The following is a 115,343-nucleotide window of genomic DNA, read 5'->3' as shown; positions in this document are numbered from 1 at the left end:
CTTGCACGCAGTGATGATTCAGATTGCTGGCGGCATCAACAAATTCTCCTTGTTGGCTATTCCATTCTTCGTGCTGGCTGGCGCCATCATGGCCGAAGGCGGCATGTCTCGGCGCCTGGTGGCCTTCGCCAGCGTGCTGGTTGGCTTTGTCCGAGGCGGGTTGTCGCTGGTCAATATCATGGCCTCGACCTTCTTCGGCGCTATCTCCGGCTCTTCCCTGGCCGATACGGCCTCGGTCGGCTCTGTCCTCATTCCGGAAATGGAACGCAAGGGCTATCCCCGTGAGTTTTCCACCGCCGTAACCGTGAGCGGTTCGGTTCAGGCGCTGTTGACGCCACCAAGTCACAACTCGGTGCTCTACTCGCTGGCCGCTGGCGGCACCGTTTCCATCGCCTCACTGTTCATCGCCGGTATCGGCCCAGGCCTGCTGCTCAGCGCGGTGATGATGGGGCTTTGCCTGATATTCGCCAAAAAGCGTAACTACCCCAAGGGCGAAGTCATTCCACTACGCCAGGCACTGAAAATCTGCGTCGATGCGCTCTGGGGACTGTTCACCATGGTGATCATCCTGGGCGGCATTCTCAGCGGTGTTTTCACCGCGACCGAGTCCGCGGCGATCGCAGTGCTCTGGGCATTCTTCGTGACCATGTTCATCTACCGCGATTACAAATGGCGCGAACTGCCCAAGCTGTTGCATCGCACAGTGCGGACCTTGTCGATAGTGATGATCCTGATCGCCTTTGCAGGTGCCTTCGGCTACATCATGACGTTGATGCAGATCCCCTCGAAAATCACATCGATGTTCCTGACCCTGTCGGACAACCGCTACGTGATCCTCATGTGCATCAACTTCATGCTGCTGGCACTCGGTACGCTGATGGATATGGCTCCGCTTATTCTCATCCTCACACCGATCCTGATGCCCGTGATCACCGATATCGGGGTCGATCCGGTGCATTTCGGCATGATCATGCTGGTCAACCTCGGTATCGGCCTGATCACTCCGCCGGTGGGAGCGGTGCTGTTCGTCGGTGCCGCCATTGGCAAGGTCACCATCGAAAACACCATCAAGGCGCTGTTACCCTTCTATGCCGCGCTGTTCCTGGTGCTGATGGCTGTCACCTACATTCCGGCAATCTCCCTGTGGCTGCCGAGTGTAGTGCTGTAACGCGACGCCGCCCGCCCTGTTCGCAGGGCGGGCGGTCTCACCGCTCAATGTTCACCTACGCCAGCCTATAGGGCTGGCGTTTGATTATTAGGATCGGAACTCGACATGACTGCTATAGCTACTCCCGACGTACCCGTAACTTTTCCGCGCCATATCGCAGTGTTGATACTCGTCTGCCTCGGCTGCGGGTTCGCCGGTAACCATGTCGCGGCGCGGGTTGCCTTCGATGACGGCGCGGGCGTGTTGTTGGCAATCCTGTTGCGTTCGGGCGGTACGCTCATTGTTCTGGCCGGGCTGGTTTTCTGGCAGCGACAGAGCATCCGCCTGGCGCCCGGTGCCTGGCGCTGGCAGTTGCTGTTGGGCTTGTTGATCGCCACTCAAAGCATCTGTTGAATCGCCCCGGGTTTTGTGGAGGCCGTTTCGTTTAAGTCAGGCCGCCATGGCCTGACCTGCTTGTTGCTGGTGGAAGTTTGCCTCAGCCTCCGCAGGCGGGATATATCCGATTGAGCTCAGCAGGCGTTGGTGGTTGTACCAGTGCACCCATTTCAAAGTCGCCATTTCGACGGCTTCGCGGCTCTTCCATGACTGACGGTAAATCAGCTCGGCCTTGTACAACCCGTTGATGGTTTCGGCCAAGGCGTTGTCGTAGCTGTCTCCCTTGCTGCCAACCGAAGGCTCAATGCCGGCCTCTGCCAGCCGTTCGGTATAGCGGATCGAGACGTACTGGCTTCCACGGTCGCTGTGATGGATCAGACCACCCGAGCAATGCGGCTGACGGGCATACAAGGCTTGCTCTAGGGCATCCAGTACGAAGTCTGTCTTCATGCTGGTACTGACTCGCCAGCCGACGATCCGCCGTGCAAAGACGTCGATCACGAACGCCACGTACAGCCAGCCCTGCCAGGTCGATACATAGGTGAAGTCCGACACCCACAACTGGTTCGGGCGGTCGGCATGGAACTGGCGTTGGACACGATCCAGCGGGCAAAGGGCCTTGTCGCCGGCCACCGTTGTCTGCACGATCTGGCCACGTCTAATGCCCTGCAATCCGGCCCGACGCATTAACCGCTCCACCGTGCATCTGGCGACCTCGATGCCTTCTCGCCGCAGCTGCTTCCAGACCTTCACCGCGCCATAGCACTGCATATTGGCATCCCACACTCGCTGGATTTCCAGGGTCAATGCGTCATCGCGCTGAGCACGACAACAGCGCAGTGCCGGGTTGCGCTGTTGAGCCACGTGCCTGCGGTAACCGGACGGGGCGATCTGCAACACGCGGCAGATCGACTCGACCCCGAGACGGTCACGATGCTGATCGACAAACGCCCTCAGGACTTGGTGCGGCGGTCGAGCTCCGCCTGGGCAAAATACGCACTGGCCAGGCGCAATATCTCGTTTGCCTTACGCAGTTCGCGGTTTTCGCGCTCTAGGGCTCTGATGCGCTCGCGCTCTTCACTGGTCTGACCGGGGCGCTGCCCCGCATCGGTCTGCTGGCGACGAATCCAGCCATGCAGGGTTTGCGCGGCACAGCCAATCTTCGGAGCGATGGCCTCAATGGCTGCCCACTCGGACGGATAGTCGTTCAGGTGTTCCAGAACCATGCGCACAGCACGCTCACGGACTTCAGGGGAGTAGGTAGTAGTCTTTCTCATGGCCTCATCTTCTCAAGAGTTGAGGCCTCCACGAAACCCGGGGTGATTCACTGTCTGTATTCAGCCGTGGCGCGGGTTCCTGTGGCATTGGCGCTACTGGTGGCCAATGTGTTCCCGATCCTGCTGGCCTTGCTGACATGGGCCTTGGGAGGGGCGCGCCCCACAGCGCGCACTGCGTTGCTGATGGGCTTGATACTGGTCGGCCTGATATTCGTCCTGGAAGTGCCGGCACGCCTCTCTTCCAGCGAAGACGCAGGACCAGAATGGATTCTCGGGGTCGCGCTCGCATTCTGTGCCGCCAGCGTTTTCGCTCTAGCGCTCTGGATCACCGACCACAAGCTGTCGCAGGTACGCGGATCGGTGCGCAGCCTGTTGACCATGCTGATCGTATTCAGCAGCGCCAACCTTGCCGGGGTCAGCGGCCTGCTGCCTGGCGGGCTGTCGTTGCCGCAGAGTGGCACCGGCTGGACAGCGCTGGCAGTGCTGGTCGGGCTCTATGGCGCGGCATTCATTACGCTGTTCGTTTCCGTGCCAAGACTCAACATGTCGCGCAACGCACCGGTGATGAACATCGAACCCTTGGCGACCTTGATCATGGGCTGGCTGGTGCTCGATCAGATGCTCGCGGCGGGTCAGATTCTCGGTGGCGCCATCGTCATCTTCGGCATCGTCATGCTGACTTACCGCAAGGATTGATCCAGCAGTAATCCTTTTCTTTATATAAAGAAGGCCGCATTCGCGGCCTTCTCTTCTTACAGCAACGTTCAGCTGCCTGTCGCTACCATCCCGCCTGGTTCCCGGCTCGCTCCTGATGTTTGCTTGCTCCTGGCGATGCGTTCCGCACGCTGCCGCATGACGATATCCAGCGCACGGCTCGGCAGAATGTCGACATCATCGAACGTGATCAACTGGCCCGGCTCGATCGCACGCTTGAGCACTGTCTTGCGCAATAGTCCAATCGGCACGTGATGGGGATTCTCGTCGAGCTTCACCGCCTCGCCACGGAACTGGAAACCGCCAATGCCGCGCTCGATCAGCTCACCCGGGCGCATCGTGCGCTTGGCAATTGCAGCCACACCGAGCGTCGGTGTAGTTGAATTGTTCAGCAGCGCGCCACCGCCATTGAGCACACGGCGTACGGTTTTGCCAACCTCGAGTGAGCACAGGTGGAACGGGCGCACCAAGGTGTAATAAGGACCCGGCCCGAGCTTGAAGTATTCGAGGGCAGCCTGTTGGTTATCGTCATGTCGGCAGACCAGAAACACACCCCCGGCCGAGTATCCGGAAGGGATCACGTAGTCAACGAAGGGTTGGCCGAGACGATCAGCCATCATGCCCAGCACGTTGCCGGTTTCGGTCAGGTTGGTCGAAGCCATTCCGCCCAGGCCCTGTTTGGTAATGCTTGCGCCCAAGCCGTTCCCTACGATCACCTGCTCGATCTGTACCTTGGTGCCATCGGTAAAGGACGTCGTCTGGTCGATGCTGATGCCTTGGCGCTTCGACCAGAACATCATGTCTTCCAGTGTCGGATCGTGATTCAGATAGCCCTTCATGTTGCCGTATACCAGCGGCTTGAAACCCATCATCAAGGCTTCTTCATGCAACGCCGCCAGCGAGCCCGGCTGGTCGCCTTCTGCCTCTGTGAGCAAGCCCTTCCCAGCCAGATAAGAACCTGTCGTCACCTGTAGCTCGGCGTTTACCGTAACGACTGGCAACCCTGCTTCGAACGCACGCTCGATGACTTCCGTACCGTGGAAAACATCACCGCTGCATTCGATGATCAGGTCAGCCTCGTCGATGAGATGATCGATGGAATTGGTGAGCCGCTCAGCGAGTGGAAAGTCGGTGAACGAACTCAACGGCCGCCGCGTCAGCACGCGAGAAACATGCATGTCCTGATAGTGCCGGTCGATTAGGCGGATGAGGCAGTGGGCGATCATTCCTGTGCCCGAAATACCGATCTTTTTAGGAGGAGAAAGTGGCATGAGGGAATCCATTCAGTTTGGCAATGAAAGCTAAGACCACAACAGCATAGAAAGATTTTGCGGGAAGCAAACAAAATCTGGCCTATCGCCATCGCGATAACAATGTCGGGCACATCAGCATGAGGAAAATAAGGGGAGGAGCGGCTAGCAGCCAATTGACATTGGCGCGGAGTGATAAGGGATGAGTGGGGTTTATTGTCGCCAGTAATCAGTTACTAGAGAGACGGCGTTGCACCGCCTCTCTAATGACCTCTTATTTGAGTGCGGCGATAGCTGCGTCGTAATTCGGCTCGCTGCCGATCTCCGGCACTAATTCGCTGTAGAGCACCTGGTCCTGCTCGTCCAGGATCACGACCGCGCGTGCGGATACCCCGGCGAGCGGGCCGCTGGCGATCAACACGCCGTAGTCTTCGAGGAACTCGCGGCCACGCATGGTCGACAGATTCACTACATTTTCCAAACCTTCAGCACCGCAGAAACGCTTCTGCGCGAATGGCAAATCCGCGGAGATGCATAGCACCACGGTGTTGGCCAGTTCGTTGGCCTGAGCATTGAACTTGCGTACCGATGTAGCGCAAGTCGGCGTATCGATACTCGGGAAAATGTTCAAAACCTTGCGCTTACCGGCAAAGCTCTCCAGCGTGATATCTGACAGATCACCGCCTACCAGGCTAAATGGCCTCGCTTTCTGGCCGCCCTGTGGGAATGTGCCAGCGACCTGGATCGGGGCGCCTTTCAGGGTTACTTCAGTCATGTGAACTCCTCTTAGTCATGGGCCGCAAGACTGCCCTGCGGCCCAGTTTGCTTAGATTGCCTGCTTGCGGGCGAAGTATTCCTTGGTCAACTTGACCACGACAGGGCTAAGCAGAATCAGCGAGATCAGGTTGGGAATCGCCATCAAACCGTTAAGGGTATCTGCCAGCAGCCAGGCGAAGTCGAGCTGTGCGATCGCGCCGAAGGGCACTGCCAATACCCAGACGACGCGGAATGGCCAGATCGCTTTGGTGCCCATCATGAATTCCCAGCATTTTTCGCCGAAGTAGCTCCAGCCCAGAATGGTGGTAAAGGCGAAGACCACCAGAGCGATGGTCAATACGGCGCCACCGAATCCAGGCATGGCCGATTCAAAGGCTGCGGCAGACAATGCCGCGCCGCTTTCGCCACTGGTCCAGACGCCGGAACAAACGATCGCGAGACCGGTAATGGAACAGATGATGATGGTATCGATGAAGGTACCCATCATGCCGATCATTCCGGAGCGCACAGAGCTTTTAGTAGTGCCGGCCGCTTGGGCAATACCTGCTGTTCCCAGACCTGCCTCATTGGAAAAGATACCGCGCGCTACACCGAAGCGAATAGCGGCCATGACCGCCGCACCGGCGAACCCGCCAGTGGCTGCGATGGGTGTAAAGGCGTGGGTGAAGATCAGATCGAAGGCCGCCGGGATCTCGGAGGCATGGACCACCAACACGACGATACCGGCAATGATGTAGGCAACGCACATGAAAGGCACCAGTGCAGCGGCCACTGCGCCAATGCGCTTGATACCGCCGAGAATCACCAGACCAACAACCACCATAGTGACCAGACCGGTGAGCCACAGCGGCACCGAGAAGGTGGTTTCGAGCGCAAGCGCCATGCTGTTCACCTGCACCATGTTGCCGATGCCGAAGCCAGCCAGCCCACCAAAGATCGCGAATGCCCCGCCGAGCCACAGCCACTTCTTGCCCAGACCATTCTTGATGGCATACATCGGGCCACCGACATGCTCGCCGCGGTCATCCTTCTCGCGGTAATGCACGGCCAGCACCACTTCGCAGTACTTGGTCGCCATACCCACCAGCGCCGTACACCACATCCAGAACAGCGCACCCGGCCCACCGAGGAAGATGGCGGTGGCGACACCAGCAATATTACCGGTACCGACGGTGGCCGCCAGACAGGTCATGAGTGCCTGAAATGGACTGATCTCGCCCGTGTCTTCATCGCCCTTGACGCGTCCGCGCCAGATCAGGGCGAAACCGGTGCCGATACGCACCAGAGGCATGAACTTGAGCATGACCATGAGGAAGAAACCAGTGCCTAGAATCAGCACCAGCATGGGCGGTCCCCAGACGAGACCGTTGACGCTATTGACTAGGTTTTGCAGAAATTCCATTCAAAGCACCCTTATTGATTATGTTAGACATCCTTGCCCGAGCGGCCCGCATTGGAGCGCAGTAGAAGCACAACGCCAGAAGGCATCACTGCCGTCTTCTACCACTAACCGAAACGACCCGGTAATGACCCTGAACTTCATGTGCTGGGTGACTACCGACAACTTGCAGGGCCCATGCCAAGGCCTCTGTAATAGCTGCGACACAAGGAGCGACCGAGCGATCCTACCACCACCACAAGCGCTTGGCGCGACGTCGATTGCACGCGATTCGCGCAGCATCGAAAAGACGCTGGAGGGCTTGTAGATCGACCGTTGAGTCACGCCGACTTGCCGGTTACATAAGCCCACCAGAGTAGCCTAAGGCGGCACCGCCGCCAGTCCACTCAATATATTTTTCAAGAAGCGGATGCCGCACCGTGACTTTAGAAATTACGTCGGTAGAAAACGTCAAGGGAGCTGGCCAACCCGCTTGCGGCTTCGAGAAAAATGCGTTTGGTCAGCTGATAGCGCAGGGCAACGGTGTTGGCCGACTCGAATACGCCCACGCCGTAGCGAAGCGTCAGGCGATCGGTCAGGCGCCCGCTGGCGACCACGCTGGTCTCCGTGCCGCTTCCTTCGGTGTCGAGCTGGAAATCCTGAATACCCAGACGCTGCGCAACATTGCCAGTAATCGATGCACTGCCAGCCAGGCCAAGTCCAAGAGCAGCCTGCGCCAGCATGTTGTTCTCACCGGAATCAGTTCCCAGCGGCCGTCCCAGCACCAAATAGGACAACGCCTGTTCCTGACTCATCGCCGGTTCGGCGAACACATCGACCCGTGGCTGCTCGGCGCTGCCGGTGATGCGTAGACCGGCGATGACGTTGTCCGAGTCGATCCGCCGTATCGCCTCGATATTCAGGAATGGCTGGGACAGCACGCCGGTGAACAGCAGCTGCGCGCGGCGGATGGTCAGGCGCTGGCCATAGGCTCGATAACGCCCGTTGTTGAGATTGAGCTCGCCACGCGCGTCGAGGTTGTCGCCAATGTGCAGGTAACCCGCCAGATCCGCGGTGAGGCCAAAGCCAGAGAAACGCAGTCGGTCCTGGCCCACCTCGACATCGATATCCATGCGAATAGCCAACGGCGTCTGCGCGTCCTCGGCTTCGGTGCCGACGATTACCGCGTCCTCGGACACCCTGACTGTCGAAGGAGGCAGGTCACGAACCTGGATATCGCCACGTGGCACCCGGACCTTTCCACTTACCGCCAACTGGTCATCGGCTAGCTCCAGCCGTAGATCCGGCTCGACTTCCAGCTCGGCATAGGGTTCGACGATAACCGGGAGCCGGCTGCCGCTGATGCGCATGTCCAGATCCAGCGCATCGGTCCAATTCAAGGTTCCGGCGATTTCCCCTCGTCCTTGCTCGCCGCTGCGCCAGTCACCGTCGACTCGCACGCGCTCGCCCTCGATGAGCGCGCGAACCTGCAGCTGCTCGAAACTGACTGGCAACTCACTGCCGGCAATCTCGGCGTCGCTCAATCGCAGCTCGCCGTTAACCTGCGGCGCCTGCAAGCTGCCGGATAACTCGCCACGCCCGTTCAGTTGCCCATTCAACCGCTCGAGCTGGGCGACGAAGGGCCTGGCCACGGACAGATCGAAATCGCTCAGAAAGAAGGACCCAGAGATGGCCTTCGCCTCGGTACTCGGGTCGACTTGCAGGCGCACATCGAGCTCGCCGAGTTCGCCGCCCTCGAAGCGCAAGTGGCTATCGACACGTTTGGGCGTCAGTTCGCTGTTCAAAGCCAAGGTTGCGTAAGGGAAATCCAGCCATCGGTCGCCGTCACGCATGCGCAACGTGCCTGGGCCGGCATCGATGCGAATGGTGCCGCTAGGACCGGCCGCGGGCAGGTCGAGCGACAGGTCGGCGTTGACCTCGCCCTGCCAGTTCAGGTTGTCCGGCATGTGCTCGGCAAGCGATTCGAGCGGAAAGTCGCGTAGCCGGTAGCGCAGTTGCGGATCAGGCAGAAGCCGCTGATTTTCAGCACACAGCGTGGCGGGGCCTGAACCGAAGCAATGAGCACCAAATGTGATCCGACCGTTGGCCAGTCGCTCCAGCGATGCTGGCCGCTGAAGGGCCCATTGCTGGCCTTGAGCATCCAGTTCGGCCCGCAGCAAGCGCCCTCGCCAATCCTCGCCGCGTAGACCGCCATCCAATGCCAGAGACAGATCCAGCAGCGGCCCTTGCAGACTCAGATCGGCCTGATGAGCCTGTTGGGAGCCGTCGCCCGTCACCTGTAGCCGGCCGAGCTCGGTATCACCTGCCCGCAGCCCATCGGCAACCAGCCGCAGCTCTCCACGCTCGCCCTGTTCGAGGCTGGCGGCCAGCTCCAGATGCTCGATGCGGTTTTGCTGGAATGCGACCTGACTGCCTTCGAGGGTCAGCGTGCCTCCGGGCGCTTGCGGTGTACCGGCCAGCTTGAGGTCGCCGGTCAACTGGCCCTGCAGATCAGGCCAGAGCTGCGCCAGTCGCGTCAGGTCGAGCTCAAGATTCGCCTGCAGCGTTTCGGCCCAGCGTCCGCTGCCCTGGATTCGGTTGTCCCCGAGATGCAGGTCGACGAGCGGAACATTCCAGGCGGCGCCCTGCCCACTCGCCTCCAGCTGTAGTTTCAATGGTTGCTGACGCAACGTTCCAGCGAGATCCAGGCGCGCTTCGGCCTGCAGTTGCTCATCGCGCATAGTGCCACGGCTGCTCAACGTGCCGGCCAGCTGGCCCGGCAACTCGGCGACCCAGAAGGACGGATCGAGTTCGCTCATGTCCAGGCGAGTGTTCCAGTCGATGCCATCCGCGAAGCCCACGCTGAGATTGCCGGCAGCTCTGCCCAGCCCGGCCTGCAATTCCAGCTGCGGTAGATGCACGGTTTCGAGGTCGCCGCTGACAGGGCTTCGCAGCGTGAATTCGCCGGATGGCCCAGTCAGCGCGGCATCAAAATTACCCAGGTAATTGCCGTCGTCGTACTGGATTTGCGCATCGAGCGTGCGCAACGCCACCGGCGGCTCATCCACGTCGGGGTAAAGCCTGCGCCAAGGAAAATCGCGCCACGCCAGCTCGGCCTCACCCGTCAGACCCTCCTGCCAATCGGCCTGCCCGTTCAAGCTGATCCGTTGCCCTTCGCCGGCATCCAGCTGCAGCGCTTCGACCTCCGCATGTTTGGCGTCGACCAGCGCGTTCAATGTAATGCCGACCGCCCCGCCCTCGCCTTGCAAACGGCCGTCACCAACCAGTCGGTAGCCCTGATCCAGATCTCCCTCGGCGCTGAGCTCAAGGGTGTCCAACCGCAGTGCATCGGGCAGTTCCGGAGTCGCCTTGAAGCGCTCCACCACCATCCGAAGCTGCGCCGGCAGCTCCGATGTCAGCGGGCTTAGCTGGCCGCTGAGCCTGGCATCGAGGTAACCCTGGCTTTCGACATTCAAATGCAACTGGTCGCGCAGCTCGCCGTTCACCGCAAGCATCAGCGCCCAGGGTTGCGCGTCGGGTGAACGGATTGCAGCCGTGCCGCTCAATTCCAGTGGCCACTCACCGTTCGGCTGCAAGCGGCCGGTCAGATCCAGCGAAAGATCATCACGGCGTACCTGAAGGGCGTTGATGTCCAGCCCTTCCTTTCGCCAATCGGCGCGCAGCTGCAGGCTTCGCAGCTGTTCGACATCATTCAGCCGAAGCTCGCCGATTTCGATGCGCTCGATTCGCAGCTCTAGCGGCAGTTTGACGTCCGGCAGGCTGAACGGCTCACTCGGTGCATCATCCTCGGCTGTCGGCGGAAACTGTAGATCGATGTCGCCGACCACCAGCTCCTCGATGCACAGCGTCATGCGCAACAGGCACATCGGTGACCAGGCCATTCGCGGCGCATCCACCACCGCACGATTGGCGCCCTGTTGCCATGTCAGCCGCTCCGCCTGCCATTCGCCACCCAGACGTCCGTGGAATTGCTCCACTTCCACCCCAGGCACCTTGTTCAGGACCCAACGACTCCCCATGTGCGTGCCCAGTACCGCACCTGCGGCCAGCAGAATCAGTAGCAGTAACGTCACCAGGCCGAGCATTACCCAGCCGACAATTTTCGCGGTACGCCTCAAAGCTCCGGCCCCATGGAGAAATGCAGCCGCACGCCGCCGTCACTGTCCAACGGATGGGCCAGATCGACACGAATCGGCCCGACCGGCGAAACCCAACGAACGCCCAGACCCACGCTGCTTTTCAGCGACGGAAGCTCCAGCGAGTTGAACGCATTTCCCTGATCGATGAAGGTCGCCACGCGCCACTTGTCGGTGAGCGAATATTGATACTCAGCGCTGACTGCCAGCTGGTAACGGCCGCCGATGCGGTCGCCGTCCGAGTTGGTCGGCGACAGGCTCTGATAGTCGTAACCGCGCACGCTTTGATCGCCACCAGCGAAATAGCGCAGTGATGGCGGCACGTTGGTGTATTCGTTGGTCCAGTTGCCGCCGACCTGCACCCGACCAAGGAAGCGATGACGGTCCGCGAGCGTGATCAAGCCTTTCACAGTGGTGTTTGCATGGATCAGATCCGCGTCGGACAGCAGACCGTCCTTCGCTGCGGCCAGCTCGAACTCCAGGCGGTAGCCACGGCTTGGGTCGATACGGTTGTCGCTGCGCAGATAGCTATAGGAGACGCCGGGCATCAACAGCGTGCTGACGCCCGTATCATCGCCCAGCTCATATTGTTCATGGCGCCATTTGAGCGACCAGACCCGCTGCCAGCCACTGGGCAGCTTCCGATGCCACTCGGGGCCGACTGTCAGCAGTTCGCTGAGGCTATCGTTGTCACCCAGCTCCTCGTATTGGTAACCGGCCGCATAGCGCAGCTTGTCGGTCAGCGGCGGGTCTAGCGGCACGTCGTACCAGAGCCCGACGTTCTGACGCGGGGCCGAGAGCTCGGTCTCGACGCCGTAACTGTGGCCCTGGGGGTTGACCCAGTGACGGAGGAAATCCAGACGCATGCGCGGCCCCACGTCGGTGGAAAATCCCAACCCCAGCCCTAGGGTTCTTGGATCGCGCGTGGTCAGCTGCACCGCGACAGGAATGCGCTGCTGTTGGGCATTGGCCGGGTTGGCGTCGACCCGTACCCCTTCGAAATAGCCACTGGACTGCATCGCCTGGTTGAGCTCGGCCACCAGTTCCGAGTCATAGGGCGTGCCCGCCTCGAACGGCACCATCCGCGCCAGCAGATCCGGGTCGAAGGGTGAATCGCCTCCGAAGCTGACATTCCCCAGCACATAACGCGGGCCGCTTTCGAACACCAGCTCGATGTCCGCGGCGTTGATCGAAGGGTCGATGGTCAAGCGCTGACTCGTGAAGCGACCTTCGAAGAATCCATAGCGCGAGGCCTGATTGAGGATCTGCTGCTTTACCTCTTCATAAAGGCCGTGATTGAGCACCTCGCCGGACCTGAGCGTATTACGGGGCACACGGAAGGTACGCAATTCGCTGGCTGGCCCATCCACGCGCAGGGTGATATCGCGCAGTCGAACCGGCTCGCCGGGCTCGATACGCAGAATGAGCTGCGGATTCTCGCCACCGCTGACTTCGGATTCGATCTCGCCGTTGTAATGACCCAAGGCCTGCAGCGCCTTTTCCGCCTGTTCCTGGGCGATGCGGCTGTAGCGCAGTAGCTCACGCTCGTCACGGTCGCCGAGGTCACCGATGTAGTTCTCAACGTTTTCGCGCAAGGCACGGTTGGAGGGCTCGATTCTGATATCGAGCTCCGCTGAATGGACGCCAGTGGACATAAACGAGGCTAGGCCGACGGCAACGAGCCGGCCAGTGGAGGACATACGCATGGCGAGCGATGCTAGCACGATAGACACCGAAGCTCGGATCGGCGTGGTTGCGTGTAGCACGGGACGTACAGCGTTAGGTAGAACATCGAAAAGCTTCGTCGGAAAACCACCGGTTTGGACTATGCGCAACGCGCAAAAATTCGCCGCTATCCTCGACTGGCTTCGACCTGGCGCGGCGCGGGATGGAAGAATACGTGTTCGACCACAGGCCCGATCGCGACTTGACCAATTTCCTCATAGCCCTGCCGCTCATAGAAGTTCAGGTAGCGTGGATTGCCCGTGTCGAGCACCAATCCCTGCGAGGTCGTGTCCACAGCACACCAGTTATGCAGCGCCTCGAGCAACTGTTCACCGTAGTGCTGCCCTTGAAACTGCGGATGGACGGCCATTAATGGCAGCACATGAAAAGCGCCCGGTGGCAGGCAGCCGAGCACTGCCGCGTGGTAATCGAGATATCGCCGGGTGCAGCGAAAGCCCGTGGTCATCAGCATGCGCATGCGCCATACCCAACTCTCGGTGACATCCAGACGACGCTGCGGCGGCGCGATCAACGCCACGGCGATCAGCCGATCATCCACCAGCAACCCCAGCGCGGGCTGATCCTGTAGAAAATGCTGATTGACCAGCTCACGCACGGTGGCGCGTACACGCTGGTCGTACCCGGGCCGATCGGATTCGAACAGGTAGGCATAGGTGGGTTCGTGACGGTAAGCGTTGTACAGAAGCGAGCGCGCCTCCCTGGCGTAACCACTGTCCAGCATTCGTACTTCAGCAGGCATCGGCATGGCAGTTCTCTTTCTTATGTTGTAGAGCGCTGAATTCACGTTAGCACCCGCACCGTGCTCGTGCCGCTTATTGGCGACCGGCTGATACGACTCGCACCGCAAAGCCCGAAACGATTAGAATCGCGGTTTTTCCGGAGCCCTCATCCATGAAGCTCGTCTCCTTCAATATCAACGGTTTACGCGCACGACCTCATCAACTTGCTGCGCTTATCGAAAAACACCAGCCGGACGTCATCGGTCTGCAGGAAACCAAAGTAGCGGACGAACAGTTCCCCCAGGCCGAGATCGAAGCGCTCGGCTATCACGTACATTTCCATGGTCAGAAAGGCCATTACGGTGTCGCCCTGCTATCGCGGCAGGCGCCGCTGGAAATCCACAAAGGCTTTCCCGACGATGGCGAGGAATCGCAGAAGCGCTTCATCTGGGGTCGCTTCGCCGATGCCAACGGCCAGCCGGTGACCGTCATGAATGGCTATTTTCCACAGGGCGAAAGCCGTATCCATCCGACCAAGTTTCCCGCCAAAACCAAGTTCTACGCGGATCTGCAAGCCCTGCTGGAAGAGCGCTTCACGCCCGATCAATCGGTGGCGATCATGGGCGACTTCAACATCTCGCCTGAGGATTGCGACATTGGCATCGGCGACGTGAACGCCAAGCGCTGGCTGCGTACGGGCAAGTGCAGCTTTCTGCCGGAAGAACGCGAATGGCTGGCGCGGCTGAAGAGCTGGGGTTTGCAGGACAGCTTCCGTACGCTCAACCCGGAAGTCGTCGATCGCTTCAGCTGGTTCGACTACCGCAGCCGTGGTTTCGAAGATGACCCACGTCGAGGGCTGCGCATCGACCTGATCCTGACAACCGCCGGCCTGCATCAGCGCGTCATCGACTGTGGTGTCGACTACGACATCCGCAGCATGGAGAAGCCTTCCGACCACTGCCCGGTCTGGATCGAGCTGAACTGAGCCGCCGGTTCGACTCCACCCGCCGAGTTGCGCAGCGGGGTACTGATGCACAGATCGACATCCATCCAGGTCGGCGGTCACATAACGGTAAACAAAGCGTCTTAATCTCCCCGCTTCTTTGAAAGGGAGATTCGCTGCATGGCACTTTTTACGTCCGCACGCGCCATTGGGAAACGGGTGCTATGCCTGGCGTTTCTCGCCCTGTTCTGTGCATCTCCCCTCTCGGTAAACGGAGCCGTGCCTGCGTTACCTGCAAAGGATCAGCCGGTACTGAGCATCCATGGGTCGAACACCGTCGGCGCCAAATTAGCGCCCATGTTGATCGCCGGTCTGTTCGAAGCACAGGGACTGCAATCGATAAAGATCGCTTCCACCAAGGAAAACGAGCAGAGGATAAGCGCAATCGACAGCAAAACCGGCCGCACGCTGCACGCCTTGGTTGCCGCTCACGGCACAGGCACAGGCTTTGCTGGACTTGGAAACGGTTCCGCCGATCTTGCCGCCGCATCGCGCCCCATCAAGGACAGCGAATACGACAGCCTGGCCAGCCTCGGTAACCTGCGCAGCGCACAGTCCGAGCAGATAATCGCCATCGACGGTTTGGCGATCATCGTCCATCCGAACAACCGAATCGCCTCGCTCAGCGTCGCGCAAGTCGCCGGCCTGTTCGCTGGCGAGATTCGCAACTGGCGCGAGCTGGGCGGCGATGATCTGACCGTTGAACTGCATGCGCGCGACGATCAGTCCGGCACCTATGACACCTTCAAGGAACTGGTACTCGGCACTCAGAACAAGACGCTCGCCGGCAGTGCCTTGCGTTATGAATCCAATGACCAGCTTTCCCAAACGGTCATCAGCCGCCCTGGTGCTATCGGCTTCGTGGGCCTCGCTTCGGTGGGGAGCGCCAAGGCGCTGGCGATTGCCGACGGCGACTCGGAGCCCATGCTTCCGTCCACCGCGTTGGTCGCGACCGAAGACTATCCGCTGTCGCGCCGTCTGTTCCTCTATGCCAAGCCTACTGCCCAGTCGGACTGGACACGGGCCTATCTCGACTTTGCCCATAGCGCCGCCGGGCAGGCCATCGTCGAAAAGGCCGGCTACGTCGCGCAGGCAATCACTGCGATAAAGCTGCCGGCCCAACCCGACATGCCACAGCTTTACCAAGACCTGGCCAACGATGCCCGGCGGCTGACCGTCAACTTTCGTTTCGACGAGGGCAGCGCACGGCTGGATAACAAGGCTCAACGTGATATCGGACGCTTGATCGATTATCTCCAGCGTGCTGACAAACAGATGAACGCCGCGGTGCTGGTGGGCTTCGGCGATGCGCGAGGGGACTCGGCGCGTACCGAGCTGCTGTCCAAACTCCGCGCGATGGCGGTGCGTCGCGAGTTAGCGCGTGGTGGAATTCTGGTTAAAGATATCAATGGGTTGGGTGATCAACTTCCAGTGGCTTCTAATACCCCGTCAGGCCGGGTCAAGAACAGGCGCGTAGAGGTCTGGCTTTACTGAAATGCCTAGATCGCGGCTTGTTTTCTACCACTACTCCACAGCCGATTTGGATGTATCGCCAGCAAGCAGATGGCTGAGCACCGAGCGCATCTTGCCGGCCTTGACCGGCTTGTTCAGCACCGGCACGCCGAGGCCCTGCAACTGCTTGCGGCACTGGTCGCTGCGATCAGCGGTGATCATCACCACCGGAATCGCCTCGCCGAAGCGCTCACGCAATGCCTGCGCCACCTCCCAGCCAGTGACACCTTGGTCGAGATGGAAGTCGGCCAGGATCAGCTCCGGCGCCTGCCCGCCCAGCACGGCAATCGCTTGCGCCTGATCGGTCGCCGTGAGGACTTCGCAGCCCCACTGGCCGAGCAGCGCGAACATGCTATGCAGAATGCTCAGCTCGTTATCCAGCACCAGCAGCCGCCGTCCCGGCAAGGGATCACCCAGTTGCGGCACGCTGACCAGCGTCTCGATATTGCGCCTGGGCATGGATTCACTCAGTGGCACCTCGATGCAAAAAACCGAGCCGCGCCCCGGTTGCGACCTGACCTGGATGCGGTAGTCGAGCATCTTGGCGATGCGCTCGACGATGGCGAGCCCTAGGCCGACGCCCCGCCGCTCGGCCGCGCGCTCGACCCCGAGCTGATTGAATTCAAGGAAGATCGATTGCAGCTGGTCCTCGGCGATGCCGCGCCCGCTATCCCAGACCTCGATGCGCAGCGAACCGCCGCGCTTGCGCGCGCCGAGCAATACCCGACCGCGTTCGGTGTAACGGCAGGCATTGCTGAGAAAGTTGCGCAGGATGCGGCTCAGCAGGCGGAAATCGGTCTGGATCGCATAGCGCGGAATGAAGTGGACGAGCTGCAGCCCCGCCGCCTCGGCGACCGGCTGGAACTCCGAAACCAGCGGCAACAGCACTTCGTCGAGGCCATAGCTGTCGATGTCCGGCTTGATCGCGCTCTGGTCCAGCTTGGAGATATCCAGCAGGTCGGTGAGCAGGTCCTCCGCGCCTTCCAACGCCTGGTGCGCCCGCAGCACCAGGTTGCGCTCGGCACTCGGCAAGTCCCGTTCGCACAGGGTGGAGATCAGCAGCCGCGCCGCATTCAACGGTTGCAGCAAATCGTGGCTAGCGGCAGCCAGGTACTTGTCCTTGCTGAGGTTGGCCGCTTCAGCGGCATCGCGGGCTTCGCGCAATTCGCAGGTGCGTTCGGCAACGCGCTGTTCCAGCTGCTCGTTGAGCTGCAGCAACCGCTGTTGCGCTTGCTTGCGCTCGGTGATGTCGGCGACGAAGCCTTCCACCAGGCCGTCTTCGTCCGGTTTGAGCAGCAGGTTCATCATGACGTCGATGAAACTGCCGTCCTTGCGCCGCAACCGGGTTTCGTAGCCGAACAGGCCCAGCTGACTGCTCAGGGTATGACGAATCTGCAGCAGCTCTTCTTCACCACCGATGAACAGGTGATGCGACAGATCGGTCAGCGCCCACAGCGCAGCCTCGGGACTTTCATAGCCGAGCATGCGCGCCAAGGCCGGGTTGGCGGCACGAATGCCCTCCTGCAGGCTGGCCTGGAAGATGCCATGCACCGCATGCTCGAACAGCCATTTGTAGCGATTGCGCTCGGCTTCCAGCTCCTCCAGGCGGCTCAGCAGTTCGGGGTAATGGCTCTTGCGCGCCGAATGGCTACCGAAGCCGAGCAGCTGGGTCAGGGCCTGCTGTTGATCGTCAGAGGGCTTCGGCATAGACGACCTCGACATCGCGCTGGGTCGAAGAACGTGGATTGGTAAGGATGCAGGGGTCCTGCATCGCATGCTGCGAAAGGAAGGGGATATCCGACAGGTCGACGCCATGCAGGCCGAGGCTTTCCTTGAAGCCGATCGACTGCTTGAGGCTGATCAGATGTTGCACCAGGCGCTCGCGAATCTGCCGGTGGTTCAGGCCGCGCGTATCAATACCCAGCGTCTGGGCGACGATTTTGAAGCGATCCGGCGCGGCGTCGTAGTTGAATGCCACCACGTGCTCGACCAGCACCGCGTTACACAGTCCGTGAGGCAAGTCGAGATAGCCGCCGAGGCTGTGGGACATGGCATGCACGGCGCCCAGAATCGCGTTGGAGAACGCCAGCCCGGCCTGCATGCTGCCGAGCATGATCTGCTCGCGCAGGGCGATATCCGCCGGATTGGCGATCATCTGCACCAGATTGCCGTTGATCAGCCGCATGGCCTCCAGCGCGTGGGGATCGGTCAGCGGGCCGTTACCGGTGGAGACGAACGCCTCGATGGCGTGCACCAGCGCGTCGATGCCGGTACAGGCGGACAGGAAGGGATCCATGCTCGCGGTGGTTTCCGGGTCGATCAACGAAACGTCCGGCACAGCCGCCTTGCTGACGATGGAGAACTTCATCCGCTCGTCCTGGTTGGAGATGATCACGAACTGCGACACGTCGGCCGAGGTACCGGCCGTGGTGGGGATCAGGATCAGCGGCGGGCTGGGGACGCGCAGGGTATCTACCCCTTCGAACTCGATGATATGGCGACCGTGGGCGACCACGATGCCGATGCCCTTGGCGCAATCCATCGGGCTGCCGCCGCCCACCGCGACGATCACGTTGCAACCTTCGTTGCGATAGACCTCGGCGCCGAGCATCACCTCTTCGCAACGCGGGTTGGGCGATACATCGGTGAACAGGTGGTGTTCGACGTTCTGCCGCTCGAGGCTGGCCTGCACGTCGGCTACCCAGCCAGCAGCCACCACACCGGGGTCGGAAACCACCAGCACCTTGCGCGCGCCGAAGTTGCTGGCACAGGTGCCGACGCTGTGACGGCAACCGGCACCGAAGATGATTTCAGGGGAAACGAATTTACGCTGGAGGCTGATATTCGGGCTCATCACCGTGGCCTTTATTATTTTTGTAACAACCGCGCAAGCCTACTGGATTGGTCGGGTAAAGCAATGCACTCAAGGAATAGCGTGCGTAGGTCCGTCCCGTTTCGTTGCATAACCCGACGCGGCTTCGGCGAAACGGGATCAGAGCTAGGGTTGGCTTCCCAGACGAGCGTCGTTCAAAGCAGCGCTTGGTAGAAGCGTCATTCACGCTGAAGCGCATCAGCCAGATTGGCGGCGTTGCGAAAGCCGTGGCGTTCCACCGGATGCAGCTGATAGGCGGCGGTGGGTCAACAACAGACCGCCACCGGCCAGGGGCTGATAGCTGGCAGTACCTAACTGCCATGGGGCCGGGGTACGGTCAAAATCACCGGTGCGCGGAGCGCACCCTACGGCTGACTCAGGCATGTTTCCGTAGGGTACGCTCGGCGCACCGCCAAACTCACGCACCACAAGCCGCCCTCCGCTCTCGCGCCAAACCATCATGATCGCTCAGGCAATAAAGAATCCCGTCCTCGGCAAAACGCGGCTGTTGCAACCCGCCAGTACCTGAGCGTGCAATGCGCATCCGCCGGGTCGTACTCGATCCAGAACAGCCCGCGATGACCGGCCCGCAGCTCGGCGAAGTCCTGGCTGGTGGCGGCAGCCCGCTCGGCACTCCACTCGCTGGGCCAGGAGCCATAGGGAACAGCGGTTTTGCTCATGGTTGCTCCATCGTCCGGCGACCGGAGCTACCAGGTCAGACCTTGAGGATGAGTTTCGACGCTTTCTCGTTGCGGTAGCGTAGTTGATCGAGGCCCGGCGCGTTCTGCTCGGCCTGTTCGCGCGCAGCGAGAATCTTGCCGTGCTGCGCCGACTTGCTGCACACCGGGTCGGCATTCGCGGCGTCGCCGGTGAGCATGAACGCCTGGCAACGGCAGCCACCGAAGTCCTGTTCCTTCTCGTCGCAACTACGGCAGGGTTCGGGCATCCAGTCGTAGCCGCGAAACTTATTGAAGCCGAAGGAATGCCGCCAGATGTATTCGATGCTGTGCTCGCGCACGTTGGGAAACTCCACCGGCAGCTGGCGCGCGCTGTGGCACGGCAATGCGGTGCCGTCGGGAGTGACGTCGAGAAACAGGTTCCCCCAGCCGCTCATGCAGGCCTTGGGGCGCTCTTCGTAATAGTCGGGCGTCACGAAGATCAGCTTGCAGGGATGATTCTCGGCGGCGAGCCGCTCGCGCCACTGGTTGGTGATGCGTTCGGCCCGCTCCAGTTGCGCCTTGCTCGGCAACAGGCCGGCGCGGTTCAGCTCGGCCCAGCCGTAGAACTGGCAGGTGGCCAGCTCGACGAAATCCGCTTCCAGCTCCAGGCACAGCTCGATGATGCGCTCGATGTTGTCGATGTTATGCCGATGGGTGACGAAGTTGAGCACCATCGGGTAGCCATGCCGCTTCACCGCGCGGGCCATTTCCAGCTTCTGCGCAAAGGCCTTCTTCGAGCCGGCCAGCAGGTTGTTCACCTCTTCGTCGGCGGCCTGGAAGCTGATCTGGATATGGTCCAGCCCGGCTTCGGCGAAGCGGGCGATCTTCTCTTCGGTCAGGCCGATGCCCGAAGTGATCAGGTTGGTGTAGTAACCCAGCCCGCGGGCCGCCTCGATCAGCTCGGCCAGGTCCTGGCGCACCAGCGGCTCGCCACCTGAAAAACCCAGCTGCGCCGCGCCCATCTCCCGCGCCTGGCGGAACACCTCGATCCACTCGGCGGTACTCAGCTCCTCATGGCTGCGGGCGAAATCCAGCGGGTTAGAGCAGTACGGGCATTGCAGCGGGCAGCGGTAGGTCAGCTCGGCGAGCAGCCACAGCGGCGGACCGGGTTCGTAGCCGGGTTTAACGAAGCTCGATCCAGAACCGTTCAACGGCCACCTCCAGGAATGCCAGGATGTCTTCTTCGATGGCCTCCGCGCCGGGGAAACTCCCCTGCAGATCGGCAACGATTCCTCCTACCGTACGGGCGCCGTCGACCCGTTTGAGTATCTCGGCGGCGCTGTCGTTGAGCTTGATCATGCCCTCCGGGTAGAGCAAAACGTGACAGCCTTGCGCCGGCTCGAACTGGAAGCGATAACCGCGGCGGAAGACCGGGACTTTCAGCAGAATGTTCTCGTTCATGTCAGTTCACTTGCCAAATACGGGTGGCCATACACGCTGCGCGGGGTTTCGCACTCACAACGTAATGCCGTTATGCCAAACCCGCTCACGGGTCACGGTGTGGTACGGCGGACGGCCCAATTCGTACGCCATGCTCATGGCATCGAGCATGCTCCACAACACGTCCAGCTTGAACTGAAGAATGTTCAGCATGCGCTCCTGCGCGTCACGCGTGCGGTAGTGGCCGAGCGTGATGCGCAGCCCGTGCTCGACGTCACGACGCGCTTCCTTCAAGCGCTTGCGGAAATAGTCATAACCGGAGGCATCGATCCAGGGGTAATGCTGCGGCCAGGCATCCAGGCGCGACTGGTGGATGGTCGGTGCGAAGAGCTCGGTCAACGAGCTGCTGGCCGCCTCCTGCCAGGAGGCGCGGCGCGCGAAGTTGACATAAGCATCCACTGAGAAACGCACGCCGGGCAGCACCAGCTCCTGCGACAGCACCTGCTCGCGGTCGAGCCCCACGGCCTCGGCCAGCCGCAGCCAGGCCTCGATGCCGCCCTCCTCGCCGGGCGCGCCATCATGGTCGAGGATGCGCTGGACCCACTCGCGGCGCGCGTCGCGATCCGGACAGTTGGCCATGATCGCCGCATCCTTCAGCGGAATGCAGACTTGGTAGTAGAAACGGTTGGCCACCCAGCCCTGGATCTGCTCACGGGTGGCCTGCCCGGCGTACATCGCTCGATGAAAGGGGTGATGAATATGGTAGTAATCGCCCTTGGCACGCAGCGCCTGTTCGAATTCGACGGGGGTCATGGCTGGCAGGGTCATCGCGGCTTCCTTTGCTATTCCCAGTTGGTAATACACGCGTGGGGAGGATTGCTCTCGTAGGGTGCGATCTGCGCACCATCAATTCCGAAGTAGTCCGGTGCGCGAAGCGCACCCTACATTCGGCGCAGCTACAACTCGATGCTCATGCCATCGAAGGCCACTTCGATGCCGTGCTCGTCGAGAATGGCGCGCTCGGGCGAGTCCTGGTCGAGAATCGGGTTGGTGTTGTTGATATGAATGAGGATCTTGCGCGCCGCCGACAGGCCGTCGAGCACCTCGATCATGCCGCCCGGGCCGCTCTGAGGCAGATGGCCCATTTCGCTGCCCAGTTTGTCGCCGACCTCACGCACACGCATTTCGTCGTCGCGCCAGAGCGTACCGTCCACCAGCAGACAATCGGCGCCGCGCATGGTGCCCAGCAGCGCCTCGCTCACCTGGCCCAGGCCCGGCGCATAGAACAGCTTGCCGCCGGTGCGGCGATCTTCGATGAACAGGCCGATGTTGTCGCCCGGATGCGGATCGTTGCGGTGCGGCGAATACGGCGGCGCCGAACTGCGCAGCGGAATCGGCGTGATGACGAGGCTCGGACAGGCCGGAATGACGAAGCTGCCGTCCAGGGCGATGGGGTTCCAATTCAAGCCACCATTCCAGTGCTCGAGCATGTTGAACAATGGAAAGCCGGTGGTCAGGTCCTGGTAGACCATCTCGCTGCACCAGACCTCATGTGGGCAGCCTTCGCGCAGCGTCAGCAAGCCGGTGGTGTGATCGATCTGACTGTCGAGCAGGATGATCGCGCCGATCGCCGTATCGCGCGGCTTGCGCGCCGGCTGCAAGGCGGGAAAGGCCTCCAGTTGCGCACGGATATCCGGCGAGGCGTTGCAGAGAATCCAGTCCACGCCGTTATCGCTGATGGCGATGGACGACTGGGTACGTGCCAGTCCGCGCAACGTACCGGCGCGCAGGCCGGCACAGTTGGAGCAATTGCAATTCCACTGAGGGAAACCACCGCCTGCAGCAGAACCGAGAATCTGGATGAACATGCACTTCCCCCGATTGATAGAACCCCGGCCGAAGCCGGGGCGGAACAGTCAACGATTGGCGAAGTACATGGTCACTTCGAAACCAATACGCAGATCGCTGTACTCGGGTTTAGTCCACATGGGTCGTTCCTCTTCTTATGAAGCCGGAGAATTCCGGCAGATTTGAGTTAACCATCAGGCCCGACACCCCCGAATGCTACTTTCGAACGAGTTTCGGTCCTGATTTGGTAGCGTGTCAGCGACACCTGTACGCCTGTCCGCTCCACATGTCGCATTCTTGCGACGGCTGTGCCGACATCCGCACTCTGCGGCCTACCTCTGACCGCTCAAGCTCGGGACTTGCGGTGACGCCGAGTGCTCCCGGCATATCACTTGCTGTATCCGTGCCATCTCCGACGGATGGATGACAGAAAGAGCCGCTGAAGAAGTCTATGGTTGAAGCGTTCGGTCAGCCGCTGGTTCGACAAAAAACAACAAGACGTCGGGACGTGCCCCCAGGCCCGTCATCGGCCACTGAGGATCACAATGAATTTGCATGCTTCGGATAATGCCAGCGAACTCGCAGCCTTCGTGGCTGATCACTTTCCCGAACGTGGCATTCAACCGGACGGCTTGATTGCTCAGTCCTGGTACCGAAGCGTTACCCAGCACCGCCTCAACCCGCGCGGACGCTGCGAGAAGAACATTCTCACCGCTGCCGAGATCCGCCAGCACCAGGCTCAGCATCAGGAGTATCTGGCTGTCGCCAGCCAGGGCGTCACCGGCCTGGCCAAGCGCGTCGTGCAAGCCGGCTTCTCCGTGCTGCTCAGCGACGAGGGCGGCGTCACGCTGGATGCGCGCCTGCCCGCACAGCGCGACCTCTACACTCAGTCTGGGCTAATCATCGGTGCGCGCTGGGACGAATCGGTCGCCGGTACCAACGGCATCGGTACTGCCCTTGCCGCGACCCAGGCGCTGACCATCCACCGTGAGGAGCACTTCCTCGCCACGAACTTCCGCCTGAGCTGCTCGGTATCGCCAATCTTCGACGCCCAGGGCCAGCTGCGCGGCTGCCTCAACGCCACATGCCTGAACAGCGATGGCCCCAAGGAAGCGCAGTACCTGACCCTGCAATTGGTGATCATGTACGCGCGGCTGATCGAGAACGCCCACTTCCATCAGAGCTACCGCGATCGCCTGACATTGGCCATCAAGCCACGGGACGACATCACCGATCTTGCCAATGAACAGTTGTTGGCCCTGGACGAACAAGGACGGGTGATCGGTGCCAACCGCGCCGCCTTCGTCGCCTACGAGCAAGGCCATGGAAGCGCCCTGCTCGGCCGGCCCATCGATAGCCTACTGCCGGCCAACGTCAATGAACTGCTCAGCATGACCAACGGCGGAGCCCGTGGCGTGCGACTGCGTTCCCTGCAGGGCGAGGCGCTGATGGATGTTGGCTTGCGCATTCCCGCGAACCATCTGCGCTCCGCGCGTCCGACGTCAGATGCGTGCGCTCGCACCCCGGCAAGCGAGCATCCCGACCTTGAACATCTCGGCGGAAGCGACCCGCAGTTGCAACTGGGCGTGCGGCGAATCCGCAAGGTGATCGATAAAGGTATCCCTATCCTCATCACTGGCGAGACAGGCACCGGCAAGGAAGCCTTCGCGCGGGCCGTCCATCAGGCCAGCGCCCGGCGAGGCGGTCCTTTCATCGCCCTCAATTGTGCCGCCATCCCGGAAACTCTGATCGAGAGCGAACTCTTCGGCTACCGTAGCGGCAGCTTCACAGGTGCCAGCAAGAAAGGCATGAAGGGCAAGCTGGAGCTGGCCAACGGCGGCACGCTGTTTCTCGATGAGATCGGCGATATGCCGGCGCATTTGCAAACCCGTCTACTGCGGGTGCTGGCAGAGCGAGAGATCTTTCCCTTGGGTGCCGAGACGCCGGTGCCGCTGGATGTGCAGGTGGTGTCCGCCACGCATCAGGATCTGCACGGGATGATCCAGGCCAGGCTGTTCCGCGAGGATCTGTTCTATCGACTCAGCGGCATGACCCTGGCGCTGCCGGCCTTGCGCGAGCGCAGCGACCGCGCCGAGCTGATTCACAACCTGCTCAGCGCTCAGGCCGACGCTGATGGATTACGTCTGGACGAAGCGGCACGCCAGCGCCTTCTCAACCATCCCTGGCCTGGCAATATCCGCCAGTTGCTCAATGCGCTACGTTACGCCGTGGCCCTGGCCGAAGACGGTGTGATCGATTGCGATTGCCTACCTGCCGAGCTGCATCAACCGTCCCTTCCCGCTCCGGCCGCGCCGCCGGCGCCAGCAGCCACCCTGGCCGACCAGTTGGGCGACGACGAAGCGCGCCATCTGCTGGCAGTCCTGCGGCAATACCGTTGGAACATCAGCGCGGCAGCCGAAGCCAGCTCCGTTTCCCGCTCGACGCTGTACCGCAAGATGAAAAAGCACGGCATCGTCCAGCCCAATGAGATGTTCTAGCTCTGAGTTGCAGGAGAGACTCAGCACGCCATGGAGCGAGCTGACCGCAGATGGCGAATGGCGATACCTAGGAAGGCTTTCCGTGCCTCGCCATCCTGGCGCCGTGCCTCACTGAAATAGTGCTCGGCAGTTCGAGGTCCGAGCTTTCCGCGGCTCTCCAGGGGCGAGTCCTGATTCGCTGGTCTTACCCTGAAGAAGGAAGATGGGTATGAGGCCGCCCAAGGCGGCCCTTACCTTTACTGCTGGATATAAACCACATGCGTACGGGTGTACTCATAGAGCCCGTGCTTGCCGTCCGCCCCGCCGATCCCCGACTTTCGAGTGCCAGCATGAAAGCCCTGCATCGCTTCGAAGTTCTCGCGGTTGATGTAGGTTTCGCCGAAATCCAGCCCAGCGGCCGCTTTCATCGCGGTGGACAGGTCGCGGGTGTAGATCGACGAAGTCAGGCCGTACTCGCAGTCGTTGGCCAGTGCAATGGCTTCCTCCAGGTCGTCGATGATCTGGATTGGCAGCACCGGGCCGAAGATCTCCTGACGCATGATTTCCATGTCCTGCGAGCAGTTGGCAAGGATCGTCGGCTGGTAGTGGAAGCCCTGGCCTAAGTCAGCGACCTGGCCGCCAGTGATCAGCTGGGCGCCCTGATTCTGGGCGGTTCTGACCATTTGCTCGACCTTGCGTAGTCCGGCCTCGTTGATAAGTGGGCCCATCTCTACATCCGCCTGCGCGATCGGGTCGCCGTAACGGGTTTCAGCCATTGCGCCGGAGATGCGTTCGATGAACTGGTCGGCCACGCCTCGCTGCACGTAGACGCGCTCGGCGCAGTTGCACACCTGGCCGGTGTTGATGATTCGCGAGGCGCGAATAGCGTTGATCGCCAGCTCCAGATCGGCATCGTTCATAACGATCGCAGGTGCCTTGCCGCCAAGCTCGAGGTTGAGTTTGGTGACGTTAGGCGCCGCAGCGGCCATGATCCGCGAGCCGGTGCCAACGCTGCCGGTGAAGCTGATCATGTCGATCCCGCTGCTCGTGGTCAGCGCGCCACCGACACCGGCGCCGCTGCCACAGACCACGTTGAAGACGCCCCTCGGCAAGTCGGTCTCGGCCACCAGTTTGGCGAATTCGAAACAGTTGTTCGGGGTTTCTTCGCTGGGCTTGATCACGATGGTATTGCCGGTGACCAGCGCCGGCGCCATCTTCCGCGCGATCAGGAAGAATGGGAAATTCCACGGCAGGATGCCGGCTACCACGCCCAGCGGTTTACGGAATAGGAAAATGTTCTCACCTGGGCGGTCGCTGGTGATGATTTCACCTTCGATACGCCGCGCCCACTCGGCCATGTAATCCATGTAGTCGGCCGTGAAGTTGACCTCCACCAGTGCCAAGCTCTGGATCTTGCCCTGTTCTTCGGTAATCACGCGAGCCAGACGCTCGGCGTTCTGGCGAATCTTGCTGGCGATGGCACGCAGATAGCTGGCGCGCTCGATGGCCGGTTTGTTGGACCACTCCTTTTGCGCGGTGCGCGCAGCCGCGATGGCGCGCTCTGTGGTGGCTGCGTCCGATTCTGGCACGCGGGAAAGCACGGCGCCGTTGGCCGGGTTGCGCACTTCGACGAGGTTGTCGCAGGCGACGAATTCGCCGTCGATGTAGTTCTGATAGGTGATTGCGTCGGTCATATCGCTCTCCGTGGCTTCAGTTGCTTGCGGTTTTCTGAGTCGGCTGCGGCAGGTCGTCCGGGCCGTGCTCGACGCGGTCGTGGGCGCGCTTGATCAGGTATTGATGGATCTGCTTCATCTGTTCCATGTCGAAGGCTTCGGCGAACGACGGCATGCCGTCGGGTATCCGAGCGCCGTGGAGGATGCCGAGGAACTGCTCGTGCTTTTCCGCGGTAAGCATGCGCAGATCCGGCAGCACACCGCCGCTGACCGCGTGGATACCGTGGCACTGTGAGCAATAACCGTCGTAGAGCTTGGCGCCGGCTTCGACCGTGGCGGCGTCGGCGGTCAGCGGTGGCGGCTCGGGTGCGTCTGCCCGTGGTGCTGGTTCCTGCAATTCGCCCGTACCGCCGAGCTTGTAAGTCAGCACTTGCGCATAAGGCTGCACGCCGGCCCGCAGCGACAAGGCCCCGGCGAAGGTGGAGAAAGCGCCGCCCCAGCCAGCCATGAAGGTCACGTACTGCTCGCCGTCGACGCTGTAGGTCACAGGTGCTGCCATCACGCCACTGGCGGCGGGCTGTTCCCATAGCTTCTTGCCGGTGTCGGCGGCGTAGGCGATGACGCGACCATCGGCGCTGCCCTCGAACACCAGGTTGCCGGCGGTTGTCAGGGTGCCACCGTTGAAGATGGTGACGTAGGGCACTTCCCAGGCCTGCTCCTGCTTCACCGGGTCCCAGGCGATCAGCTTGCCGGACCAGGTGTCGGCGTACTTGCCGAGGCCTTCGGGGTCCTCAGGCATCATCCCGGTCTTCAGGCCCAGCTGATACATGCTCTTGAATTTGTTGCGCGCCGGCGCGTCCGGCACGTGTTCGTACCAGGCGGACATGATGTGTGCAGGGATGTAGACGAGGCCCGTGTCCGGGTTGTAAGACATTGGGTGCCAGTCATGCGCGCCCCAGAAGCCGGGCTGGACCAGCTTGGCCTTCTTCTCGCCCTTCCAGTAGGCCGCGGCTTCGTCGTCGACGATGGGACGGCCAGTCTTCAGATCGACACCCTTGGCCCAGTTGATCGGCACGATGTTCTCGGCCGACAGCAGTTCGCCAGTGGCGCGGTCGATGACGTAGAAGAAGCCGTTCTTCGGCGCTTGCATCAGCACTTTGCGCTCTTTCCCCTCGATTTCGAGGTCAGCGAGAATCATGTGCTGGGTAGCGGTGTAGTCCCAGGCATCGCCAGGCGTGGTCTGGTAATGCCAGACGTATTCGCCGGTATCGGCGTTGACCGCGACGATGGAGGACAGGAACAGGTTGTCGCCCTTGCCTTCGCTGCGCCAGATCGGGTCCCACAGCGAGCCGTTGCCGACGCCTATGTAAAGCAGGTTCAGCTCGGGGTCGTAGGCGAAGGAGTCCCACGCGGTGCCACCACCGCCCTGTTCGACGAAGGCGCGGCCGTGCCAGGTCTTCTTCGCGATTTCCATGCCTTTGCCTTCGGCGGGCTTGTCCGGGTCGCCGGGCACGGTGAAGAAGCGCCAGGCCTGCTCGCCGGTCTCGGCATCGTAGGCGGTCACGTAGCCGCGTACACCGAACTCGGCGCCACCATTGCCGATCACGACCTTGCCATTGACCACTCGCGGCGCGCCGGTGATGGAGTAGCTGCGCGCTTTGTCGTTGCGGGTATCGACGGACCAGACGCGTTCGCCGGTCTTGGCGTCGATGGCTTCCAGGCGACCATCGAGCACGCCGACGTAGACCTTGCCTTTCCACACGGCAACGCCGCGGTTGATCGCATCACAACAGGCTTCGCCAGCGCGGGAGCGGTCGGACTGCGGATCGTACTTCCAGATCAGCTCCCCGCTGCGGGCGTCCAGTGCGTAGACGATGGAGAACGGGCCAGTGGTGTACATCACGCCATCGACCACGATAGGCGTGGCTTCCACGCCACGGTCGATGTCGAGCTTGTAACTCCAGGCCAGCCCCAGCTCGTCGACGTTCTCGGCTGTGATGTTCGTCAGCGGGCTGTAACGCTGCTCACCATAGTCACGACCGTGGCTCATCCAGTTGCCGGGTTCAGCGTCGGCATTGGCGATGCGTTTGCCGTCGACATCGGCCGCTAGCGCTACCGAAGAACAGGCCGCGCTCAACGCCAGCACGGTGAACAGGCTTTTCACGAACGAGGCGGCTGGCGGCGGCTCTGCGCCTCCACACCTTTGCAGGCCAGTAGGATTCATCAATGCGTCTCCAGTTCTTATTAGGGGCCGCAGCGTCGCGCCACGGTCCCTGAGATATCGCAATGGCTGTGCCAGCGTTACGCTTTATCGCTGGAGGGCGCGTGGATACTGGGCCTGATGATTGGATGAAAGCAGAAATGACTGCGCTGGCAGGCGGGCAGCTGTACCAGGGAAGGAACAGGCGAAGCGAGGAGTGGAACAGTTGTGTCAGGAATGAAAACAGTGCTCTGCCGAAAGCACTCTAGTGCAGAACCAGAGCCCGCACGTTCTTACAGCGTTCTTCTAAAAAAACGCGGCCAAAAGGCCGCGCTGCGAAACGAGCCGTCCGGCCGTCACGGGGATGATGGCTCGGAAAGGCTCGGCACACTCGGTGCCTGCCAAGTAACCGGCGCATTCGGGAGCGCACGCCGGAGCCCATCCATCAGAAGAAGCCGAGCGGATTGACGTCGTAGCTGACCAGCAGGTTCTTGGTCTGCTGATAGTGGTCGAGCATCATCTTGTGGGTCTCGCGGCCCACACCGGATTTCTTGTAGCCGCCGAACGCCGCATGCGCCGGGTACAGGTGGTAGCAGTTGGTCCAGACACGCCCAGCCTTGATGCCGCGGCCCATGCGGTAGGCGCGGTTGATGTCGCGGGTCCAGACGCCTGCACCCAGGCCGAACTCGGAATCGTTGGCGATGGCCAGGGCTTCGGCCTCGTCCTTGAAAGTGGTCACGGCCACCACCGGCCCGAAGATCTCCTCCTGGAACACGCGCATCTTGTTGTGGCCCTTGATCAGGGTCGGCTGCACGTAATAGCCGGTCGCCAGGCTGCCTTCGAGCTTCTCGGCGGCGCCGCCGGTGAGGATCTGGCCGCCTTCCTGGCGGGCGATCTCCATGTACGAGAGGATCTTGTCGAACTGTTGCTCGGACGCCTGGGCGCCGACCATGGTCTCAGTGTCCAGCGGGTTGCCGCGTTTGATCTGCTGGATCTTTTTCATCACCACCTCCATGAAGGGTTCGAAGACCGACTCCTGGATCACCGCACGCGACGGGCAGGTGCAGACCTCGCCCTGGTTGAAGAACGCCAGCACCAGGCCTTCGGCGGCTTTCTCGATGAAGGCCGGCTCGGCCTGCATGATGTCTTCGAAGAAGATGTTCGGGCTCTTTCCGCCCAGCTCCACGGTGCTCGGAATGATGTTCTCGGCAGCGCAACGCATGATGTGCGAACCCACCGGCGTCGAGCCGGTGAAGGCGATCTTGGCGATACGGGTGCTGGTGGCCAGTGCCTGGCCGGCTTCACGACCAAAGCCCTGGACGATGTTCAGCACGCCCGGCGGCAACAGGCCGTCGATGATTTCGGCGAAGACCATGATCGACAGCGGGGTTTGCTCGGCGGGCTTCAACACCACGCAGTTGCCGGCGGCCAGCGCTGGCGCCAGCTTCCAGGCCGCCATCAGCAGCGGAAAGTTCCACGGAATGATCTGCCCGACCACACCCAGTGGCTCATGGAAATGATAAGCGGCGGTGTGCTCGTTGATCTCGGCGGCGCTGCCTTCCTGGGCGCGGATGCAGCCGGCGAAGTAACGGAAGTGGTCGGCAGCCAGCGGCACGTCGGCGTTCAGCGTTTCTCGCACGGCCTTGCCGTTGTCCCAGGTCTCGGCAATAGCGAGCTTTTCCAGGTTGGCCTCGATGCGGTCGGCGATCTTAAGCAGCATCAGCGCACGGTCCTGTACCGAGGTCTTGCCCCAGGCATCGGCGGCGGCGTGGGCGGCATCCAGAGCCCTCTCCACGTCTTCGGCGCCGGAGCGCGGGAACTCGGCGATCACTTCACCATTCACCGGCGAGGTGTTGACGAAATACTCACCCTTGACCGGCGGCACGAATTCACCACCGATGTAGTTGCCGTATCGCGGCTTGAAGGAAACGACGGCGCCTGCGGTACCAGGTTGGGCGTAAATCATGATGGGCCTCTCTTTCTTCTGCGTGTCAGAGCCTGCGCCAGAACGGACGCAGGGCATGGACCGATCTTAGGCAGCGCCCCACCACCCCCGGTATGCGCCCATGGCAGCGAGACGCTCCTCATTTGGTAGTAGATGCCAAGGGCTCTGCGGAGCTGCGATGCAATGTCCGGCGCGCGGAGCGCACCCTACTTTGCATGAGCTCCGGCCTAGCCTGTAGGGTGCGCTCCGCGCACCAGGGGGCTTCGTCGCGGGGTCGGTGCGCGGAGCGCACCTACAACTGAGCGGCTGTCTTTTAATCATCCACCCGCTGCAGCTGCCGAGCTTCGTATTTCGGATAGAGATGGCTGACGCTACGGATCAGTTCGTAGCGTGTCAGGCTGATGCCGGCGAAGCGCGTGGGCATCGGGCTCTGGATGACTTCGTTCATGTCGGCACCGGTGGCCGCAGTGTCGCGCAACAGACCGTCGAGCCAGCCCAGGTAATCGCGCATCTGCTCGAACGGCGCGCTGTCACGGCTCAACGGGCCGTGGCCGGGCACCAGCAGTTTCCAGGGCGTGGCTTCGAGACGATCGAGATCCGCCAGCCATACATCCAGCCCGGGGCTATTGGGTGTGGTCAGGGCACGTTGGTAGAAGAGGATGTCACCGGCGAAGAGCACGCCACTGATTTCATCAAGAACCGCCAGGTCAGCACCGGTGTGGCCGTGCAATTGCAGCAGGCGCAGCCTGTGTTCACCGACTTCCAGCAGCCCAGGCTCCAGCTTTTCGTTCGGCAGCACCACCTCGGTGCCGCGCATCCAGTCGCCGACCATCCGGTACATGTTCTCGGCCATGGCATCGCCCTGCTCGCGCAGCAGATCGGCCGTCCCGGCAAGCGCGGCGATGGGCACGTCAGCGAACGCTTGGTTGCCCAGCACATGGTCGGGATGGTGATGGGTGAGCAGCACCTTGATGACGGGACGATCGGTAACCTCGGCGATAGCGGCGCGCATGGCTTCGCCGTAGCGTCTGGAAGGACCACTGTCTATAACCACGACACCGGCTGAGGTCACGATGAAGCCGGTGTTGACGATATTGCCGCCGTTGCGTGGGTCGAAGTTGTCCGTCGAGCCTTCCAGCAGCCAGACGTTTTCGGCGATCTGGCGCGGCTGCAGCCGATATTGCAACTCGGCCTGTACAGGCAGCGCCAGGCAGAACGCGAGGGTCAGGATAAGCAAGCGCATGTCGTTTCCTTGCCGGGAAAGCCGGTGCGCGGAGCGCACCCTACAAAAGCAGCGGGTCTTACAATGCCGCCTCGAACTCGTTGCCGTTGTTGTCGCGCAACCACAGGCGGGTGCCTTGCTGGCCTTTCACTTCCAGGCTCAGCGTCGGGTTCTCGCTGACGGCCGGATACAGCTCCAGCGTCGCCAGTACGTTGCCCTCGGTATCGCGCAGCTCGGCCTGGTTTAGGAAGAATTCGGGAATGCCGCTAATCAAGCCGTTGTCCATCGGGTGCGATACCTGCAATCGCAGGCGGCTGCCAGTACTACGCTCGAAGCGACCGCCCACTACCCTTCCCAGCCGCTTTTCCCATCCGGGCTGGGTGCGCACTACGCTTGGCGCCGAACAGCCCCCGCCAGCGGCATCCACCCGGGCCGAGCCCACGTGCCAGACGCCATCTCGGGTCAGAACCGCCGCGCGAATGGGCGTGGCCTGCTCCACGCGGAAGCGAATCGCCACCAACGGCAGTACCTGTTCGCCGGGGCTGAAGCTGAACACGCGTGGAATGGGGTTGAGTTCGGCCCAGGCCTCGATACGCACCACTTCATCGCCCAGGGCGCGGGCATCGATGTGCATCGGCACCTGGCGCGCATCCTCGGCGAAGGGCGGCACAAGCACCTGTACGCGGTCGTCGAACACGTAAGGCTCGCCGTTCAGCACGCGCTCGTGGTGGTGCTCCCACATGACCGATTGCAGCGGGTCGGTGTCGGCCGCGAACAGGCCGTCGGTTCTAACGGTCAGCACGAGTGCCAGCAGGATTCGCATGTTCATGTCGTATCTCCGGCGGCGGATCGGCATGGCAGCCCCGTGATCTTTTCGGATGAGCTGTCCGCCTGCACGAAGCAGCACGGTTTTTTCGTAGGGTGCGCTTGGCGCACCGCCAGACCTCGGTGCGTGCGGTGCGCGGAGCGCACCCTACATTTTTCACCCGCATCACTGCTTGGTCGCTTCGCTCTCTATATAGGTACGGATGGCCCACAGCGCTTCCTGGCTGAGCGTATCGGCCATGCGTGGCATGTACACCGCGCCGTCTCGCACCGCGCCGTTGATCACGCGCTCCTTGTACCACTCGTCACCGCTTATATCGGCTTCCAGCTCACGCAGATCCGGCGCGATGCCGCCTGAGATCGCTTCCAGACCATGGCAGCGGGCGCAGTTCTGGTTGTAGGCAGAAGAGCCAATTTCTACAGCAAGGTCGTGGTGCTCGCCCGGTTCACGATAGGGGTTTTCATCCACCCACTCTTCACCAAGAGCGGGCAGGCCCTTGGTCTCTACGGCATGGGGAACGACATCACCATGAGCCAGGGCCAGACCGGTTACAGCGATAAAGCCTGCAGCCACAAGTGCGCGCATAGGGTTCTTATTGTTCATGACTAACCACCTCGTTTCGTGAATCCGTGCAAGGCAGCCCCCTTCCGGGAGCGCATGGCGACCATGTTGGCGGTGGTGTCGGGTTGACTGAATCCTGCTTTGGAAGCCGGCGACTCCTCCCTTGGTAGCAAGCTTTCCCACCACCTTTGGCAGTGGGTCGAACAGCACTTGTGGAGCAAGGCCAAAACACCGGACGTTTGGGAAATATTCCCGGCGTTCGCGGGAATTTTTCCGTATCGGCGCCTGCGCCGCGCTTCCAATAATCGATTCGCCAAGCCGCTATCGGCAGTGTCAGACCCGCGTCTACACAGACCGAGCAGCGGCCTTGTCCGAACCGACCAAGGGAATCGCAACCATGACAACAAGATCGCACCCCGGCAGCAAACGTCCCCTCGCCTTAGCCGTGCAATGCCTGGCACTGGCTGGCAGCCTTGCAATGATCGGTGCCGCCCAGGCCACGCCGGTCAGCTGGGAAGACATCGCCAACGACCACATTTCGACCAACAACGTCCTGCAATATGGCTTGGGCACCCACGCCCAGCGCTTCAGCCCGCTGGCTCAGGTCAACGACAAGAACGTCTTCAAGCTGACACCCGCCTGGTCGTTCTCCTTCGGCGACGAGAAGCAGCGCGGACAGGAATCCCAGGCCGTGGTGCACGACGGCATCATTTACGTCACCGGCTCCTACTCGCGGGTATTCGCGCTGGATGCCAAGACCGGTAAGCGCCTCTGGAGCTACGCCCATCGCCTGCCCGACGACATCCGTCCCTGCTGCGATGTGGTCAACCGCGGCGTCGCCATTTATGGCGACAAGGTCTACTTTGGCACTCTCGATGCTCGCGTCGTGGCGCTGAACAAAGACACCGGCAAGGTCGTCTGGAACAAGAAATTCGGCGATCACGGCGCGGGCTACACCATGACCGGCGCACCGACCCTCGTGAAAGACGGCGAGACCGGCAAGGTGCTGCTGATTCACGGCAGTTCGGGGGACGAATTTGGCGTGGTCGGCAAGCTGTTCGCCCGCGATCCGGATACCGGTGAAGAAATCTGGATGCGTCCCTTCGTCGAAGGTCATGTGGGTCGCCTGAACGGCAAGGACAGCACCCCCACCGGCGACATCAAGGCGCCCTCCTGGCCGGACGATCCGAACTCCCCCACCGGCAAGGTCGAGGCCTGGAGCCAGGGTGGCGGCGCACCGTGGCAGAGCGCGAGCTTCGATGCCGAGACCAACACCATCATTGTCGGAGCCGGCAACCCGGCCCCGTGGAACGGCTGGGCACGCACCTCCAAGGATGGCAAGCCCCAGGACTACGACAGCCTCTACACGTCCGGCCAGGTTGGCGTCGACCCGAGCACCGGTGAAGTGAAATGGTTCTACCAGCACACGCCGAACGATGCCTGGGACTTCTCCGGCAACAACGAGCTAGTGCTCTTCGACTACAAGGACAAAGACGGCAAGACGATCAAGGCCACCGCCCACGCTGACCGCAACGGCTTTTTCTACGTGGTCGACCGTAACGACGGCAAGCTGCAGAACGCCTTCCCCTTCGTCGACAACATCACCTGGGCCAAAGGTATCGACCTCGAGACCGGACGCCCGATTGAAAACGAAGGCCAGCGTCCACCCAAGCCCGAGCCGGGCGAGAAGCACGGCAAAGCAGTCGAGGTCTCCCCGCCCTTCCTCGGCGGCAAGAACTGGAACCCCATGGCCTACAGCCAGGACACCGGCCTGTTCTACGTGCCTGCCAACCACTGGAAAGAGGACTACTGGACCGAGGAAGTCAGCTACAAGAAGGGTTCGGCCTACCTTGGCCAGGGCTTCCGCATCAAGCGCATGTATGACGACCACGTTGGCATCCTGCGCGCCATGAACCCCACCACCGGCAAGGTGGAGTGGGAACACAAGGAGAAGCTGCCGCTGTGGGCCGGTGTGCTGGCCACCAAGGGCAACTTGGTGTTCACCGGCACCAGCGATGGCTACTTCAAGGCCTTTGACGCCAAGACCGGCGACGAGCTTTGGAAATTCCAGACCGGCAGCGGAATCATCTCCCCGCCCGTGACCTGGGAGCAGGACGGCGAGCAGTACATCGGCGTGACCGTCGGTTACGGCGGCGCAGTGCCGCTGTGGGGCGGCGACATGGCCGAGCTGACCAAGCCGGTCGCACAGGGCGGCTCGTTCTGGGTGTTCAAATTACCTGAGTGGGAAAACAAGACCGCCCAGCGCTGATGTCCCGGCCGTGCCCGCCTCATCGCGGACACGGCCTTTTCGCTAGATGCGAGCGCTCTCGTCGCCCGTAGGGTGCGCTTCGCGCACCAGCTTTTATTCTGAATCCGGTGCGCAGAGCGCACCCTACACATGCATGGGCCTCATATGAAACCGTCCAGCCTGATCCTTCCCTTGTTATTCGTTGCTGCCCCGTCTTTCGCCGACGACCAACCCCTGATCATTAACGGCTGCACACTCGAACCGGAAAGCCAGTGCACCAACGCCGACCTGCGCGGTGCCGATCTCAGCAATCAGGACCTGCGCAAGATCAACCTGGCCGGCGCCAATCTGTCCGGCGCCAACCTGCGCCACACTATTCTGGACCTGGCCAACCTTGAGAAGGCCAACCTGAGCGGCGCAACGCTCAACCGCGCCAGCCTGCAACAGTCCAACCTGCGCCTGGCCGATTTCACCAATGCCCAACTGGTAGCCATCCAGGGCTGGGGACTGTTCGCCCAGGCCGCGCAGTTCAAGGGGGCCAACCTCACCGGCGCCTACCTCGAATTTGCACGCATGAGCGGCGCCAAGCTGCACGACAGCAACCTGAGCGCCGCCGACCTAGAGATGACCTGGCTCAGCAAGGCCGACCTCAAAGGCGCCAACCTGACCGACGCCAACTTGCAAGAAGCAAAGTTCAACGACGCCAACCTCGAAAATGCCATCCTCACGGGCGCGCGCCGGCATTACGCAACCTTTCAGGGCACCAACATGGAAGGCTGCACGGATTGCCCGATGGACTGGGAAAAATAATTGCGAAAAGGGTGCGCTCCGCGCACCACATTCACCGAGGCCGCTGGTGCGCGGAGCGCATCCTACGAAAAGCCGATGCATTCAGATGCCTACCAAGTAATCAGCGACCCTACACAGGCACATACCCACAAACACTCCACCCGGTGGGTCGCCTCAGGAAACTTGTAATACCATTTTCCGCTCGCCGACGCGCAGCACGCCGGTATCGATGGCCAGGTGTACCAGTTCAGCATGGGAGCCGACCTGCAGTTTGCTCTTGAGCATGGTCAGGTAGTTGGAAACGGTCTTGCCGCTGATGCACAACTGCTCGGCGATCTGCCGGGCGGGTGTGCCCTTGGCGAGCATCACGAAAACTTCGAACTCACGCTGAGTCATGCCTTGCAGACGCGGGTCCGGTGAGCCGTAGTGGCCAGGATTGCGCGCCAGTTCGGTAGCCAGCGGCTGTTCGATATAGGCATGGCCGGAGAGAACGCGCCGCACGGCCTCGATCAGCACCTGTGGCGACGCCTTTTTGGTGATATATCCCGCCGCTCCGGTATCCAGCGCCTGGCGAACCAGTGAAAGCTCATCGTGCATGCTGAAAAACAGCACGCGTAGCTGCGGCAGCCGCTGGCGCAGCCGTCGCGTGGTCTCGATACCGCTGATACCTGGCAGGCCGATATCCATAATCACTAGGCTTGGGATGTCCCGCTGGCACTCGCCCAACGCCTGCTCGCCGTCGCAGGCTTCGCTCAGCTGTACCTCGGGCAGCACTGCACGCAGCAACGCGGCGCAACCCTGACGCACCATCGCATGGTCATCTACCAGAAGAATTTTCACAGGCTAGCCGCCTTCTCATAAGGGACGTTCAGGCCACTGTCGGCCATCAGGTCCGTGGTGCGCGGAGCGCACCCTATAAGGGTCTTGTACATCCGTAGGGTGCGCTCTGCGCACCGGCTAGTACCTCACGGGCTTCCGGCGCCAGTTCGTGCTACGGATAACCACATGCTAGAGCTTGGAAACACTCACCTGCCTACTACCTTGGTAGCGCCGGAGCCGTACTTTCTATGCAGTCCCGCTTGCGCCGCCGACGTCTTCCTTCCTGGTTGCGCGTTGGACGCGTGGCGATCTACTACTTTGGTACCGGTTTTCGCCTCCATCGTAGGATTTCAAAGCCAGCACCATTGTTCTGTAATCCTTTCATCGGAGCACACAGGAGCCCAGACGATGCCGCGTCTACCGTTACTGATCGTCATATTGACCTGCCTGGGCATCAACCAGACAGCATCGGCGCAAGCGGATGACGAGCTGTTCTCCGCCGAGGGTTACCGCCAGGCGCACTACCGCAGCCCGACGCCCGCCACCGCCGAAGGTGCGCAAACGCTGGACACCGCCTCGCTACGCACATTGCTGGATGACGAGCCGCAGCTGGTGCTGGTGGATGTCTATCGTCGCCAGTGGCTGGCCGGTCGCTTCATCGAAACCGAGGCGCACTCCAACCTGCCCGGCAGCGTCTGGCTGCCCAATACCGGGGATGGAGCCCTCACACCGGAATGGGCGGACTATTTCGCTAGGAACCTTGCCCGTATCAGCCGGGGGCGTTTCGACCAGCCGCTGGTATTCTACTGCCGCTCCGATTGCTGGCTGGGCTGGAACGCCACCCGACGGGCTCACGCACTGGGCTACACGAACCTTTACTGGTATCGCGATGGCGTGGACGGCTGGGAACAGGCCGGCCTGCCCCTGAGCCCCGCAACGCCGGAGGCTCTGAACGGTCCGGAATGATCCACCAAGCGTGCCGACCATAACCACAAAAAGAGGTGACCAGCCTTGTACAAGATATTGATTGCCGACGACCATCCGCTGTTTCGCGAAGCCATCCACAACGTCATCCGCGACGGCTTTCCTGACAGCGAAATTCTGGAAACCGCCGACCTCGACAGTGCCTTGGCCTTGACGCTCGAACACGACGACCTCGACCTGGTCCTGCTCGACCTCAACATGCCCGGCATGCATGGCCTGAACGGGCTGATCAACCTGCGCAACGAGGCGCCGACGATTCCGGTGGTGATCGTTTCCGCCGAGCAGGACAAGCAAATCGTGTTGCAGGCGATCACCTACGGCGCGGTCGGTTTCATCACCAAGTCTTCGCCTCGCGCACAGATGACCGAGGCCATCGAGCAAATTCTCAACGGCAACGTCTACCTGCCCTCGGACATTATCCGCAGCCAGAAAAGCGGCCGGCGCCAGACCAGCTACAACGAACCTTCGATCCCGCCCGAGCTGCTGCAGGCGCTGACCCGCAAGCAACTACTGGTGCTGGAGCGCATGACCAAGGGCGAATCCAACAAGCAGATCGCCTATAACCTCGACATCGCCGAAACCACGGTCAAGGCCCACGTCTCGGCGATCCTGCGCAAGCTCAACGTGCACAACCGCGTGCAGGCGATTCTCTCGGCCGGCGATATCGACTTCACCGCCTACCTGCGTCGCTGAGTCGGGGCGGGCTCTTCGGTGCGCGGAGCGCACCCTACAAGAGTCCTGCCCCTAGTAGGGTGCGCTCCGCGCACCAACAAGAGCCACACCGTCCTTCCTCCGTATCAGCGAAGCATGCCTACTCAGCCCGCCAGCCCATGCTCCAGCATGTGGCACATGGCGGTCTTGAGCTTCATCGGCCGTACCGGCTTGTGCATCAGCATGTGGCCCAGCTCGCGTACCTGCTGCTTGAGGTCGTTGCTGTAGTTGGCGGTGATCATCAGCGCAGGCAGCGGGCTGGCGCGGCGGGCGTTGACCTTGGCGACCACGTCGATGCCGGTGTGACCGTTGTCCAGGTGGTAGTCGGCGATCAGCAGATCGGCCTCGGCATGGAAGTCGTCCACCTGGCGCGCCAGATCTTCTTCCGACAATGCGGTGATCACCAAGCAACCCCAGCCTTCGAGCAGGGTGCGCATGCCGGCGCAGATCGCCGTGTCGTTATCCAGCACCCAGACCCGCGCGCCCTGCAAACGCTGCAGCACCAGCTCAGTGGTGGTCGGCTCGGCACGTGTCATGGGGGCGCGCTTGGCCAGCGGCACCTCGATGGCGAACCGGGACCCTCGCCCCGGCTGCGAGCTGACCTGAATGCGATGGCCGAGCATGCGCGCGATCTTCTCGACGATGGCCAGGCCGAGGCCCAGCCCGCGGTCCTGGTTCGGCCGCACGCCCTCCCCGCGTTTGAACTCCTGGAAGATTTCCTCAAGCTTGTCCTCGGCGATGCCGACGCCGGTGTCCCACACCTCGATCGACAGCCGCTGCCGACGCCGCCGGCAGCCCAGCAGCACGCGCCCCTGCGGCGTATAGCGGATGGCATTGGTCAGCAGATTGCGCAGGATGCGCGCCAGCAGTTGGATATCGCTGCGCACCAGTGCCGAACTGGGGATGGAATCCAGCTGCAGGCGCTCGGCCCCGGCGATCTGGCGGAACTCCATGGCCAGGTTCTCCAGCAGTTCACTGACGGCGAACGGAGCGATATCGGGCTTGATCACGCCGGCGTCGAGCTTGGAAATGTCCACCAGGGTGCCGAGCAGATTCTCCACGTCCTCCAGTGAGTTGCTGATGTTGCGCACCAGCCCGCCGCTGGGCTCTGCCGGCTGCTCCAGCAAAGCGCTAGTGAACAGCCGCGCGGCATTCAGCGGCTGCAACAAGTCATGGCTGACGGCTGCGAGAAACTTGGTCTTGGACAGGTTGGCCAGCTCCGACTCGCGCTTGGCCTCGCGCAACCGTGCTTCAACCAGGCTGCGCTCTTCGATCTCGCGCAACAGCTGGTCGTTGAGGCTGGTCAGTTCGGCGGTGCGCTCGCGCACTCGCTGCTCCAGGTTCTGATAGGCCTGGTGCAGCGCCTCGGCGGTACGCCGGCGGTCGGTGATGTCCTGGATCAGCACGAAGATGCCGGCGACCTCGCCGCTGGAAAGCCGGTTCGGTACGTAGGAACGCAGCATGTAGCGCTGCTGACCGGCATGGTTGCACTCGGACATCTCGAAGCTGACGTTTTCGCCGGACAAGGCGCGGTCGATATAAGGCGCCAGCTGCCGCCAATGCTCGCCGCTGTGCACTTCGGGCAGGCTCTGCCCGAGCATGCCTTCGCTGGGCCAGCGGTACCATTGCTCGTAGACCTTGTTGGTGAACTCGTAGGTCAGATCGGAAGACACGTAGGCAATCAGCGCCGGTACGTGGTCGGTGATCAGGCGGATCCAACGTTCGCTCTCACGCAGCGCCTCGGCGTGGCGGTAGCGATCGGTGATGTCGGTGAAGGTGTTGACGAAGCCGCCGGTGGGCAGCGCATGGGTGCGGATCTCCAGCATGCGTCCGTCGAACAGGCGCTGCTCCAGCTCACGGATAGGTCGCCCGTTACCATCTCGACTGTTGGGCGTCAGGAGCTTCAGCTCGCTCTCTGCCATCACCTCATCGAACGGCCGATGCGCCTCGATCGGAGCAAGCCCGCAGAGTTCGAGAAAACGCCGGTTCCACAGTTCCAGCGTGCCCTCGGCGCCCACCATGGCCACGCCTTGGGACAGGTTGTCCACCGCGCGTTGCAGCAGACGCGACTTCTGCGCCAGCGCCTGTTCGCGGCGCATGGTTTCGCTGACTTTCACCTCGGTGATGTCGGTGTAGAGCATCACCAACCCACCCTCGCGAGTCGGTCGTTCACTGACCTGTACCCAGCGGCCGTTGTTCAGTCGATAGACTGTGGGCTCATCGCCCTTGCCTTGATGTTCCTCGACGATGAGCCCTGTGCTCTTGGCCAGCTGCCGCACATCGGCCAATCGCGTGCCAGCGTTGATGCGCACCGGGGTTCGGTTCCACAGCGATTTGAAGCGCCGATTGAACAGAACGATGCGCTGCTCGCAGTCGAACAGCACAAAGGCATCGGAGATGCTCTCGATGGCGTCGACCAAGTGCTGGTGTGCGGTTTCCGCCCGCAGGCGCGCATCGCTGAGCAGCTGGTTGCTGCCCTGGAGTTCAGCCATCGTCTGGTTCAGCGCGTCGGTACGCTCGCGTACCTGCTCGGCCAGCTCTACCGAATGCTGGAACGCCGCATAGGGTGCATCACGCCCCGCGCCGCTGGACTCGACGCGCTCGATCAGCGCGGCATTGATCCGCACCAGCTTGCGGTTCTCACGCTCCAGCTCGGTCTGGCGCGCCAGCAGTTCAATGACCGCCCCGCCCTCCTGGTCGGCCAATGGCAACACCGGTGAAGGTCTGGTTGATATGCATGCCATTGAACTGCTCTCCGTAGGTGTTGAAGCCGATCACCTGCTGGCGCTTGAGAAAAGCCGACACCTGCTCGCTGGCACCGTTGGCTTCGATTTCCAGGCGGCGCAGGAAACAGTCGCAGCCGATGGTGAGCAGCGGCGGGCCCAGGCGGTTTTCGAGGCGCCGGAATAGCGCTTCGAGATTGGGCATCAACGGGCCGGGCTGCATGGCCGTCAGCACGATGCCGTTCTCCACCGCGCAGTAGAACGTCAGGCTCAGGTCCTCGTTGACCTTCTGTATCGAGCGCACGTAGTACTGCTCGTTGATGCGCACCGCCAGCGGATGCGCGGCGAACAGCCGATGATCGAGATCGGCAACATGCACGCCGATCAACCGGGCGTATTCCTCGGCGGCCGGCTCGGCATTCAGCTCGAAGACCCGGCGGCCGTTGCTGTCGGCCTGGGTGACCACCAGCTTCTCGCCATTGGGCAGGATGTGGTGGGTGGTGAACACCTCGAAATCCAGCCAGGTATTGATCAGCACCACGATGGCTGCGCCGTTGTGGAACTTGCCGTCGTAATAGACGTGGGTGTCAGCCAGGTGGTTGTCGTCGCCCGCTGAGCCGCCGAAATGTGGAATGCTGCCGAAGGCTGCGCTGAGCGCCGCGAGCACTTGTTCCTCACGACTGGATAGGCCGTCGAGCAGGGTCAGGGCGAAGCTGTGGTCCTTGATCGGCGCGAGGGAGTTGCTGCGACAGGCGCTGCCCAGCCGCTCCACCATTTGCTGGGCATCGACCAGGCTGAAGCGCTCCATCTCGTCGATCAGCTCGCAGGCAATGGAAAAGTTGCGGTGGTCGAAGCCTATGGCACTGACGCAGCTGCGGCTGTAGCCCTGGGCGGTAATCTCGCCCGCCGAGGTACAGCCCACCAGACGCACGCCACCGAAGTACTGCTGCAACGCATCGGCCAATGCCGGCAGGTCGTACTCGGCGGAGCAGAAGAACAGCACGAAACCCAGGTGCGGATGGATCAACTGGCGCGCCAGATCCTGGGCCACCGTTTCAGCCAGCCGCGCTTCGGACATTGCCGTGCGTATCGTTTCCGTCTGTTGCTCGCTCACGCACTGCCTCCCGCACCGCTATCGGATTGCCCACATTCTTGGTCAGGGCATTGGGCACGAAAATGCTACTTGAGTACCGGAATACACGTGCCTAGGTAGCGGGGCCTCGCCTCCCAATCGGTGCGCGGAGCGCACCCTACGCATGCGTCAAACATTCGTAGGGTGCGCTCCGCGCATCGCCTGCGTTGGAATAACAAAAAAGGCTGGCCCTCCTCACGGGGGCCAGCCCTCTGTCCTGCACCCTTGGCTCAGAAGCTCAGCGCAGCGCCCATAGCAAAAGTCCGGGTGTCTTCGTCGACGGCACCGGTATCGCGTCCAGCGATCTCGAACTCGTTGAGTTCGGCGACCAACTTGAGGTTGTCATTGATATCGTGGAACAGCGCGATGCCGCGGGTTTCATAATCGGCGGCGGTGCCCAGACCGTTGCCGTCATCCTTGGTCTTACCGTACGACAGCGCAATGCGGTTCTTGCCGAAACGATAGGAGCCCTGTAGCAGGTAGCCATCGCTGTCCACCTCGCGCAGCAAGGCTTCGCCGGCGTTATTGGTGAAGAACGGGTTGATGCCTTCGGCCTGGAAGCCCGACGCGGTCAGCGAGAAGCTGCCCATCTTCGCCTGCACGCCGTAGCCGAGGCCCTTGGAGGTCACGTCCTCGATGCTGTCGTCGGTGTTGTCCGAGCTCTGCTGCATGGCGTTGATCCAGGTATAGAGGTGGGTGCCGCCCAGCTCGAACTGGTAGGTCACCTCGGCTTCCAGACGCGGCTCTTCCTGGTAGGCCTTGTCGAGGGTGGAGCTGGTGTCCTCAGTGGTGTCCACCGGGTCCATGATGCCGACCGCCACGCGCACACCGCTTATGACCGGGGAGCGGTAAGTAACCTGCGATGTCGGGAACGGGTACGGATAGCCGGTGCCGATGTTGCCGAAGGACACGCCGCCACCGTCCACCAGCCCCAGGGTGTCGCTGACCTGGCCATAGCCGGTGAGCATTTCGTCGAGCAGGATGTTGGAACGGGCGAACAGGCCGAAATCCTTGCCGAACAGCACCTCGCCCCAGGCATCGTTAGACACCGTGGCGTAGAACTGGCGAACGTCGATACCGGTTTCGGTGCCATTGGTGTCGCTGTCGTTGATGGTCACCCAGAAAGAGGAGCGACCGCCGAGCTTGAGGTCATTGACCTGCTTGCTGAAGTTGAAGCCGATGTAATTGGGCAGGAAACCCATCTTGACCCGCGACTGCTTGCGGTCAAATTGCTCGCCGGCACGATCGACATCGCTATGGACGTAGAAGGTATTGAAGTAACCGTCGGTGGAAAAACGGGTGTCGTCCTGGTCGTAAAGCACGATCTCAGCCGATGCCAATTGGCTCACCGACATGGCAACGGCACTGACCAGGGCCAGAGGCAGCAGGGTTGAAACGGCTTTCTTGTTGTTGTGCATGGCGCTCTCCGCTGTATTTGACGACAGGCAGTCGTGACGGGAGCGATTATCGAAAGGCCACCGGGGCGCACATACGCTGCTATGGCGGCGAATGGCTAGTGCTTTGGCCCTGTCATCCGTATTGCCTCCCGAGCACAGGCGGCACCGATCGGCAGCACTGGCGCTTTGGTATTACGCCGTAGCGCTTGTGGCCAAGTGGCTGCTGCATGGCTTAGGGAGTGGGTCCATCAGACGAACCCAACATCAAGGACAACAACGTATCAGTCTGGCGGACGCTTCGTACTGTCCGAAGAATCGAGCGGGTACTAAGCTCGGCTCAAACAACAACAGCAGCGATTGTCATGTACCTGATCTGTGGCGAAGCCTTGTTCGATGTATTCACTGCGACCGGGGACGGCCCGAGCAACCGACTGACATTGGAGGCGGTTGCGGGCGGCTCACCCTTCAACGTCGCCGTTGGCCTTTCGAGGCTGGGCGTGCCGGTAGCCTTGTTCGGCGGGATTTCCAGCGACAGTTTCGGTGAACGCCTGCGCCAGATCCTGAGCGAGGAAGGCGTGGTCGATACCTACTTAGTGCCGTTCGAAGCAGCCACCACCCTGGCGATGGTCGCGCTCGGCGCCGACGGCTCGCCACGCTACAGCTTTCGTGGCGAAGGCTGCGCCGACCGTCTGCTCGAGGAAGCGCACCTCAAGCCGCTGAGTGACGATATCTGTGCCATTCATGTCGGCTCTTACAGTCTGGTCGTGCCGCCGATCGCCGATACCCTGCAGACGCTGGTCGCGCGTGAGAGCCACAGGCGCCTGATCTCCATGGATCCCAACGTACGCCTCAACGTCGAGCCCAGCCTGCCGCGCTGGCGCGAACGTGTCGACGCGTTCGCCAAACACGCGCACCTGATCAAGGTCAGCGACGAGGATCTCGCGTTGCTCTATCCCGGCGAGGCACCCGAGCGCATTGCCCAAGGCTGGTTGAAGGATCGCTGTGAACTGGTATTGCTGACACGTGGCCGCGAAGGCGCGCAGCTGTTCAGCCGTAAGCATGGTCAGCTCTACGCAGCCGCAAAGCCTACGGTAGTTCGCGACACCGTTGGAGCGGGCGATACCTTCCAGGCCGCGCTGTTGAGTTATCTGCATGAGCAGCGTGTCCAGACCGCGGCGGGGCTTGCCGAACTGGATCGCGAACAACTCGAGGCGATGCTCGGATTCGCTGTGCAAGCAGCGGCCATCACCTGTTCACGCACCGGGCCGGACCTGCCCTACCGATACGAAATTGACTGGCCGAATTTGGTTCCAGGTCTATAAACCATAGGTCCTGTTCCGTTTCGCCGGTCGGCCATCGTAGGGTGTGCTCCGCGCAACGGCGACGGGGGCGCAGCTCATTCCCGGCATCCGCCGTTCGGTGCGCATAGCGCACCCTACAATCGATTACGTAACGTCCAGCCCCTGACAATAATTACCCTACGGCGCAGCGTGCAATGAAAGGACTGAAGATCTCCGATCCCTCCTACGAGCTGATGGACGACCACCACGGCAACTCGCTGATCTACCGGGAGCACGGCTTCCCCTGCCCTCTGGTGCGTTGGCATAACCACAAGGAGTACGAGCTGCACCTGATCGTCGCCAGTACCGGCAAGGTATTCATTGGCGATTACGTGGGCAACTTCGGTCCGGACAGCCTGTTTCTCACCGGCCCGCATCTACCGCACAACTGGATCAGCCAGGTCGATGACGGCGAAGTCGTCGCCAAGCGAGACATGCTGGTCAATTTCACCGACGAGTTGTTCGAAGCGGGCCACAGCGTATTTTCCGAGCTGCGCAGCCTGACGCCGATGCTCGAACGCTCGCGTTATGGCATCGAGTTCCGCTGCCGCCGCACGATCACCGAGGCCGGTCGATTGATGCAGCGAGTGGCTGACAGCCGCGGCGCCACCCGTCTCGGCTATTTCCTGATCATGCTCGAACTGCTCGCCAGTTGTGACGACTATCAACTGCTGTCCGGCACTACCTCAGCGCAGCTGGGAGATGACAACCACGCCGACCGCACCAACATGGCGGTCAACTACATCTTCGAGAACTACATGCGCGAACTGCCGCTCGAAGAAGTCGCCGGCCATCTGGGCATGAAGCCCACCTACTTCTCGCGCTTTTTCAAGCGTGCCACCGGGCGTTGCTACGTCGAGTTCGTGAACAGTCTGCGCATCAGCAAATCCTGCGAGCTTTTGCTGGACAACGAAAAGCCGGTCACCGACGTCTGTTTCGAGTCCGGTTTCAACAACCTCTCCAATTTCAATCGCCGCTTCCAGCAGCTCAAAGGCATGACGCCCTCGTGTTACCGCCGCCTGGTCGAGCAGCGGCTGACGGCGCAGAACCTGGCCGGCTGATACGCATCGTCATTGCTTCGCGGTGTCGCTTCCCGACTACCGAGGCGCCGCTTGCGCTGCCTTTCTGTATAGGTAACCCCGCTGCGCCGTGCTCTTCACCGTTGTCGAGCCGCGTATCACTGCACCCAGCATGATCAGACAAAAAGTGCAAAAAAGTATCTAACGAAGTGCAGTCAGGGCTTTGTAACCACCTCGATGCGAGCGTTGTAATGCTCGCGAGACGCTCGTACGCAGTACACGAGCAACAACAAAAACAATAAGCGCTTCCACCGCCCTGGCCGTGGAAGAGGAGTCCAGGATGAAAACCGTCAAACTGCTGCTCGGCACCACCTGTATTGCGATGATCGGCGCGACCCACGCGGCCGAAACCCTCACGGTCGCCACCGTCAACAATGCAGACATGATCCGCATGCAGCGCCTCTCCCAGACCTTCGAACAACAGAATCCAGAGATCGATCTCAACTGGGTCGTACTTGAAGAGAACGTACTGCGCCAGCGCTTGACCACTGACATCGCCACCCAGGGCGGGCAGTTCGACGTACTGACCATCGGCATGTACGAAGCCTCGCTGTGGGGTGACAAGGGCTGGCTAGCACCGATGACCGACCTGCCCGCCGATTACGATCTCGACGATGTATTCCCCTCGGTACGCGAAGGCCTATCGGTCGACGGCACCCTCTATGCGCTGCCCTTCTACGCCGAAAGCTCGATGACCTACTACCGCACCGACCTGTTCGAGCAGGCCGGTTTGCAGATGCCGGAACGCCCGACCTGGACGCAGATGGCTGAGTTCGCCGAGAAGTTGCACAAGCCCGATCAGGACCAGTACGGCATGTGCCTGCGCGGCAAGGCCGGCTGGGGCGAGAACATGGCATTGGTCACCACCGTCGCCAACGCCTTTGGCGCGCGCTGGTTCGATGAGCAATGGCAGCCTGAATTCAACAGTCCCGAATGGACCAAGGCGGCTACCTTCTATGTCGATCTGCTGAGCAAATACGGTCCACCGGGCGCCTCCAGCAACGGCTTCAACGAAAACCTGGCGCTGTTCAACACGGGCAAGTGCGCCATGTGGGTCGATGCCACCGTGGCTGGCTCCTTCGTCACCGACAGCTCGCAGAGCAAGGTGGCTGACAAGGTCGGCTTCGCCTTCGCGCCGCATCAGGACACCGACAAGGGATCGGCCTGGCTTTACTCCTGGGCGCTGGCGATTCCTACCAGCTCGCAGCAGAAGGAGGCCGCCAAGACCTTCGCCGCCTGGGCGACCTCCAAGGACTACGCCAAGCTGGTCGCCGAGACCGATGGCGTGGCCAACGTACCGCCGGGCACCCGCGAATCGACCTACAGCGAGGAGTACATGGCCGCGGCACCGTTTGCCGAGGTTACCCTGCAATCGCTGAAGCAGGCCGATCCCGCCTCGCCCTCGGCCAAGCCGGTGCCTTATGTCGGCATCCAGCTGGTGACCATTCCCGAGTTTCAGGCCATCGGCACCCAGGTCGGCAAGATGTTTGCCGCCGCCCTCACCGGGCAGATGCCGGTGGAGCAGATGCTAACCGCCGTGCAGCAGTCGACCACGCGCGAGATGAAGCGCGCGGGCTATCCCAAGTAGGCAGCCGTTACCTCCCATTGAGGGCTCGCTGTGCCCTCATCGGCCCTCCTTCATCTGGAGCACGACCATGGCTACCACAACCACTGCCTTGCCCAAGGCTCCCGACACTCGCATGGACAGCGAACCGACCGAGCGCCGTCGCCGGCGGCTCGGTCCCAGCTGGTTCCTCGTAAGCCCATCCGTGGCATTACTACTGCTGTGGATGCTGGTACCGCTGTCGATGACCGTCTATTTCTCGGTCATCCGTTACAACCTGCTCTATCCGGGCGAAAACGATTTCGTCGGGCTGGAGAACTTCCATTACTTCCTCACCGACGCCGGCTTCATGCCGGGCATGGCTAACACCCTGATCCTGGTCGGCAGCGTGTTGCTGATCAGCGTGGTGCTGGGCGTGTTGATCTCGGCACTGCTGGAAGCGGCCGATTTCGCCGGGCGTGGGATCGTCCGCGTGCTGCTGATCTCGCCGTTCTTCATCATGCCAACGGTCAGCGCGCTGGTCTGGAAGAACCTGATCTACCACCCCGTGTCGGGCATTCTCGCCGCCGTCTGGAAGTTCTTCGGCGCCCAGCCGGTGGACTGGCTGGCGCAGCATCCGCTGGCATCCATCGTGATCATCGTCTCCTGGCAATGGCTGCCCTTCGCCATCCTGATCCTGATGACCGCCATGCAGTCGCTGGACCAGGAGCAGAAGGAGGCGGCGCGCCTCGACGGTGCCGGCCCCATCGCCATCTTCTGGCACCTGACGCTGCCGCACCTGGCCCGCCCGATAGCGGTAGTGGTGATGATCGAAACCATCTTCCTGCTCTCAATATTCGCTGAAATCTTCACCACCACCAGCGGCGGCCCCGGTTATGCCTCCACCAACCTCGCCTACCTGATCTACAACCAGGCGCTGTTGCAGTTCGATGTCGGCATGGCGTCGGCAGGCGGGCTGATCGCGGTGGTCATCGCCAATATCGCGGCGATCATCCTGGTGCGGATGCTCGGCAAGAATCTCACCGAGAAATACTGAGGACAGACCGATGCTGACGCTGAAACAAAGTCGCCGCCTCAACACCCTGCTGGTTGGCGTACTCGCCTGGGCGGTGGCGCTGCTGCTGTTCTTCCCGATCTTCTGGATGCTGATGACCAGCTTCAAGACCGAGATCGACGCCTTCGCCACGCCGCCGCAATTCATCTTCACACCGACGCTGGACAACTACGTGCATATCCAGGAGCGCAGCGGCTACTTCAAGTACGCCTGGAACTCGGTGACCATCTCCTTCGGCGCCACCGTCCTGGGCATGCTGATCGCCATTCCGGCGGCCTACTCCATGGCCTTCTTCGAGACCAAGCGAACCAAGGGCACCCTGCTGTGGATGCTCTCCACCAAGATGCTGCCGGCGGTCGGCGTGCTGGTGCCGATCTACCTGCTGGCCAAGCAGTTCGGCCTGCTCGACAGCCGCACGGTACTGATCGTCATCTACACGCTGATCAACCTGCCGATCCTGGTCTGGATGACCTACACCTACTTCAAGGACATCCCGCGCGACATTCTCGAAGCGGCGCGCATGGACGGTGCCACCCTGTCGCAGGAAATGCTCCGCGTGCTGCTGCCCATCAGCAAGGGCGGGCTGGCCTCCACCATGCTGCTGTCGCTGATCCTGTGCTGGAACGAGGCTTTCTGGTCGCTCAACCTGACCTCCGCCAATGCCGCGCCGCTGACGGCGCTGATCGCCTCCTACTCCAGCCCCGAGGGCCTGTTCTGGGCCAAGCTTTCGGCCGTCTCCACCCTGGCCTGCGCACCCATTCTGATATTCGGCTGGATCAGCCAGAAACAGCTGGTCCGCGGCCTGTCGTTCGGCGCCGTGAAATAACGCCAAACCGAGAAGAACAACAGAGGATTCGAAGATGGCAAATCTGAAAATTCACAGCCTGAAAAAAGGCTTCGACGGCAACGAGATCATCAAGGGTGTCGACCTGGAAATCCGCGATGGTGAGTTCGTGGTGTTCGTCGGCCCATCCGGTTGCGGCAAATCCACCCTGCTGCGGCTGATCGCCGGCCTGGAAGAAGTCAGCAGCGGCCATATCGAGCTGGACGGCCGCGACATCACCCAGGTCAGCCCGGCCAAACGCGACCTGGCCATGGTGTTCCAGACCTACGCGCTCTATCCGCATATGACGGTGCGCAAGAACATGTCATTTGCCCTGGACCTGGCCGGGGTCGACAAGCAGGAAGTCGACCACAAGATCACCAATGCAGCGCGCATTCTCGGCCTGGAGCCGCTGCTGGAACGCAAGCCGAAACAGCTCTCTGGCGGTCAGCGTCAGCGGGTCGCGATCGGCCGCGCCATCGTGCGCAATCCCAAGGTATTTCTCTTCGACGAGCCGCTGTCCAACCTCGACGCCGCGCTACGGGTACAGATGCGGCTGGAGCTGTCGCGTCTGCATCAGGAACTGCAGGCGACGATGATCTACGTCACCCACGATCAGGTCGAAGCGATGACCCTCGCCGACAAGGTGGTGGTGCTCAACGCCGGCCGTGTCGAGCAGGTCGGCTCGCCGATGGAGCTCTATCACAGCCCGGCCAACCTCTTCGTCGCAGGCTTTCTCGGTACGCCGAAGATGGGCTTTCTCCAAGGCACAGTCGTCGGTGTACATGCCGAGGGTTGCGAGGTGGAACTGGACGCCAGGTGTCGCCTGCAACTGCCGCTGGGCGGCACGGCATTGTCCATTGGCGACCCGGTGACGCTGGGTATTCGCCCCGAACACCTCAACCGCAGCACCGACGGCAGCTGCCAGCTGGAGGTCAAGGCCGATGTCAGCGAACGTCTGGGCAGCGACACCTATTGCCACGTGCTCACTCAGGCGGGCGAGCCCCTGACCATGCGCATCCGTGGCGATTTCACACCGCGCTATGGCGAGTCACTGAAACTGACGCTCGATGCCGCCCACTGCCACTTGTTCGACAGCAAGGGACTGGCGGTCGGCCAGCCCCTACGTCAGGTGGCCTGAATCAGCTTGGGCAGGCCGCCCAAACGGCAGCCTGCCATCCGCTCCCGTGTCGCCAACCGCTATGGCAGATCCCGTAGTTCGGACGCACACGCCTATCCGTGAGACATCCAATGAAGTTGAACGAACAGAATCTGCAACGCCTGCCGGCCAACATCAAGCGCCCCGGCTATGCCCTGGAAAAGGTCAGCACCGGCATCGCCCATATCGGCGTTGGCGGTTTTCATCGGGCCCACCAGGCGGCTTATACCGATGCCCTGATGAATACCGGTGAAGGGCTGGACTGGGGCATCTGCGGCATCGGCACCCGCCCCGAGGAAAGGACCATGCGCGACGCCCTGGCGGCGCAGGATTATATGTTCACCCTGGTGGAGCTGGATGACCGACCGGATACCGAGGTGCGGGTAATCGGCAGCATTCGCGACATGCTGCTGGTCGAGGATAGCCCGGAGGCGGTCTTGACCCGACTCGCAAATCCGGCGATCCGTATCGTCTCGCTGACAATCACCGAAGGCGGCTACTGCATGGACGAAAGCAGCGGCCAGTTCGACGCCTCGCTGCCGCAGATCCAGCACGACCTGGCCACCCCACGCGCGCCAATCAGCGTGTTCGGCCTGCTCTGTGCGGCGTTGGCCCGGCGGCGTGGCGCAGGTGTTGCGCCCTTCACGGTGATGTCCTGCGATAACCTACCGCACAACGGCGATGTCACCCGTAAGGCGCTGCTGGCCTTCGCGACGCTGGTCGATGCCGAGCTGGCCGGCTGGATCGAGCGCCACGTCAGTTTCCCCAACGCCATGGTCGATCGCATCACGCCGATGACCAGCCCCGCACATCGTCAGGCGCTGCAGGACCAGCACGGCATCGACGACGCCTGGCCGGTGGTCTGTGAGCCCTTCGTGCAATGGGTGCTGGAAGACAAGTTCGTCAACGGCCGCCCCGCCTGGGAGAAGGTCGGCGTGCAGTTCACCGACGATGTCGCGCCCTATGAGGAAATGAAACTCAAGCTGCTCAACAGCAGCCATCTGGCGCTGACCTACCTGGGCGCTCTGCGCGGCTATCGCTATGTGCACGAAACCATGGAAGACCCGTTGATCAAGCGCTACGTGCAGCGCTACATGGATGACGACGTGACGCCACAGCTGGCACCAGTGCCCGGCATCGATCTCACCCAGTACAAGCGCACACTGATCGAACGCTTCTCCAACCGCGCCATCGCCGATCAACTGGAGCGAGTCTGTTCGGATGGCTCGTCGAAGTTCTCCAAGTTCAGCGTACCGACCATCAACCAGCTGATCGCCGACAACGCCGAGCTGGATCGCGCCGCGCTGGTGATCGCAGCCTGGGCGCTGTATCTGCGGGGCGTCGATGAGAATGGCGAGCGCTACCGGATTCTCGATCCACGGCTGGTGTTCTGCCAGGCCCTGGTCGCCGAGGACGAAGGACTGGCCGAGCGTCTGCTCGGCCGCGAGGATATCTTCGGTACGCAGATCCCGCGTTCGGCTGCATTTCGGGAGGCCTTCGAGCGCAACTTGACGCGGCTGCGTTCGCTGGGGGTGAAAGGCACGCTCGATCAGTTGCTCGCGAGCTAGGAGGCCCTATGTTTCTAGGCATCGACTGCGGTACCCAAGGCACCAAGGCGCTGCTGCTCGACGCCGCGACCGGAACCGTGCTGGGTGAAGGTTCGGCCAGTCATGAACTGATCAGCGGCCCTAACGGTCGCCGCGAGCAGGCGACCGAGCAATGGATCGAGGCGTTCGAGAAGGCTACGGCGGCTGCGCTGGCCCAGGCAGGGATCAAGGGAACAGCCGTGCTTGGCATTGGTGTTTCCGGCCAGCAGCATGGGTTGGTCACGCTGGACGCGGATGGCCAGGTTCTACGGCCGGCCAAGCTCTGGTGCGACACCGAATCGGCCACCGAGAACCAGCGCCTGCTGGACTGGCTGGGTGGTGAGACCGGCTCGCTGCAGCGCTTGGGCGTCGCCATCGCGCCGGGTTACACGGTGTCCAAGCTGCTTTGGATGAAGGAACAGCATCCCGCGCTGTTCGAGCGCATCGCGCACATCCTGCTGCCCCATGACTACCTCAACTACTGGCTCACCGGGCGTTGTCGCAGCGAGTACGGCGATGCCTCGGGTACCGGCTACTTCAACGTGCGTACCCGCCGCTGGGATCTGGAACTGCTACACCATATCGACCCGAGCGGCCGGCTGGCAGCGACCCTGCCGGAGCTGATCGAAGCCCACCAACCGATCGGATCGCTACGTCCTGAACTGGCGGCGCGGCTTGGGCTCAATCCCCAGGCTTTGGTGGCCAGCGGTGGCGGCGACAACATGATGGGCGCCATCGGCACCGGCAATATCGCGCCCGGCGCCATCACCATGAGCCTGGGCACCTCCGGCACACTGTACGGATACGGCAATGAGCCCCGCGTCAGTTCGCAGCCATCGGTCGCGACCTTCTGTTCGTCCAGCGGTGGCTGGCTGCCGCTGATCTGCACCATGAACCTGACCAACGCCAATGGCGCCATCCGCGAGTTGCTGCAGCTCGATCTCGAACAATTCAACGCACTGGTGGCACAAGCGCCCATCGGCGCGGATGGCGTAAGCATGCTGCCGTTTCTCAACGGCGAACGCGTACCCGCCCTGCCCCAGGCCAGCGCCAGCCTGCACGGCTTGACCAGCGACAACCTCACTCGCGCCAATCTCTGCCGCGCAGTGCTCGAAGGCGTGACCTTCGGCCTGCGTTATGGCCTGGACCTGCTGCGGGACAGCGGCATCCGCAGCGAGCGGATTCGTTTGATCGGTGGCGGTGCAAAGAACCCACTGTGGCGGCAGATCATCGCCGATGTCATGGATGCACCAGTCATCTGCGCCACGCACAGCGAGGCCCCAGCGCTGGGCGCGGCTATCCAGGCGGCGTGGTGCCATGCGCGACAAGGCGATCCGCAGGCCAGTCTTGCCGAGATGTGTGAGCGCTGTGTCAGTCTTGATGAGGCGACAGCCGTCGAGCCTGAGGCCGGTGCCGTCGCAGCTTACGAGCAGGCCTATCGGCGTTATCGCGGGCTGGTGACCGGCCTCCATAATCAGCAGGCGTGACACGTTCGCGAGCAAGCTCACTCCTACACGGGCCGAGAGACGCACGATCCAGTAGGAACGAGCTTGCGCGCGAACGCTTTGTCCAATCGCCAGCGCGCCACACTAGCAGATAACCCACGCATAAAAAAGGCAAAGCCAGGGTTCATGGCTTTGCCTTTCGGTACAACCAGAGCGCGTCAACGGCTACGCAGCGCCTCGCGCGGTACGTATTTGCCCAGCTCGTGCTTGGCGATCGAGGCGCGATGTACTTCATCCGGGCCGTCGGCCAGGCGCAGGGTGCGCTGCATGGCGTACCAGTGGGCCAGCGGGAAATCTTCGGAGACGCCGGCGCCACCGTGGATCTGAATGGCACGGTCGATAACCTTCAACGCCACGTTGGGAGCGACCACCTTGATTTGGGCGATTTCGCTGGCGGCGATCTTGTTGCCCACCGTATCCATCATGTAGGCCGCGTTGAGCGTCAGCAGGCGTGCCATATTGATCTCGATCCGGCATTCGGCGATGTGATCGAAGTTGGCCCCCAGGCGCGCCAGCGGCTTGCCGAACGCCGTGCGGCTGACCGAACGCTCGCACATCAGCTTCAGCGCCCGCTCGGCGACACCCACCGAGCGCATGCAATGGTGAATGCGGCCCGGGCCAAGGCGACCCTGGGCAATCTCGAAGCCACGGCCTTCGCCGAGCAGGACGTTTTCGTAAGGCACACGCACGTTCTCCAGCAACACCTCGGCGTGGCCGTGCGGCGCGTCGTCATAGCCGAACACCGGTAGCGGGCGCAGTACCTTGAGACCGGGCGCATCCATCGGCACGAGAATCATCGAATGCTGCTGGTGGCGCGGCGCATCCGGATTGGTCAGGCCCATGAAAATCATCACCTTGCAACGCGGGTCGCAGGCGCCCGACGTCCACCACTTGCGGCCGTTGATCACCCACTCATCACCTTCACGCACGGCGCGGGCTTCCATGTTGGTGGCATCCGAAGACGCTACGCCCGGTTCGGTCATGCCGAAGGCCGAGCGGATCTCACCGCGCAGCAGCGGCTCTAGCCACTGCTTCTTCTGCGCTTCGCTGCCGTAACGCACCAGCACTTCCATATTGCCCGTGTCGGGCGCCGAGCAGTTGAAGGCTTCCGGGCCAAGGCCCGAGCTACCCATGATTTCCGCCAGCGGCGCGTATTCGGTATTGGTCAGCCCGGCGCCCAATTCTGATTCCGGCAGGAACAGGTTCCATAGGCCTTCAGCTTTAGCCTTGGCCTTCAGTTCTTCGACGATGGCGGTAGGCTGCCAGCGATCACCTTCGCTCACCTGCTGATAAAAGATTTTCTCGGCGGGATAGACATGCACATCCATGAACGCCTGGACACGTTCACGCAGCTCTTGAACCTTGGGGGAATAGGCGAAATTCATGGACAAACCTTCTTCGGATTGGACGATGTAACGAAATGCTAGTGCAGGGCTGAAGATTTACCTACGCTATTTTCCTCGTGTATAAACATTCATCACCGATATATGATCGGCGCGAATGACCCAGCCGGAGAGCTTGCGGAATGAACCTGAATAAGGTCGATCTCAACCTGTTTATCGTCTTCGATGCCATCTATACCGAGGCGAATCTGACCCGCGCCGGGCAGATCGTCGGTATCACTCAGCCCGCCGTTTCCAATGCCTTGGCGCGCCTGCGCGAGACCTTCAACGACCCGCTGTTCGTGCGCACCGCGCAAGGCATGGTGCCGACGCCGATGGCACAGAACATCATCGGCCCGGTGCGCAACGCATTGCAGTTGCTGCGCGTGTCGGTGCAGGAAAGCCGTACCTTCAATCCGCTGCAGGCGAACAAGACCTTCCGCATCAGCATGACCGACCTCACCGAGGCCGTGGTGTTGCCGCCGCTGTTCCAACGCCTGCGCCGCATGGCACCGAACGTGAAGATCGAGAGCATGCTGGCCAAGCGCCGCGAGACCACCAAGGAGCTGGCGGCTGGGCGCCTGGACTTCGCCATGGACGCGCCACTAAATACCGACCCGCAGGTGCGTCACGTCAAGCTGCTCGAGGACAGCTATGTCTGCGCGATGCGCCGCGGCCATCCGCTGGCGAAAGACAAACTGAGCGTTGAGGAATACCTATCGCTGTCGCACATTCATATCTCAAGCCGGCGCAGCGGTTTGGGCATGGTCGATCTGGCTCTGGGCAAGATGGGGCTGCAGCGCAAGATCGCCCTGCGCTCACAGCATTACATGATGGCTACTCAGGTCATTCAGCACACCGATATGGCGGTGACCGTGCCGGAGCGTTTCGCCCGCCGCCACGACCTGCATCAGGTACCGCTGCCGGTGGACATTCCGCCGCTGGAAACGCACATCTACTGGCACGAAAGCACGGATCAAGACCCGGCCAACCGCTGGATGCGCGAACAGATGATCGAGATCGCCCAGCAGGTCACGGCGGCGCAGCAGGCCGACTGATCTGTTGATAATGCCGGCAAGCGCAATGCCTGCCGGTTCAGTTTTCAGGCGCTTTCGCGCATCACCACTTCGAACCCCACATCTATCCGCCGTTGCGTTGGCGTTTCGCCGCGCATCAGGCTGAGCAGCATCTGCCCGGCCAGCGTGCCGATTTCGCCACGGATGGTGCGTACGGTCGTCAGCGCCGGGTGCATCCAAGCGGCGGCTGGCAGGTCGTTGAAACCGGCAATGGCCAAACGCCCAGGAACGGCCAGCTGCAACTGGCGGGCACGGAATAGTGCCCCCAGCGCCAGGTCGTCGTTATTGAAGAAGATCGCATCGATGCCTGGCTGCTGGGCCAGTAGCCTGTCCAGCAGTTCGGCGCCAAGGCCGATGGAGGATACCTCCGGCGTCAGCAGCTCCAGCGCGGGGTCGTAGCGGGACGCCTCGCGCATCGCCTGCCGATAACCTTCGGCACGCTGCAGGGTACGCGGGTCGAGCTGCGCAGCGGCGAAGGCGATAGTGCGGTAACCACGCTCGAGCAGCTTGCGGGTCATTGCTGCGCCTGCTTCGTACTGGGAAAAACCGACGCAATAGTCCTCGTCCGCATCGCTCAGCTCCATCAGCGTAACGATGGGGCTGGTGTAGCTGCCCAGCACTTCGCGCGCGGCATCGCTGCGCTGGAAGCCGGTGACCAGAAGTCCCGCCGGCTGATGGGCCAGATACGCACGCAACAGGCGCTCGTCTTCCTCCGGACGGTAGTGACTAACGCCGATCATCAGCTCATACCCGGCCGGCATCAGGACTCGCTGAACCGCCTCGACGGTATCGACGAACACAGCGTTCGACAGTGAAGGGATGATCACAGCTACTAGATTCGAGCGCGCGCTGGCGAGGCTTCGCGCCGCGGTATGCGGCACGTAACCCAGCGCTTTGACCGCAGCCATGACGCGCTCGCGCAGCGCATCGGACACTCGCTCCGGTTGCGACAGCGCACGCGAAGCGGACATCAATGAACAACCAGCACTGCGAGCCACATCAGACAATGTGACCCGCTCCAACGAGCGACGGCGACGAGAACTCATAGCGGGATCCAGCGACGAGAGGCGTGAATTCTACCTCGGCACGACGCCCCCGAAGGGGCGCGCAGGATCACTTCGGCGCCTTCGCGATTTCTGCCTGGACTTCATTGAACAATGGCTCGCCGACCGTATCGATCACGGTCTGAATCGCCGGCTTGGCCTGCTCGCGCATACGTTGGATTTCTTCAGGGCTGACCTTGTTGATCTCCATGCCGTGCTCTTCGATTTGCGCCAAGGCTTCGCGGGCTTCGGCACGGGTGTCTTCGCGCTCCGAATCACGCGACTTCTTCGCCGCGTCCATGATGATGTTCTGCTCGGTCTCGGACAGGCCATCCCACCAGCGCTTGGACGCTGTGACGATCCAAGGGCTGTAGACGTGATTGGTCACGCTCAGGTACTTCTGCACTTCATAGAATTTGGAAGACAGGATGGTGTTGTAGGGGTTTTCCTGGCCATCGACCGCCTTGGTTTCCAGCGCGGTGAACAGTTCGGAGAACGGCAGCGGGACCGCATTGGCGCCCATCTGCTTGAACGTATCGATGAATACAGGGTTGGGCATCACGCGCAGTTTGATGCCGTTGAAGTCCTCCATCTTCTCGACCGGGCGCACGTTGTTGGTGAGATTGCGGAAGCCATTCTCCCAGTAGACCAGGCCAACCAGCCCTTTCTCTTCCAGCGCATCCATGACCTTCTGCCCTACCGGACCGTCGAGCACGTAATCCGCCTGCTTTTCGCTTTCAAAGAGGAACGGCGTATCCCAAACCGCCATTTCCTCGGCGATGCCAACCAGCGTTGCCGTCGAGCCAACCATCATTTCCTGCGCTCCACCCATCAGCGCGTTCTGCATCTGATCGTCCGAACCCAGGCTAGCGGAGGCGAAGGTCCGCATCTTGAGCTTGCCGTCGGACGCCTTGGCGATTTCTTCGGCAAGCAGCTTCGCCGCCCTGCCCTGGTTGCTGTCTTCGTTGAGGCCATAACCAAAGCGGATCATGCGCGAACGGACGTCGTCAGCCGCTTGTGCGCTGACCGCCGTGATGGCGCTACCGAGGGTGGTGGCCGCCAGGGCCGCTATGAGAAATCGTTTCATGCTGTCTTACCTTTTGTTGTTGTGGATGAAATGAAGGTGAAGCTTTTCTCGCCAAGGCGAAACTTGAATGCCGCTGCGAAGCGAGTACCTGCCCCGATCAGCGCAACCATTGCAGCGGCACGGTGATGATCGCCGGCACGGCTACCAGCAGTGCGACGATCAGCAAATAAATAACGAAGAATGGAATCACTCCGCGCACCAGTGTCTCCATGCGCAACCTGCCGATACCTCCGACAACGTTCAGCACAGTGCCCACCGGCGGCGTAATCAAACCGATGGAGCCGATCAATACGAACATCACGCCGAAGTACACCGGATCGATACCGGCCTTGACCGCGATAGGCGCCAGCACTGGACCAAGGATGAGAATGGTCGGTGTCAGATCGAGCACCATGCCAATCGCAATCATCAGCACCATGATGGCAACCATCAGCAGCTTCGGATCTTGCGCCAGCGGGCCGAGCATCATGGCGATCTCGTCCGGCAATTGCGCCAGTGTGATCATGTAGCCGGAAACGATTGCCGCGGCGCAGAGGAACATGACTGACGCCGTGGTACGGCTCGCGCGGGTCAGCACTTCTATTACGCCGCGCCAGTTGAGTTCGCGATACAGCAAGGTCGAAACGGCAAGCGCATAAACCGCTGCCACTACTGCTGCCTCGGTTGGCGTGAACAACCCGCCGCGTAAGCCGCCGACGATAATCACCGGGAGCATCAAAGCGGCTGCTCCGTCGACCAGCGCCTTGCGGCGCTCGGCACGGGTGGCTTTTTCCTGAGGGGGCTCTTCGATCTTGCGTGCGATCAACGTCCAGGCCACCACCAGACCCGCGCCCATAATCAAACCGGGCACCATACCGGCGAGGAACAGTTGACTGATCGACGTGTTGGTGACTACGCCATAAATCACGAAAGGCATCGAAGGCGGAATGATCGGGGCGATGATTCCGCCGGCCGCCACCAGGCCCGATGACGAACTCAACGGATAACCACGCTCACGCATCATCGGCAGCAACAGCGTGGCCAGCGCGGCAGTGTCCGCCAGTGCCGAGCCGGACATGCTCGCTAGAAGCACCGAGGCCGCAATCGCGACATACCCGAGCCCACCACGCTTGTGGCCGAAATAGGCCTGCGCCATGTTGATGATGCGACGAGAAATGCCGCCGGCATTCATCAATTCACCGGCAAGAATGAAGAACGGCACGGCCAACAGTGGAAAGCTGTCGGCTCCGGCCTGAAGGTTCTGGGCCAGCAGTTGCACATCCCAGAAATCCAGATACCACATCAGCACCGCACCAGTGAGAATCAGCGCGAATGCGATCGGCATGCCGAAGGCCATGAAGCCAAACAGTGAAGAAAGGAAGACGACGACAGTCATGTACGGTCCTCAGGCGGGCATTGCCCTGTTGTTATAGATAAATCAGTCGGCCGTTACATTGGCGTCGGCGGCATGCGGCTGGGGCTGCCCGCGCCATACGTTCACGAGTTGCAAAAGTGCCAGGACCGTCAGTGCGATCATGCTGGCCATTACCGGCAGCATCGCTACTGCCAGCGGATAGCCCACCACCGGACTATTGATGTTCCAGCCGAACTGCATCTGGTTCCATCCGCCCATAGCAGCCATGCCGCTGGCAATGGCCACCATCAGCCAGCTGACCGAATCGACCAGGCGGCGAAACAACTTTGGAAAACGATCACGGATCATGCTGAAAGCCATCAGTTCTCCGCGGCGCATGCTCGACGCGACGCCAACGAAGACCAGCCAGACGAAGGCCAATCGCGAAAGCTCCTCGGCGCCAGTCCAACCGGTACCGAAGGCGTAACGCAGCACCACGCTGCTGAACACAACGATCACCATAAATGCGAGCAAGCCTGCCATCAGCCAATCGGTGATCCGATCAAAGCTCTGCGCTATTTTTCCGCTGTAAATGGGTGCGGTGGTCAACTCAGCGCCGCGCTCCAGCTCTGTGTTAGCGCTATCAAGCGGGCGTGCGGAAAGATCCTCGCGATCGGCGATTTCAAGTCCAGATTCATGCTGCATCCAGCTGACGATTTTTTCGAGAACCTGCTCGCGCGACTGGCTGGCATCGACTACCAGCACACCAGGTTCGCCTTCCGGCGATTCGAGTGTGGCGAACTGGCTGTCCACCAGGGAAATCGGCATGAAATGCCCAGCACGGCCACCGACGCGCTGAATCGCAGTGTCGTAATCGATGGACAGATGCGCGAAACGCAAGGCCGGCACTGCGTCGCGTAATAGATCACGATAGCGGCGCTTGAGTGCAGAACAGGCCAGCACGAAGCCGACATCGTCTTCGATTGCCTTATGCATCTCGACGATGAGTTTCTGCAGCCACTCCACGCGATCGGCGTCGGAAAGCGGCGTGCCGGCACGCATGCGTGCGACGTTTTCTTCGGGATGGAAGTTGTCGGCTTCGATATGGCGAAAACCCATTGCATCGGCAACGGCATGGCTGGTGTCGGTCTTACCCGAACCGCTGACACCCATGACCACCAGCGTGCGGCTGGCGGCGCGAATGTCGCTATTGGAGTGGAAATCCACTATCGGCTCTCCAGCAGCATCAATGTGCCGCGTTATGATTGTTGAGCCAGATGGTAGCGCTAACATATTTTAACGATAACTACCGTTCGTCGCTTTTCGACTCTGCCAAATGGTCGTCTTGTTGGCGTCGGTGCTTCGGTTTTCTTCGCGTGCTGACTACAATCGCCGCCGCATCCGAGGAGACCTGTAATGCCCAAAGCCATGGCACGCCACATCTTGGTAAAGACCGAAGCCGAGGCCGCACAGCTGAAAAAGCGTATCGCCAATGGCGAAGCCTTCGACGTGCTGGCGAAGAAGTACTCGACCTGCCCCTCGGGCAAGAAAGGTGGCGACCTGGGCGAGGTACGCCCCGGCCAGATGGTGCGCAGCATCGATCAGGTGATTTTCAAGAAGCCGTTGCGTGAAGTGCATGGGCCAGTGAAGAGTCAGTTCGGCTATCACTTGGTGCAGGTCTTCTATCGCGACTGAGGCCCGTCAGCTCACAGTACCGAAGCGCTGCAACTGCATCTCCCGCAGCCGGCTCAGCGTGCGGCGAAAGGCGAACGAGAGATAGCCCTGGGTATAGAGCTCGTTCATCGGCACCTGCGCCTGCAGATACAGCGGTACCTGACGGTCATAGCATTCATCCACCAGCGCAATGAAACGTCTGACCGCATCGTCGCGTGCGGCCAGCTTGGGCAGTTCACGGTCCCCCGCTTCCACCCGAGCCGCCGCGTCTTCGGTGCCACGAGCGATGCGCCCTTCCCTCTGCTTGCTGCCTAGCCGTGGCACTTCGCTGATCAGGATTGAGGAGAAACGGTCGCACAGCTCGATGAAATCCAGTGCTGAAAACGGCTGCTCGAATAGATCGTCGAAACGACACCAAATTGCCGACTGGCTGCGATGCACCACCTGCAACGATCGCCGGCCAATGACCACAGGATCATTGCTGACGGTGCCTTCAGCCAGCTCAGCGAACACCTGCTGCAATTCACCGCTGCTTTCATCATCGCTGACCCAGTAACGCTGCAGCGCAGCACCGGGTCGCAGGCGATGGTCAGCGCCGCCATCCACACTCACCACCTGCATATGGTGCTCGATGGCGGTGATGGCAGGCAGAAAGCGCTCGCGATTGAAGCCATCGGCATACAACTGATCGGGCGGCTGATTGGATGTGGCGACGATGACCACGCCTTGCTCGAACATCACCTCGAACAGGCGGCCCAGGATGATCGCATCGCCGATATCGGCCACGAACAGCTCGTCGAAACACAGCACACGGACCTCTTCGGCCAGCTCACTTGCTAGCGCCCGCAGCGGATCGGCGGTGCCATTGAGCGCGAACAGCCGCATATGCACCCAGCGCATGAAGTGGTGAAAATGCTGCCGCCGCGACGGGACCTGCAAGCTGCGATGGAAGATATCCATCAGCCAGGTCTTGCCACGCCCCACCGGCCCCCACAGGTAGATACCACGAGGCGGACCCTCGATAGCGCCAGGCTGATGCAACGCCTGATAGCAGGTTTGCAGCAGCTCGACAGCACGCAGCTGCGCGGCATCGCTGACGAACCCGTCGCGGGCCATGGCCTGCTGATACAGGGCAAGCGGAGAGACGTTATCCATGAAATAAGCCGATATCGATGATGGCCGCGATGGTAGCCCAGCAACGCTTGAAGCACAGCTCTGGCGCTGGACGATCAGAACCGCCGCGACGCAGCCATCAGCCCATCGGCCTGTTGGCGAATCTGCGCCAGTAGTTCCAACTGCGCGGCGGACGACACTTCCTGCGCACGCACCAGTGCATGCAGCGGCACCGGAATCGCCGGCTCCAGCGGGCGCGCCTGCACGGCATGATCGACACCGGCCAGCGCAGTAAGCGGATCGACCAAGGCCAACCCCTGCCCCGCCGCCACCAGCGAACGCGCCAGCTGGTAAGTCTGCACCCAGGTGTCGATACGCGGCGGCGGATCGAGCTCTTCGAGGTGGCCGCGTAACAGGCCGCCCAGCGCATCGCGCGTGTCCAGCCCAATCAGCGGCGCGCCGGCCAGCTCCTCCAGTCGCAAGGGGCGCGCCAGCTCAGCATCGGCCCACCAGTTGGCCGGCGCAATCACCATCATCTGTCCCTGCGCGAGCACCTCGCTGCTCAAGCCGGGATGCTCCACCGTTTGCAGCGTCAGCCCAAGATCGGCTTCGCGCAACAACAATGCCTCGACGATTTCCGCCGTGTGCTGGGTGGCGAGCTGGCACGGCGTACTGGCGAAACGGCTGCGCCAGCAGCGCAACGCTTCGGGCAGCAGCACCTGGGCCAGCGCGGGTGTGCAGATTAGCCGCAACGCCCGTTCCTCGCCGCGGCCGAGATTACCGGCCAGACGTCGAAGGCTCTGCAAGTCCGCAGCCAGACGTTCGGTTTCCTGTTGCAGGATGCGCGCTTCGGCAGTCGGCTGCAGCTTGCCGCGCACCCGATTGAACAGCGCGAAGCCGAGCTGCTGCTCGGCATGCTTGAGAATCTTGCTCGCCGCTGGCTGGGATATATGCAACAGCTGCGCAGCGGCGGTCAGGCTGCCGGTCTGCAGGATGGCCTGAAAGAGTTCGATGTGGCGAAGGCGCATATGCAGGTTCCCCAGTGGTTGGGACGAAGCATAACCCTGGGTTATGTGTTGCCTCCAACCTTTCATTGGCCGCTTCGCTGGTGCGGACTTAGGCTTCTGTCATCCATCTCACGGAGCGGCACGATGCGAATTGCGGTAATCGGCGGCGGCGTCATCGGGCTGACTACGGCCTATGCACTGGTGCGCCAGGGCCATCAGGTCGAGCTGATCGAGAAGCGCGACCAAGTGGCGCTGGAGACCAGTTTCGCCAATGGTGGCCAACTGAGTTATCGCTACGTATCACCGCTGGCCGATGCCGGCGTGCCCTTGCAAGCGCTCGGCTGGATGTTCCGCGGCAACGATGCCCCACTGCGTTTCCGACCCAAGATGAGCATGCAGCAGTGGCGCTGGTGCGCGCGTTTTCTGCTCGCCTGCCGCCGCTCGACCAATCGGCGCAACGCCGCGCATTTGCTGCGCCTGGCCCTTCATAGCCAGCAGGTGCTGCGCAACTGGCGCGAACAGGATGGACTGGACGATTTCGCCTGGCGCGCCAACGGCAAGCTGGTGATCTACCGCGACCGCGCCAGCCTGGACAAAGCCGCAGCGGGTTTGAATGGCGACGGCAATCAACAGCTGTTCGATGCCGATCAATGCGCAGCCATTGAGCCCGCATTGCAGCCTTTGGCTGACGCGCTGCAAGGCGGCATCTACTCGCCCGGCGACGAGGTCGCGGATTGCCATCTGTTCTGCCGACGATTGCTGGAACGGCTTGGCCGATCGCCGAACTTTCAACTGCACGGCGGCCAGACCGTCACCGCATTGCGCAGCGAGCAGGGCCGGGTATGCGCGGTGCGGCTCGGCCCTGAAGAACTGGCCGTGGATCATCTGGTGGTTGCCGCCGGGGCTGCCAGCGTGGCGCTGCTGCGGCCGCTTGGCATCGAACTGCCGATCTATCCGCTCAAGGGTTACAGCCTGACGTTGCCCTTGCGCAACCATGCCGGCATCCCCGACACCAACGTGACCGACTACGACAACAAGGTGGTCTACGCGCGCCTCGGCGATAACCTGCGGGTGGCGGCGATGGTTGATATCGGCGGCTGGGATGCGAGCCTGGACCAGGGACGAATCGCCATGTTGCAGCGCCTCGCCAGCGAGGCCTTCCCCGCCGCCGGGGACTATCGCAGCGCTACCCAGTGGGCCGGTCTGCGCCCCGCTACGCCTGAAGGTACGCCGCTGCTCGGCGCGACTGCGCTCGACAATCTCTGGCTCAACGTCGGACATGGCAGCCTCGGTTTCACCCTGGCCTGCGGTAGCGCCGACCTGCTTTGTGGTCTGATTGGCGACCAGCGCCTTGCCGTTGCGCTGGATGGCCTGACCCTTACATCCTGACTGCATCACCTGAAGAGGATTCCGCAAGACCCTGCAACGTATCGAGACCAACGAGCGCATGTCCGCAGCCGTGACCTTCGCCAATCTGGTATTTCTGGCCGGACAGGTGCCGGATGACCGTAGCGAGGATGTCGCCGGGCAGACCCGCCAGGTGCTGGCGAAGATCGACAGGCTGCTGGCCGCGGCCGGGTCCGATCACTCGCGTATGCTGAGCGCACAGATCTGGCTGAAGGATATCGAAGCCGACTTCGCGGCCATGAACGCCGTCTGGAGCGAATGGCTCCCGGCTGGTTGCGCACCGGCGCGGGCCACCGTCGAAGCACGCCTCGCCTCGGCGGACGTGCTGGTTGAGATCATGGTGATTGCTGCCGCTGCCTGAATCTTCGTAGCTAGCTGGCTGCTGAGCCGACCCTTGTTTCACCCAATAACAACAACACGAGAGGGAATGACGATGAATCAGAAAATCCGTATTGGCTTGCTGGGCTGTGTCTTGGCGGGCTCGCTGAGTGCGACCGCAGCTGCGGCGCAGGAGCGTTTCGTCACCATCGGTACCGGCGGCCAGACCGGCGTCTACTACACCGCCGGCCAATCGGTGTGCCGCCTGCTCAACCGCGCCGAGGTACAGCCTGCGATCAAGTGCAACGCGCCCTCCACCGCCGGCAGCGTTACCAATATCGTCTCGTTACGTAACGGCGAATACGAGTTCGGCTTCATCCAGTCGGACCATCAGCACAAAGCGCTGCAGGGGCTCGCACCGTTCGACAAAGATGGTCCGATCGATGAGCTTCGGGCGGTGTTTTCCTTGCAGACCGAAATCCTCACCGTGGTGGCCCGGGCCGACAGTGGCATCAAGGCATTCGACGATCTCAAAGGAAAGCGAGTGAACATCGGCGTGCCCGGCTCCGGTAGCCGCGACACCTTCGACGAAGTCATGAAGGCCAAGGGCTGGACCAACGCCGACTTTGCCCTGGCCGGCGAGCTTAAGCCCGCGGAAATGGCTTCGGCGCTCGGCGACAACAACCTCGACGCCATCACCTATGTGGTCGGCCATCCCAGCGGCGCGATCCAGGAGGCGCTGACCAATGTCGAGGCCGAGCTGATCCCAGTCAGCGGTGAGGAAATCGAGAAGTTTCTCCAAGGTGCCGATTACTACACCGCCGCCGAAATTCCAGCCGGGCTCTACCCAGGCGTGGATGCGGCGGTGCCTTCGATTGGCGGCAAGGCCGTGCTGGCGACCACCGCTAAGGCCGACCCGGAAGTGGTGTATCAGCTGGTCAAATCCGTGTTCGACAACCTCGAACGATTCAAGCGCCTGCATCCTGCCTTCGCCAATCTGGAAGCCAAGGACATGATCCGCGTCGGCCTCACCGCCCCGCTCCACGAGGGAGCCGAGCGGTTCTATAAGGAAAAAGGCTGGTTGTGACCGAATGGCGCCGCTTTGACAGAGCGGCGCTTGCCATTAAGGCTGGTGGCGCCTACTGACAAACGTCAGCGAAATGCACGCGCACGCGTGGGCGTGCATTTCGCTGTCGACCGTGACCGCCGCCGCGATCCCGTTCAGCGCGTGGTTGCGTACGGTACCCGCGCTTTTCCCTGTTGATCGGTATGACCATCGCGTTTACCCGCCTCGCTATATTTCTCTCGCCCCACAACCTTTAGCTGATGACGCAGGCGACCAAACGGACACGCGAAGCCCTGTCGAATCGCGGCCATCCGCACTACAATGCACGCCCTTTACGCAACTCGCCTCTCGCGCCGGTCGAATCGACCGGGCTTGGTCGCGCCTGTGCCGCACCCCGGCCTCTCTGAAACCCCAGGACACCGCTTTGATCTCCACCGCTAACATCACCATGCAATTCGGCGCTAAACCTCTGTTCGAGAACGTTTCCGTCAAGTTCGGTAACGGCAATCGCTACGGCCTGATCGGCGCCAACGGCTGCGGCAAGTCGACGTTCATGAAAATCCTCGGCGGCGATCTGGAGCCTTCCGGTGGCCAGGTGATGCTCGAACCCAACGTGCGCCTGGGCAAGCTGCGCCAGGATCAGTTCGCCTATGAAGACTTCAATGTCATCGACACGGTGATCATGGGTCACGAGGAGCTGTGGAAGGTCAAGGCCGAGCGCGAGCGCATCTATTCGCTGCCGGAGATGAGCGAAGAAGACGGCATGGCCGTGGCCGAGCTGGAAACTGAGTTCGCCGAGCTGGACGGCTACACCGCCGAATCCCGCGCGGGTGAATTGCTGCTGGGCCTGGGCATACCTCTGGAACAGCACTTCGGCCCGATGAGCGAAGTAGCACCCGGCTGGAAGCTGCGCGTGCTCCTGGCGCAGGCGCTGTTCTCCGACCCGGAAGTACTGCTGCTCGACGAGCCGACCAACCACCTGGATATCAACACCATCCGCTGGCTGGAAGACATTCTCAAAGTCCGCAACAGCACCATGATCATCATTTCCCACGACCGGCACTTCCTTAACAGCGTGTGCACACACATGGCCGACCTGGATTACGGTGAGCTGCGTCTGTTCCCCGGCAACTACGACGAGTACATGACCGCGGCTACCCAAAGCCGCGAGCGCCTGCTATCGGACAACGCCAAGAAGAAAGCGCAGATCGCCGAGCTGCAAACCTTCGTCAGCCGTTTTTCGGCCAACGCCTCGAAAGCCAAGCAGGCCACCTCGCGCGCCAAGCTGATCGACAAAATCCAGCTCGACGAAGTCAAACCGTCCAGCCGCGTCAGCCCGTTCATTCGCTTCGAGCAGACCAAGAAACTGCACCGTCAGGCCGTGACGGTAGAAAGCCTGGCCAAGGGCTTCGACGGCAAACCACTATTCAAGAACTTCAGCTTCACCGTAGAGGCTGGCGAACGCGTCGCCATCATCGGCCCCAACGGCATCGGCAAGACCACCCTGTTGCGCACTCTGGTCGGCGATCTGCAGCCGGATGCCGGCTCGGTTAAGTGGACCGAAAGCGCTGACGTCGGCTATTACGCGCAAGATCATGCCGAAGATTTCGAAGATGACGCGACCCTGTTCGACTGGATGGGCCAGTGGACCCAGGGCGGCGAGCAGCTGGTGCGCGGCACTCTCGGCCGCATGCTGTTCTCCAACGATGAAATCCTGAAATCGGTGCGGGTAATTTCCGGTGGCGAGCAGGGCCGCATGCTGTTCGGCAAGTTGATCCTGCAAAAGCCCAACGTGCTGGTGATGGACGAACCGACTAACCACCTGGACATGGAATCCATCGAGGCGCTGAACCTGGCGCTAGAGAACTATCCGGGCACGCTGATTTTCGTCAGCCATGACCGCGAATTCGTCGGCTCGCTGGCCACCCGCATCATCGAGCTGTCCGACTCGGGCGTGACCGACTTCAGCGGCACCTATGACGATTACCTGCGCAGCCTCGGCGTGATCTAAGGGATCGCAGCGATAGAAGACGCCCCGCTAGTACGGGGCGTTTTTGCACCTGTACCCAGCTGACGCATCCAACTTCGCCCGAGCTTGGATCAGATCTACGGCAACAGTCGATAGAGGCGCTGGAGATACAGATAGTCGAACCACGCAACCTGATGCGCGATGACGATCAGCCAGAACGCCAGCTGGAACGACAGCTTGCGGGTTTTGTGTCGCAACCATTGCTGGGCGATCAATGCGCCCGGCCAGCCACCGAGCAACTCGACCAGATGCAGCCGCGCCTCGGGTGTGCGCCAACCACTGCGCAACGCACTGCGTTTGTCACGCAGATACAGCCCAAAGGCCAGCAAACTAGCCAGTACGTATGCGAACAGCGGCCAGTTGCTGCCGTGCTCCGCCAATCGAAGGCTACCGAGCGCAGGCAGCAGACAGAGCAGGAAGAACCCCAGCGCTTTCAACAGCGGTTGCTGCAACGGACCGTTACGGCGTGCGCGCGGCGCGGGCTTCACAGACTGCGCGGGGCGGGATTTCGGCATGGACGGCTTGCGGCGAATGGCTGGCTCGTCGAGGGACAGCGGCGCATCAAGCCGGATATGCGTGGCACGCAGGCGCCCGGCCTTGTCGGGTTCGCTCAGATACAGCACCCGGTCGCCTTGCACGGGGCGACGCGCGCCACGCATGGCCGAGATATGTGCGAAAACATCACCACTACCCAGCTCCGGCCGGATGAAGCCAAATCCTTTCTGGTCGTCCCAGCTTTTAAGCTGACCGCGTAATTCCATGACGGGTGATCCGGTTGGCAGGGACCGGGATTCTAATGCGTCGTTCGGTGCATGACGAGCCGCCCCAACCGCTTATCGGGGTGATGCGTAGCGGCGCTCGAGGAAATCCAGCAACAGTCGGTTGACCTGTTCGGGCTGCTCACTCTGTACCCAGTGGCCACAGTCGCTGAGCAGGTGCTGCTCAAGGTCTGGGACCCAGGAGAGCATCTTCTGCAATGTATGCGCTTCTAGCGTGCCTACCGGGTCCTTGTCCCCCAGCAGGAAAAGTGCCGGCTGCTCGACCTTGCGCTCGGCCAGCGGCGCGGTTCGCTCCCAGTTACGTTCGAAATTCCGATACCAGTTCAGCGCACCGCGAAAACCGCGCCCCTCGAAGGTCCGTACGTAGATGGCAAAGGCTTCCGGATCACACCAGGCCGGCGGCGAGCCGGGATCCTGCATGCCGAGATAGAGCGTGCTGCCGGCAGGCTTGTCTTGCAGGAAAAAGTTCTTCGGGACGGCCGCCGAGGTGTTATGCATCATCATCCGCAAGGTGCGCGGAATGTCTGGATCCAGCTCGGCCTCGGCAACGCCCGGCTGCTGAAAATAAAGGATGTAGTGGAAGCGATCGGAGAACTGGCTGCGGATGATGTCGATGGCAGGCTTTTTTGGGCGGCCGCCATAAGGTACGGCCATGGCAGCCACGGCGCGGGCCCGCTCCGGCTCGAGGAGTGCCAGGTGCCATGCAACCGGTGCGCCCCAGTCATGCCCTATCACGGCCACCGAGCAGTGCCCGAGCTGATCCATCGCAGCCTGGATGTCGCCGCATACGGTGATCAGGTCGTAACTCGCGACATCATCCGGCGCGCTGCTTTGGCCGTAGCCGCGCATCTCCGGAACCACCACCCGGTAGCCTGCGTCGGCCAATGCCTGCATCTGATGTCGCCACGAGTACCAGCTTTCAGGAAAGCCGTGCAGCAACCAGACCACAGGGCCCTCTGCCGGCCCGGCGCTATAGACGCTAAGCGTAATACCATTGACCGACAGCAGTTGGTGTTCGTATTCGTGCACGGGGCGCTCCTTCAGCAATGGCCTCAAGGCGCTCAACCCGCCGCGGTGCTCCAGTCGATCAGGCTGAACTGCCAAGTCGCCAGGATGATGATGCCGAAGACGATTCGGTACCAGGCAAATGCCGCATAGCTATGGTTGCCTATGAATTTCAGCAATGCCCGCACCGCCAGCATCGCGAAGATGAACGATGTGACGAAGCCTATCGCGAACACCGGGAAGTCGCCCGGCTGGAACAGGTCGCGGTACTTGTAGCCCGAGTACACCGCGGCGCCAACCATGGTCGGCATCGCCAGAAAGAAGGAGAACTCGGTAGCTGCCTTGCGCGACAGGCCGAACAGCAGACCACCGATGATGGTGGCGCCAGAGCGCGAGGTACCCGGAACCAGCGCAAGGCATTGAGCGAAACCGACCTTCAACGCGTGGGTCCAGCGCATGTCGTCGACGGTTTCGGCCTGCACTTCATGCTGGCGTTTTTCCGCCCAGAGCATCACCACGCCACCGATGACCAGCGCGGTTGCCACGGTGATCGGGTTGAACAGATATTCGTGAATCAGGTCAGCGAAGGCCACGCCCAGTACCACAGCCGGCATGAATGCCACCAGCAGATTGGCGGTGAACTTCTGCGCTTGACGCTCTTTAGGCAAGCCGACCACGACGTCGATGATCTTGCGGCGGTATTCCCAAACCACAGCCAGAATCGCGCCCAGCTGAATGATGATGTTGAAAGCAAGCGCCCGTTCGCCACCGAACCCGATCAGGTCGGCAACGATGATCTGGTGTCCGGTGCTGGAGACCGGCAGGAACTCCGTGATGCCCTCAACCACCCCTAGAAGCAACGCCTGAAAGGCAGCCCAAAGATCCATCTACTCCCCAATAGCGGTGCAAACCACCGCGTTTGAATATGCAACGAAGGTATATGTCAGATAGCCACACAGGGCGCTGTTCTGACTCGTTAGTGCCAAGTAAATTCAATGCATCGACATACGGCGCTCATCTTTTTTTTTGAGCGGCCGAAAAGCTATTCGATGGCCCAGCAATAGACGCTGGGGTCTTGCGACTCATCAGGCAGGCACGGCGCCAAGCTCCCTGCGAAGCAATACACGAATAATAATTAAGAGAAGCGTTCAACAGGAGCGTACAAACCCATGAATCTGCTAAGAAATTTTCCGATCAGCAAACGCCTTTGGCTGATCCCGGCGTTAGCAATCGCCATGCTTTTCATCCTCGGCCTGTTGATGATTCAGCAAGTGCGGACCGACCTGTACAAAGGCAAGCAGGTCATGACGCAAAACATCGTCGAGACCGCCAACGGCATTCTCAGCCATTACCAGCAACTCGAAGCGAACGGCTCGCTGAGTACTGCCGAGGCGCAAAAGGCGGCGATGGACCAGATTCGCCTGCTCCGCTATGGACAGGATGATTATTTCTGGATCAACGACATGAAGCCGACAATGCTCATGCATCCGATGAAGCCGGAGCTCGATGGACAGGACCTTTCCAAGACCAAGGATCCGAACGGCAAGGAGCTGTTCAATGAAATGGTTCGGGTTGCACAGCGTCAGGGCGCGGGTCTAGTGGACTATCAATGGGCGAAGCCGGGAGAGGTAGATCCCGTACCGAAAATTTCCTATGTCGAACTGTTCAAGCCTTGGGGTTGGATCATCGGCACGGGCATCTATGTCGACGATGTCGAAGCAGAGTTCCAGCGGTATGTGGTTCGCTTTTCGATCATTGGCCTGGTGATCGCCTCGCTGATGGCCGTGCTGGTCGCCATTCTGATTCGCAGCATTACCAAACCGCTGCGCGACTCCATGCAGGCCATGGCCAACATAGCCAGCGGCGAAGCCGACCTCACGCGTAGCCTCGACGTCTCGGGCAATGACGAGTTGACGACTTTAAGTCGTGACTTCAACACCTTCACTCACAAGCTCCGTACGGTCATCACCCAACTGTTCGAAACGTCGGGCTCGCTAGACCAGTCATCCCGCGCCCTCGGTGGGCTGGCCGGCCAAGCCCACAAACAAAGCCAGCAGCAATCCCAGCAGATGGAGCTGGTCGCCACGGCCATCAACGAAGTGACTTACGCCGTACAGGAAGTGGCAAAGAATGCCGAGCATGCGTCGAACGAGGTGAACGACGCGGAGAAACAGGCCGATCTAGGGCAGCGCAATATCGATGCCAGCCTACAACAAATCGATCAACTGTCGACGACGATCAACGAGGCGGTTGGGGTGATTCAATCGCTGGCCGAAGAAACCACCCAGATCGGCTCGGTCCTCGAAGTCATCGGGTCGATTGCCGAACAGACCAATCTCCTCGCGCTGAACGCCGCAATCGAGGCGGCACGTGCCGGCGAACAGGGACGCGGTTTTGCCGTTGTGGCTGACGAGGTCCGCCTGTTGGCGCAGCGCACCCAGACCTCAACGGCGGAAATTCACACGATGATCGAACGCCTGCAGAAGAACTCGGGAGCTGCGGTCACCGTCATCATGAATAGCAGCCGCGCGTCACAGGCTACGGTTGAACAGGCCAGTCAGGCCGGAGAGAGCCTTGGCCAGATCGCTCAGGCGCTGCGCAATCTGTCAGGCCTGAATGCTTCGATTGCCAGTGCGACGTTACAGCAGAGCCACGTCGTCGAGGACATCAATCAGAACGTCACTCAGGCAGCCGGACTGGCGCAGGAAAGCACCCTGGCTGCCGAACAATCGAGCGCGGCAGGCAAACAACTTGGTGATTTGGCAGAACAGTTGAATCGATTACTCAAGCAATTCAAAGTCTGACCGTAGACTTACCGCTGATAGTTGGTATGGCCAGTTCCCGCAGGAGCTGGCCTTTTTATTTCGATCATCGACTGCGACTTTTCGCCACGCTCCGAGTACTCAAAACGGAACACCAAGCCTAAAGATGACTGCCCTTGAACTGCTGCAGGCCAGTCAGCATCAGGCTTTCAGAGCCCGATTAATCCAAACCTCGCGCTCGCAACTAATCCTATACCTTCGGCTAATTGCAAAAATCCCCAGCAATTACGAACTGTCTGTGTGACTTATTAGTCCTCTGTGTACATCAATGGATATGTAAGCCAATGCCGGCAGCCTGGCGGCAGGCTCAATCCGAATTTTGGTATCACTAGAGAGACATGCCCCCATGAACAGCCCCCTTCGTTTCAACGACGCCCTTCTTATTACTGACCGAGCCTTCAAGCCGTTCCAGTGCGTCGCCTGGACGCTGCTCGAAGGCAACGGCGACCTCAGCATCACCGTGGTGGATGGCAGCGAGTCTCGCGCTGTCGGGCATTGCAAACTGTCCAGCAATGTCTATTCCGATCCGGTCAAGCTTGGCAAATCCTTAGAGCAGGCACGGGCCGATCTGAGCCGTCAGGGCGTTCACTTCGCCCCCTGGCACATGCCCGAATAAGCTTCGGCTTCGAAAGCAAAAGGCCCGGTTGCGCAAGCACCGGGCCTTTTGCGTTGCGTTCGCGGTACCGCCACGCATCGCCGCCCCGCTTGTTCGACTGATCCATTCGCCTGTTTCACGGTCCCAGCAATAAGTGAATCAAAAGGAGCGAGCCATGAAAGGTGCAGAAGCCTACGTCAATGATCAGTGGCATAGCAGCGGACTGGCAAATCTGCCAGAAGGGCCCGAGGCGCATTGCATTACTTTGAAGTTCATCATTCCCCGCGATGCTCAATTCACCGGACTGATCAATCATGTATGCGAAGTCGCGCAGCAGCGACTTAGCGAGGTTTATGAAGGCCGCCAGGTGACGCACAAACCAGTGGTGGGCTCGGTCGTCGGGGACGGTAGCGGCGATGGCGTAGACCTCGTTTTCGATGTCGCCCCAGCAAACTGAGCATCTATCACGAGGGAGCGGAACCATGAGTCAACAGCTCACACTCGACGAAGCCATTCGGATCAGCGAGATGGCTTTTCTACCCTGCCATGTCACCACCGTGGCGGATAATGAGGACGTCAGCTTTTCGCTGCGAGTAACCAACGCAGCGGGCGATGTAGTTCTTTCCATCGCGCATATTGCGCGCTCCCAACACACGACGCCGCTGCACCTTGCCGGGCTGCTGGAACATGCGCGTCTGCAGCTCAGCAAGGACGGGATATCGCTGAGCCCATGGTCCATGCCTGAGCAACCGGGTATCGCCGGATAACCACCTTCTCCCGCAGAGACTCTGAATGACTCCTTTCGATTGGCAGCGCATGCTGCTGGATAGCTTTCCTCCGATGTTTATCGCTGAGGTGGCGCTACGGGCGTTTTTTGCCTTCTGTGCGGTTTTTCTGTTTTTGAAGATCAGTGGGCGTCGCGGTATCAGGCAGCTGTCGCTGTTCGAACTGGTAGTGATCCTGACCCTCGGTTCCGCCGCCGGTGATGTGTCGTTTTATGAGGATGTACCCCTACTGCCCGTTGCCGCGGTGTTCGTTACTTTACTTGGGCTTTACCGGCTCACGGTTTGGGCGTCGGGCCACAGCGAGCGATTCTCAAACTGGATGGAAGGCAAGCCGGTAACGATCATCAAGGACGGGCTGTATGAGCTGAACAGCCTGGAAGGATTGAACATTTCGTCCGATGAATTCTTCATGGAGTTGCGCCAGCAAGGCGTCGAGCACCTGGGGCAGGTTCGCCTGGGCATTCTTGAAACCGACGGCGACGTGAGCCTTTTTTTCAACGACGACGACTCGATACGTCCCGGGTTACCGGTTCTACCCACAGAGTACCGGCCTGCATATCAGCAGGCGCCCTCCAGCGGTCTATATGCCTGCACGCGCTGCGGATACCCGCAAGTGATCGGCGAACAGCAGCAGGCGACCTGTCCTCGTTGCCAGAACCAGCACTGGTGCATTGCGCTTAGCAATCCGCGCTTGCGCTGACATGCGGCGCGAACCCACTCCGCCGACATCGGTCACTTATAAAGACGGTCCGCGCGAAGACTCCTCAGCGCGGTTGCGCTTTTCATTCGCGATTCAGGAGCAATTCCTATGCTAGGCGACTATTCCTCAATAAATGAACATCTCGAAACCGCACGAAAGCACGCTGACCATGCTGAGACAAGCGCGGATCCGGCAATTTATCGCGAAGCGATCGACGAGTTGGTAGCCGCGATACGGCTGTTGATGCGTAACAGCCAGGAAAAGGAAAGCTGATCGCACTAGGCGCCGGCTCTCGCCGGGTATGTTGCGGTCCCTGATCAGGCTTGCCGGCCACGCCGTCCAGGGCCGAATGATGTTTGAAAGAGGAGTTTCGAATGCTGATCGATCAGAGCAGTGAGACTCCTCTAGGCTCGGCGGAAGGCGTGCGCCCGGTGCCAGCGGACGAGCAACACGATACGGGCACTCCCCTGTGCCCCCCGCTTCCTACCGATCTTCATTACGTCGACGACCGCAGTCCCGGCATCAGTCGCCGCGTGTTGAGAGGAAAATTTGCGTACTTTTTGCCAAGCGGCGAGCGCATTCGTGATGCGGCAGAGATTTCGCGGATCAACAAGCTGGCTATTCCTCCGGCCTATACCGACGTCTGGATATGTCCAGATCCGCAAGGCCATATGCAGGCCACCGGGCGCGACGCACGCGGTCGCAAACAATATCGCTATCACGCTCGCTGGCGGGAAATTCGCGACAGCAACAAGTACGAACGCATCTTGGCGTTCGGCGCGGCCCTGCCCAGGCTGCGTGCTCGCCTGGAGCAGCAACTGTCCTTGCGCGGCATGCCACGGGAAAAGGTCATGGCGCTTGTCGTGCAACTGCTCGAATCGACATTGATCCGTGTCGGCAACTCACGATACGCGCGGGACAACCGCTCCTACGGTCTGACGACGTTACGCACGCGCCATGTGGATGTACGGGGCGCGGCGATTCGCTTTCAATTTCGCGGCAAGAGCGGCGTAGAGCATCAGGTCACGCTGAAGAATCAGAGACTGGCGCGCATCATGCGCCGCTGCATGGAGCTGTCCGGTCAACATCTCTTCCAGTATCTGGACGAGGACGGTCAGCGCCATCCGGTCACTTCAAGCGACGTGAACCAATTCCTGCAGGATATGACCGGTGGCGACTTCACGGCCAAGGACTATCGCACCTGGGCTGGCAGCGCGCTGGCCCTTGAGTATCTGCGCAAATGTGATTGGCAACCGGAAGCGGTTGCGCGCCGCAATCTGGTCGAAACGGTCAAGGATGTCTCCCGACAGCTGGGGAACACACCAGCGGTATGTCGCCAGTGCTACATACACCCCGACGTGCTCGATGCTTTTGTTGCAGGTGAACTTGCGCGGCTGCCCAAGGCGCGAAAACGTAAATGGTTGAGCAGCGCAGAGGTCACGCTTCTGAATTTCCTTACTGACCGCAATCCGGTGTGACGCACTTACTGGTAAAGCGTTACCCGGTTGCGCCCCGCCGATTTGGAGATATACAGCGCACTGTCGGCCCGCTCGATCAATTGCGCATAGCCAGTTGTGGGCTGGCTGAGATCGGCGACGCCAAGGCTGACGGTAAAGCGAATGCTATTACCTTCGTAGACAACTTCATGCGCCTCGATGGATTGACGCAGCCTTTCGGCGACTGATACTGCGCCATCACTATCGGTATCGGGCAGCAAAACCACGAACTCCTCACCGCCGTAGCGCCCTGCGATATCAGCGTCCCGCATGTTGTTACGAATGACGTCAGCCGTCTGCTGAATGACGGCATCGCCAGTCTGGTGACCATAGGTGTCGTTGATTTTCTTGAAATGATCGATGTCGAACATCACCAGCGCCGCGTTGCGGTCGTAGCGGCGATGCCGTGCATATTCCTGACGCAGCATCTCTTCCCAATGGCCCCGGTTGAACAGACCTGTCAGGCGGTCGGTGCTCGATAACCGTTGCAGCTCCCGGTTCGCCGCTTGCAGCTGGCGGCGGTTGGTTGCGACATCGGTCACGTCATAGATGATTAAGCAAATCTGCTCGATGCCGCCACCGAGCCCCTTCAAAGGCAGCAGTGTGGTGTTCTGGTACATGAAATCTTCCAGTCCGGTGATCGGCTGGTAATTCTTGAATCGCAACAGATAGGGGCGCTGTTCCCAGACAGTGAACGAAGGCGTGCCGAGCGTTGCGACGTTCTCTACCTTACGCCGGAACCACTGCTCGTCGACTTCCGGAAACAGCTCGAAGAATGATTTCTTTCGCGCTTCTTCAGGTAACCGCCCGGATCGGTTCTCCATGAACGTATTCCACACATCGATGCGGTATTGGCGATCCATCACCACAACACCAACGTCAATGCTCTGAACGATTGCCAGCAGCCCGTGAAGTTCGCTCAGATTGTTCGAGTCGGACATGCTTAGTCCATCAGGTACGCGAGTTTACGGGACAGCAGCTCAACCGAATCTTCGGTGAACAGCAACAGCAGGTCGAAATGTACATCGTGAGCTTCAATGCTGTAGCTGATTTCCACCGCAAGGGTATTTTTCCAGCGTTGGCGGTTCACGCGGATGAGCTCATCGATCGATGCGTGCTGGCCCAGCACTTGCGGATGCCCCTGGGAAAATACGACATCGATCTGATCGGCGATACCGCTCAGGCACGCGCTGATCAACAGACTCGACAGATCGAGCAGCATCTCAAGTTCGCGGTAATCCTCCGCGCCCATCAAGACCGCCATGTCGGCCATTTCCGAGTCATGAAAAATCAGCAACGCCTCGCCGGCAATACCGCCGCCAATATATCCCTGGCAGACGGCCGTGAGCTTGTCCCCTTGAGCCGCGTCGGCAAGCGCCATATGCAGTTCGCCGACTTCGAAAATGTTCACATTGGGAATAGGCAACTGAACGAAAACGCCGAGAACTCGCGCCAGGAGCGCTGCTGCACGTCCCATCGCGACGTTCACTACTTCGCGAAACGCGTCGCGAAACGGGATATGTCCGGTATTCCTTTGACCAAGCGAAGGCATTTCATCGCCTAACAACACTAAGCTTGCCAGCGTCTGTTGCAGATGTACCGGATCGGCGGGTTTGCGGATGAATGCAAGCGCGCCCAACTCCAGCACGCGTCGCACGGCCTCGTCCTGAACGTCCGCCGAGATGACGATGACTTTGCATTCGAGGCATTCGTGGCGAAGCGCGCCAAGCACCTGATAGCCGTCCATGTCCGGCATCGTCAGATCGAGCAGTAGCGCATCGATGCCGCCTTCACGAATACGTTCGAGCGCCTCGCGGCCACTCGACGCCTGGTGAATATCCAGTGGCCAGGCAGCCGGTAGCGCACGCAGCAGCTGCTTGCGCGCCAGGCTCGAATCATCACAAATCAATAGGGAAACGGCAGACATGCAGCGCTCGCTCACGTGGTCAGCCTCCAGAACCTGAACAGCTTATCCCAGCAAACGAGCGCCGTGGCGGTGACATACAACGATAATGGCATTTAGCCACATGGCTGGCGGAAACACCCATCGTTTAGGCGGTTAAGCCTTAATAGTAGGCGTTATCACGATTGGTATGGTCAGTTACGTCGCGCACCCCTTTGAGCTCGGGAATCCGCTCCAGCAGCGTTTTTTCGATACCTTCCTTGAGCGTAACGTCAGCCTGTCCACATCCTTGGCAGCCGCCACCGAACTGCAGCACGGCCACTCCTTCGTCGACCACGTCGATCAAGGTGACCTGGCCACCGTGGCTAGCAAGCCCCGGGTTGATTTCGGTTTGCAGGTAGTAGTTGATGCGCTCGTTCAACGGGCTGTCTTCGTTGACCATGGGGACTTTGGCGTTGGGGGCCTTGATAGTCAGCTGGCCGCCCATGCGATCAGTGGCGTAATCCACCAAAGCGTCTTCCAGAAAGGGCTCGCTGACACCATCGATCCACGCCGTGAAACGCTTTAGCGCAATCGCAACGTCATCCGGCTTTTCTTCCCCAGGCTTGCAATAGGCGATGCAGGTTTCGGCGTATGGCGTACCGGGCTGAGTGATGAAGACCCGGATGCCAATTCCGGTGGTGTTCTGCTTTTCGAGCAGCTCGGCCAGGTAATCGTGTGCAGCTTCGGTAATGGTAATGGCGCTCATGGGAACTCCTCTCATACATGCCTGGCAGTGTACGCCAACCGATGCGCAGGATAAAGTCCTAGTGTTTTAGTAGGAAATAGCCAATTCATCCCTTACGCTCCGCAGTTCAACATGAGCAAAACTCATTCAAATCCACGAGCGATCAAATAGCGTGCAGCTTTGTTATCATTCCCGGTCCCGTAATCAGCTCCCAGGTAGTTCCCATGTTTGACCGCAACGCCCGTCTCCAGGCACTCCAGCAGGCGCTCAAGGAGCGCATCCTGATTCTCGACGGCGGCATGGGCACCATGATCCAGAGCTACAAACTGGAGGAGTCCGATTACCGCGGTGAGCGTTTCGCCGATTGGCCGCAGGATCTCAAAGGCAATAACGACCTGTTGATCCTCACTCGCCCGGACGCCATTAGCGCAATCGAGAAGGCGTACTTCGACGCCGGCGCGGATATCGTCGAAACCAATACCTTCAACGCCACCCGCGTGTCCCAAGCTGACTACGGCATGGAAGAGCTGGTTTACGAGTTGAACGTCGAAGGCGCCCGCCTCGCCCGCCAGGCAGCCGATGCGAAGACGGCGGAAACACCGGACAAACCCCGTTTTGTCGCCGGCGTGCTCGGCCCAACCAGCCGCACTTGCTCGCTCTCACCGGACGTGAACAATCCCGGCTACCGCAACGTCACCTTCGATGAACTGGTGGAGAATTACACCGAAGCCACCCGCGGTCTGATCGAGGGCGGTTCGGATCTGATCCTGATCGAAACCATCTTCGACACGCTCAACGCGAAAGCCGCGATCTTCGCCGTACAAGGCGTGTTCGAAGAGCTCGGCTTCGAGTTGCCGATCATGATTTCCGGCACCATCACCGATGCCTCCGGTCGCACGCTGTCCGGGCAAACCACCGAGGCCTTCTGGAACTCCGTACGGCACGCAAAACCGATCTCCGTCGGGCTGAACTGCGCACTGGGCGCCAAGGAGCTACGGCCGTATCTGGAAGAGCTGTCGAACAAGGCCGAGACCCATGTTTCGGCGCACCCCAACGCCGGTTTGCCGAACGCCTTCGGTGAATACGATGAAAGCCCCGAGGAAATGGCCAGGGTTGTCGAGGAGTTTGCCGCCAGCGGCTTCCTCAATATCGTTGGCGGTTGCTGCGGCACTACCCCCGCGCACATCGAGGCGATCGCCAAGGCCGTCGCTCAGTATGCGCCGCGAGCCCTCCCGGACATCCCTAAAGCCTGCCGACTCTCCGGCCTCGAGCCCTTCACCATTGATCGCAGCTCGCTATTCGTCAACGTTGGCGAGCGGACCAACATCACCGGTTCGGCGAAATTTGCCCGCTTGATTCGCGAGGAAAACTACACCGAGGCGCTGGAAGTCGCCCTGCAACAGGTAGAAGCCGGCGCCCAGGTGATCGACATCAACATGGACGAGGGCATGCTGGATTCGAAGAAGGCCATGGTGACCTTCCTCAATCTGATCGCCGGCGAACCGGACATCTCCCGCGTACCGATCATGATCGACTCCTCCAAATGGGAGGTAATCGAGGCGGGTCTGAAATGCATTCAGGGCAAAGGCATCGTCAACTCGATTTCCATGAAGGAAGGCGTCGAGGCCTTCAAGCATCACGCCCGCCTGTGCAAGCGCTACGGCGCCGCCGTGGTGGTAATGGCCTTCGATGAAGCTGGCCAGGCCGACACCGCCGCACGCAAGCGCGAGATTTGCCAGCGCAGCTACGACATTCTGGTCAACGAGGTGGGCTTCCCGCCGGAAGACATCATTTTCGACCCGAACATCTTCGCCATCGCCACCGGCATCGAAGAACACAACAACTACGCCGTGGACTTCATCGAAGCCTGCGCCTACATCCGCGACAACCTTCCCTACGCATTGACTTCCGGCGGCGTGTCGAACGTGTCGTTCTCGTTCCGCGGCAACAACCCGGTGCGCGAGGCGATCCACTCGGTCTTCCTCTATTACGCCATCCAGAACGGCCTGACGATGGGCATCGTCAACGCCGGACAGCTGGAGATCTATGACGAAATTCCGAAGGTGCTTCGTGATGCCGTCGAGGATGTGGTGCTCAATCGCACGCCCAATGGCACCGAGGCGCTACTGGCCATTGCCGATGAGTTCAAAGGCGATGGCAGCGTCAAGGAAGCGGAAACCGAGGAGTGGCGTAGCTATACCGTCGAGAAACGATTGGAACATGCCTTGGTCAAGGGCATCACCACGCACATCGTCCAGGACACCGAAGAGTGCCGCCAGCAGTGCGCACGCCCGATCGAAGTTATCGAAGGCCCGTTGATGAGTGGCATGAACGTGGTCGGCGACCTGTTCGGCTCGGGCAAGATGTTTCTGCCGCAGGTGGTCAAATCGGCCCGCGTGATGAAGCAGGCGGTCGCGCACCTGATCCCATTCATCGAAGCTGAAAAAGGCGACAAGCCCGAGGCCAAGGGCAAGATCCTCATGGCTACGGTCAAGGGCGACGTACATGACATTGGCAAGAACATCGTCGGCGTGGTGCTCGGTTGCAACGGCTACGACGTGGTGGACATGGGTGTGATGGTCCCGGCGGAGAAAATTCTGCAGACCGCCATCGCCGAGAAGTGCGACATCATCGGCCTGTCCGGTCTGATCACCCCGTCGCTGGATGAAATGGTGCATGTGGCCAGGGAAATGCAGCGCCAAAACTTCAGCCTGCCCCTGATGATTGGCGGTGCTACGACGTCCAAGGCCCACACCGCTGTAAAGATCGATCCACACTACAAGAACGATGCCGTGGTCTACGTCACCGACGCCTCGCGCGCGGTGGGTGTCGCCACGACGCTGTTGTCGAAGGAATTGAAGCCGGCCTTCGCCACGAAAACTCGCGAAGAATACGCGATGATTCGCGAGCGCACCGCCAACCGCAGCGCCCGCACCGAACGCCTCACCTACGCCAAAGCCATCGCCGCCAAACCCGAGTTCGACTGGAGCGATTATTCGCCGGTCAAACCGACCTTCACGGGTAGGAAGGTGCTTGAGGATATCGATCTGCGCACCCTGGTCGATTACATCGACTGGACGCCGTTCTTCATTGCCTGGGATCTGGCCGGCAAATATCCACGCATTCTCGAGGACGAAGTCGTCGGTGAAGCCGCAACCGCTCTGTTTGGCGATGCTCAGGCGATCCTCAACAAGCTGATCGACGAAAAGTTGATCAAGGCCCGTGCCGTGTTCGGGTTCTGGCCCGCCAATCAGGTCGACGAAGACGACATTGAAGTCTTCAACGACAGCGGAGAAACCTTGGCAACCCTGCACCATCTGCGCCAGCAGACGGTGAAGACCGACGGCAAGCCGAACTTCTCCCTGGCCGATTTTGTGGCGCCGAAGAACAGTGGCGTGACCGACTACATTGGCGGCTTCATTACCACTGCCGGTATCGGGGCCGAAGAGGTCGCCAAGGCCTATCAGGAAGCCGGCGATGACTACAATTCAATCATGGTGAAGGCGCTCGCCGATCGCCTGGCTGAAGCCTGCGCCGAATGGCTGCATGAGCAGGTGCGCAAGTCCTGGTGGGGCTATGCGCCGGAAGAGCAGCTGAGCAATGAAGAGCTGATCAAGGAACAGTACAAAGGCATCCGCCCTGCCCCCGGCTACCCCGCTTGCCCCGACCATACCGAAAAGAGCGCCCTGTTCCAGTTACTCGATGCCGATGGCATCAGCCAGGTCACGCTGACCGAACATTTCGCGATGTTCCCAACGGCGGCCGTCAGCGGCTGGTATTTCGCACATCCGCAGGCGCAATACTTCGCGGTTGGCAAGATCGACAAGGATCAGACCGAAAGCTACAGCAAACGCAAAGGTCAGGAGCTGGCCGTGACTGAGCGCTGGTTGATGCCTAACCTGGGATACGACGACTAACGAAGCAATGTCGGCCTGTAGGAGCGGGAGTAACGCGTGGCTCTCGCTCGTTAAGGCACATATTGGCTTCCTGCTGTGCAGTTAGCGAGCCGCTCCTACCTATTCATTCTGCCGATTACGTGGACACCACCCATGCCCGCCTCGCCCCTCTATCTCCTTGACCAGCTCGAAACTGCCGACATGCTCGAAATCGACGGGCTGCACGCATTCGAATTCAGTCTCAACGACGAACTGCTGGATCGCGCCGAAGCAGCAGCAAGCGCCGACGAGTCTTTCTCCAGCGAAGAAATAGTGCTGCGGATCGAGTCGCTGGACGGGCGTGAACGGCGCCGGTGGTCGTTCAGCTACAACGCCGTGATGGAAGCGCAACACGATGTCGAAGACGACAGCTGGGTGCTCGGCGAACCGCCTCAACATCGCCTCAAATGCCTGGGCGCGATCAGCGCGTGCAGCGAAGACGAATGACACCGGAACAGACGGTTCATGCGCGTCGGGAAATCCTGCCTAAAGCAAACGTCGCGCGCACCCGGTCGATTACCAAGGTCTCTACAAGCCGGCCTGCGGGCTCTATGCAACTTCGCTTGCTCAGGTACTTGGAGCGCAACTGTCTACCATCTTTTCGCGACCTGACTTCCAAGTGATTCTTCATTGAGCCTAACGAGACGGCGTCTTATCTCAGCTGCAGCCAGCCTCGCCGCCGGTAGCGTTTGCGCGTCCATTCTTTCGGATGGCGGCACGAACGATGCCTCGGAAAACGTCTTCATCCGTAAGGTAATGGAGCTGGAAGCCAGACTCGGTGCACGCATCGGCGCGGTAGTAAGAAGCTCGCATGCTGATATGCACTGGGCGTACCGGGCAGATGAGCGCTTCCCCATGTGCAGTACCTTCAAGCTGCTTGCCTCAGGTGGCCTGCTGGCTCAAGTGGATGCAGGTCGAGAGCAGCTCGATCGGATCGTCCGTTTCGAGATTGCCGATGTCGTCGACTACTCGCCGATTACGGAAAGCCAGGCCGGTGGTGATGGTATGACTCTCGCTCAGCTTTGCGAGGCTGCGCTGACGCACAGCGACAACACGGCGGGCAACCTCATCCTCGAGCAAATCGGCGGGCCAGGCGGGGTCACCGAGTTTGCCTGGTCGCTCGGCGACACGGTGACCCGGCTCGATCGCTGGGAAACCGAGCTCAACGAAGCGACACCCGGCGATCCGAGAGATACCACGACGCCAGCCGCTATGGCGCAATGCGTCGATGTCATGTTGTTCGGCGATGCTCTCTCCGCTTCATCACAACAGCAGCTGAGTGATTGGCTGGTAGCCAACAAGACTGGCGGTGCCAAGTTGCGGGCCGGCATGCCAGCCAGTTGGAGGATCGGCGACAAAACCGGTGGAGGCGATCACGGCACCATGAACGACGTGGCCGTCATCTGGCCGCCGCAACAGCACCCCTTGATCGTCAGCATTTATATGACCGAGACGGTCGCCTCGTTCGACGACCGAAACGCGGCGTTCGCCGAGCTGGGTAGGACGCTTTACGAACTGTTCGCGGTGTGAGCCGGCACAAGGCTGGCGTTGCGATCCGTCTCAGCTAACGTTGCGTATTCCATCATAGAGCGAAGGCAAACCATGCAACCTGAGATCCTGCGAGCTGAACATGCCGATGTAGGGGCGTTTCCCGGCTATTCGATGCCTATCGGATGTTCTACGGCCAACCCTCCAATCTCGAGTTGGCCCGCAACTTTATCGCCGAACGCATCCGTAATGACGAGTCAGTGATCTTCTATGCGAGGGACACAGCAGAAAGCTATATAGGCTTCACTCAGCTTTACCCCGTCTTCTCGTCCATTTCCGCGCGCCGCTCGTGGATATTGAATGATCTCTACGTGGCCGAAAGCGCCCGAGGCCGGGGCGTCGGACGGATGCTAATGAACCGCGCCCGCGAGCATGCAATAGCAACTGGCGCGACAGGCGTATCGCTTGAAACAGCCAAGGCCAATGCCGGCGCCCAGCGTCTCTACGAGTCGTTGGGATATGCCAGGGATGACGAGTTCTACAGCTATTTTCTCGATCTGAGCGAGGGTTGATGCAGGTTATTCATGGCTTTCGCCACGCCGCAGCAATAGCGCGATAGCCAGGACCACCATCAGGCTACCCGGTAGCCAATGCCAGCCGATTCGTTGTGGTTGGGCGACAAACAGCAGCACCATCGACACGAACGGGACCAGATAGCTATAAGCAGTGACCGCGCCTGGTGTCAGCACCGCCGTGGCCCGCTGCTGCAGAAAGAAGGTCATGCCGCTCGAGAACACGCCTAGATAGATGACCAGCGCCGTGTCCCTCAGGTCCATCCGCATCAACGCGACCGGTTGCTCCCAGATCAGCCCCAGCATGCCGATCAGAATCGCGCCCATGAAGAGACTCCAGAAGGTCCGCAACCCTGCCTGCCGGGCCAGTACGCCACGATGTAAACCCCACTTGCTCAACACCGGATACAACGCCGAGGCGATGCAGCCGAAAAAGAATGCCAGTTCGCCAAAGCCGAATTTTAGCTCGGAGAGATCCCCGTTATTTTCAGCGATAGCTAGCCCTAGTGCGCCGAACGCACCCAATGCAAGAATCGCCAGCAACCGCCCCGCTGCTTGCTCGACACCCAAACCACGACCAATGCAGTAGGCCAACAGCGGCACACTGACGAACAGCGTGGCCATCGACAACGCGCTGACACGGTGCGCTGCCCAGAACATCGTGCCGAAGAAGCCAGCCAGACTCAGGCCCATCAACGCATACAGCAGCAGCCCCGGAAGGCTCGGCCAGCGCTCGTCCTGTCGCCACAACAACGGGAGCAGTGCCAACGCAGCAATGCTGAAGCGGATGGCGGTCAATAGCAGCGGCGGTAGCCCTTCGCTCATCAGCCCCACCGCAGGAAAGGACAGGCCAACGAACAATGCCCAGAGCACCATGCCCAGATGCGCGCGGGTAACGCCACGGGTTGTTTTAGTCATCGCCCTGCTCCTCCAGCGTCAGTAGCAGCGCGCGCAGTCCATTCGCCAGGGCCCGCTTCTGTTCCTCATCGAGTGGCGCCTGCATGCGATGCAGCGTAGCCAGGTATTCATCGAGACAGCCGAGCAGCACGGCCTGCCCTTCGTCGCTGAGGCGTATCAACAGGCTGCGACGGTCTGCCGGATTGGCGACACGCTGAATCAGCCCGGCGGCTTCAAGTCGATCGAGCCTATTGGTCATCGCACCAGAGCTGAGCACTGCCGCGTGGCGAAGCGCGTTTGGCGTCAGCCCCTGTGGCTGACCGGCACGGTACAGCGTCGCGAGCAAATCGAACTCGCCGTCATGCAGGCCGTGCGTACGGAACACGGCGGCAATGCTGCGGTTGAGGTACTTGGAAAGCCGAAATACGCGCGTGAATATCGCCATCGGCGATGCGTCGCTTTCAGGGCGCACGTTGTGCCATTGGGCCAATACGCCGTCGACGTGGTCGCCAGCCTCGGGCTTGCGCATAAATAACTCCAGGAAAAGAATCTTTACCTAAAGCTAAATAGGCGAAGCACGGAAGGCAAGCGATAACACCGCATGCGCGAGCGCGGCGACGAGTGGCACTCGGCTGACTGAAAACCGAGCGCGTAGCCAGGTGCGCGCATCAGGAATGGTTATTTCAGCTGCGAGGGCGAGTTGCGGACGATTTTGATCGAATGTGTGAGTGCTGGTTTGCGGGTAACGCTAATGGCTCTGCGCGTTACCGTGTCGATGGTGATATTCCAGAATCCCGTGTTGGGTACCTTGATCCTCGCCGGAAACTTGTCGAAGGCACCACCGTGATAGGTATGCCGACCACCATTTCTGAAACTGCGGAAGTTCTTGTCGTTCATCAAGCGGATATTGCAGGGCTGCGAACATTCAATGATTACAAAGTCGTCTTCGTTGAGGTGTTCGCGCTGGTGAATGAACTTCATGTACCGCTCCGGACCGTGTTGCTGGCAAAGGCGCAGATTACCACGGCCGCTTTCACGACTGGGTGAGCCCAGTGCGGCCCGCTTAGACCTCTGCGACGGCATTTCCCTGTTCTTTGACACAACGGCGCCGGCACAATCGGCTCTGGTGCCCAGCGCCTATCATTCATTTCCTGCTGATCAAGGATAACCGCGCATGTCTGCGGCAAGCTTTTCCGTCGATGCCACATCGCCCACTGCTCGTCGCGCCACACGCGTCGGCTTTTTCATGGCGGGGTTCGGCCTGTCCATCTGGGCGCCGCTGGTACCTTATGTACGTGAGCGCATCGAAATGAGCGATGCGCTGTTCGGCACGCTACTGCTGTGCATCGGTATCGGCTCGCTGACCTGGATGCCGCTGTCCGGGTTGCTGGTGACCCGATACGGGATTCGCCCGGTCGTGCTGTCCAGCGTGGCATTATTGCTCGTCGCGCTGGGCGGCATGGCCATGACCGAATCGATCTGGTTGCTGGCACTTTCGCTGTTCTTTTTCGGCGGCAGTCTCGGCGTCATCGATGTGGTGCTGAACATTCAAGGCGTGATGATCGAGCGCGACACCGGTAAGCGACATATGTCGAACTTTCACGGCATGTTCAGCCTGGGCTCGATCTGCGGTGCGCTGGCCCTCACCGTCGCGCTGACGCTGGGTCTCGCACCGCTAACCGGCACTCTGCTGATGATTGCGGTCATCGCAGTGGCGAACCTTGTCGTGACACCCGGATATCTACGGGACAAAGCGCCGGCCGGCGGAGTCGCCTTCATTCGCCCCACCGGCATGGTGCTGCTGGTGGGCGCCCTGTGCTTCGTCGTCTACTTGGCCGAGGGCGCGATATTGGACTGGAGCGCCCTCTACCTCACCGAACAAAAGGCACTGGAAACGGCCAGGGGCGGTCTGGGCTACGCGAGCTTCGCATTGATGGTCACGATCGGCCGTTTCGCCGGTGGGCCTATCGTGAACGCGCTGGGGACAGCGCGCGTGATTGGTTTCGGGGGGCTGTTGGCAGCGATCGGCGTCGGCCTAAGCCTCGTGACCGAGCACTGGGCGCTCGCACTCATCGGTTATGGCCTTTGTGGGCTGGGCTGCGCCAATGTCTCGCCAGTACTGATTTCCTCTCTGAGCCGACAGCGCAGCATGCCGGTGCACCAGGCCATCACTGCCGCGACCACTATCGGCTTCGCCGGGGTGCTTGCCGGTCCGGCCTTGATTGGGCTCATCGCACACTTTGGTTCACTGACCCTCGCCTTTGGCCTTCTTGCTGTGCTGCTGGCCAGCCTTGCATTGGGTGGTCGTCGCTTCAACGAATGATCATCGAGACGCGGAGCTGCTTACCCCACTACAGACCCGCTCGCGCCCTTTGGCTAGAATGCGCGCCCTATGCGCATCCACGATATTCATCAACAGCTCGCCGAAATTGGTGCCAAGCCCGTCCACATCGGTCGGGTCACGCGTGCCTGGCTCAAAGGCCAGGCGCTGGACATCGGTACCCGGCATCAGAAAACCGAAGACTTTCTGCCGCTATCGGTACGCAACGGCCTCCCCGCCGTCAGCGAAACCATTGAACGCCTGGCCCGGCTACGCTCCGAGCATCCAGCTAATGACGGTTCCGCGCGTTTGCTGGTGGAACTAACTGACGGTCAGATGGTGGAAAGTGTTCTCCTGCCTCGCGATGGTCTATGCGTCTCCAGCCAGGTCGGTTGTGCGGTCGGCTGCGTGTTCTGCATGACGGGCAAAAGCGGCCTGCTGCGCCAGCTAGGCAGTGCCGAGATCGTCGCCCAGGTGGCCCTCGCGCGGCGCTTCCGCCCGGTAAAGAAGGTCGTGTTCATGGGCATGGGCGAGCCGGCCCATAACCTCGATAACGTGCTCGAGGCCATCGACCTGCTGGGCACCGACGGCGGTATCGGGCACAAGAATCTGGTGTTTTCCACCGTAGGCGATCCACGTGTCTTCGAGCGTTTGCCCCAGCAGGAGATACGTCCCGCGTTGGCGCTATCGCTGCACAGTACCGATGCGGCGCTGCGCCGCGAGTTGCTGCCCCGAGCACCGGTGTTCGACCCTGCCGAGCTAGTCGAACTGGGTGAGGCCTATGCGCGCCTGGTCGACTATCCGATTCAGTACCAGTGGACGTTGCTCAAGGGCATCAATGACAGCCAGGAGGAAATGGACGGCATCATCCGGCTGCTCAAGGGGAAGTTCGCGATCATGAATGTGATTCCCTATAACAGCCTCGACGATGATGAATTCCAACGCCCCACTGCTGATCGCATCCATCAGATCATGCGTTACCTGCACCAGAACGGCGTTTTGACCAAGGTACGTAACTCTGCCGGCCAGGACATCGATGGCGGCTGCGGGCAACTGCGCGCCCGCGCTGAGCGAGTCATCCGTAAGCGGCCAGAATCAACGGAAAAGCCTGCATCAAAAGGCTGACGGAACGCCGGGAATTCTTCACTGTCGTAGCGCACTGACCCGCTGGCCGCCTTGGCAGCAACACCTCCCTTTCGCCGCGACAGTCAGCTCGCACGGAAACCGCATGCACACACTGGCACAACTGAAAAGCGGCGAGCTGAAGGGCTCCACGCGATTGAATCTGTCGGAACAGCTTGAAATCTTTCCCAGCGAGATTTTCGACCTGGCCGATAGTCTGGAAGTACTCAACCTTTCGGGCAACCGACTCAGCAGCCTACCGCCTGATCTATGGCGGCTACACAAACTGCGCATTCTATTTTGCTCGGACAATGCATTCACGGAGGTTCCGGCGACGCTCGGCAAATGCCTGAATCTGGAGATGGTCGGTTTCAAGGCCAACCGTATCCGGCGTCTGCCCGCCGAGGCGCTGCCACCCAAGCTCCGCTGGCTGATTCTCACCAACAATCAGCTCGAATCCCTGCCCGATGAGATAGGTCGCTGCACGCGGCTGCAAAAGCTGATGCTCGCCGGCAATCGACTGCAAGCACTGCCCGAAGGTCTTTCCCGCTGTATCAATCTAGAACTGCTGCGCATTGCAGCGAACCGCCTGCCTGCACTGCCCGACTGGCTGCTGAGCATGCCTCGGCTGACCTGGCTTGCTTTTGCCGGCAATCCATTCAGCGACGCGATCGAAGCAGAGACGTTGGCGCGGCACCCGCTGCCGCCGGTCGGTCGTGACGAAATCACTCTGGGTAGCGTGCTCGGTCAGGGCGCTTCCGGCGTCATTCATCAAGCCCATTGGCAGTACGGCAACCAGGCACCGCGGCCAATGGCGGTCAAGTTATTCAAAGGCAGTGTGACCAGCGATGGGCTGCCGCACAGCGAGATGGCCGCGTGCATCGCTGCCGGCGAGCATCCCGGTCTGATCGGTATCGCCGGGCCGCTGGCCGAAAGTGCCGATACGCTGCCGGGTTTGCTGATGGAGCTCATCGCGTCGTCCTACCAGCCACTGGCCGGGCCGCCATCACTCGCTAGCTGCACGCGCGACTGCTACGAAGCGGAGCGACGTTTTTCAGTCGGCCAGATGCTACGCATCGCCACTAGCGTGACCTCGGTGGTCAGCCATCTTCATCGGCGTGGCATTCTTCACGGTGATCTCTACGGCCATAACCTGTTGGTCGACCCAAGCGGGGAGACCTTGTTAAGCGACTTCGGCGCGGCCTCCTTCTATGCACCGCAAAGCGCTCAGGGTCAGTCTCTCGAACGACTCGAAGTGCGAGCATTCGGCTGCTTGCTCGAAGAATTGCTGGAGCGCTGTGGCGTTGCTGATGGCCATCTCCAAGTTCAACGACTTCACACGCTGCAGCGCCAATGCCGGCTCGACAACCCAACGGATAGGCCTCGTTTCAGCGAGCTGCAGCGCGAACTGGAAAAAATTGACCAAATTAGCCTAATTCCGGCCGATTAGTTGCATGAGGTTGCGCCTAATCCCTGTACTGACGGCAACCTGACGCTATGATTCCTTCCGACTCTGACAACGACAGCTCCGCCCTATACCCAGCCACTGAAAACGCTGCTGCGCTCAAGCATGACCCGTTCATCATTGGCCTAAAGCAGCGCCTACCCGAAGCGCTTCGCGAGAGCTTCACCGAACAGCAACTGTTAGGACTTCGTAGTGCCTTCGCCACACGCTCATGGGCACGTCACAAAATCGATCTACGCGGCACCTTCCGTATTTGGAACAACCAGTATTATTTCGTCCTGGTCGGAGGGCATAACAAGCGCGGGCTGACGCGGGGACAGCGCAACCTGTCGTTGGTGACCAAAGCCATCGCGATAACCTTGTTCCTGTTCTTTTCCGTACTGGTGGGATTGGTCGTGCTGTACTTGCTCAAGTCGGCACTCGGCATCAACCTGCTGCCGAATCATTCCCTTGGCCTTTGGGACTGGTTCAAAGGCCACTGAACCCAGGCCCGAACCATGGGATTGCCTGTGCCGTCCCGCATCGCTGAATACTGACTAGACTTCTGACAGGCGATAGCTTCGAGGTGTCTATGAGCGACGAACAAGAGCGCAAATCTCTAACCCTGCGGCAAATGCTGCAAAGCATTCTGGCCGGCGCACTGGGGGTGCAAAGCGGCAAGAATCGCGCTCGCGACTTCAGTCACGGCAAGCCGAGTCACTTCATCCTGTTGGGCCTGGGTTTTACCGTAGTCTTCGTCTTGGTGATTCTCGGCGTAGTCAAGCTAGTGCTCTATCTCGTAGGGCTGTAAATCGGCACTGCCGTTTACTGATGGCTGACCCAGAAAATCGCCGTCGCTACCGCCAGAAGAATCAGAACGAAAATGGCGGCAGCGTCTGCTCTACTGTCATTGCCACGCTGATTGGAAGGCTCCGACATAGCTGTTTCCCCTTGTTGTTGAGAGCTCGTCTGCTTGCAGTTAAGACCACACAAGCGAGGCGCTCAAGGCAAGCGGTTTAAATGCTCAAAAAGCAGCGTTTCGTTCTAAACATATTCCCAAACATCACTTTTGCGTATAAACGCTAGCTGGTATCTTGCTGCCTCCCTGATGGGTGCGCGGCCGTGCGCGCGACAAGCTGTAGACAGCCTGAACAGGACTCTTATGTACGTTTACGACCAATACGATCAGCAGATCGTAAAAGAACGCGTCAACCAGTTCCGCGAACAGACCCGCCGTTACCTCGCCGGTGAACTGACCGACCCTGAATTCCTGCCGCTGCGCCTGCAGAATGGCCTGTATATCCAGCGCTACGCACCGATGCTCCGCATTGCCGTGCCCTATGGCCTGCTCTCCTCGACACAGATTCGCAAACTGGCCGAAATCACGCGCAAGTACGACAAGGGTTATGCCCACATCAGTACCCGTACCAATGTGCAATTGAACTGGCCAGATCTCGAGGATGTTCCGGAAATTCTCGCCGAACTCTCGACGGTGCAGATGCACGCAATCCAGACCAGCGGCAACTGCATCCGCAACACCACCACCGACCAGTTCGCCGGCGTCGCCAAAGACGAGCTGGTCGACCCGCGTCCGTGGTGCGAAATCATCCGCCAATGGTCGACCTTCCACCCAGAGTTCGTTCGCCTGCCTCGTAAGTTCAAGATCGCGATCAACGGTGCGGTAAGCGATCGCGCGGCGATCGGCGTGCACGATATCGGACTTGAAGCGGTGAAGAATGCCGAAGGCGAACTGGGCTTCCGCGTCGCTGTTGGTGGTGGATTGGGGCGTACCCCCATCGTTGGCAGCTTCATCAATGAATTCCTGCCCTGGAAACACCTGCTGACCTATCTCGAAGCCATCCTGCGTGTGTACAACCGCTATGGCCGTCGTGACAACAAGTTCAAGGCGCGCATCAAGATCCTGGTCAAGGCTCTGACGCCGGCGGTCTTCGCTGAACGTGTCGATGCTGAGTGGGAACATCTCAAGGACGGCCCCAGCACCTTGAACGATGACGAAGTCCATCGGGTCAGCCAGTATTTCGTCGATCCTCCATACAAGACCCTGGATGATCAGGACGATGCCCTCCGCCAGCTAGACGCCGAGCACACCGGCTTTGCCCGCTGGCGCGAGCGCAACGTGGTGGCGCATAAGAAACCCGGTTACGCGGCGGTCACGCTGTCGCTGAAGAGCACCGGCGTTGCGCCCGGCGACGTCACTGACAAGCAGCTGGACATGATCGCCGATCTCGCCGACCGCTACAGCTTCGGCGAAGTACGCAACTCGCACGAACAGAACATGATCCTCGCCGACGTCGAACAATCGCGTCTGTTCGAACTGTGGCACGAGCTGCGTGAATTGGGCGTCGCCACGCCGAACATCGGCTTGCTCACCGACATCATTTGCTGCCCAGGCGGTGACTTCTGTTCGCTGGCCAATGCCAAGTCGCTCCCGATTGCCGACGCCATCCAGCGTCGCTTCGATGACCTTGACTATCTGTTTGACATTGGCGATCTGGACCTGAACATATCCGGCTGCATGAACGCCTGCGGCCACCATCATGTCGGTCACATCGGCATCCTTGGCGTCGACAAGAAGGGTGCCGAGTTCTACCAGGTTTCGGTTGGCGGCAGCTCGGGTCGCGATACCACCCTTGGCCAGATCCTCGGCCCGTCCTTCGCCCAGGACGCGATGCCCGACGTCATCGAAAAAATCATTGCCGTCTACGTGGAGCAACGTAACGAAGATGAACAGTTTCTCGACACCTTCCGCCGCATCGGCATCGATCCTTTCAAGGAGCGCGTCTATGCAGCGAATCATTAAACACGATCAGGTCGTCGACGAGACCTGGCATCTGCTGCCCAGTGACGTTGCCCTGGCGGACTTGCCGAACAGCGACGATGTAATAGTGCCGATGCGGCTCTGGACCGATCACGCCCATGCCCTCAAGGTGCGTGATGGCGGCTTGGGCATCTGGCTGGAGGCCGACGAAGCCATCGAGGACATCGTCGACGATCTCGAACACTTCCAGGTCGTGGCGCTGAATTTCCCAGTGTTTACTGACGGTCGTCATTTCTCCAGTGCGCGCCTGTTACGTGAACGCTACGGCTACAAAGGGGAAATTCGTGCCATTGGCGACGTGCTGCGCGATCAGCTGTTTCTCATGCGCCGCTGTGGTTTCGACGCCTATGCCGTACGCGCCGATCGCGACCCCTACGATGCACTAGAAGGTCTGAAGGATTTCTCGGTGACGTACCAGTCCGCCGTGGATGAGCCGCTGCCACTGTTCCGTCGCCGACAGGGCTGATTTAGCTGTACAAAAAACCCGCCGTTCGGCGGGTTTTTTTTATTGATACATCCAGAAGTTGGGATGCTCGATTTGGGCGATTTTGGCTGGCTGCTTCCTGCCGAACGTTTCCATGATTTTTTCTGCCAATGCTTTCATGACCAATTCCCGTTGCGTTGAAGTGACGCTAGCTTCTCGCAAACGACTGCCGCAACGAAATCGGTTCTGGCTATACAGCCAATAGCGTGTTCAGTCGAGCCGCACCAGCATTCGTCCTGTTTGTTGGCCCGCCAGCATTCGCTCGATCGCCTGTGGCAGTTCTTCCAGGGACATTTCCTGCACCAGTTCATTCAGGTTCGGTAGCTTCCATTGGGTCGACAACTTGTCCCACATCGAAGCCTTCGTGCTTCTTGGAATCTCGACCGAGTCGACGCCAAGCAGATTCACGCCGCGAAGGATGAACGGCAGTACATTGGCCTGGAAATTAGTCCCAGCGGTCAGGCCGCAGCAAGCGACACTGGCACCGCGCTGCAGGGACTTGATGACGTTGAACAGAATGTCGCCACCCACGGTATCGACAGCGCCCGCCCACTGCTCCTTGAGCATCGGTCTTTCCGTGCCGGATTGCAGCGCGCTACGCTCGATCACCTGAGTGGCGCCAAGGCTGGTCAGAAACTGCGTCTGTTCGACTTTGCCCGTCACGGCGGCCACGTTGTAGCCGAGCCGGGACAGCAATGCGACCGCGATACTGCCAACGCCGCCGGTCGCTCCAGTCACCAGAACTGGCGCGTCGCCCGGCAAGAGGCCCGCCCGCTCAAGCTTGTCCACGCAAAGCGCAGCGGTCAGGCCTGCGGTTCCGAGGGCCATCGCTTCACGTAAGGAGAGTCCGGACGGACGCTTGATCACCCACGTCGCCGGCACCCGAATGAACTGGCCGAAGCCGCCTGCTGTGTTCATTCCCAGGTCATAACCGGTAACGATCACCTCGTCGCCTTCGGAGTAGCCCGAGATACTCGACTCGACAACGATGCCTGCTGCGTCGATGCCTGGCGTATGCGGGTAATTACGAGTAACGCCGCGATTGCCGCTGGCGGACAGGGCATCTTTGTAGTTCAGCGATGAGTAGCTGACGCGAATCAGCACCTCGCCAGCGGGCAGTTCGCTAACCTCCCGCTCGATGAGGCGCGTTTCGAAACGACCCTCTGCGCTTTCGCTGGTTTGCAGTGCCTTGAAGCTACTCATCAGTTACTCCTCATTGCCAGAATCGTTGTCCATTGAGTCGTGTCCAGCCCTTTAGCAGGCCGTGCTCAAGGGTAGCGCTGGCGGCCATGCCGAATCGCTCGGGAAGGCTCTTCTTCTCCGCGTAATGCAGTTGGAACAAGTCCGCTTCGCGAGCCCGGGCAGCCAGGTATTCATCGCTGGTCTTCAACTCGTCAACCAACCGCTTGCCGAGGGCCGCGATACCGAGCCAGACCTCGCCAGTGGCGACATCATCGATCGATACTTGCTGGCGATACCGCGCGACAAAATTTTTGAACAGTTCGTGTGTCGTTTCCAAATCGTCCTGGAACTTCTCCCGCCCTTTCTCGGTGTTTTCGCCAAAAATCGTCAGAGTCCGCTTGTATTCGCCGGCGGTCAGCACCTCGACATCGACATCGTGCTTCTTCAGTAGCCGATACACGTTGGGCAACTGGGCGACAACACCGATGGAGCCAAGGATTGCAAAAGGTGCGCTGAGAATTTTCTGGCCGATGCACGCCATCATGTACCCGCCGCTTGCAGCGACCTTGTCGACGCACACCGTCAGCGGAACGCCCGCATCACGGATGCGAACCAGCTGCGAGGCAGCGAGCCCATAACCGTGAACCATGCCGCCGCCGCTTTCCAGACGTAGAACGACCTCATCCTGTGGCGTAGCGAGGGTCAGCAGTGCGGTAATTTCATGACGAAGGTTGTCGACCGCCGACGCCTTGATATCTCCATCGAAATCGAGCACGAACACCCGCGGACGGCTCTCCGGGTTTTTCTTTGCCAGCTTGGCGGCTTTGGCCTCACGCTTGCGCTGCAGCTTGAGCTGATCCTTGTTGACCAACGATTGCTCGAGGCGCTCACGCATCGATTTGTAAAAGTCATTCAATTTGTGGACTTCGAGGTGGCCGCCCGAATGCCGGGACCGCCCACGCCGCAACGAGGCAAGCGCGATAAGCACCACCAGCACAGCGACCACCAAGGTTACGGTCTTCGCCAGAAAGCTTGCATAGTCAGCAAGAAAGTCCACAGATCCTCCTAGGATTTAACGGTCGCCAGCAGAGACGCGGCGTGGCACAAACCGGCCAAGCATACCGAGTACTCGTGTATCTGAGCCAGCAGAGCTCAATTCAAACAAACGTATGATTTATCGTTGACACTCCAGAACGATCCCCCTACCCTCGCGAAAACAGGGGATCTGGAGCGGAGCATGGGTAGTATCTACCTGATCAGGCATGGTCAGGCGTCGTTTGGCGCGGACAACTACGATGTGCTCTCCCCGCTCGGCTTTCAGCAATCAGCTGCGTTGGGCAATTATTTCAACCAACTGGATATTCGCTTCGACCGCTGCTTGAGCGGAGAGTTGGAGCGCCAGCAGGACACGGCGAAGGCGACGCTTCAGCGCTTGAGTTCTTGCCAAGATAGGCCGTTGCCGCTGCTGGAAATAGATTCGGCCTTCAACGAATTTCATGCCGACGAAGTGATTCGTGCCCATATGGCCGATCTGCTGGCCTTCGAACCCAACGCTATGCAAATCCTTACCAACGCAGCCGATCACCGGACCGAATTTCAACGCCTGTTTCAGTACGTCATTCAGCGCTGGGTGTCTGGCGAACATGAAAAGGACGACTTGGAGAGCTGGCAGTGTTTCATCGACCGCGTTCAGGACGGACTGAACCGGCTACTCGCTCAGGCAGACAAAAAGGATCATATCGCCGTATTCACGTCTGGCGGCACCATCACGGCGCTGCTTCAATTGGTTATCGGTGTGCCGCCCATCAAGGCGTTCGAATTGAACTGGCAGATCGTCAACACCTCACTCAGTCGACTCAGATTTCGTGATCGTGATGTCGCGCTGGCGACGTTCAATAGTCATGTACATCTGGATCTGATGAAAAATCCGGAGCTCGTCACCTACCGATAAGCTCCAGCCGCCTGCAGCCCGAGGCTGCATGTTTATTCCACGACAACAAAGGGACATATCCGATGAGCAACGTCGACGAAACCATTCAGGGCATGAAGGCCAAGTTCAACCCCAGCGCTGCGGCCGGCCTGGATCTGGTTTTCCAGTTCAATATCACCGATGCAGAGAACTACTACCTCGTCGTCAAAGACGGCACTTGCGACTTCCACAAAGGTGAGTCTGCCGACGCCAACGTTACGCTAATCATGGATAGCGAAACCATGCAGGGCGTCATCAGCGGCGAAACCGACGGCATGCAGGCATTCATGGCCGGCAAGCTGCGCGCCGAGGGCGACATGATGCTTGCTCTGAAGCTGAGCGAACTGTTCCCGGCCTGATCAGCCGTTGCGTAAAAAAGCCGAAGTCGTATGACTTCGGCTTTTTTATGCGCTTTTTACTGACGATCATGCATTAGGCAGTTTGATTACGCGGCAACACCCCGGCCAATAACGACGCACTTTGCTTGGTGATGCCTGTACCGCACATTAGATTACGAACGCCGGATGGTCAGAGGGTATCGAATGCGCGCCTGCCAATGACCTGCTCATCGGCATCGATTATAAAAAGGGACAAGCATGGCATTAACAGATCAGACCAGCCGCATACGAGACGGTGAAGAGCTGCCTACCGAAGTCATCGACCAATACCTGAAAGGTCAGATTTCTGGTCTGGAAGGCACGCCGAATATCACGCAGTTTCCAGGGGGCGCGTCCAACCTGACTTATCTGCTGGAATATCCGAGGCAGGAGTTCGTGCTACGTCGCCCTCCGTTTGGTCACAAGGCCAAGTCAGCGCACGACATGGGCCGTGAATACCGAATTCTCAACCAACTGAACGCTGGTTTTCCCTACTGCCCCAAAGCCTATGCGTACTGTACTGACGAGACGCTTATAGGTGCCGAGTTCTATGTCATGGAGCGCGTCAAGGGCATCATCTTGCGAGAGGATATTCCCGCCGAGCTGGGCTTCACCCCAGACCAAACAACCGCGCTGTGCAAAAGCTTCGTCGACAAGTTCGTCGAGCTCCACAACGTCGATTACAACACCTGCGGCCTGGGCGACCTGGGCAAACCCGAAGGTTACGTGCAACGCCAGATCAACGGCTGGATTGATCGCTACGAGCGGGCGATAACGCCTGACGCACCCGCCTGGGAGCCGGTAAAGGCCTGGCTGCGTGACAAGATGCCTGCGGATCACCACAAGCCGGCAATCGTTCACAACGACTACCGATTCGATAATGTGATTCTCAGCCCAGATAACCCAATGGAGATCATCGGCGTCTTGGACTGGGAAATGACGACCCTTGGTGATCCACTGATGGATCTGGGTAACACGCTCGCTTATTGGATCGAAGCGACGGACCCACCTCCCATGCAGCTGATCCGTAAGCAACCCAGCAACGCGCCGGGCATGCTGACGCGCCAGCAATTCGTCGATTACTACGCCGAGCGTGCTGGCATTCGCATCGACAACTTCGACTACTACTACACCTACGGCCTGTTCCGCCTCGCCGCTATCGTGCAACAGATCTACTACCGCTATTTCCACGGCCAGACGCAAGACAAGCGGTTCTCGAGGTTCGTTCAGATGAACGCCCTGCTCGAGCATGTGAGCCTGCAGGTCATTAACAAATCGAAGCTGTAACACAGCTCACCATGAGGAATGTTTCCATGAGCAAAACAACTCTGTTCGATCTGGACGGCAAGATCGCGTTCGTCTCGGGTGCCAGCCGAGGTATTGGCGAGGCGATTGCCAAGCTCCTGGCTCAGCAAGGTGCCCACGTCATTGTTTCCAGCCGCAAGATCGAAGGTTGTCAGGCTGTCGCGGATGCAATCGTTGCCGCGGGTGGCAAGGCGACGCCGGTGGCCTGCCACATTGGTGAGCTGGAGCAGATCCAGGCCGTCTTCGCTCAGATTCGGGAACAATTCGGCCGACTGGACATTCTGGTCAACAACGCAGCGACCAATCCTCAGTTCTGCCACATTCTCGACACTGACGTCTCGGCATTCCAGAAGACCGTTGACGTGAACATTCGTGGTTACTTCTTCATGTCCGTCGAGGCCGGCAAATTGATGCGCGAGCATGGCGGCGGCAGCATCATTAACGTTGCGTCCATCAACGGTGTGACACCAGGCAATTTCCAGGGGATCTATTCGGTCACCAAGGCTGCGGTCATCAACATGACCAAGGCGTTCGCCAAGGAATGCGCCCCGCAGGGCATTCGCTGCAACGCGTTGCTACCGGGTCTGACTGACACCAAGTTCGCTTCGGCACTGGTCAAGAACGACTCGATCCGCGAAGAAGCGCTGCGTCATATCCCGCTGCACCGCGTCGCCGACCCCAGCGAAATGGCCGGCCCCGTCCTGTATCTGGCCAGCGATGCATCGAGCTACACCACCGGCCTGTCGCTCAATGTGGACGGCGGTTATCTCGCCTGATCGATCTGGAAACGAAAAAAGGGAACCTTCGGGTTCCCTTTCATTTTCAAACCCTTTTCACCAGTTCTTCATTGCCTGCTCGGCAGCAACATTCGCTGGCGTCGCGCGCAAGCCGGTGGGAGCCATTTCCAGCGTGTAGGCAGCCCCATCGGCGATCGGCAGATAGCTGAGACGCCGGAGCTGCGCATCAAGCATCAGGGGTGCGCAGCGACAACGGTGCAACCAGCTCCAGAAATCCACCCCGCCCCAGCTGTGTCCGAGTTCGACGTACGGATGATGAGCCTGATTCTGTTGCTCGACGGCCAGGTAACGCCCCGAAAGCTTCTCAAGGCGGTAGCCGGGCTTCAAACCAATCAATGCCGCCAACCCCTTCCAGTGAAGCGCCCGCAAATCGAGTTGCCAGAGATCGCCTTCCAGCGTGACAAAGCGGATATGCTCATTTTCCTCGACCCTGACTTGATAGCGCTGTTGACCATCGGCCTGAAATGACAGCGAAGCCAGCGGCTTGCCCTGGGCGAGAGGCTGATAGGTTTTGACGTCCCAGGCAGTCAGGCCGATCAGCCCAGCAAGCGCGAGGACCAGCATGCCGAAGGTGCCACGCAACCAGCCAAGCAGCCAATTTCCGCCAAACAGCATGCGTACCGCTATCAGTGCAATGATGAACGCAACTAGCGCGACAACCACTGCCAGCCCCAGATACTGCATGACCCGCCTTCCCTACAAACCTGACGGGGCATTATCCGCAGCCCCATATCGTGCATCCAGCGACAGATCGGAACAGTGGCAACGAGTCGACATTCTGCTGCCTTTCTCTTGGTGAACAGCAAGGAAGCCGTGTTGAACGACATGCCATTGGCTTATCACGATGCAAACGGCATCATGCATCGCCTGTGTTCTTCTATTCGCTCACGAGAGCCCATACCGATGCTTGAATTCGCTGCGGACCCGCTGGTGCTAGCCGCCCTCATGGCCGTAGCCTTTCTAGCGGGTTTCATCGATGCGATTGCCGGTGGGGGTGGGCTATTGACGCTACCCGCATTGCTAACCGCCGGCCTGCCGCCACATCTGGTTCTTGGCACCAACAAGCTGTCCGCAACATTCGGCTCGGCCATGGCGAGCTACACCTTTTATCGCCGCAAGCTGTTCGATCCGACGCAATGGCGATTCGCGCTCGTGGCCACCGCCATCGGAGCAGCGCTGGGTGCTGGACTTGCACATCTGATCCCGGCTGACTGGCTTAATCAACTGCTGCCCTTGGTGGTTTTCGGCTGCGGACTGTATCTGCTTTTTGGTCGTGTTCCGACCACGCCGCGAGCCGACGCTGCGCCGATAGGCAAGCGCCGCCAGTGGCCACAGGGTCTGACACTGGGCTTCTACGATGGCATAGCCGGCCCCGGTACTGGGGCATTCTGGACCGTCAGCAATATGCTTCTTTACCCGCTCGACCTGCTCAAGGCTAGTGGCGTGGCACGCAGCATGAACTTCGTCAGTAACGGGGTCGCGCTCGCCGTGTTCATCATCAGCGGCCAGGTCGCTTGGGCGCTGGGGATCGGAATGGGTATCGCCTTGATGGGGGGCGCCTACCTTGGCGCACGCACGGCGATCCAGGGCGGATCAAGGTTCATCCGGCCGATCTTCATTTCGGTCGTACTGGTGCTGAGCCTGCGGTTAGCCTGGCAGCATTGGTTCGGGACGGCCTAGCCGTTGCGCCAGATACAGCTCGATCAGGTAACGTGCGATGGATTTGGGGGCCGGAAGCGCGGGCAAATCGTGGATGGAAAACCATCCGGCATCTTCGATCTCTTCAGGCTGCATCACGATTTCACCCGATGCGTAGTCGGCATGGAACCCCAGCATGAGCGCGTGCGGGAACGGCCAGCCCTGGCTGCAAATGTACCGAGGCTCGTGGATCGAAACTCCCACCTCTTCATGCACTTCGCGTCGAACACATTGCTCGACCGATTCGCCCGGTTCAACGAAGCCAGCCAGCGTACTGTAGACACCCGGTGCGAACCGAGGTGAGCGGGCCAGCAGCAGTTCGTCGCCGCGGGTGACAAGAACGATCATGCTCGGGGAAATGCGCGGGTAATGATGAATACTGCAGGTCTCACATTGCATCGCCCGCTCGGTCGGATGCTGACGCATCGGGTTGCCGCAACTGCCGCAGAAGCGATGATGATTGGCCCAAGTGCCGATCTGTGCCGCGAAGCCCAGCATGCGGAACCTGTCGGTATCGTCATCCTGCATCATGAGTTGCCGCAGGCTCTGCCAGGCCGCACCGGGCACCTCGACCGGATGCGCCAATTCCAGCAAAAACACCTGGTCGCCGTCGAAATAGCCCAAGCCCTGCTCGCTGAGCAGCGGTAATTCGAGGCGCTTGAGCCAGCCTCTCGGAAACAGCACGCCATTGGCGTCGAAAAGAAAGCCTTGCTGGCAATGTACGACCGCCCACCCGCCTTCGCCCGCAGGGTCAAGCAATTCCGGCTGCCAGCGCAAGCTCATCAGGCCGCCACCGGAAGACCCAACGCCCTGACGCTCTCGGTCGCGAGGTCCAGCACGCTGGCACGTGAATCGTCGCGCCGCAATATCGCTCCGCCGTCGAGGTAGTACTCAAGGCTAGTCAGCGCATCAGCCAGGGTCTCGAGGGTTTGCTCCGATGGCATTTGCACACCTTCGAGCATCTGTTTCTGAATGAAGTCAGCGCATGCACCGATCAGCTCGGCGGCGCGACTCTGCTCCAAGAAGTGCAGCCCGCCACGAACCGCCATCAGACTGAAGGGGACGTTAGCCAGATGCAGCTTCTCTCCGTTAGATTCCAGATAGGCAGTAATCGCGCGCTTGGCCAATGCCAGGCCTGCGGTCGCTTCTCCGATGACAACGATGCAAGCTTCGGTGAGCTGATGATTGGCGAACGCTTCGGCTTCATGACCTGGCTGTGCAATTTGCGGGCGCGTATCACGACGCTCGCCGCGCTCCAGGCTTGCAACCATACTTTCTACATATAGCACCGCATCGGCCAATTTGAGCAAAGCCGGCGAATCAGGTGCCTCCCCGGCGCTCCAGCTCGATACTGCCGCGAGCTGTGCATGCAAGGTGCTTGATGCCGAAGACAGACCGACCATTCCCAGGGTCTTCGCCAGCTTGCCCAGCAGGCTATGCAGAGTGGCATAGGATTCGGCCGGAGCCGTCTGTCTTTCGATGAGGTCGAGCAGATCCTTGAGGCTTGCCAGTTCCTCGCGAATCGCCGATGACAACGAGCGCATCACCGCCTGACCGGGGCCGGCAAGACGCTGGGACTCATCCTCGAGAAGGTGATCGGTAAAGGGGAGCGGGCCAAGAGAAAAGATTTCCCGGACCTGGGTAGCCATGGGTCCGTTACTTTCTGCCAGTGCAACCAGATACAGCAGCTCTTTGAGCAGAACACGCGGCGGCTCGTAGGTAGCATTGCTGCTGAGCTGTCGAAGCTCACGGTCGAGCCTGGAGAACAACTGTTTGCGCGATTGACGCGGGAGCAGCTGACCATCCAGCTGGGCCTCCACAGCTGCACTACCGAGCCAACACAATCGCCCTGCAGGCGTGCTGGCGAACAGCAGATCCAAGCGGCAAAGTGCACGTGCCATAAGCTTGAGGCTCGCCGCAGCGTTGTCTTCGCGAATGAAGCCAAGCAGACCGACTTGATACATCTGGCGCAAACGCCGAGCTTCGGTCGCTCGCACAGCAGGCTCCCGCACCGCTGCAACCACCGCAGGCCGGGCATGGTCTAGCCGAGCGCTGAAGAAAAAGCTTTCGGGCAACGGTGACTGCTCGCTGGCAAGGCGCAACGCATTGATCGCCGGGAGTAACAGTTCAGGCATTTCCTGACGAGTCGCGTCGACGCTTTCCAGGTAGCGCTCCAGCACGTACAGCGCGTTGCTCAGCGCCGCCAACTGCGTATCCCGCTCCCCGCCTGCCCCAACCGGAATATCGGTCGCCAGCTGAAGCATTTCCTGTGCGAGCAGCTCGGCTCCCGTCAACTCGATGAGCTTAAGGGTCCCGCGAACCTGTTTAAGATTTTCGACAGCCTGTTGCAGCAGGCTGCCGTTATTACGGTCGATGATGAAATGCTCGAGGCTCTGCTCGGCCTCCTCCATGGTAGCGAACAACTCATCGCGAACCAGGCTGAGTGAAGTAGCTCCGGTAACCATGCCTAGCGCGCCTCCCGCGCAACGTTTAGATGGTTCATCAGTCGGCAAAATCCGGTTTCTGTTTACTCATATGAGCGGCCATGGCTACTTTGAGATCGGCCGACTGAAGCATTGCCGCATTCCAGGTAGCGATGTACTCGAGGCCATCGTCGACACGGTGATCACGCATATAACGGATCATTTGTTTGGTGCCGCGAATGGCGACCGGCGACTTCGCGGCGATCTCAGCCGCGAGTGCGAATACGGCAGCCATGAGGGCAGGTTGGTCGGCATACGCCCGATTGACCAAACCAATGGCCTGCGCTTCCTGTCCATCCACGCTTCGCCCGGTATAGGCGAGTTCGCGCATCATTCCATCGCCAATGATTCGTGGCAGACGCTGCAGCGTGCCGACATCCGCTGCCATGCCCATGTCGATTTCCTTGATGGAAAATCGCGCATCGAGCGTGCTGTGACGCATATCGCATGCGGCAATGAGATCTATTGCACCGCCGATGCAATAACCCTGAATGGCTGCGATAACCGGCTTTCGGCAGTTATCCACTGCATTGAACGAGGCCTGAAGCTTGAGTATCTGGCGGCGCAGGCTTTCTGCGTTGCGCCCGATATCCGTGCCCATCTGCATGGCGGCCTGTGCCAGCAGCTGTAGATCGATACCGGCCGAAAAATGTTTGCCCTCACCGGACAACACCACCACCCGAACCTCATCCGTATCGTCAATCCATTGGAAGATCTCGACGATTTCGCTCCAGAACGCAGCGTTCATGGCGTTGAGCTTGTCCGGCCGGTTGATCGCTACATGAGCGACTTTGTCCTTCAACTCCACACGGAAGGCTTGGTATTCAGTCACGCTATCATCCTCGACAGCCGAGGCACCTCAGTGCCTGAAACAGTGGGACAGTCCCTCCCCAGGGACTGCTCTCAGCCGAACAACTATAACAACAGCCGAGTGAAAGTCGATGCGGGAGGTTGTGACCCAGCCCACGGCCTTGCGCATCATCGGCTTTGACATTCGGCGATATCGCCAAGGCGACCAATCATCCTTCCAGGATGCAATCGACCGTATAGCGCATGCCGTCCGGGTGATCCTCGAGCTGCAGCCCGTGGACATCGGCATCAAAGCCCGGAAAGCGCGCGGCGAAACGTTGTGCGAATTGGAGGTAGTCGAGTATCGAGCGCGTCTCAGCAGTGAACCGCTCGCCTGGCATGATCAGCGGAATCCCAGGCGGATAAGGCACCAGCATCACAGCGGCGATACGGCCCTCCAGCGCTTCGATGGGCACCGCCTCCACCTCGCCACGGACAAGCTTGTCATAGGCATCAGCCGGTTTCATCGCCAACGCCGGCAGCGCCGTATACATCCGCCGCATGGCTCTGGCGGTCGCATTCTCCCGATAGCAGTCATGCAACGATTCGCAGAGGTCTCGCAGCCCCATGCCGACATACTGGCTGCCGCCGGCCTGCACTACGGAGGGCAGTGCATCGCACAGTGGTACGTTGCTGTCGTAGTGACGCTTGAACTCCAACAACTCGGTCAGCAAGGTGCTCCACTTGCCCTTGGTGATCCCCATAGAAAAGAGGACCAGGATCGAGTAGAGACCGGTCTTTTCCACCACTAGGCCGCGCTCCCAGAGAAATTTGCTGACGACTGCTGCAGGAATGCCGCTCTCGCCCAGCTTGCCACCGGCGGTAAGCCCGGGGGTGACCAACGTGACCTTGATCGGATCGAGCAGCACGTAGTCATTCGCGACGTCGCCGAAACCATGCCAGTCCGCTTCAGGCTCCAGCAACCAGTCCGCCGTGACCAGCTCGTCGGCTCCGTCCGCTGCCGTGGGCTGCCAGATACTGAACCACCAGTCGCCCTCAGGCAGATGCTGTCGAAGATTGGCCAGCGCGCGCCGAAAGCTCAGCGCCTCGTCGAAGGTCTCCTGAATCAGCGAGCGGCCGGCGGGGCCTTCCATCATGGCCGAAGCCACATCGAGCGATGCGAGAATGCCGTACTGCGGCGATGTCGAGATATGCATCATGAAGGCTTCATTGAAGCGATCACGATCCAGCTGCCGCTGCTCGCTATCGAGCACATGGATCATCGAAGCCTGGCTGAACGCCGCCAATACCTTGTGCGTCGAGTGGGTGGTGAACACCAGGGGCCCCTGCTCGCGCGTGTCCATTCCATAGCGGCCGTCATAAAACTCGTGAAACGCGGCATAGGCGTACCAGGCCTCGTCGAAATGCAGCACATCGACACTGTTGCCGAGGGTTCGCTTGATCAGGTTGGCGTTGTAGCAAAGGCCGTCGTAGGTGGAGTTGGTCACGACTGCCAGCTTCACCCTCGGCGCACGCCCGCGGGTCAGCGGGTTGGCATCGATCTTGGCTTGAATCGAGGCCGGAGAAAACTCTTCGAGCGGAATGGGGCCGATGATGCCGAGCTCGTTGCGTGAAGGCACCAGATAGAGCGGAATCGCGCCGGTCATGATGATCGAGTGCAGTATCGACTTATGGCAGTTACGGTCCACCAATACCAGGTCGTCGCGCGCCACCATCGAGTGCCACACGATCTTGTTGGCGGTCGACGTGCCGTTGATGACGAAAAAAGTATGATCGGCGCCAAAATTGCGCGCCGCACGCGCCTCGGCCGCCGCCAGCGGACCGGTGTGATCAAGCAGCGAACCGAGCTCGGGCACCGACACCGACAGATCGGAGCGCAGCGTGTTTTCGCCGAAGAACTGGTGAAACGCCTGGCCGACCGGGCTCTTGCGAAAAGCAACCCCGCCGCCATGGCCCGGTGTGTGCCACGAATAATTCGAGTCGCCCGTATGCTGAACCAGCGCGCGGAAAAACGGGGGCAGCAGGCCCTCCAGATAGGCGCGTGTAGCTCGTGCCACCTGCCGCGCCAGAAAAGGAACCGTATCCTCGAAGAGATAAAGCAGCCCACGCAGCTCATTCAGATCGGCCATCGCTTCGGCCGGAGCGTTCTCGATGGTGATCTGCTCGCCCAGCGCAAATATAGGAAGCTGTGGAGCACGACGCCTGGCGACACGGATCAACCCTACGACGTCCTGTAGCAGTCGCTGGTTCTCACCTGCGCCTTCGGCAGCAACCAGAATGCAGGCCAGGCCATGATGCGTCGAAGCGACGATACGGCCTTCAGCAGCGCTTGCGGTAGGAAGAATATGAAAGCCGTCGCGCTCGAGCTCAGTCGCGATTTCGCGAACCCGCTCGCCGGCGACGGTATCAGCCTTGATGTCGCGATGAACGATAAGGATGGGAAATTTCAGATCTTTGTACATGAGTGCTTCCTGAGAGCGTTCCCCTTCAGCGTAGAAGGTCCGCCCCCAAGCACCAAGCGTGAAATGCGATTGCGCCAGGCTGACGCGGCAAAGCGCTACCTCAGCGCTAAAGATTCAAGCAGGCAGGGCTTCCGCCTCGATGTCGGCGGGTTGTTCCAGCTGAACCCAGAGCGGTGCTGCTCCCGACGCTTTTTCAATCGCCTGCATGCGCGCCGCATGTGCAGCGACTTCTTCGGCGCTGGCGCGAATAACCAAGGTTCCAGCTCTATCGGCAGGCAGACGCCGAATCGGCGTCGCCTGTTGGCGGCCGCCGTTTTCAGAATCGGCGCCGTCCCCGGCCAGGGACAGATTGGTCTGCCCGCCCGTCATCGTCAGGAAGACGTCGGCGAGGATTTCCGCATCGAGCAATGCGCCGTGCAGATCACGACCGGAGTTGTCTACCCCGTAACGCTTGCACAGCGCGTCGAGGCTGTTGCGCTGCCCTGGATGACGCTCACGGGCCATTAGCAGGGTGTCGAGAATGCTGCAGTGATCGCTCAGCTCGGAGCGATCCTGCTGTCCGAGCAGAGCGAACTCGTTGTTGATGAAGCCGACGTCGAACGCTGCGTTGTGAATGATCAGCTGGGCGCCCTTGATGAATTCGAAGAACTCATCGGCGACATCCTTGAACCGTGGTTTATCGGTCAGGAATTCATTGGTGATGCCGTGGACCGCGATTGCGCCCTCGTCCACTTCACGATCCGGCTGCAGATACACGTGATAATGCCGACCGGTAAGGCGGCGACCGATGACTTCGACACAGCCGATCTCGATGATCCGGTGGCCGTCGGTCACCGGCATGCCAGTGGTTTCGGTATCCAGCACTACGCTACGCATATTTCAACTCACTCAAGCGGTTTGTCGTTTGGCCTGTACTACGCCGCGATTGGCCAGAAGATCGGCGCGCTCGTTACCTGGGTGGCCGGTATGCCCGCGCACCCACTGCCAGCTCACCTGATGACGATTGACCTGCTCATCTAGCAATCGCCATAGATCAGCATTTTTTACCGGCTGCTTGGTAGCTGTCTTCCAGCCGCGCTTCTTCCAGTTGGGCATCCAATCGTTGATACCCTGCATGACATATTGGGAGTCGGTCACCAACCGCACCGGGCATGACCTTTTCAGCTCTTCCAATGCGCGAATCGCCGCCATCAACTCCATACGGTTGTTGGTGGTTTCCGCTTCACCACCCCAAAGCTCACGCTCTACACCTTTATAGATAAGCAGCGCGCCCCAGCCACCCGGCCCCGGATTACCCTTGCAGGCGCCATCGGTGTATATCTCGACTACGTCTTCATTCATGAAGGATGTTCGACCTTACTGTTCGGCATCGCGGCGGCTGACTTTCGCCACCGGCATTGGTAACAGCTGACCCATGCGCTCCCGACGGCTCTGCCGCAGAGGACGCAGCCCCACCATCAGCTTTCGCGCCACCAGCAGGTAGAAACCGCCAGTAGGCATTTGCAGCCGTTGGCCGACGACTTCCAGCGCGGATAATCGCGTCTGCCAGGCGCTCGAAGAAAGCGGCGGACAATAGCATCCGAACCTGCGTTTCTCCAGTGCAAACCCGAGCAGGTTCAGCCAATCGCCGACGCGTGTGGGGCGGATGCAGCGAGCTTGGCGAAAGGTCTTGCGTGACAGCAGGCGCGCCGCCCCCCAGGTACTCCACGGATTGACCCCGACGATCACCAGATGGCCGCCCGGCCGAACGCTACGAGCTGCTTCGCGCAGCAAGGCATGCGGTGACAGACTGAAATCGAGGCCATGCTGAACCACGACCACATCAGCGGCATGTTCACCGATCGGCCAAGATTGCTCTTCGCAAACGATCTCAACTCCAGGAAGCGGCGGCCCCAGCCGGACACTGCGCTTGATTTTTTGCGACTCGATCGGAGCGCTTGCAAAAGGGCCGTAGTGCACCAGATAACTGCCAAAACAACGCGATAGCTGTTGATCGATCGCCTGCTGCTCCTGCGTCAGCAATTGACGACCCGACGGGCTGTCGAACCAGGCGCTGGCATCGTTCATCAGTGACAGCCAGCGGTCATCCGACTTGGTACAAGACTCACTCATGGTTAGCCTCCGTTCATCGGTTCGGCCGAACCGATAAATGCTACCGGTCGGTTCAACTTTCCAGTTCGACTGCTAGGATGCGCCTTTGCTAATGACTTGGCGACCGGTCCCATGTTGAAAATCGAAGCACTGCCCGCGTTCATCGACAACTACATATGGCTGCTCATGGATCCTGAGCAACGTCGCTGCGTAGCGGTGGACCCAGGCGATGCCGCCCCCGTTCAGACGTGGCTGGACGTGCATCCCGACTGGCGTTTGACCGATATATTGATAACCCATCACCACCACGATCATGTGGGCGGGGTGCAGCAACTCAAGACCCGACATGGAGCCAGGATCTACGGCCCGGCCGCAGAGAATATTCCTGCCCGGGACGAGGCCCTAGTCGACGGACAACGCATCTGCATCCTCGATCACGATCTGGACGTCATCGAGGTGCCCGGCCATACCAGCGGCCATATCGCCTACTATCATGACAACCCTCAGGAGCCTTGGCTGCTGAGTGGCGACACCCTGTTTGCCGCAGGCTGCGGCCGCCTTTTCGAGGGGACGGCAGCCCAGATGTTCAACTCACTAGGACGGTTGGCAGCGCTGCCGGCGCAAACACGCGTTTATTGCACGCACGAATACACCTTGAGCAATTTGCGCTTTGCCCAAGCGGTCGAGCCGGGCAATCCGGCGATTGCCGAGCGCCTCGAACGAGTCGCCCAGATGCGTGAGGCGAAACGCATCACCCTCCCCTCCGATCTACGCACCGAGCAAGCCACAAATCCCTTCCTGCGTAGCGCCGAGCCAGCCGTGGCCGCTGCGGCAAGCCAGCACGCTGGGCGCGAACTTGCCACAGCAGAAGCCGTTTTCGCAGCCCTGCGCGCTTGGAAAGATAGCTTCTGACGGAGTCGACCACTCCCCAAAAACAGGTTCGTCGGGTTGACCCACCGGAACGGCATTCCTACACTCCCCCGAATTTGCGCCAAGGGAACCCTTCAGCCAATGCCGTCTGACTCTTCGAACAGCCCTCATCCGGACGCCTTGGCAGCCTCCGGCCGGGCCCTGGCGCTAGCAATCTGTCTCGCTATTACGGGCTGCCAGAGCACCGCGCCGCGTGCGCCGACCGGCAGCGATATCCAGACGCGAGCGGTGCCACAGGTACAAGAAACGCTGTGGCTCACCCAGGCGCCTGCCGTACCGACGCACTCCGACGTTTGGGATCGCATCAGACATGGGTTCAAGCTCCAAGATTATCTGGGCAGCAATCCGCGTATCGAGCAGCAGCGCCTCCTGTTCTCCAGCCGGACGAACTCCATCGAGATCGCCAGCGAGCGAGGCAGTCCCTACATCCACTACATCGTCGAGCAGCTGGAAGAGCGCGACATGCCGCTCGAGCTGGCACTGTTACCGATAATCGAGAGCGCCTATAACCCGTTCGCTTACTCTCCAGCCAAAGCCATGGGCCTATGGCAGTTCATTCCCGCGACTGGCAGGCACTTCAACCTGCAGCAAACCAGCTGGTATGACGGCAGGCGCGACATTACCGCCTCCACCGCCGCAGCGTTGCGCTACCTGACCTATCTGCATGGCCTGTTCAACGACGACTGGCTGCTGGCCCTGGCTGCCTACAACGCAGGCGAAGGAACCGTCAGCCGAGCGATCGAGCGCAACCAAAAACTCGGCTTGCCGACCGACTACTGGAATCTACCTCTGCCCCAAGAAACGCGCGATTACGTGCCTAAACTGCTGGCGCTTTCGCAGATGGTGCAAAGCCCCGAGGCATACGGCCTCAATCTGAACCCGATCGCCAACGAACCCTACTTCGAAGTCGTCGCGCTCAAGCAACGCATGGATCTCGCGAGAGTCGCCGAAATGGCGGACATGGAGGAAGACGAGGTCTACCAGTTGAATCCAGCATTTACCCGCCGCATCACACTTGATGGGCCGCAGCACCTCCTGGTCCCGAGTGACAAGGTCGAGATGTTCTCGGCCAACCTGGCATTGATGAAGCCACAGGATTTGGTCGACTGGCAGCAGTACAAGGTGCGCCCCGGCGACACGCTCGGAGCGATCGCCAACAGGCATCGCCTCTCTGTCAATATCATTCGGGACATTAACCGTCTTCGAAGTGACCGCTTGCAAATCGGGCAAGTGCTGAGCATTCCTCAATCGGTTGCTATAGGGCAGTCTCGAGAACTGCTGCATGCCGTTGCGAGAAGCCAGCCAGCTCCGCGCAGCTACCGAGTCCGCAAGGGCGACAATCTCTGGGATATCGCCAAGACGCAGAACGTCTCGGTAGGTGACCTGCAGCGCTGGAACAACTTATCGGGAAGCAATATCAAGGTGGGCCAGGCGCTATTTCTGCAGGCAGCCGGCAGCAATCAGCGCGCCAAACCCGCACCGACTTATTACAAAGTCAAAAAAGGTGATTCGCTCTACGAAATCGCCAAGCGGTTCAACGTTCAGATCAATAATCTGAAGATTTGGAATCCCAGGGATAGCGCGATGCTCAAACCGGGGCAGACCCTTACCTTATACCTATCTCAATAAGGCATGGCAGGCGCGCCTTTTCAGCCGCGTCTGCTCAGCGCCTCGAGGCAGCGTCCGGCCAGTTGGGCGAATCGTTGAAAAGCCACGAACTGCTCATGTTTCAACGCTCGGCCGGAAATCCGGCTATCCGCGTAGAGCACACCGATTTCACGCGTACCCGCCATGATCGGTGCAATGAAGAACATGCCCTTGCCCAACTGCTGCCGAAGCGGCAATGTGACCAATTCATCGAGCTTGTAGCTTGCCGGCACGCCCATCCATAGCGGCTGACGTTGACGAAGCACGTAACTGAATATGTGCGTCTGGATCGACAGCTCGATAGGCAGGACGAAGGTTTCGAGCCAAGGCTGCGTCTGTTCCCCAACGACGCATTTTGCACGAAACGTCGTTTGTCGATCCGCAAGAACAGTCAGCATCACGCGCTCCAACCCGGCGCCCTCATGCAAACCTTTGAGTAACGCATCGAGGATCAACGCGACGTCGCCCTTGCCGGACGCCATCATCCCGAGATCCTGCATGGTCTGCTGCATCAACAGCAGATTTGGTTGCAAGTGGCTCGTTCTACGCTGCGCCTGCTGCAGCCGCACTTGTTCGGGGTCGGTTGATGGGATCAGCTTGCTTAATCGACTGGCGCCGAAGGTCGTCGCGATCTTGACCGCTTCATCGGCGCTCGCAAAGATTTGCTGCATCGCATCCGCTTCGGATATGCCGCAAAACTCGGCCAGCTCACTGACCAACTCCTCCATTCCGGGACTGCCCCATCCGTCCAGCGCAGCCGCGCTGATGCGCACCCCCAGGCTGATCGAATGCACGGCTGGATCCCGCAAATTAGCTGAACCATGAGCCAGGCTGGCGAGCTCTCCGATATTCCAGCTTTTGATCATGCCGAGATTCAACTGGCGGAAACTGGTGCCGAGCACGTCTTCAACCGCCTGCTCATGATCAGTGTCGCGGGCCGCCAGAGCCTCTGCGAGCTCATCGGCCTGCACACCACCGCACCCCCAGAAGGCAAGCTCGCCGACCTCATGCAGCAACGCCGCGATGAACACTTCTTCCTCATGTTTCGCCAGTACGTAACCGGCAATATTGCGCGCCTGCACCGCAGCGTGAAACGACCGTGCCAACAGTTCCTGCAGCTGCTGGCGCGGCGCGCGATCCATCAGCCCATCGATGAGACTGACTGAGAGACTGATCGAACGGACGTTATCGAAGCCGATCATGACGATCGCGCGAGAAATGGTCTTGATGGTTTCCTGTGACGGGTTGTAATAGCTGCTATTACCAACCCGAAGCACCTTGGCCGTCAGCGCGGCGTCGCGCAGCAGAACGTCGGCAAGTTGTTGCACGGAGGCATGCTGCTGCCCCGTAAGGCGCTGCAGCTCCTGCACGACCGTCGCCAATGCCGGTAACTCGGACTGGTTCAAGCGGTCTATCCATGCCTGCAAACCGTAGCTAGTTTCACTCAAGATTTTGCGACCTCACCGAGGGTCTGTTGACGTTTCGTCGCGAGCCGCGTTGCTGCGCCAAATGGCGCCAGGCCAGGCGCGGGACGCAGGTAATGGTTGCTCCCTTGCCAAGTCCCGCAACGCCGCATGGCGCCATCTGCCGCGCAACCCTTCGGGCCGGGCCTGTTTTGGCGCGATGCGGCGTTTCTCGTCGCTTATTTGGAACGACCAAACTTCACTCCTCGTGCCTTGCTTCGCGCCAAAACAGGCTTCGGCGCGGCCGCGAACGAAACGTCAACAGACCCTAACGCCACGGCAGCTATAGCGGGCAGTGTGCCCAGATGGCCGGCCTTTTTCCAGCGGATACAAGCTGTTACTGTAGCCGGCCGAAAAGACCGAAAGCGCCATGGATCGGATTCACCGTTTGATGCGACCCATCCTATTGTTATTGAGCTGCCTGGGATTTAGCTTTCCGTCGTTCGCGACCATCAGCGAGAGCCACGGTTATGCCCAGTTCGGCACCCTCAAGTATGCGAAAGACTTCACCCACTTCGACTGGGTGAATCCCGATGCCCCGAAGGGGGGCCGTGTACGATTAATGGCTTCAGGCACGTTCGACACGCTCAACCCCTACACTTTCAAAGGGACCAGCCCGACCGCGACGCCAGGGTTCTTCCAATATGGCATCAGTGAGCTGAACGAACCGTTGATGGTGGGAACGGGCGTTTATGATCCTTCCGGCGATGAGTCTGCTTCGGCCTACGGGCTTATCGCCGAAACCATCGAGTACAGCGACAACCATAGCTGGGTGGTATTCAATCTGCGCGATTCGGCTCGCTTTCATGATGGCCAACCGATCACGGCTTATGACGTAGCCTTTTCCTATCGTTTGCTGGTCAAGGATGGTCATCCGCGCTTTCGCACCGACCTGCAAGGCATCGAGCGCGTCGACATACTCAACCGCCACCGGATTCGCTTCGTATTCGACAAGCCCGGCAATCCGCT

99 protein-coding genes, 4 pseudogenes and 1 other annotated feature (2 of these 104 cut by a window edge) are annotated in these 115,343 nt (G+C 60.5%); of the genes and pseudogenes, 51 read left to right on the top strand and 52 right to left on the bottom strand.

Annotated features, from left to right (window positions below; all coding sequences use genetic code 11):
- A protein-coding gene (locus GYM54_RS02645; RefSeq protein WP_197444972.1) for a TRAP transporter large permease crosses the window boundary here: on the top strand, positions 1-1,168 show its 3' portion. 113 nt of this gene lie to the left of the window's left edge; the window shows 1,168 of its 1,281 coding nt (coding positions 114-1,281); the start codon falls outside the window, past its left edge; the stop codon is at positions 1,166-1,168.
- A 105-nt stretch (positions 1,169-1,273) separates the two neighbouring features.
- Positions 1,274-1,558 (top strand): annotated as a pseudogene (locus GYM54_RS02640) (EamA/RhaT family transporter); the annotation flags it as partial.
- Positions 1,559-1,597: 39 nt separating this feature from the next.
- Here the strand turns inward: GYM54_RS02640 and GYM54_RS02635 are convergent.
- A protein-coding gene (locus GYM54_RS02635) for an IS3-like element ISPst4 family transposase (RefSeq protein WP_076611849.1) occupies positions 1,598-2,820 on the bottom strand; the annotation gives its coding sequence in 2 pieces (ribosomal slippage) (positions 1,598-2,535 and positions 2,535-2,820; 1,224 coding nt in all).
- Positions 2,426-2,542: a sequence feature (AL1L pseudoknot), on the bottom strand. Its footprint overlaps the gene before it by 117 nt.
- Positions 2,821-2,871: 51 nt before the next feature.
- Between GYM54_RS02635 and GYM54_RS02630 the strand changes: the two are divergent.
- Positions 2,872-3,516 (top strand): annotated as a pseudogene (locus GYM54_RS02630) (EamA family transporter); the annotation flags it as partial.
- Between the two features lie 68 nt (positions 3,517-3,584).
- Here the strand turns inward: GYM54_RS02630 and GYM54_RS02625 are convergent.
- From GYM54_RS02625 to GYM54_RS02600, 6 genes are all read right to left on the bottom strand, one after another.
- Positions 3,585-4,760, bottom strand: coding sequence for an NAD(P)-dependent oxidoreductase (locus GYM54_RS02625; protein WP_197444790.1), 1,176 nt, complete (start codon positions 4,758-4,760; stop codon positions 3,585-3,587).
- Between the two features lie 298 nt (positions 4,761-5,058).
- The gene (gene tpx, locus GYM54_RS02620; protein ID WP_197444770.1) at positions 5,059-5,559 is read right to left on the bottom strand and encodes a thiol peroxidase; all 501 of its coding nucleotides are present in this window, start codon (positions 5,557-5,559) and stop codon (positions 5,059-5,061) included.
- Between the two features lie 51 nt (positions 5,560-5,610).
- On the bottom strand, positions 5,611-6,963 hold the full coding sequence (locus GYM54_RS02615) for a sodium:alanine symporter family protein (RefSeq protein WP_197444769.1): 1,353 nt from the start codon (positions 6,961-6,963) through the stop codon (positions 5,611-5,613).
- Between the two features lie 422 nt (positions 6,964-7,385).
- On the bottom strand, positions 7,386-11,045 hold the full coding sequence (locus GYM54_RS02610) for a translocation/assembly module TamB domain-containing protein (protein WP_197444789.1): 3,660 nt from the start codon (positions 11,043-11,045) through the stop codon (positions 7,386-7,388).
- A gap of 29 nt (positions 11,046-11,074) precedes the next feature.
- On the bottom strand, positions 11,075-12,751 hold the full coding sequence (locus tag GYM54_RS02605) for an autotransporter assembly complex family protein (RefSeq protein WP_231752145.1): 1,677 nt from the start codon (positions 12,749-12,751) through the stop codon (positions 11,075-11,077).
- Positions 12,752-12,948: 197 nt separating this feature from the next.
- The gene (locus GYM54_RS02600; protein WP_197444768.1) at positions 12,949-13,587 is read right to left on the bottom strand and encodes an N-acetyltransferase; all 639 of its coding nucleotides are present in this window, start codon (positions 13,585-13,587) and stop codon (positions 12,949-12,951) included.
- Positions 13,588-13,733: 146 nt separating this feature from the next.
- Between GYM54_RS02600 and xthA the strand changes: the two genes are divergently transcribed.
- Positions 13,734-14,546 (top strand): exodeoxyribonuclease III, encoded by an 813-nt coding sequence (gene xthA, locus GYM54_RS02595; protein WP_181103601.1) that lies wholly within the window; start codon positions 13,734-13,736, stop codon positions 14,544-14,546.
- 138 nt (positions 14,547-14,684) lie between these two features.
- Complete coding sequence (locus GYM54_RS02590; RefSeq protein ID WP_181103603.1) at positions 14,685-16,058, top strand: substrate-binding domain-containing protein; 1,374 nt, start codon at positions 14,685-14,687, stop codon at positions 16,056-16,058.
- 30 nt (positions 16,059-16,088) lie between these two features.
- On the opposite strand, the gene GYM54_RS02585 is transcribed toward GYM54_RS02590, so the two are convergent.
- The 8 genes from GYM54_RS02585 to pqqA form a co-directional block, all read right to left on the bottom strand.
- Positions 16,089-17,783, bottom strand: coding sequence for a NahK/ErcS family hybrid sensor histidine kinase/response regulator (locus GYM54_RS02585; RefSeq protein WP_181103605.1), 1,695 nt, complete (start codon positions 17,781-17,783; stop codon positions 16,089-16,091).
- A complete protein-coding gene (gene ercA / locus GYM54_RS02580) occupies positions 17,767-18,930 on the bottom strand; it encodes an alcohol dehydrogenase-like regulatory protein ErcA (RefSeq protein WP_181103608.1) in 1,164 nt (387 codons plus the stop codon). Before ercA ends, GYM54_RS02585 begins: the two co-directional genes overlap by 17 nt.
- Before the next feature lie 476 nt (positions 18,931-19,406).
- On the bottom strand, positions 19,407-19,628 hold the full coding sequence (locus GYM54_RS02575) for a hypothetical protein (RefSeq protein WP_181103981.1): 222 nt from the start codon (positions 19,626-19,628) through the stop codon (positions 19,407-19,409).
- 35 nt (positions 19,629-19,663) lie between these two features.
- Positions 19,664-20,818 carry a pyrroloquinoline quinone biosynthesis protein PqqE gene (gene pqqE / locus GYM54_RS02570; RefSeq protein WP_181103610.1) on the bottom strand — a complete coding sequence of 385 codons (1,155 nt, stop codon included), beginning with the start codon at positions 20,816-20,818 and terminating at the stop codon, positions 19,664-19,666.
- Positions 20,790-21,068 (bottom strand): pyrroloquinoline quinone biosynthesis peptide chaperone PqqD, encoded by a 279-nt coding sequence (gene pqqD / locus GYM54_RS02565; protein WP_181103613.1) that lies wholly within the window; start codon positions 21,066-21,068, stop codon positions 20,790-20,792. Before pqqD ends, pqqE begins: the two co-directional genes overlap by 29 nt.
- Positions 21,069-21,122: 54 nt before the next feature.
- On the bottom strand, positions 21,123-21,875 hold the full coding sequence (gene pqqC, locus GYM54_RS02560) for a pyrroloquinoline-quinone synthase PqqC (RefSeq protein ID WP_181103616.1): 753 nt from the start codon (positions 21,873-21,875) through the stop codon (positions 21,123-21,125).
- A 128-nt stretch (positions 21,876-22,003) separates the two neighbouring features.
- A complete protein-coding gene (gene pqqB / locus GYM54_RS02555; RefSeq protein ID WP_197444767.1) occupies positions 22,004-22,915 on the bottom strand; it encodes a pyrroloquinoline quinone biosynthesis protein PqqB in 912 nt (303 codons plus the stop codon).
- A gap of 48 nt (positions 22,916-22,963) precedes the next feature.
- A complete protein-coding gene (gene pqqA / locus GYM54_RS02550; RefSeq protein WP_115028541.1) occupies positions 22,964-23,035 on the bottom strand; it encodes a pyrroloquinoline quinone precursor peptide PqqA in 72 nt (23 codons plus the stop codon).
- 405 nt (positions 23,036-23,440) lie between these two features.
- On the opposite strand from pqqA, the gene GYM54_RS02545 reads away from it, so the two are divergent.
- Positions 23,441-25,393: a sigma-54-dependent Fis family transcriptional regulator gene (locus tag GYM54_RS02545; protein WP_197444766.1), complete on the top strand. Its 1,953-nt coding sequence runs from the start codon at positions 23,441-23,443 to the stop codon at positions 25,391-25,393.
- 236 nt (positions 25,394-25,629) lie between these two features.
- Here the strand turns inward: GYM54_RS02545 and aldA are convergent, their stop codons facing one another.
- The 6 genes from aldA to pedF form a co-directional block, all read right to left on the bottom strand.
- Positions 25,630-27,066: an aldehyde dehydrogenase gene (gene aldA / locus GYM54_RS02540; RefSeq protein WP_197444765.1), complete on the bottom strand. Its 1,437-nt coding sequence runs from the start codon at positions 27,064-27,066 to the stop codon at positions 25,630-25,632.
- Between the two features lie 16 nt (positions 27,067-27,082).
- Positions 27,083-29,269 carry a PQQ-dependent dehydrogenase, methanol/ethanol family gene (locus GYM54_RS02535; protein ID WP_197444764.1) on the bottom strand — a complete coding sequence of 729 codons (2,187 nt, stop codon included), beginning with the start codon at positions 29,267-29,269 and terminating at the stop codon, positions 27,083-27,085.
- A 421-nt stretch (positions 29,270-29,690) separates the two neighbouring features.
- Positions 29,691-31,211, bottom strand: a complete 1,521-nt coding sequence (locus GYM54_RS02530; protein ID WP_197444763.1) for an aldehyde dehydrogenase family protein — start codon at positions 31,209-31,211, stop codon at positions 29,691-29,693.
- A 292-nt stretch (positions 31,212-31,503) separates the two neighbouring features.
- Positions 31,504-32,433, bottom strand: a complete 930-nt coding sequence (locus GYM54_RS02525; protein WP_181103633.1) for a quinoprotein relay system zinc metallohydrolase 1 — start codon at positions 32,431-32,433, stop codon at positions 31,504-31,506.
- Positions 32,434-32,491: 58 nt separating this feature from the next.
- Positions 32,492-33,241, bottom strand: coding sequence for a quinoprotein dehydrogenase-associated SoxYZ-like carrier (locus tag GYM54_RS02520; RefSeq protein WP_181103635.1), 750 nt, complete (start codon positions 33,239-33,241; stop codon positions 32,492-32,494).
- A 162-nt stretch (positions 33,242-33,403) separates the two neighbouring features.
- On the bottom strand, positions 33,404-33,841 hold the full coding sequence (gene pedF / locus GYM54_RS02515) for a cytochrome c-550 PedF (protein ID WP_197444762.1): 438 nt from the start codon (positions 33,839-33,841) through the stop codon (positions 33,404-33,406).
- A 355-nt stretch (positions 33,842-34,196) separates the two neighbouring features.
- On the opposite strand from pedF, the gene exaA reads away from it, so the two are divergent.
- On the top strand, positions 34,197-36,068 hold the full coding sequence (gene exaA / locus GYM54_RS02510; protein WP_131648725.1) for a quinoprotein ethanol dehydrogenase: 1,872 nt from the start codon (positions 34,197-34,199) through the stop codon (positions 36,066-36,068).
- 144 nt (positions 36,069-36,212) lie between these two features.
- On the top strand, positions 36,213-36,857 hold the full coding sequence (locus GYM54_RS02505; protein ID WP_197444761.1) for a pentapeptide repeat-containing protein: 645 nt from the start codon (positions 36,213-36,215) through the stop codon (positions 36,855-36,857).
- Between the two features lie 153 nt (positions 36,858-37,010).
- Here GYM54_RS02505 and GYM54_RS02500 read toward each other — a convergent pair whose 3' ends face one another.
- Positions 37,011-37,676: a response regulator transcription factor gene (locus GYM54_RS02500; RefSeq protein ID WP_197444760.1), complete on the bottom strand. Its 666-nt coding sequence runs from the start codon at positions 37,674-37,676 to the stop codon at positions 37,011-37,013.
- Positions 37,677-38,063: 387 nt separating this feature from the next.
- On the opposite strand from GYM54_RS02500, the gene GYM54_RS02495 reads away from it, so the two are divergent.
- Together GYM54_RS02495 and GYM54_RS02490 are read left to right on the top strand one after the other, a co-directional pair.
- Positions 38,064-38,621 (top strand): PQQ-dependent catabolism-associated CXXCW motif protein, encoded by a 558-nt coding sequence (locus GYM54_RS02495; protein ID WP_197444759.1) that lies wholly within the window; start codon positions 38,064-38,066, stop codon positions 38,619-38,621.
- 45 nt (positions 38,622-38,666) lie between these two features.
- On the top strand, positions 38,667-39,332 hold the full coding sequence (locus GYM54_RS02490; RefSeq protein ID WP_058075897.1) for a response regulator transcription factor: 666 nt from the start codon (positions 38,667-38,669) through the stop codon (positions 39,330-39,332).
- 122 nt (positions 39,333-39,454) lie between these two features.
- On the opposite strand, the gene nahK is transcribed toward GYM54_RS02490, so the two are convergent.
- The 3 genes from nahK to GYM54_RS02475 all read right to left on the bottom strand — a co-directional run bounded on the left by nahK (position 39,455) and on the right by GYM54_RS02475 (position 44,623).
- Positions 39,455-42,094 (bottom strand): hybrid sensor histidine kinase/response regulator NahK/ErcS', encoded by a 2,640-nt coding sequence (nahK, locus tag GYM54_RS02485; RefSeq protein WP_197444758.1) that lies wholly within the window; start codon positions 42,092-42,094, stop codon positions 39,455-39,457.
- A complete protein-coding gene (gene nosP / locus GYM54_RS02480) occupies positions 42,024-43,151 on the bottom strand; it encodes a nitric oxide-sensing protein NosP (protein ID WP_231752144.1) in 1,128 nt (375 codons plus the stop codon). The genes nahK and nosP overlap by 71 nt, the downstream gene beginning before the upstream one ends.
- A 284-nt stretch (positions 43,152-43,435) precedes the next feature.
- Entirely contained in the window at positions 43,436-44,623 is a 1,188-nt protein-coding gene (locus tag GYM54_RS02475; protein ID WP_197444756.1) for a porin, read from the bottom strand.
- 341 nt (positions 44,624-44,964) lie between these two features.
- Between GYM54_RS02475 and GYM54_RS02470 the strand changes: the two genes are divergently transcribed.
- The 8 genes from GYM54_RS02470 (at position 44,965) to xylB (ending at position 54,694) form a co-directional block, all read left to right on the top strand.
- Positions 44,965-45,924 (top strand): carbohydrate kinase, encoded by a 960-nt coding sequence (locus GYM54_RS02470; protein ID WP_197444755.1) that lies wholly within the window; start codon positions 44,965-44,967, stop codon positions 45,922-45,924.
- 173 nt (positions 45,925-46,097) lie between these two features.
- Positions 46,098-47,003, top strand: a complete 906-nt coding sequence (locus tag GYM54_RS02465) for an AraC family transcriptional regulator (RefSeq protein ID WP_181103654.1) — start codon at positions 46,098-46,100, stop codon at positions 47,001-47,003.
- A gap of 298 nt (positions 47,004-47,301) precedes the next feature.
- A complete protein-coding gene (locus tag GYM54_RS02460) occupies positions 47,302-48,609 on the top strand; it encodes a sugar ABC transporter substrate-binding protein (RefSeq protein WP_181103655.1) in 1,308 nt (435 codons plus the stop codon).
- Positions 48,610-48,676: 67 nt separating this feature from the next.
- The gene (locus GYM54_RS02455) at positions 48,677-49,621 is read left to right on the top strand and encodes a carbohydrate ABC transporter permease (RefSeq protein WP_181103657.1); all 945 of its coding nucleotides are present in this window, start codon (positions 48,677-48,679) and stop codon (positions 49,619-49,621) included.
- Between the two features lie 10 nt (positions 49,622-49,631).
- Complete coding sequence (locus GYM54_RS02450) at positions 49,632-50,465, top strand: carbohydrate ABC transporter permease (RefSeq protein ID WP_181103659.1); 834 nt, start codon at positions 49,632-49,634, stop codon at positions 50,463-50,465.
- Between the two features lie 34 nt (positions 50,466-50,499).
- Positions 50,500-51,603, top strand: coding sequence for an ABC transporter ATP-binding protein (locus GYM54_RS02445; RefSeq protein ID WP_131648704.1), 1,104 nt, complete (start codon positions 50,500-50,502; stop codon positions 51,601-51,603).
- A gap of 110 nt (positions 51,604-51,713) precedes the next feature.
- Complete coding sequence (locus GYM54_RS02440; protein ID WP_197444754.1) at positions 51,714-53,189, top strand: mannitol dehydrogenase family protein; 1,476 nt, start codon at positions 51,714-51,716, stop codon at positions 53,187-53,189.
- Positions 53,190-53,197: 8 nt separating this feature from the next.
- Positions 53,198-54,694 carry a xylulokinase gene (gene xylB, locus GYM54_RS02435; protein ID WP_197444753.1) on the top strand — a complete coding sequence of 499 codons (1,497 nt, stop codon included), beginning with the start codon at positions 53,198-53,200 and terminating at the stop codon, positions 54,692-54,694.
- Positions 54,695-54,870: 176 nt separating this feature from the next.
- Here the strand turns inward: xylB and GYM54_RS02430 are convergent, their stop codons facing one another.
- On the bottom strand, positions 54,871-56,097 hold the full coding sequence (locus GYM54_RS02430) for an acyl-CoA dehydrogenase (protein ID WP_197444752.1): 1,227 nt from the start codon (positions 56,095-56,097) through the stop codon (positions 54,871-54,873).
- A gap of 140 nt (positions 56,098-56,237) precedes the next feature.
- Between GYM54_RS02430 and GYM54_RS02425 the strand changes: the two genes are divergently transcribed.
- Positions 56,238-57,152, top strand: coding sequence for a LysR family transcriptional regulator (locus GYM54_RS02425; RefSeq protein ID WP_131648699.1), 915 nt, complete (start codon positions 56,238-56,240; stop codon positions 57,150-57,152).
- Between the two features lie 44 nt (positions 57,153-57,196).
- Here GYM54_RS02425 and GYM54_RS02420 read toward each other — a convergent pair whose 3' ends face one another.
- The 4 genes from GYM54_RS02420 to GYM54_RS02405 form a co-directional block, all read right to left on the bottom strand.
- A complete protein-coding gene (locus GYM54_RS02420) occupies positions 57,197-58,216 on the bottom strand; it encodes a LacI family DNA-binding transcriptional regulator (RefSeq protein ID WP_181103668.1) in 1,020 nt (339 codons plus the stop codon).
- 67 nt (positions 58,217-58,283) lie between these two features.
- A complete protein-coding gene (locus GYM54_RS02415) occupies positions 58,284-59,300 on the bottom strand; it encodes a TRAP transporter substrate-binding protein (RefSeq protein ID WP_181103670.1) in 1,017 nt (338 codons plus the stop codon).
- 97 nt (positions 59,301-59,397) lie between these two features.
- A complete protein-coding gene (locus GYM54_RS02410; protein WP_181103672.1) occupies positions 59,398-60,675 on the bottom strand; it encodes a TRAP transporter large permease in 1,278 nt (425 codons plus the stop codon).
- 42 nt (positions 60,676-60,717) lie between these two features.
- Complete coding sequence (locus GYM54_RS02405) at positions 60,718-61,806, bottom strand: gluconokinase, GntK/IdnK-type (RefSeq protein ID WP_181103963.1); 1,089 nt, start codon at positions 61,804-61,806, stop codon at positions 60,718-60,720.
- A gap of 243 nt (positions 61,807-62,049) precedes the next feature.
- Between GYM54_RS02405 and GYM54_RS02400 the strand changes: the two genes are divergently transcribed.
- Positions 62,050-62,328: a peptidylprolyl isomerase gene (locus GYM54_RS02400; RefSeq protein WP_014852742.1), complete on the top strand. Its 279-nt coding sequence runs from the start codon at positions 62,050-62,052 to the stop codon at positions 62,326-62,328.
- Between the two features lie 6 nt (positions 62,329-62,334).
- On the opposite strand, the gene zapE is transcribed toward GYM54_RS02400, so the two are convergent.
- The gene (gene zapE / locus GYM54_RS02395; RefSeq protein ID WP_131648694.1) at positions 62,335-63,462 is read right to left on the bottom strand and encodes a cell division protein ZapE; all 1,128 of its coding nucleotides are present in this window, start codon (positions 63,460-63,462) and stop codon (positions 62,335-62,337) included.
- A 74-nt stretch (positions 63,463-63,536) separates the two neighbouring features.
- The gene (locus tag GYM54_RS02390) at positions 63,537-64,448 is read right to left on the bottom strand and encodes a LysR family transcriptional regulator (RefSeq protein ID WP_181103674.1); all 912 of its coding nucleotides are present in this window, start codon (positions 64,446-64,448) and stop codon (positions 63,537-63,539) included.
- A gap of 123 nt (positions 64,449-64,571) precedes the next feature.
- Here GYM54_RS02390 and GYM54_RS02385 point away from each other — a divergent pair, with 123 nt between their 5' ends.
- The 4 genes from GYM54_RS02385 (at position 64,572) to GYM54_RS02370 (ending at position 69,229) form a co-directional block, all read left to right on the top strand.
- Positions 64,572-65,816: a D-amino acid dehydrogenase gene (locus GYM54_RS02385; protein WP_197444751.1), complete on the top strand. Its 1,245-nt coding sequence runs from the start codon at positions 64,572-64,574 to the stop codon at positions 65,814-65,816.
- A 31-nt stretch (positions 65,817-65,847) separates the two neighbouring features.
- On the top strand, positions 65,848-66,195 hold the full coding sequence (locus GYM54_RS02380) for a RidA family protein (protein WP_257626597.1): 348 nt from the start codon (positions 65,848-65,850) through the stop codon (positions 66,193-66,195).
- 72 nt (positions 66,196-66,267) lie between these two features.
- Positions 66,268-67,239, top strand: coding sequence for a TAXI family TRAP transporter solute-binding subunit (locus GYM54_RS02375; RefSeq protein WP_181103678.1), 972 nt, complete (start codon positions 66,268-66,270; stop codon positions 67,237-67,239).
- Positions 67,240-67,642: 403 nt separating this feature from the next.
- The gene (locus tag GYM54_RS02370; protein ID WP_131648689.1) at positions 67,643-69,229 is read left to right on the top strand and encodes an ABC-F family ATPase; all 1,587 of its coding nucleotides are present in this window, start codon (positions 67,643-67,645) and stop codon (positions 69,227-69,229) included.
- A 95-nt stretch (positions 69,230-69,324) separates the two neighbouring features.
- Here the strand turns inward: GYM54_RS02370 and GYM54_RS02365 are convergent, their stop codons facing one another.
- The 3 genes from GYM54_RS02365 to GYM54_RS02355 all read right to left on the bottom strand — a co-directional run bounded on the left by GYM54_RS02365 (position 69,325) and on the right by GYM54_RS02355 (position 71,918).
- Positions 69,325-70,008 (bottom strand): cold shock and DUF1294 domain-containing protein, encoded by a 684-nt coding sequence (locus GYM54_RS02365; RefSeq protein WP_181103680.1) that lies wholly within the window; start codon positions 70,006-70,008, stop codon positions 69,325-69,327.
- Positions 70,009-70,080: 72 nt separating this feature from the next.
- Positions 70,081-71,055, bottom strand: a complete 975-nt coding sequence (locus GYM54_RS02360; protein WP_197444749.1) for an alpha/beta fold hydrolase — start codon at positions 71,053-71,055, stop codon at positions 70,081-70,083.
- A gap of 32 nt (positions 71,056-71,087) precedes the next feature.
- Positions 71,088-71,918, bottom strand: a complete 831-nt coding sequence (locus GYM54_RS02355) for an undecaprenyl-diphosphate phosphatase (RefSeq protein ID WP_197444748.1) — start codon at positions 71,916-71,918, stop codon at positions 71,088-71,090.
- A gap of 282 nt (positions 71,919-72,200) precedes the next feature.
- Here GYM54_RS02355 and GYM54_RS21930 point away from each other — a divergent pair.
- The 8 genes and pseudogenes from GYM54_RS21930 to GYM54_RS02320 all read left to right on the top strand — a co-directional run.
- A pseudogene (locus GYM54_RS21930) lies at positions 72,201-72,977 on the top strand (cache domain-containing protein); the annotation flags it as partial.
- 123 nt (positions 72,978-73,100) lie between these two features.
- A complete protein-coding gene (locus GYM54_RS21925) occupies positions 73,101-73,835 on the top strand; it encodes a methyl-accepting chemotaxis protein (protein WP_371924043.1) in 735 nt (244 codons plus the stop codon).
- A gap of 364 nt (positions 73,836-74,199) precedes the next feature.
- The gene (locus tag GYM54_RS02345) at positions 74,200-74,469 is read left to right on the top strand and encodes a hypothetical protein (protein ID WP_131648684.1); all 270 of its coding nucleotides are present in this window, start codon (positions 74,200-74,202) and stop codon (positions 74,467-74,469) included.
- Between the two features lie 154 nt (positions 74,470-74,623).
- Positions 74,624-74,905 (top strand): hypothetical protein, encoded by a 282-nt coding sequence (locus GYM54_RS02340; RefSeq protein ID WP_197444746.1) that lies wholly within the window; start codon positions 74,624-74,626, stop codon positions 74,903-74,905.
- A 25-nt stretch (positions 74,906-74,930) separates the two neighbouring features.
- Complete coding sequence (locus GYM54_RS02335; protein WP_197444745.1) at positions 74,931-75,215, top strand: hypothetical protein; 285 nt, start codon at positions 74,931-74,933, stop codon at positions 75,213-75,215.
- A gap of 25 nt (positions 75,216-75,240) precedes the next feature.
- A complete protein-coding gene (locus tag GYM54_RS02330; RefSeq protein ID WP_131648681.1) occupies positions 75,241-75,933 on the top strand; it encodes a DUF421 domain-containing protein in 693 nt (230 codons plus the stop codon).
- Between the two features lie 108 nt (positions 75,934-76,041).
- On the top strand, positions 76,042-76,206 hold the full coding sequence (locus GYM54_RS02325; protein WP_165914197.1) for a hypothetical protein: 165 nt from the start codon (positions 76,042-76,044) through the stop codon (positions 76,204-76,206).
- Positions 76,207-76,307: 101 nt separating this feature from the next.
- The gene (locus GYM54_RS02320; RefSeq protein WP_181103688.1) at positions 76,308-77,411 is read left to right on the top strand and encodes a DNA topoisomerase IB; all 1,104 of its coding nucleotides are present in this window, start codon (positions 76,308-76,310) and stop codon (positions 77,409-77,411) included.
- Between the two features lie 5 nt (positions 77,412-77,416).
- On the opposite strand, the gene GYM54_RS02315 is transcribed toward GYM54_RS02320, so the two are convergent.
- The 3 genes from GYM54_RS02315 to nfuA form a co-directional block, all read right to left on the bottom strand.
- Positions 77,417-78,370, bottom strand: a complete 954-nt coding sequence (locus tag GYM54_RS02315; RefSeq protein ID WP_181103697.1) for a GGDEF domain-containing protein — start codon at positions 78,368-78,370, stop codon at positions 77,417-77,419.
- Positions 78,371-78,372: 2 nt separating this feature from the next.
- On the bottom strand, positions 78,373-79,356 hold the full coding sequence (locus tag GYM54_RS02310; protein ID WP_181103698.1) for a response regulator: 984 nt from the start codon (positions 79,354-79,356) through the stop codon (positions 78,373-78,375).
- 139 nt (positions 79,357-79,495) lie between these two features.
- Entirely contained in the window at positions 79,496-80,080 is a 585-nt protein-coding gene (nfuA, locus tag GYM54_RS02305; protein ID WP_131648677.1) for a Fe-S biogenesis protein NfuA, read from the bottom strand.
- Positions 80,081-80,283: 203 nt separating this feature from the next.
- On the opposite strand from nfuA, the gene metH reads away from it, so the two are divergent.
- The 4 genes and pseudogenes from metH to GYM54_RS02285 all read left to right on the top strand — a co-directional run.
- Positions 80,284-83,976 (top strand): methionine synthase, encoded by a 3,693-nt coding sequence (gene metH / locus GYM54_RS02300; protein WP_181103705.1) that lies wholly within the window; start codon positions 80,284-80,286, stop codon positions 83,974-83,976.
- Positions 83,977-84,108: 132 nt separating this feature from the next.
- Entirely contained in the window at positions 84,109-84,441 is a 333-nt protein-coding gene (locus GYM54_RS02295) for a DUF5629 family protein (RefSeq protein ID WP_131648675.1), read from the top strand.
- A gap of 309 nt (positions 84,442-84,750) precedes the next feature.
- On the top strand, positions 84,751-85,524 hold the full coding sequence (gene bla, locus GYM54_RS02290) for a class A beta-lactamase (RefSeq protein WP_181103965.1): 774 nt from the start codon (positions 84,751-84,753) through the stop codon (positions 85,522-85,524).
- 116 nt (positions 85,525-85,640) lie between these two features.
- Positions 85,641-86,054 (top strand): annotated as a pseudogene (locus GYM54_RS02285) (GNAT family N-acetyltransferase); the annotation flags it as partial.
- Positions 86,055-86,060: 6 nt separating this feature from the next.
- On the opposite strand, the gene GYM54_RS02280 reads toward GYM54_RS02285, so the two are convergent.
- The 3 genes from GYM54_RS02280 to GYM54_RS02270 form a co-directional block, all read right to left on the bottom strand.
- A complete protein-coding gene (locus GYM54_RS02280; protein ID WP_181103710.1) occupies positions 86,061-86,972 on the bottom strand; it encodes a DMT family transporter in 912 nt (303 codons plus the stop codon).
- Positions 86,965-87,480 carry a MarR family winged helix-turn-helix transcriptional regulator gene (locus GYM54_RS02275; RefSeq protein ID WP_181103712.1) on the bottom strand — a complete coding sequence of 172 codons (516 nt, stop codon included), beginning with the start codon at positions 87,478-87,480 and terminating at the stop codon, positions 86,965-86,967. The genes GYM54_RS02280 and GYM54_RS02275 overlap by 8 nt, the downstream gene beginning before the upstream one ends.
- 149 nt (positions 87,481-87,629) lie before the next feature.
- Positions 87,630-87,932, bottom strand: a complete 303-nt coding sequence (locus tag GYM54_RS02270) for a DUF1883 domain-containing protein (protein WP_131648671.1) — start codon at positions 87,930-87,932, stop codon at positions 87,630-87,632.
- Positions 87,933-88,125: 193 nt separating this feature from the next.
- Between GYM54_RS02270 and GYM54_RS02265 the strand changes: the two genes are divergently transcribed.
- From GYM54_RS02265 to GYM54_RS02235, 7 genes are all read left to right on the top strand, one after another.
- Positions 88,126-89,274 (top strand): MFS transporter, encoded by a 1,149-nt coding sequence (locus tag GYM54_RS02265; RefSeq protein ID WP_181103714.1) that lies wholly within the window; start codon positions 88,126-88,128, stop codon positions 89,272-89,274.
- A 69-nt stretch (positions 89,275-89,343) separates the two neighbouring features.
- Complete coding sequence (locus tag GYM54_RS02260) at positions 89,344-90,396, top strand: RNA methyltransferase (RefSeq protein WP_181103716.1); 1,053 nt, start codon at positions 89,344-89,346, stop codon at positions 90,394-90,396.
- Between the two features lie 103 nt (positions 90,397-90,499).
- Complete coding sequence (locus GYM54_RS02255; protein WP_181103718.1) at positions 90,500-91,843, top strand: leucine-rich repeat-containing protein kinase family protein; 1,344 nt, start codon at positions 90,500-90,502, stop codon at positions 91,841-91,843.
- Positions 91,844-91,890: 47 nt separating this feature from the next.
- Complete coding sequence (locus GYM54_RS02250) at positions 91,891-92,340, top strand: 3-phosphoshikimate 1-carboxyvinyltransferase (RefSeq protein ID WP_181103720.1); 450 nt, start codon at positions 91,891-91,893, stop codon at positions 92,338-92,340.
- An 89-nt stretch (positions 92,341-92,429) separates the two neighbouring features.
- Positions 92,430-92,648, top strand: a complete 219-nt coding sequence (locus GYM54_RS02245; protein WP_131648666.1) for a DUF2970 domain-containing protein — start codon at positions 92,430-92,432, stop codon at positions 92,646-92,648.
- Between the two features lie 351 nt (positions 92,649-92,999).
- A complete protein-coding gene (locus GYM54_RS02240) occupies positions 93,000-94,658 on the top strand; it encodes a nitrite/sulfite reductase (RefSeq protein WP_181103722.1) in 1,659 nt (552 codons plus the stop codon).
- The gene (locus GYM54_RS02235) at positions 94,642-95,142 is read left to right on the top strand and encodes a DUF934 domain-containing protein (protein ID WP_181103724.1); all 501 of its coding nucleotides are present in this window, start codon (positions 94,642-94,644) and stop codon (positions 95,140-95,142) included. The genes GYM54_RS02240 and GYM54_RS02235 overlap by 17 nt, the downstream gene beginning before the upstream one ends.
- Before the next feature lie 228 nt (positions 95,143-95,370).
- Here the strand turns inward: GYM54_RS02235 and GYM54_RS02230 are convergent, their stop codons facing one another.
- Both GYM54_RS02230 and sohB read right to left on the bottom strand, forming a co-directional pair.
- The gene (locus tag GYM54_RS02230) at positions 95,371-96,363 is read right to left on the bottom strand and encodes a YhdH/YhfP family quinone oxidoreductase (RefSeq protein WP_181103726.1); all 993 of its coding nucleotides are present in this window, start codon (positions 96,361-96,363) and stop codon (positions 95,371-95,373) included.
- A gap of 10 nt (positions 96,364-96,373) precedes the next feature.
- Complete coding sequence (sohB, locus tag GYM54_RS02225; protein WP_181103729.1) at positions 96,374-97,399, bottom strand: protease SohB; 1,026 nt, start codon at positions 97,397-97,399, stop codon at positions 96,374-96,376.
- Between the two features lie 180 nt (positions 97,400-97,579).
- Between sohB and GYM54_RS02220 the strand changes: the two genes are divergently transcribed.
- The 4 genes from GYM54_RS02220 (at position 97,580) to GYM54_RS02205 (ending at position 100,769) form a co-directional block, all read left to right on the top strand.
- Positions 97,580-98,293: a histidine phosphatase family protein gene (locus GYM54_RS02220; protein ID WP_181103732.1), complete on the top strand. Its 714-nt coding sequence runs from the start codon at positions 97,580-97,582 to the stop codon at positions 98,291-98,293.
- A gap of 62 nt (positions 98,294-98,355) precedes the next feature.
- Positions 98,356-98,670: an SCP2 sterol-binding domain-containing protein gene (locus tag GYM54_RS02215; protein WP_045427587.1), complete on the top strand. Its 315-nt coding sequence runs from the start codon at positions 98,356-98,358 to the stop codon at positions 98,668-98,670.
- 237 nt (positions 98,671-98,907) lie between these two features.
- Complete coding sequence (locus tag GYM54_RS02210) at positions 98,908-99,975, top strand: phosphotransferase family protein (protein WP_131648660.1); 1,068 nt, start codon at positions 98,908-98,910, stop codon at positions 99,973-99,975.
- A gap of 26 nt (positions 99,976-100,001) precedes the next feature.
- Entirely contained in the window at positions 100,002-100,769 is a 768-nt protein-coding gene (locus GYM54_RS02205; RefSeq protein ID WP_181103735.1) for an SDR family oxidoreductase, read from the top strand.
- 57 nt (positions 100,770-100,826) lie between these two features.
- Here the strand turns inward: GYM54_RS02205 and GYM54_RS02200 are convergent, their stop codons facing one another.
- Entirely contained in the window at positions 100,827-101,474 is a 648-nt protein-coding gene (locus GYM54_RS02200) for a hypothetical protein (protein ID WP_197444743.1), read from the bottom strand.
- Positions 101,475-101,693: 219 nt separating this feature from the next.
- Here GYM54_RS02200 and GYM54_RS02195 point away from each other — a divergent pair, with 219 nt between their 5' ends.
- On the top strand, positions 101,694-102,470 hold the full coding sequence (locus tag GYM54_RS02195) for a TSUP family transporter (RefSeq protein WP_131648657.1): 777 nt from the start codon (positions 101,694-101,696) through the stop codon (positions 102,468-102,470).
- Here GYM54_RS02195 and nudC read toward each other — a convergent pair.
- The 7 genes from nudC to GYM54_RS02160 all read right to left on the bottom strand — a co-directional run bounded on the left by nudC (position 102,438) and on the right by GYM54_RS02160 (position 110,355).
- Positions 102,438-103,271 (bottom strand): NAD(+) diphosphatase, encoded by an 834-nt coding sequence (gene nudC / locus GYM54_RS02190; RefSeq protein WP_181103741.1) that lies wholly within the window; start codon positions 103,269-103,271, stop codon positions 102,438-102,440. The two genes, GYM54_RS02195 and nudC, sit on opposite strands and share 33 nt — an antisense overlap.
- Positions 103,271-104,953, bottom strand: a complete 1,683-nt coding sequence (locus tag GYM54_RS02185; protein WP_181103755.1) for a ferrous iron transporter B — start codon at positions 104,951-104,953, stop codon at positions 103,271-103,273. Before GYM54_RS02185 ends, nudC begins: the two co-directional genes overlap by 1 nt.
- A gap of 37 nt (positions 104,954-104,990) precedes the next feature.
- Positions 104,991-105,803, bottom strand: coding sequence for a crotonase/enoyl-CoA hydratase family protein (locus tag GYM54_RS02180; RefSeq protein ID WP_197444742.1), 813 nt, complete (start codon positions 105,801-105,803; stop codon positions 104,991-104,993).
- Positions 105,804-105,990: 187 nt separating this feature from the next.
- Positions 105,991-108,243: an arginine/lysine/ornithine decarboxylase gene (locus GYM54_RS02175; RefSeq protein WP_197444741.1), complete on the bottom strand. Its 2,253-nt coding sequence runs from the start codon at positions 108,241-108,243 to the stop codon at positions 105,991-105,993.
- A 114-nt stretch (positions 108,244-108,357) separates the two neighbouring features.
- Positions 108,358-109,119, bottom strand: a complete 762-nt coding sequence (gene dnaQ / locus GYM54_RS02170; protein WP_197444740.1) for a DNA polymerase III subunit epsilon — start codon at positions 109,117-109,119, stop codon at positions 108,358-108,360.
- Between the two features lie 12 nt (positions 109,120-109,131).
- The gene (gene rnhA, locus GYM54_RS02165; RefSeq protein ID WP_131648651.1) at positions 109,132-109,584 is read right to left on the bottom strand and encodes a ribonuclease HI; all 453 of its coding nucleotides are present in this window, start codon (positions 109,582-109,584) and stop codon (positions 109,132-109,134) included.
- Positions 109,585-109,599: 15 nt separating this feature from the next.
- Entirely contained in the window at positions 109,600-110,355 is a 756-nt protein-coding gene (locus tag GYM54_RS02160; protein WP_197444739.1) for a class I SAM-dependent methyltransferase, read from the bottom strand.
- Positions 110,356-110,466: 111 nt separating this feature from the next.
- Between GYM54_RS02160 and gloB the strand changes: the two genes are divergently transcribed.
- On the top strand, positions 110,467-111,246 hold the full coding sequence (gloB, locus tag GYM54_RS02155; RefSeq protein ID WP_197444738.1) for a hydroxyacylglutathione hydrolase: 780 nt from the start codon (positions 110,467-110,469) through the stop codon (positions 111,244-111,246).
- A 99-nt stretch (positions 111,247-111,345) separates the two neighbouring features.
- The gene (locus GYM54_RS02150; protein ID WP_181103774.1) at positions 111,346-112,893 is read left to right on the top strand and encodes a LysM peptidoglycan-binding domain-containing protein; all 1,548 of its coding nucleotides are present in this window, start codon (positions 111,346-111,348) and stop codon (positions 112,891-112,893) included.
- Between the two features lie 20 nt (positions 112,894-112,913).
- Here GYM54_RS02150 and GYM54_RS02145 read toward each other — a convergent pair whose 3' ends face one another.
- Positions 112,914-114,359, bottom strand: coding sequence for an HDOD domain-containing protein (locus GYM54_RS02145; protein WP_231752136.1), 1,446 nt, complete (start codon positions 114,357-114,359; stop codon positions 112,914-112,916).
- Between the two features lie 406 nt (positions 114,360-114,765).
- On the opposite strand from GYM54_RS02145, the gene GYM54_RS02140 reads away from it, so the two are divergent.
- Positions 114,766-115,343, top strand: the 5' end (the start) of a protein-coding gene (locus tag GYM54_RS02140) for an extracellular solute-binding protein (RefSeq protein ID WP_181103777.1). The gene runs 1,252 nt beyond the window's last position; 578 of the gene's 1,830 nt are visible here — the first part of the coding sequence; its start codon is at positions 114,766-114,768; the stop codon falls past the right edge of the window.

The sequence above is a fragment of the Pseudomonas sp. MTM4 genome (assembly GCF_019355055.1).
Lineage (GTDB): Bacteria > Pseudomonadota > Gammaproteobacteria > Pseudomonadales > Pseudomonadaceae > Stutzerimonas.
Note: the sequence above shows the minus strand (reverse complement) of the source record. Positions and strands in the feature narration are given on the sequence as shown.

What these genes read in the sequence shown, in the direction of transcription:
- GYM54_RS02495 (WP_197444759.1), top strand. Translation starts at nt 38,064, where the DNA reads ATGCCGCGTCTACCGTTACTGATCGTCATATTGACCTGCCTGGGCATC.
- exaA (WP_131648725.1), top strand. Translation starts at nt 34,197, where the DNA reads ATGACAACAAGATCGCACCCCGGCAGCAAACGTCCCCTCGCCTTAGCC.
- GYM54_RS02310 (WP_181103698.1), bottom strand. Translation starts at nt 79,356, where the DNA reads ATGTCTGCCGTTTCCCTATTGATTTGTGATGATTCGAGCCTGGCGCGC.
- xylB (WP_197444753.1), top strand. Translation starts at nt 53,198, where the DNA reads ATGTTTCTAGGCATCGACTGCGGTACCCAAGGCACCAAGGCGCTGCTG.
- tpx (WP_197444770.1), bottom strand. Translation starts at nt 5,559, where the DNA reads ATGACTGAAGTAACCCTGAAAGGCGCCCCGATCCAGGTCGCTGGCACA.
- GYM54_RS02205 (WP_181103735.1), top strand. Translation starts at nt 100,002, where the DNA reads ATGAGCAAAACAACTCTGTTCGATCTGGACGGCAAGATCGCGTTCGTC.
- zapE (WP_131648694.1), bottom strand. Translation starts at nt 63,462, where the DNA reads ATGGATAACGTCTCTCCGCTTGCCCTGTATCAGCAGGCCATGGCCCGC.
- GYM54_RS02230 (WP_181103726.1), bottom strand. Translation starts at nt 96,363, where the DNA reads ATGAGTAGCTTCAAGGCACTGCAAACCAGCGAAAGCGCAGAGGGTCGT.
- GYM54_RS02355 (WP_197444748.1), bottom strand. Translation starts at nt 71,918, where the DNA reads ATGGATCTTTGGGCTGCCTTTCAGGCGTTGCTTCTAGGGGTGGTTGAG.
- GYM54_RS02585 (WP_181103605.1), bottom strand. Translation starts at nt 17,783, where the DNA reads ATGCCGAAGCCCTCTGACGATCAACAGCAGGCCCTGACCCAGCTGCTC.
- aldA (WP_197444765.1), bottom strand. Translation starts at nt 27,066, where the DNA reads ATGACCGACGCAATCACCTATCAGAACTACATCGACGGCGAATTCGTC.
- GYM54_RS02590 (WP_181103603.1), top strand. Translation starts at nt 14,685, where the DNA reads ATGGCACTTTTTACGTCCGCACGCGCCATTGGGAAACGGGTGCTATGC.
- GYM54_RS02600 (WP_197444768.1), bottom strand. Translation starts at nt 13,587, where the DNA reads ATGCCGATGCCTGCTGAAGTACGAATGCTGGACAGTGGTTACGCCAGG.
- GYM54_RS02175 (WP_197444741.1), bottom strand. Translation starts at nt 108,243, where the DNA reads ATGTACAAAGATCTGAAATTTCCCATCCTTATCGTTCATCGCGACATC.
- GYM54_RS02505 (WP_197444761.1), top strand. Translation starts at nt 36,213, where the DNA reads ATGAAACCGTCCAGCCTGATCCTTCCCTTGTTATTCGTTGCTGCCCCG.
- GYM54_RS02160 (WP_197444739.1), bottom strand. Translation starts at nt 110,355, where the DNA reads ATGAGTGAGTCTTGTACCAAGTCGGATGACCGCTGGCTGTCACTGATG.
- GYM54_RS02400 (WP_014852742.1), top strand. Translation starts at nt 62,050, where the DNA reads ATGCCCAAAGCCATGGCACGCCACATCTTGGTAAAGACCGAAGCCGAG.
- GYM54_RS02610 (WP_197444789.1), bottom strand. Translation starts at nt 11,045, where the DNA reads ATGCTCGGCCTGGTGACGTTACTGCTACTGATTCTGCTGGCCGCAGGT.
- GYM54_RS02425 (WP_131648699.1), top strand. Translation starts at nt 56,238, where the DNA reads ATGAACCTGAATAAGGTCGATCTCAACCTGTTTATCGTCTTCGATGCC.
- GYM54_RS02385 (WP_197444751.1), top strand. Translation starts at nt 64,572, where the DNA reads ATGCGAATTGCGGTAATCGGCGGCGGCGTCATCGGGCTGACTACGGCC.
- nahK (WP_197444758.1), bottom strand. Translation starts at nt 42,094, where the DNA reads ATGGCATGCATATCAACCAGACCTTCACCGGTGTTGCCATTGGCCGAC.
- GYM54_RS02200 (WP_197444743.1), bottom strand. Translation starts at nt 101,474, where the DNA reads ATGCAGTATCTGGGGCTGGCAGTGGTTGTCGCGCTAGTTGCGTTCATC.
- GYM54_RS02625 (WP_197444790.1), bottom strand. Translation starts at nt 4,760, where the DNA reads ATGATCGCCCACTGCCTCATCCGCCTAATCGACCGGCACTATCAGGAC.
- GYM54_RS02295 (WP_131648675.1), top strand. Translation starts at nt 84,109, where the DNA reads ATGCCCGCCTCGCCCCTCTATCTCCTTGACCAGCTCGAAACTGCCGAC.
- GYM54_RS02525 (WP_181103633.1), bottom strand. Translation starts at nt 32,433, where the DNA reads ATGCGCTTGCTTATCCTGACCCTCGCGTTCTGCCTGGCGCTGCCTGTA.
- GYM54_RS02605 (WP_231752145.1), bottom strand. Translation starts at nt 12,751, where the DNA reads ATGTCCACTGGCGTCCATTCAGCGGAGCTCGATATCAGAATCGAGCCC.
- nfuA (WP_131648677.1), bottom strand. Translation starts at nt 80,080, where the DNA reads ATGAGCGCCATTACCATTACCGAAGCTGCACACGATTACCTGGCCGAG.
- GYM54_RS02260 (WP_181103716.1), top strand. Translation starts at nt 89,344, where the DNA reads ATGCGCATCCACGATATTCATCAACAGCTCGCCGAAATTGGTGCCAAG.
- GYM54_RS02475 (WP_197444756.1), bottom strand. Translation starts at nt 44,623, where the DNA reads ATGCACAACAACAAGAAAGCCGTTTCAACCCTGCTGCCTCTGGCCCTG.
- GYM54_RS02185 (WP_181103755.1), bottom strand. Translation starts at nt 104,953, where the DNA reads ATGGTTACCGGAGCTACTTCACTCAGCCTGGTTCGCGATGAGTTGTTC.
- GYM54_RS02450 (WP_181103659.1), top strand. Translation starts at nt 49,632, where the DNA reads ATGCTGACGCTGAAACAAAGTCGCCGCCTCAACACCCTGCTGGTTGGC.
- GYM54_RS02220 (WP_181103732.1), top strand. Translation starts at nt 97,580, where the DNA reads ATGGGTAGTATCTACCTGATCAGGCATGGTCAGGCGTCGTTTGGCGCG.
- GYM54_RS02345 (WP_131648684.1), top strand. Translation starts at nt 74,200, where the DNA reads ATGAACAGCCCCCTTCGTTTCAACGACGCCCTTCTTATTACTGACCGA.
- GYM54_RS02240 (WP_181103722.1), top strand. Translation starts at nt 93,000, where the DNA reads ATGTACGTTTACGACCAATACGATCAGCAGATCGTAAAAGAACGCGTC.
- GYM54_RS02250 (WP_181103720.1), top strand. Translation starts at nt 91,891, where the DNA reads ATGATTCCTTCCGACTCTGACAACGACAGCTCCGCCCTATACCCAGCC.
- GYM54_RS02545 (WP_197444766.1), top strand. Translation starts at nt 23,441, where the DNA reads ATGAATTTGCATGCTTCGGATAATGCCAGCGAACTCGCAGCCTTCGTG.
- GYM54_RS02460 (WP_181103655.1), top strand. Translation starts at nt 47,302, where the DNA reads ATGAAAACCGTCAAACTGCTGCTCGGCACCACCTGTATTGCGATGATC.
- GYM54_RS02255 (WP_181103718.1), top strand. Translation starts at nt 90,500, where the DNA reads ATGCACACACTGGCACAACTGAAAAGCGGCGAGCTGAAGGGCTCCACG.
- GYM54_RS02390 (WP_181103674.1), bottom strand. Translation starts at nt 64,448, where the DNA reads ATGCGCCTTCGCCACATCGAACTCTTTCAGGCCATCCTGCAGACCGGC.
- GYM54_RS02575 (WP_181103981.1), bottom strand. Translation starts at nt 19,628, where the DNA reads ATGAGCAAAACCGCTGTTCCCTATGGCTCCTGGCCCAGCGAGTGGAGT.
- GYM54_RS02405 (WP_181103963.1), bottom strand. Translation starts at nt 61,806, where the DNA reads ATGGGTGTCAGCGGTTCGGGTAAGACCGACACCAGCCATGCCGTTGCC.
- GYM54_RS02530 (WP_197444763.1), bottom strand. Translation starts at nt 31,211, where the DNA reads ATGATTTACGCCCAACCTGGTACCGCAGGCGCCGTCGTTTCCTTCAAG.
- nudC (WP_181103741.1), bottom strand. Translation starts at nt 103,271, where the DNA reads ATGAGCTTGCGCTGGCAGCCGGAATTGCTTGACCCTGCGGGCGAAGGC.
- GYM54_RS02375 (WP_181103678.1), top strand. Translation starts at nt 66,268, where the DNA reads ATGAATCAGAAAATCCGTATTGGCTTGCTGGGCTGTGTCTTGGCGGGC.
- GYM54_RS02320 (WP_181103688.1), top strand. Translation starts at nt 76,308, where the DNA reads ATGCTGATCGATCAGAGCAGTGAGACTCCTCTAGGCTCGGCGGAAGGC.
- GYM54_RS02455 (WP_181103657.1), top strand. Translation starts at nt 48,677, where the DNA reads ATGGCTACCACAACCACTGCCTTGCCCAAGGCTCCCGACACTCGCATG.
- GYM54_RS02440 (WP_197444754.1), top strand. Translation starts at nt 51,714, where the DNA reads ATGAAGTTGAACGAACAGAATCTGCAACGCCTGCCGGCCAACATCAAG.
- GYM54_RS02535 (WP_197444764.1), bottom strand. Translation starts at nt 29,269, where the DNA reads ATGAATCCTACTGGCCTGCAAAGGTGTGGAGGCGCAGAGCCGCCGCCA.
- bla (WP_181103965.1), top strand. Translation starts at nt 84,751, where the DNA reads ATGGAGCTGGAAGCCAGACTCGGTGCACGCATCGGCGCGGTAGTAAGA.
- GYM54_RS02265 (WP_181103714.1), top strand. Translation starts at nt 88,126, where the DNA reads ATGTCTGCGGCAAGCTTTTCCGTCGATGCCACATCGCCCACTGCTCGT.
- dnaQ (WP_197444740.1), bottom strand. Translation starts at nt 109,119, where the DNA reads ATGCGTAGCGTAGTGCTGGATACCGAAACCACTGGCATGCCGGTGACC.
- nosP (WP_231752144.1), bottom strand. Translation starts at nt 43,151, where the DNA reads ATGTCCGAAGCGCGGCTGGCTGAAACGGTGGCCCAGGATCTGGCGCGC.
- pqqB (WP_197444767.1), bottom strand. Translation starts at nt 22,915, where the DNA reads ATGTTCATCCAGATTCTCGGTTCTGCTGCAGGCGGTGGTTTCCCTCAG.
- xthA (WP_181103601.1), top strand. Translation starts at nt 13,734, where the DNA reads ATGAAGCTCGTCTCCTTCAATATCAACGGTTTACGCGCACGACCTCAT.
- GYM54_RS02340 (WP_197444746.1), top strand. Translation starts at nt 74,624, where the DNA reads ATGAAAGGTGCAGAAGCCTACGTCAATGATCAGTGGCATAGCAGCGGA.
- metH (WP_181103705.1), top strand. Translation starts at nt 80,284, where the DNA reads ATGTTTGACCGCAACGCCCGTCTCCAGGCACTCCAGCAGGCGCTCAAG.
- GYM54_RS02470 (WP_197444755.1), top strand. Translation starts at nt 44,965, where the DNA reads ATGTACCTGATCTGTGGCGAAGCCTTGTTCGATGTATTCACTGCGACC.
- GYM54_RS02420 (WP_181103668.1), bottom strand. Translation starts at nt 58,216, where the DNA reads ATGAGTTCTCGTCGCCGTCGCTCGTTGGAGCGGGTCACATTGTCTGAT.
- GYM54_RS02365 (WP_181103680.1), bottom strand. Translation starts at nt 70,008, where the DNA reads ATGGAATTACGCGGTCAGCTTAAAAGCTGGGACGACCAGAAAGGATTT.
- pqqC (WP_181103616.1), bottom strand. Translation starts at nt 21,875, where the DNA reads ATGACCCTGCCAGCCATGACCCCCGTCGAATTCGAACAGGCGCTGCGT.
- GYM54_RS02315 (WP_181103697.1), bottom strand. Translation starts at nt 78,370, where the DNA reads ATGTCCGACTCGAACAATCTGAGCGAACTTCACGGGCTGCTGGCAATC.
- GYM54_RS02415 (WP_181103670.1), bottom strand. Translation starts at nt 59,300, where the DNA reads ATGAAACGATTTCTCATAGCGGCCCTGGCGGCCACCACCCTCGGTAGC.
- GYM54_RS02465 (WP_181103654.1), top strand. Translation starts at nt 46,098, where the DNA reads ATGAAAGGACTGAAGATCTCCGATCCCTCCTACGAGCTGATGGACGAC.
- GYM54_RS02615 (WP_197444769.1), bottom strand. Translation starts at nt 6,963, where the DNA reads ATGGAATTTCTGCAAAACCTAGTCAATAGCGTCAACGGTCTCGTCTGG.
- GYM54_RS02280 (WP_181103710.1), bottom strand. Translation starts at nt 86,972, where the DNA reads ATGACTAAAACAACCCGTGGCGTTACCCGCGCGCATCTGGGCATGGTG.
- GYM54_RS02270 (WP_131648671.1), bottom strand. Translation starts at nt 87,932, where the DNA reads ATGAAGTTCATTCACCAGCGCGAACACCTCAACGAAGACGACTTTGTA.
- GYM54_RS02330 (WP_131648681.1), top strand. Translation starts at nt 75,241, where the DNA reads ATGACTCCTTTCGATTGGCAGCGCATGCTGCTGGATAGCTTTCCTCCG.
- pedF (WP_197444762.1), bottom strand. Translation starts at nt 33,841, where the DNA reads ATGAACAATAAGAACCCTATGCGCGCACTTGTGGCTGCAGGCTTTATC.
- GYM54_RS21925 (WP_371924043.1), top strand. Translation starts at nt 73,101, where the DNA reads ATGGAGCTGGTCGCCACGGCCATCAACGAAGTGACTTACGCCGTACAG.
- GYM54_RS02410 (WP_181103672.1), bottom strand. Translation starts at nt 60,675, where the DNA reads ATGACTGTCGTCGTCTTCCTTTCTTCACTGTTTGGCTTCATGGCCTTC.
- GYM54_RS02520 (WP_181103635.1), bottom strand. Translation starts at nt 33,241, where the DNA reads ATGAACATGCGAATCCTGCTGGCACTCGTGCTGACCGTTAGAACCGAC.
- GYM54_RS02335 (WP_197444745.1), top strand. Translation starts at nt 74,931, where the DNA reads ATGAGTCAACAGCTCACACTCGACGAAGCCATTCGGATCAGCGAGATG.
- GYM54_RS02210 (WP_131648660.1), top strand. Translation starts at nt 98,908, where the DNA reads ATGGCATTAACAGATCAGACCAGCCGCATACGAGACGGTGAAGAGCTG.
- GYM54_RS02245 (WP_131648666.1), top strand. Translation starts at nt 92,430, where the DNA reads ATGAGCGACGAACAAGAGCGCAAATCTCTAACCCTGCGGCAAATGCTG.
- rnhA (WP_131648651.1), bottom strand. Translation starts at nt 109,584, where the DNA reads ATGAATGAAGACGTAGTCGAGATATACACCGATGGCGCCTGCAAGGGT.
- GYM54_RS02275 (WP_181103712.1), bottom strand. Translation starts at nt 87,480, where the DNA reads ATGCGCAAGCCCGAGGCTGGCGACCACGTCGACGGCGTATTGGCCCAA.
- GYM54_RS02325 (WP_165914197.1), top strand. Translation starts at nt 76,042, where the DNA reads ATGCTAGGCGACTATTCCTCAATAAATGAACATCTCGAAACCGCACGA.
- GYM54_RS02235 (WP_181103724.1), top strand. Translation starts at nt 94,642, where the DNA reads ATGCAGCGAATCATTAAACACGATCAGGTCGTCGACGAGACCTGGCAT.
- pqqD (WP_181103613.1), bottom strand. Translation starts at nt 21,068, where the DNA reads ATGAACGAGAACATTCTGCTGAAAGTCCCGGTCTTCCGCCGCGGTTAT.
- GYM54_RS02430 (WP_197444752.1), bottom strand. Translation starts at nt 56,097, where the DNA reads ATGAATTTCGCCTATTCCCCCAAGGTTCAAGAGCTGCGTGAACGTGTC.
- GYM54_RS02445 (WP_131648704.1), top strand. Translation starts at nt 50,500, where the DNA reads ATGGCAAATCTGAAAATTCACAGCCTGAAAAAAGGCTTCGACGGCAAC.
- GYM54_RS02150 (WP_181103774.1), top strand. Translation starts at nt 111,346, where the DNA reads ATGCCGTCTGACTCTTCGAACAGCCCTCATCCGGACGCCTTGGCAGCC.
- GYM54_RS02215 (WP_045427587.1), top strand. Translation starts at nt 98,356, where the DNA reads ATGAGCAACGTCGACGAAACCATTCAGGGCATGAAGGCCAAGTTCAAC.
- gloB (WP_197444738.1), top strand. Translation starts at nt 110,467, where the DNA reads ATGTTGAAAATCGAAGCACTGCCCGCGTTCATCGACAACTACATATGG.
- ercA (WP_181103608.1), bottom strand. Translation starts at nt 18,930, where the DNA reads ATGAGCCCGAATATCAGCCTCCAGCGTAAATTCGTTTCCCCTGAAATC.
- GYM54_RS02195 (WP_131648657.1), top strand. Translation starts at nt 101,694, where the DNA reads ATGCTTGAATTCGCTGCGGACCCGCTGGTGCTAGCCGCCCTCATGGCC.